The 112,409-nt window shown below is 64.1% G+C and carries 114 protein-coding genes and 7 tRNA genes (1 of these 121 cut by a window edge); 20 read left to right on the top strand and 101 right to left on the bottom strand.

Features of this window, described 5'->3' with window-relative positions:
- The 25 genes from KU884_RS12300 to KU884_RS12420 form a co-directional block, all read right to left on the bottom strand.
- Positions 1-574 carry the 5' portion of a glycosyltransferase family 4 protein gene (locus KU884_RS12300; RefSeq protein WP_167784241.1) on the bottom strand. Its footprint begins 437 nt before the window's first position, so only the first 574 of its 1,011 coding nucleotides appear in the window; it begins with the start codon at positions 572-574; the stop codon falls past the left edge of the window.
- A 1-nt stretch (position 575) separates the two neighbouring features.
- A complete protein-coding gene (locus KU884_RS12305; protein ID WP_167782903.1) occupies positions 576-1,565 on the bottom strand; it encodes an SDR family oxidoreductase in 990 nt (329 codons plus the stop codon).
- 57 nt (positions 1,566-1,622) lie between these two features.
- A complete protein-coding gene (locus KU884_RS12310) occupies positions 1,623-2,789 on the bottom strand; it encodes a glycosyltransferase family 4 protein (RefSeq protein WP_254432044.1) in 1,167 nt (388 codons plus the stop codon).
- Positions 2,790-2,805: 16 nt separating this feature from the next.
- Positions 2,806-3,654 carry a hypothetical protein gene (locus tag KU884_RS12315; protein WP_167782904.1) on the bottom strand — a complete coding sequence of 283 codons (849 nt, stop codon included), beginning with the start codon at positions 3,652-3,654 and terminating at the stop codon, positions 2,806-2,808.
- A 121-nt stretch (positions 3,655-3,775) separates the two neighbouring features.
- The gene (locus tag KU884_RS12320; RefSeq protein ID WP_254432045.1) at positions 3,776-4,900 is read right to left on the bottom strand and encodes a glycosyltransferase family 4 protein; all 1,125 of its coding nucleotides are present in this window, start codon (positions 4,898-4,900) and stop codon (positions 3,776-3,778) included.
- A 53-nt stretch (positions 4,901-4,953) separates the two neighbouring features.
- The gene (locus KU884_RS12325; RefSeq protein WP_167782906.1) at positions 4,954-6,429 is read right to left on the bottom strand and encodes an oligosaccharide repeat unit polymerase; all 1,476 of its coding nucleotides are present in this window, start codon (positions 6,427-6,429) and stop codon (positions 4,954-4,956) included.
- Positions 6,426-7,334 (bottom strand): sulfotransferase, encoded by a 909-nt coding sequence (locus KU884_RS12330; RefSeq protein WP_167782907.1) that lies wholly within the window; start codon positions 7,332-7,334, stop codon positions 6,426-6,428. Before KU884_RS12330 ends, KU884_RS12325 begins: the two co-directional genes overlap by 4 nt.
- Entirely contained in the window at positions 7,331-8,227 is an 897-nt protein-coding gene (locus KU884_RS12335) for a glycosyltransferase family 2 protein (RefSeq protein WP_167782908.1), read from the bottom strand. The genes KU884_RS12330 and KU884_RS12335 overlap by 4 nt, the downstream gene beginning before the upstream one ends.
- Positions 8,224-9,480 carry a polysaccharide pyruvyl transferase family protein gene (locus KU884_RS12340; RefSeq protein ID WP_167782909.1) on the bottom strand — a complete coding sequence of 419 codons (1,257 nt, stop codon included), beginning with the start codon at positions 9,478-9,480 and terminating at the stop codon, positions 8,224-8,226. The genes KU884_RS12335 and KU884_RS12340 overlap by 4 nt, the downstream gene beginning before the upstream one ends.
- Before the next feature lie 112 nt (positions 9,481-9,592).
- Positions 9,593-11,053 (bottom strand): alkaline phosphatase family protein, encoded by a 1,461-nt coding sequence (locus tag KU884_RS12345; protein ID WP_167782910.1) that lies wholly within the window; start codon positions 11,051-11,053, stop codon positions 9,593-9,595.
- Between the two features lie 72 nt (positions 11,054-11,125).
- Positions 11,126-12,484, bottom strand: a complete 1,359-nt coding sequence (locus tag KU884_RS12350) for a flippase (protein ID WP_254432046.1) — start codon at positions 12,482-12,484, stop codon at positions 11,126-11,128.
- The gene (locus KU884_RS12355; RefSeq protein WP_254432047.1) at positions 12,481-14,298 is read right to left on the bottom strand and encodes an ATP-dependent endonuclease; all 1,818 of its coding nucleotides are present in this window, start codon (positions 14,296-14,298) and stop codon (positions 12,481-12,483) included. Before KU884_RS12355 ends, KU884_RS12350 begins: the two co-directional genes overlap by 4 nt.
- A gap of 430 nt (positions 14,299-14,728) precedes the next feature.
- Positions 14,729-14,953, bottom strand: a complete 225-nt coding sequence (locus KU884_RS12360; RefSeq protein ID WP_167782912.1) for a DUF433 domain-containing protein — start codon at positions 14,951-14,953, stop codon at positions 14,729-14,731.
- Positions 14,954-15,099: 146 nt separating this feature from the next.
- Positions 15,100-15,420: a MarR family EPS-associated transcriptional regulator gene (locus KU884_RS12365; protein ID WP_167784243.1), complete on the bottom strand. Its 321-nt coding sequence runs from the start codon at positions 15,418-15,420 to the stop codon at positions 15,100-15,102.
- A gap of 158 nt (positions 15,421-15,578) precedes the next feature.
- Positions 15,579-16,949 carry a hypothetical protein gene (locus KU884_RS12370; protein WP_167782913.1) on the bottom strand — a complete coding sequence of 457 codons (1,371 nt, stop codon included), beginning with the start codon at positions 16,947-16,949 and terminating at the stop codon, positions 15,579-15,581.
- A 296-nt stretch (positions 16,950-17,245) separates the two neighbouring features.
- A complete protein-coding gene (locus KU884_RS12375; RefSeq protein WP_167782914.1) occupies positions 17,246-18,151 on the bottom strand; it encodes a Wzz/FepE/Etk N-terminal domain-containing protein in 906 nt (301 codons plus the stop codon).
- Positions 18,152-18,458: 307 nt separating this feature from the next.
- The gene (locus KU884_RS12380; RefSeq protein ID WP_167782915.1) at positions 18,459-18,869 is read right to left on the bottom strand and encodes a nucleotidyltransferase domain-containing protein; all 411 of its coding nucleotides are present in this window, start codon (positions 18,867-18,869) and stop codon (positions 18,459-18,461) included.
- A 39-nt stretch (positions 18,870-18,908) separates the two neighbouring features.
- Positions 18,909-19,238 (bottom strand): nucleotidyltransferase domain-containing protein, encoded by a 330-nt coding sequence (locus KU884_RS12385; protein WP_167782916.1) that lies wholly within the window; start codon positions 19,236-19,238, stop codon positions 18,909-18,911.
- A 185-nt stretch (positions 19,239-19,423) separates the two neighbouring features.
- Positions 19,424-19,840 carry a DUF86 domain-containing protein gene (locus KU884_RS12390; RefSeq protein WP_254432048.1) on the bottom strand — a complete coding sequence of 139 codons (417 nt, stop codon included), beginning with the start codon at positions 19,838-19,840 and terminating at the stop codon, positions 19,424-19,426.
- Positions 19,837-20,235, bottom strand: coding sequence for a nucleotidyltransferase domain-containing protein (locus KU884_RS12395; RefSeq protein WP_167782917.1), 399 nt, complete (start codon positions 20,233-20,235; stop codon positions 19,837-19,839). The genes KU884_RS12390 and KU884_RS12395 overlap by 4 nt, the downstream gene beginning before the upstream one ends.
- 107 nt (positions 20,236-20,342) lie before the next feature.
- Complete coding sequence (locus tag KU884_RS12400; protein WP_167782918.1) at positions 20,343-20,768, bottom strand: type II toxin-antitoxin system VapC family toxin; 426 nt, start codon at positions 20,766-20,768, stop codon at positions 20,343-20,345.
- Positions 20,768-21,004, bottom strand: a complete 237-nt coding sequence (locus KU884_RS12405; RefSeq protein ID WP_167782919.1) for a type II toxin-antitoxin system Phd/YefM family antitoxin — start codon at positions 21,002-21,004, stop codon at positions 20,768-20,770. Before KU884_RS12405 ends, KU884_RS12400 begins: the two co-directional genes overlap by 1 nt.
- A gap of 172 nt (positions 21,005-21,176) precedes the next feature.
- Positions 21,177-22,511, bottom strand: a complete 1,335-nt coding sequence (locus KU884_RS12410; protein ID WP_167782920.1) for an IS110 family transposase — start codon at positions 22,509-22,511, stop codon at positions 21,177-21,179.
- 348 nt (positions 22,512-22,859) lie between these two features.
- Positions 22,860-23,030 carry a type II toxin-antitoxin system VapC family toxin gene (locus tag KU884_RS12415; protein ID WP_167782921.1) on the bottom strand — a complete coding sequence of 57 codons (171 nt, stop codon included), beginning with the start codon at positions 23,028-23,030 and terminating at the stop codon, positions 22,860-22,862.
- The gene (locus tag KU884_RS12420) at positions 23,027-23,251 is read right to left on the bottom strand and encodes a type II toxin-antitoxin system Phd/YefM family antitoxin (RefSeq protein WP_217351360.1); all 225 of its coding nucleotides are present in this window, start codon (positions 23,249-23,251) and stop codon (positions 23,027-23,029) included. Before KU884_RS12420 ends, KU884_RS12415 begins: the two co-directional genes overlap by 4 nt.
- 179 nt (positions 23,252-23,430) lie before the next feature.
- Here KU884_RS12420 and KU884_RS12425 point away from each other — a divergent pair, with 179 nt between their 5' ends.
- The gene (locus tag KU884_RS12425; RefSeq protein WP_217351500.1) at positions 23,431-23,691 is read left to right on the top strand and encodes a type II toxin-antitoxin system Phd/YefM family antitoxin; all 261 of its coding nucleotides are present in this window, start codon (positions 23,431-23,433) and stop codon (positions 23,689-23,691) included.
- Positions 23,675-24,061, top strand: a complete 387-nt coding sequence (locus KU884_RS12430; protein WP_167782924.1) for a type II toxin-antitoxin system VapC family toxin — start codon at positions 23,675-23,677, stop codon at positions 24,059-24,061. The genes KU884_RS12425 and KU884_RS12430 overlap by 17 nt, the downstream gene beginning before the upstream one ends.
- Before the next feature lie 85 nt (positions 24,062-24,146).
- Here the strand turns inward: KU884_RS12430 and KU884_RS12435 are convergent, their stop codons facing one another.
- The 22 genes from KU884_RS12435 to rraA form a co-directional block, all read right to left on the bottom strand.
- Entirely contained in the window at positions 24,147-24,338 is a 192-nt protein-coding gene (locus KU884_RS12435; RefSeq protein WP_167782925.1) for a DUF2283 domain-containing protein, read from the bottom strand.
- 2 nt (positions 24,339-24,340) lie between these two features.
- Positions 24,341-24,595: a DUF4258 domain-containing protein gene (locus KU884_RS12440; RefSeq protein ID WP_167782926.1), complete on the bottom strand. Its 255-nt coding sequence runs from the start codon at positions 24,593-24,595 to the stop codon at positions 24,341-24,343.
- A gap of 57 nt (positions 24,596-24,652) precedes the next feature.
- Entirely contained in the window at positions 24,653-25,381 is a 729-nt protein-coding gene (locus KU884_RS12445; protein WP_167782927.1) for a tetratricopeptide repeat protein, read from the bottom strand.
- A gap of 131 nt (positions 25,382-25,512) precedes the next feature.
- Positions 25,513-26,235 carry a hypothetical protein gene (locus KU884_RS12450; protein ID WP_167782928.1) on the bottom strand — a complete coding sequence of 241 codons (723 nt, stop codon included), beginning with the start codon at positions 26,233-26,235 and terminating at the stop codon, positions 25,513-25,515.
- Between the two features lie 15 nt (positions 26,236-26,250).
- The gene (locus tag KU884_RS12455; protein ID WP_167782929.1) at positions 26,251-26,739 is read right to left on the bottom strand and encodes a type VI secretion system tube protein Hcp; all 489 of its coding nucleotides are present in this window, start codon (positions 26,737-26,739) and stop codon (positions 26,251-26,253) included.
- 137 nt (positions 26,740-26,876) lie between these two features.
- Positions 26,877-27,305, bottom strand: a complete 429-nt coding sequence (locus KU884_RS12460; RefSeq protein ID WP_167782930.1) for a DUF86 domain-containing protein — start codon at positions 27,303-27,305, stop codon at positions 26,877-26,879.
- The gene (locus tag KU884_RS12465) at positions 27,293-27,700 is read right to left on the bottom strand and encodes a nucleotidyltransferase domain-containing protein (RefSeq protein WP_167782931.1); all 408 of its coding nucleotides are present in this window, start codon (positions 27,698-27,700) and stop codon (positions 27,293-27,295) included. The genes KU884_RS12460 and KU884_RS12465 overlap by 13 nt, the downstream gene beginning before the upstream one ends.
- A gap of 125 nt (positions 27,701-27,825) precedes the next feature.
- On the bottom strand, positions 27,826-28,212 hold the full coding sequence (locus tag KU884_RS12470) for a type II toxin-antitoxin system VapC family toxin (RefSeq protein ID WP_167782932.1): 387 nt from the start codon (positions 28,210-28,212) through the stop codon (positions 27,826-27,828).
- Positions 28,209-28,445, bottom strand: a complete 237-nt coding sequence (locus KU884_RS12475; protein WP_167782933.1) for a type II toxin-antitoxin system Phd/YefM family antitoxin — start codon at positions 28,443-28,445, stop codon at positions 28,209-28,211. Before KU884_RS12475 ends, KU884_RS12470 begins: the two co-directional genes overlap by 4 nt.
- A gap of 116 nt (positions 28,446-28,561) precedes the next feature.
- The gene (locus tag KU884_RS12480; RefSeq protein WP_167782934.1) at positions 28,562-29,023 is read right to left on the bottom strand and encodes a hypothetical protein; all 462 of its coding nucleotides are present in this window, start codon (positions 29,021-29,023) and stop codon (positions 28,562-28,564) included.
- Positions 29,024-29,116: 93 nt separating this feature from the next.
- Positions 29,117-29,461 (bottom strand): DUF86 domain-containing protein, encoded by a 345-nt coding sequence (locus KU884_RS12485; RefSeq protein ID WP_167782935.1) that lies wholly within the window; start codon positions 29,459-29,461, stop codon positions 29,117-29,119.
- A complete protein-coding gene (locus KU884_RS12490; RefSeq protein WP_167782936.1) occupies positions 29,451-29,795 on the bottom strand; it encodes a nucleotidyltransferase family protein in 345 nt (114 codons plus the stop codon). The genes KU884_RS12485 and KU884_RS12490 overlap by 11 nt, the downstream gene beginning before the upstream one ends.
- A gap of 93 nt (positions 29,796-29,888) precedes the next feature.
- Complete coding sequence (locus tag KU884_RS12495) at positions 29,889-31,343, bottom strand: MBL fold metallo-hydrolase RNA specificity domain-containing protein (RefSeq protein WP_167782937.1); 1,455 nt, start codon at positions 31,341-31,343, stop codon at positions 29,889-29,891.
- 255 nt (positions 31,344-31,598) lie between these two features.
- On the bottom strand, positions 31,599-31,988 hold the full coding sequence (locus tag KU884_RS12500) for a type II toxin-antitoxin system VapC family toxin (protein ID WP_167784245.1): 390 nt from the start codon (positions 31,986-31,988) through the stop codon (positions 31,599-31,601).
- Positions 31,988-32,230, bottom strand: a complete 243-nt coding sequence (locus tag KU884_RS12505; RefSeq protein WP_167782938.1) for a prevent-host-death family protein — start codon at positions 32,228-32,230, stop codon at positions 31,988-31,990. The genes KU884_RS12500 and KU884_RS12505 overlap by 1 nt, the downstream gene beginning before the upstream one ends.
- Before the next feature lie 332 nt (positions 32,231-32,562).
- Positions 32,563-33,189: a reverse transcriptase domain-containing protein gene (locus KU884_RS12510; RefSeq protein WP_254432049.1), complete on the bottom strand. Its 627-nt coding sequence runs from the start codon at positions 33,187-33,189 to the stop codon at positions 32,563-32,565.
- Complete coding sequence (locus KU884_RS12515) at positions 33,113-33,400, bottom strand: hypothetical protein (RefSeq protein ID WP_217351362.1); 288 nt, start codon at positions 33,398-33,400, stop codon at positions 33,113-33,115. Before KU884_RS12515 ends, KU884_RS12510 begins: the two co-directional genes overlap by 77 nt.
- Positions 33,400-33,771 (bottom strand): hypothetical protein, encoded by a 372-nt coding sequence (locus KU884_RS12520; RefSeq protein ID WP_217351363.1) that lies wholly within the window; start codon positions 33,769-33,771, stop codon positions 33,400-33,402. The genes KU884_RS12515 and KU884_RS12520 overlap by 1 nt, the downstream gene beginning before the upstream one ends.
- Before the next feature lie 726 nt (positions 33,772-34,497).
- The gene (gene rfaH, locus KU884_RS12525; protein WP_167782939.1) at positions 34,498-35,001 is read right to left on the bottom strand and encodes a transcription/translation regulatory transformer protein RfaH; all 504 of its coding nucleotides are present in this window, start codon (positions 34,999-35,001) and stop codon (positions 34,498-34,500) included.
- Between the two features lie 396 nt (positions 35,002-35,397).
- Complete coding sequence (locus KU884_RS12530; protein WP_167782940.1) at positions 35,398-35,784, bottom strand: RNA-binding S4 domain-containing protein; 387 nt, start codon at positions 35,782-35,784, stop codon at positions 35,398-35,400.
- Positions 35,781-36,242 (bottom strand): CBS domain-containing protein, encoded by a 462-nt coding sequence (locus KU884_RS12535; RefSeq protein ID WP_254432050.1) that lies wholly within the window; start codon positions 36,240-36,242, stop codon positions 35,781-35,783. Before KU884_RS12535 ends, KU884_RS12530 begins: the two co-directional genes overlap by 4 nt.
- Positions 36,243-36,261: 19 nt before the next feature.
- Positions 36,262-36,747 (bottom strand): ribonuclease E activity regulator RraA, encoded by a 486-nt coding sequence (rraA, locus tag KU884_RS12540; RefSeq protein WP_167782941.1) that lies wholly within the window; start codon positions 36,745-36,747, stop codon positions 36,262-36,264.
- Between the two features lie 123 nt (positions 36,748-36,870).
- Here rraA and KU884_RS12545 point away from each other — a divergent pair, with 123 nt between their 5' ends.
- From KU884_RS12545 to KU884_RS12575, 7 genes are all read left to right on the top strand, one after another.
- On the top strand, positions 36,871-37,902 hold the full coding sequence (locus tag KU884_RS12545) for a phosphoribulokinase (RefSeq protein ID WP_167782942.1): 1,032 nt from the start codon (positions 36,871-36,873) through the stop codon (positions 37,900-37,902).
- Positions 37,903-37,915: 13 nt separating this feature from the next.
- Positions 37,916-38,149 (top strand): DUF4175 domain-containing protein, encoded by a 234-nt coding sequence (locus KU884_RS12550; protein WP_167782943.1) that lies wholly within the window; start codon positions 37,916-37,918, stop codon positions 38,147-38,149.
- Positions 38,146-39,207, top strand: a complete 1,062-nt coding sequence (locus KU884_RS12555) for a GGDEF domain-containing protein (RefSeq protein WP_167782944.1) — start codon at positions 38,146-38,148, stop codon at positions 39,205-39,207. The genes KU884_RS12550 and KU884_RS12555 overlap by 4 nt, the downstream gene beginning before the upstream one ends.
- Positions 39,208-39,390: 183 nt before the next feature.
- Complete coding sequence (locus KU884_RS12560) at positions 39,391-40,272, top strand: DMT family transporter (protein WP_167782945.1); 882 nt, start codon at positions 39,391-39,393, stop codon at positions 40,270-40,272.
- The gene (locus tag KU884_RS12565) at positions 40,265-41,368 is read left to right on the top strand and encodes a RuBisCO large subunit C-terminal-like domain-containing protein (RefSeq protein ID WP_167782946.1); all 1,104 of its coding nucleotides are present in this window, start codon (positions 40,265-40,267) and stop codon (positions 41,366-41,368) included. The genes KU884_RS12560 and KU884_RS12565 overlap by 8 nt, the downstream gene beginning before the upstream one ends.
- A gap of 237 nt (positions 41,369-41,605) precedes the next feature.
- On the top strand, positions 41,606-42,052 hold the full coding sequence (locus KU884_RS12570) for a cupin domain-containing protein (RefSeq protein WP_167782947.1): 447 nt from the start codon (positions 41,606-41,608) through the stop codon (positions 42,050-42,052).
- Between the two features lie 186 nt (positions 42,053-42,238).
- Complete coding sequence (locus tag KU884_RS12575; RefSeq protein ID WP_167782948.1) at positions 42,239-42,772, top strand: transposase; 534 nt, start codon at positions 42,239-42,241, stop codon at positions 42,770-42,772.
- 170 nt (positions 42,773-42,942) lie between these two features.
- Here KU884_RS12575 and KU884_RS12580 read toward each other — a convergent pair whose 3' ends face one another.
- Together KU884_RS12580 and dctP are read right to left on the bottom strand one after the other, a co-directional pair.
- Positions 42,943-43,512: a thioredoxin family protein gene (locus tag KU884_RS12580; RefSeq protein WP_167782949.1), complete on the bottom strand. Its 570-nt coding sequence runs from the start codon at positions 43,510-43,512 to the stop codon at positions 42,943-42,945.
- Between the two features lie 241 nt (positions 43,513-43,753).
- On the bottom strand, positions 43,754-44,773 hold the full coding sequence (gene dctP, locus KU884_RS12585; RefSeq protein ID WP_167782950.1) for a TRAP transporter substrate-binding protein DctP: 1,020 nt from the start codon (positions 44,771-44,773) through the stop codon (positions 43,754-43,756).
- A gap of 293 nt (positions 44,774-45,066) precedes the next feature.
- Between dctP and KU884_RS12590 the strand changes: the two genes are divergently transcribed.
- Together KU884_RS12590 and KU884_RS12595 are read left to right on the top strand one after the other, a co-directional pair.
- Positions 45,067-45,630 carry a TRAP transporter small permease gene (locus tag KU884_RS12590; RefSeq protein WP_254432051.1) on the top strand — a complete coding sequence of 188 codons (564 nt, stop codon included), beginning with the start codon at positions 45,067-45,069 and terminating at the stop codon, positions 45,628-45,630.
- 47 nt (positions 45,631-45,677) lie between these two features.
- Positions 45,678-46,964 (top strand): TRAP transporter large permease, encoded by a 1,287-nt coding sequence (locus KU884_RS12595; protein ID WP_167782951.1) that lies wholly within the window; start codon positions 45,678-45,680, stop codon positions 46,962-46,964.
- A gap of 207 nt (positions 46,965-47,171) precedes the next feature.
- Here KU884_RS12595 and ltrA read toward each other — a convergent pair whose 3' ends face one another.
- From ltrA to KU884_RS12615, 4 genes are all read right to left on the bottom strand, one after another.
- Entirely contained in the window at positions 47,172-48,383 is a 1,212-nt protein-coding gene (gene ltrA, locus KU884_RS12600; protein ID WP_254432052.1) for a group II intron reverse transcriptase/maturase, read from the bottom strand.
- 829 nt (positions 48,384-49,212) lie between these two features.
- Entirely contained in the window at positions 49,213-50,154 is a 942-nt protein-coding gene (locus tag KU884_RS12605; RefSeq protein WP_167782953.1) for a ketopantoate reductase family protein, read from the bottom strand.
- A 103-nt stretch (positions 50,155-50,257) separates the two neighbouring features.
- Entirely contained in the window at positions 50,258-51,160 is a 903-nt protein-coding gene (locus KU884_RS12610) for a bile acid:sodium symporter family protein (protein ID WP_167782954.1), read from the bottom strand.
- A gap of 96 nt (positions 51,161-51,256) precedes the next feature.
- A complete protein-coding gene (locus KU884_RS12615) occupies positions 51,257-53,011 on the bottom strand; it encodes an AMP-binding protein (RefSeq protein WP_167782955.1) in 1,755 nt (584 codons plus the stop codon).
- Between the two features lie 389 nt (positions 53,012-53,400).
- Between KU884_RS12615 and KU884_RS12620 the strand changes: the two genes are divergently transcribed.
- Together KU884_RS12620 and KU884_RS12625 are read left to right on the top strand one after the other, a co-directional pair.
- Positions 53,401-56,037, top strand: a complete 2,637-nt coding sequence (locus KU884_RS12620; protein WP_167782956.1) for a S8 family serine peptidase — start codon at positions 53,401-53,403, stop codon at positions 56,035-56,037.
- Positions 56,034-56,543 (top strand): protease complex subunit PrcB family protein, encoded by a 510-nt coding sequence (locus KU884_RS12625; protein WP_167782957.1) that lies wholly within the window; start codon positions 56,034-56,036, stop codon positions 56,541-56,543. The genes KU884_RS12620 and KU884_RS12625 overlap by 4 nt, the downstream gene beginning before the upstream one ends.
- A 33-nt stretch (positions 56,544-56,576) precedes the next feature.
- Here KU884_RS12625 and KU884_RS12630 read toward each other — a convergent pair whose 3' ends face one another.
- Both KU884_RS12630 and KU884_RS12635 read right to left on the bottom strand, forming a co-directional pair.
- The gene (locus KU884_RS12630; RefSeq protein ID WP_167782958.1) at positions 56,577-57,314 is read right to left on the bottom strand and encodes an SDR family NAD(P)-dependent oxidoreductase; all 738 of its coding nucleotides are present in this window, start codon (positions 57,312-57,314) and stop codon (positions 56,577-56,579) included.
- A 109-nt stretch (positions 57,315-57,423) separates the two neighbouring features.
- On the bottom strand, positions 57,424-58,485 hold the full coding sequence (locus KU884_RS12635; protein WP_167782959.1) for a proline racemase family protein: 1,062 nt from the start codon (positions 58,483-58,485) through the stop codon (positions 57,424-57,426).
- Between the two features lie 201 nt (positions 58,486-58,686).
- Between KU884_RS12635 and KU884_RS12640 the strand changes: the two genes are divergently transcribed.
- On the top strand, positions 58,687-58,920 hold the full coding sequence (locus KU884_RS12640) for a hypothetical protein (RefSeq protein ID WP_167782960.1): 234 nt from the start codon (positions 58,687-58,689) through the stop codon (positions 58,918-58,920).
- A gap of 40 nt (positions 58,921-58,960) precedes the next feature.
- On the opposite strand, the gene KU884_RS19125 is transcribed toward KU884_RS12640, so the two are convergent.
- Entirely contained in the window at positions 58,961-59,092 is a 132-nt protein-coding gene (locus KU884_RS19125) for a hypothetical protein (RefSeq protein WP_256368063.1), read from the bottom strand.
- Between the two features lie 3 nt (positions 59,093-59,095).
- Entirely contained in the window at positions 59,096-59,941 is an 846-nt protein-coding gene (locus KU884_RS12645) for a hypothetical protein (protein WP_167782961.1), read from the bottom strand.
- A gap of 143 nt (positions 59,942-60,084) precedes the next feature.
- Between KU884_RS12645 and KU884_RS12650 the strand changes: the two genes are divergently transcribed.
- Positions 60,085-60,936 carry a tetratricopeptide repeat protein gene (locus tag KU884_RS12650; RefSeq protein WP_167782962.1) on the top strand — a complete coding sequence of 284 codons (852 nt, stop codon included), beginning with the start codon at positions 60,085-60,087 and terminating at the stop codon, positions 60,934-60,936.
- A gap of 104 nt (positions 60,937-61,040) precedes the next feature.
- Here the strand turns inward: KU884_RS12650 and KU884_RS12655 are convergent, their stop codons facing one another.
- The 11 genes from KU884_RS12655 to KU884_RS12705 form a co-directional block, all read right to left on the bottom strand.
- On the bottom strand, positions 61,041-61,529 hold the full coding sequence (locus tag KU884_RS12655; RefSeq protein ID WP_167782963.1) for a type VI secretion system tube protein Hcp: 489 nt from the start codon (positions 61,527-61,529) through the stop codon (positions 61,041-61,043).
- Positions 61,530-61,586: 57 nt separating this feature from the next.
- Positions 61,587-64,319 (bottom strand): type VI secretion system ATPase TssH, encoded by a 2,733-nt coding sequence (gene tssH / locus KU884_RS12660; RefSeq protein ID WP_167782964.1) that lies wholly within the window; start codon positions 64,317-64,319, stop codon positions 61,587-61,589.
- Positions 64,320-64,332: 13 nt separating this feature from the next.
- Positions 64,333-65,367 (bottom strand): type VI secretion system baseplate subunit TssG, encoded by a 1,035-nt coding sequence (tssG, locus tag KU884_RS12665; RefSeq protein ID WP_167782965.1) that lies wholly within the window; start codon positions 65,365-65,367, stop codon positions 64,333-64,335.
- Entirely contained in the window at positions 65,331-67,157 is a 1,827-nt protein-coding gene (tssF, locus tag KU884_RS12670; protein ID WP_167782966.1) for a type VI secretion system baseplate subunit TssF, read from the bottom strand. Before tssF ends, tssG begins: the two co-directional genes overlap by 37 nt.
- The gene (tssE, locus tag KU884_RS12675) at positions 67,150-67,656 is read right to left on the bottom strand and encodes a type VI secretion system baseplate subunit TssE (RefSeq protein WP_167782967.1); all 507 of its coding nucleotides are present in this window, start codon (positions 67,654-67,656) and stop codon (positions 67,150-67,152) included. The genes tssF and tssE overlap by 8 nt, the downstream gene beginning before the upstream one ends.
- Positions 67,649-68,467, bottom strand: a complete 819-nt coding sequence (locus KU884_RS12680; protein WP_167782968.1) for a type VI secretion system accessory protein TagJ — start codon at positions 68,465-68,467, stop codon at positions 67,649-67,651. The genes tssE and KU884_RS12680 overlap by 8 nt, the downstream gene beginning before the upstream one ends.
- A gap of 31 nt (positions 68,468-68,498) precedes the next feature.
- On the bottom strand, positions 68,499-70,001 hold the full coding sequence (tssC, locus tag KU884_RS12685; protein ID WP_167782969.1) for a type VI secretion system contractile sheath large subunit: 1,503 nt from the start codon (positions 69,999-70,001) through the stop codon (positions 68,499-68,501).
- A gap of 39 nt (positions 70,002-70,040) precedes the next feature.
- Positions 70,041-71,513 carry a type VI secretion system contractile sheath large subunit gene (gene tssC, locus KU884_RS12690; protein WP_167782970.1) on the bottom strand — a complete coding sequence of 491 codons (1,473 nt, stop codon included), beginning with the start codon at positions 71,511-71,513 and terminating at the stop codon, positions 70,041-70,043.
- Positions 71,506-72,033 (bottom strand): type VI secretion system contractile sheath small subunit, encoded by a 528-nt coding sequence (tssB, locus tag KU884_RS12695; protein ID WP_167782971.1) that lies wholly within the window; start codon positions 72,031-72,033, stop codon positions 71,506-71,508. The genes tssC (KU884_RS12690) and tssB overlap by 8 nt, the downstream gene beginning before the upstream one ends.
- Positions 72,034-72,119: 86 nt before the next feature.
- A complete protein-coding gene (tssA, locus tag KU884_RS12700) occupies positions 72,120-73,277 on the bottom strand; it encodes a type VI secretion system protein TssA (RefSeq protein WP_167782972.1) in 1,158 nt (385 codons plus the stop codon).
- A 350-nt stretch (positions 73,278-73,627) separates the two neighbouring features.
- On the bottom strand, positions 73,628-74,323 hold the full coding sequence (locus KU884_RS12705; protein ID WP_167782973.1) for a rhomboid family intramembrane serine protease: 696 nt from the start codon (positions 74,321-74,323) through the stop codon (positions 73,628-73,630).
- A 121-nt stretch (positions 74,324-74,444) separates the two neighbouring features.
- Here KU884_RS12705 and KU884_RS12710 point away from each other — a divergent pair, with 121 nt between their 5' ends.
- Entirely contained in the window at positions 74,445-74,591 is a 147-nt protein-coding gene (locus tag KU884_RS12710; RefSeq protein WP_167782974.1) for a DUF2256 domain-containing protein, read from the top strand.
- 9 nt (positions 74,592-74,600) lie between these two features.
- Here KU884_RS12710 and KU884_RS12715 read toward each other — a convergent pair whose 3' ends face one another.
- Positions 74,601-76,139 carry a cryptochrome/photolyase family protein gene (locus tag KU884_RS12715; RefSeq protein WP_167782975.1) on the bottom strand — a complete coding sequence of 513 codons (1,539 nt, stop codon included), beginning with the start codon at positions 76,137-76,139 and terminating at the stop codon, positions 74,601-74,603.
- An 83-nt stretch (positions 76,140-76,222) separates the two neighbouring features.
- On the opposite strand from KU884_RS12715, the gene KU884_RS12720 reads away from it, so the two are divergent.
- Positions 76,223-76,852, top strand: a complete 630-nt coding sequence (locus KU884_RS12720; protein WP_167782976.1) for an exonuclease domain-containing protein — start codon at positions 76,223-76,225, stop codon at positions 76,850-76,852.
- Positions 76,853-76,873: 21 nt separating this feature from the next.
- On the opposite strand, the gene KU884_RS12725 is transcribed toward KU884_RS12720, so the two are convergent.
- Positions 76,874-77,329: an META domain-containing protein gene (locus KU884_RS12725; RefSeq protein ID WP_167782977.1), complete on the bottom strand. Its 456-nt coding sequence runs from the start codon at positions 77,327-77,329 to the stop codon at positions 76,874-76,876.
- 80 nt (positions 77,330-77,409) lie between these two features.
- Positions 77,410-78,828 (bottom strand): ribosome biogenesis GTPase Der, encoded by a 1,419-nt coding sequence (gene der, locus KU884_RS12730; protein WP_167782978.1) that lies wholly within the window; start codon positions 78,826-78,828, stop codon positions 77,410-77,412.
- 145 nt (positions 78,829-78,973) lie between these two features.
- Here der and KU884_RS12735 point away from each other — a divergent pair, with 145 nt between their 5' ends.
- Positions 78,974-79,774 (top strand): enoyl-ACP reductase, encoded by an 801-nt coding sequence (locus tag KU884_RS12735; RefSeq protein WP_167782979.1) that lies wholly within the window; start codon positions 78,974-78,976, stop codon positions 79,772-79,774.
- 69 nt (positions 79,775-79,843) lie between these two features.
- On the opposite strand, the gene KU884_RS12740 is transcribed toward KU884_RS12735, so the two are convergent.
- The 20 genes from KU884_RS12740 to KU884_RS12835 form a co-directional block, all read right to left on the bottom strand.
- Positions 79,844-81,766: a SurA N-terminal domain-containing protein gene (locus KU884_RS12740; protein ID WP_167782980.1), complete on the bottom strand. Its 1,923-nt coding sequence runs from the start codon at positions 81,764-81,766 to the stop codon at positions 79,844-79,846.
- A gap of 193 nt (positions 81,767-81,959) precedes the next feature.
- Positions 81,960-82,036 (bottom strand) — tRNA-Asp (locus KU884_RS12745).
- A gap of 18 nt (positions 82,037-82,054) precedes the next feature.
- Positions 82,055-82,130: transfer RNA gene (locus KU884_RS12750), tRNA-Val, on the bottom strand.
- A gap of 14 nt (positions 82,131-82,144) precedes the next feature.
- Complete coding sequence (locus KU884_RS12755; protein WP_167782981.1) at positions 82,145-82,417, bottom strand: HU family DNA-binding protein; 273 nt, start codon at positions 82,415-82,417, stop codon at positions 82,145-82,147.
- Positions 82,418-82,687: 270 nt separating this feature from the next.
- Positions 82,688-85,138, bottom strand: coding sequence for an endopeptidase La (lon, locus tag KU884_RS12760; protein WP_167782982.1), 2,451 nt, complete (start codon positions 85,136-85,138; stop codon positions 82,688-82,690).
- A 217-nt stretch (positions 85,139-85,355) separates the two neighbouring features.
- Positions 85,356-86,636 (bottom strand): ATP-dependent Clp protease ATP-binding subunit ClpX, encoded by a 1,281-nt coding sequence (gene clpX / locus KU884_RS12765; RefSeq protein WP_167782983.1) that lies wholly within the window; start codon positions 86,634-86,636, stop codon positions 85,356-85,358.
- A gap of 199 nt (positions 86,637-86,835) precedes the next feature.
- Positions 86,836-87,480: an ATP-dependent Clp endopeptidase proteolytic subunit ClpP gene (gene clpP / locus KU884_RS12770; RefSeq protein WP_167782984.1), complete on the bottom strand. Its 645-nt coding sequence runs from the start codon at positions 87,478-87,480 to the stop codon at positions 86,836-86,838.
- Positions 87,481-87,482: 2 nt separating this feature from the next.
- A complete protein-coding gene (gene tig / locus KU884_RS12775) occupies positions 87,483-88,871 on the bottom strand; it encodes a trigger factor (RefSeq protein WP_167782985.1) in 1,389 nt (462 codons plus the stop codon).
- 115 nt (positions 88,872-88,986) lie between these two features.
- Positions 88,987-89,071, bottom strand: a tRNA-Leu gene (locus KU884_RS12780).
- Positions 89,072-89,197: 126 nt separating this feature from the next.
- Positions 89,198-90,631 (bottom strand): efflux transporter outer membrane subunit, encoded by a 1,434-nt coding sequence (locus KU884_RS12785; RefSeq protein WP_167782986.1) that lies wholly within the window; start codon positions 90,629-90,631, stop codon positions 89,198-89,200.
- Positions 90,624-93,773 carry an efflux RND transporter permease subunit gene (locus KU884_RS12790; RefSeq protein ID WP_167782987.1) on the bottom strand — a complete coding sequence of 1,050 codons (3,150 nt, stop codon included), beginning with the start codon at positions 93,771-93,773 and terminating at the stop codon, positions 90,624-90,626. The genes KU884_RS12785 and KU884_RS12790 overlap by 8 nt, the downstream gene beginning before the upstream one ends.
- The gene (locus KU884_RS12795; RefSeq protein WP_217351364.1) at positions 93,773-95,134 is read right to left on the bottom strand and encodes an efflux RND transporter periplasmic adaptor subunit; all 1,362 of its coding nucleotides are present in this window, start codon (positions 95,132-95,134) and stop codon (positions 93,773-93,775) included. Before KU884_RS12795 ends, KU884_RS12790 begins: the two co-directional genes overlap by 1 nt.
- A 143-nt stretch (positions 95,135-95,277) precedes the next feature.
- Positions 95,278-95,691, bottom strand: a complete 414-nt coding sequence (locus KU884_RS12800) for a glutathione S-transferase N-terminal domain-containing protein (protein ID WP_167782988.1) — start codon at positions 95,689-95,691, stop codon at positions 95,278-95,280.
- A 71-nt stretch (positions 95,692-95,762) separates the two neighbouring features.
- Positions 95,763-96,989, bottom strand: coding sequence for an MFS transporter (locus tag KU884_RS12805; protein ID WP_167782989.1), 1,227 nt, complete (start codon positions 96,987-96,989; stop codon positions 95,763-95,765).
- A gap of 83 nt (positions 96,990-97,072) precedes the next feature.
- The gene (dinG, locus tag KU884_RS12810) at positions 97,073-99,226 is read right to left on the bottom strand and encodes an ATP-dependent DNA helicase DinG (protein ID WP_167782990.1); all 2,154 of its coding nucleotides are present in this window, start codon (positions 99,224-99,226) and stop codon (positions 97,073-97,075) included.
- A complete protein-coding gene (locus KU884_RS12815; RefSeq protein ID WP_167782991.1) occupies positions 99,223-100,098 on the bottom strand; it encodes a DUF1295 domain-containing protein in 876 nt (291 codons plus the stop codon). Before KU884_RS12815 ends, dinG begins: the two co-directional genes overlap by 4 nt.
- Positions 100,099-100,263: 165 nt before the next feature.
- Positions 100,264-100,339 (bottom strand) — tRNA-Lys (locus KU884_RS12820).
- 54 nt (positions 100,340-100,393) lie between these two features.
- Positions 100,394-100,469 (bottom strand) — tRNA-His (locus tag KU884_RS12825).
- 35 nt (positions 100,470-100,504) lie between these two features.
- A tRNA-Arg gene (locus KU884_RS12830) sits at positions 100,505-100,581 on the bottom strand.
- A gap of 37 nt (positions 100,582-100,618) precedes the next feature.
- A tRNA-Pro gene (locus tag KU884_RS12835) sits at positions 100,619-100,695 on the bottom strand.
- A 193-nt stretch (positions 100,696-100,888) separates the two neighbouring features.
- On the opposite strand from KU884_RS12835, the gene folD reads away from it, so the two are divergent.
- Positions 100,889-101,749, top strand: a complete 861-nt coding sequence (gene folD / locus KU884_RS12840; protein WP_167782992.1) for a bifunctional methylenetetrahydrofolate dehydrogenase/methenyltetrahydrofolate cyclohydrolase FolD — start codon at positions 100,889-100,891, stop codon at positions 101,747-101,749.
- A 76-nt stretch (positions 101,750-101,825) separates the two neighbouring features.
- Positions 101,826-102,200: a PilZ domain-containing protein gene (locus KU884_RS12845; protein ID WP_167782993.1), complete on the top strand. Its 375-nt coding sequence runs from the start codon at positions 101,826-101,828 to the stop codon at positions 102,198-102,200.
- 9 nt (positions 102,201-102,209) lie between these two features.
- Here KU884_RS12845 and radA read toward each other — a convergent pair whose 3' ends face one another.
- The 10 genes from radA to rnr all read right to left on the bottom strand — a co-directional run bounded on the left by radA (position 102,210) and on the right by rnr (position 112,224).
- Positions 102,210-103,571 carry a DNA repair protein RadA gene (gene radA / locus KU884_RS12850; RefSeq protein WP_167782994.1) on the bottom strand — a complete coding sequence of 454 codons (1,362 nt, stop codon included), beginning with the start codon at positions 103,569-103,571 and terminating at the stop codon, positions 102,210-102,212.
- On the bottom strand, positions 103,546-104,658 hold the full coding sequence (gene alr, locus KU884_RS12855) for an alanine racemase (protein ID WP_167782995.1): 1,113 nt from the start codon (positions 104,656-104,658) through the stop codon (positions 103,546-103,548). Before alr ends, radA begins: the two co-directional genes overlap by 26 nt.
- The gene (gene dnaB, locus KU884_RS12860; protein WP_167782996.1) at positions 104,655-106,043 is read right to left on the bottom strand and encodes a replicative DNA helicase; all 1,389 of its coding nucleotides are present in this window, start codon (positions 106,041-106,043) and stop codon (positions 104,655-104,657) included. Before dnaB ends, alr begins: the two co-directional genes overlap by 4 nt.
- A 151-nt stretch (positions 106,044-106,194) precedes the next feature.
- Entirely contained in the window at positions 106,195-106,641 is a 447-nt protein-coding gene (rplI, locus tag KU884_RS12865; protein WP_167782997.1) for a 50S ribosomal protein L9, read from the bottom strand.
- A gap of 48 nt (positions 106,642-106,689) precedes the next feature.
- Positions 106,690-107,547 carry a hypothetical protein gene (locus tag KU884_RS12870; RefSeq protein ID WP_167782998.1) on the bottom strand — a complete coding sequence of 286 codons (858 nt, stop codon included), beginning with the start codon at positions 107,545-107,547 and terminating at the stop codon, positions 106,690-106,692.
- Between the two features lie 31 nt (positions 107,548-107,578).
- The gene (gene rpsR / locus KU884_RS12875) at positions 107,579-107,803 is read right to left on the bottom strand and encodes a 30S ribosomal protein S18 (RefSeq protein WP_167782999.1); all 225 of its coding nucleotides are present in this window, start codon (positions 107,801-107,803) and stop codon (positions 107,579-107,581) included.
- Entirely contained in the window at positions 107,803-108,159 is a 357-nt protein-coding gene (locus KU884_RS12880; RefSeq protein WP_167783000.1) for a single-stranded DNA-binding protein, read from the bottom strand. The genes rpsR and KU884_RS12880 overlap by 1 nt, the downstream gene beginning before the upstream one ends.
- A gap of 26 nt (positions 108,160-108,185) precedes the next feature.
- Entirely contained in the window at positions 108,186-108,647 is a 462-nt protein-coding gene (rpsF, locus tag KU884_RS12885; RefSeq protein ID WP_167783001.1) for a 30S ribosomal protein S6, read from the bottom strand.
- Between the two features lie 416 nt (positions 108,648-109,063).
- The gene (gene rlmB, locus KU884_RS12890) at positions 109,064-109,855 is read right to left on the bottom strand and encodes a 23S rRNA (guanosine(2251)-2'-O)-methyltransferase RlmB (protein WP_167783002.1); all 792 of its coding nucleotides are present in this window, start codon (positions 109,853-109,855) and stop codon (positions 109,064-109,066) included.
- Positions 109,852-112,224 (bottom strand): ribonuclease R, encoded by a 2,373-nt coding sequence (rnr, locus tag KU884_RS12895; RefSeq protein WP_167783003.1) that lies wholly within the window; start codon positions 112,222-112,224, stop codon positions 109,852-109,854. Before rnr ends, rlmB begins: the two co-directional genes overlap by 4 nt.
- Positions 112,225-112,409: the final 185 nt, after the last annotated feature.

A 112,409-nucleotide genomic window follows, 5' to 3' on the forward strand; every position in this document is an offset into this window, starting at 1 on the left:
CCGTGAACAGGCCGGCCACGAGCGCCCAGCCGGATGCCCCCGCCCACCAAAGCAGCACGGCGGCCACGCCGGTCACCGTGACCGCCTCCACCCCTGCAATGCCGTCGATGCCGTCCATGAAGTTGTAGAGATTCAGCAGCCAGCCGATGAAGAGCACCAGAACGAGCGCACCAAACCAGCCCCATTCCCAATTCACTGCCGGCAGTGCCAACGCCGGCGCACCACCCGCCCAGGCAACAACCCAGGCGGCTGCCACTAAGTGCACCAGCAGGCGCCAACGGGCCGGCACGTCCGCATGGTCGTCGAGCCAGCCAATTCCAGCGACGGCCCCGCCACCAAGCCCAAGAGCTATCAATCCGGCCAACGGGAATGCGCCCACCACACCCAGCACCAGCAGGCCCACGAGCGAAACCGCCACGACCGCGACCCCGCCACCGCGAGGAGTCGGCACATCATGGGAGCTTCGTTCGTTCGGGACATCCATCATGTCCGCGCTGAGCGCGTACCGCCGAACAGCGCCCGTTAACAAAAATGCCGCCAGAAAGGCGGCAATCAGTGCAGCAATAGCAATCATTTCAGGCCTTTGAGGAAGAGAAAGAACTCTCGGAGTCACCAGCAACCGTGTCGCGCAGTGCATCCTTTATCTGTACTGGCGGTGTCCAGCCAAGCGCTTCCCTGGTCGCCGAGATATCCACCTGCAGCGAACCACAAAGGCGGTCAACCTGCTCGCTACGCCCGGTCAGGCGACCTGCCAGGCGCAATAAGGCGGTCGGCACCGGTACAAGAGGCGCTCTCCGCCCGCTCGCCTCACCCAGCATCCGGATCAATCGAGGCGTAGACACATCCTCCCCATCACTCACGAGAAACGTCTGCCCCGCGGCGTTCGGAGCTTCCACACAACGCACCAGCAAATCCACCAGGTTCGGCAGCGCGACGAGGCTTCGTCGATTGTCAACCGCCCCGAGCGGCAACGGCAGGCCCCGCTCCACCAACTTGACCAACCGCGCAAAGTTTCCCTTGACCCCAGGGCCGTACACCAATGGCGGCCGGACGATCACGACTTCCAATCCCGTTCGCGCGGAGACCTCCGCCAGTGCCTGCTCAGCTTCCCGTTTGCTGATTCCGTAGGCATCTTCCGGCGCAGGCGTATCGCTGGCTTTGAACGGCTCAGAAGTAGTCCGTTCGCCGTTGACTTTCACGGAGCTCACGAAGACGAGCCGTCTAACTCCAGCGCGAGCCGCCTCTTCGGCAAGTCTGCGGGTGCCATCCACGTTTATGGGTCGATAATCCGCGAGATCCCCACCACCCCGCTCACCAGTGGCATGGGTTCGCGCAACTAAGTGTATTATGGCCTCGACACCGGCTACGGCCCTCTGCCAATCCGTTGCCCCACCAACCTCGCCAACAGCGACTTGCTCAAACGAGCCACCACGCCCGTTATGACGGCGAACCGCGCCACGCACGCTGTAGCCAGACTCAGCAAGCCCTGACACCAATGCGTCACCAACGAAACCGTTGCATCCGGTTACGAGAACTTCGGACCCTCGGAATGATCTGTTAGTCATCTGTACACTCAGAGACTGCCACGCAGGAAAAAGCCATTGCACTCAACGGATGGCTTCTCAAGAATTCCGTTTCTCTGCGTATGACGTTTTCGTAGCGGATTCGAGCAAGCTCTGATAAATCTCCAGATGCTTCTCTACAACGCTTTCCTCAGAGAACTCCGTTTCCGCACGTTCCCGGCCTCGTCGCCCCATACGCCTTCGCTCTTCCGGGTCATCGAGTAGTGCTTTGATCGCTGATGCCAAACGGCCGCTGTCTCGAACGGGAACAAGCAAACCATTGTCCCCATGCCGCACAGCATCCCGACACCCAGGGTGATCCGTCGTTACAATCGCGCGCCCCGAAGCGGCCGCCTCAATGAGGGCTTTCGGCAGCCCCTCACCGTAGTACGAAGGCAGGACAACCAAGTTCGCACCCGCCAAAACAGCAGGCATATCTTCACAATAGTCCCACCATTCGACGACCCCCTCACAAATCCACGCTCGAATAGTACTCTCGGAGACTGACGCTGGATTGTCCGGATCCAAGCCCCCAACCAGGACGAAACGAACGTCGTAAGCTTGAGCACGCACTTCGCGCGCCGCTTCCACGAACTCTGCCACACCCTTCTCGTAAAGCATCCTGGCAGGCAGCACCACGACCGGAGGGCCTTCAGGCTCGGGCCGATGCTTAAACGTCTCCAGCGCCACTCCGGATCCCGGAATCATTACTGCTTGGTCGGGTTGAACGATGCCCATACTCTCCAGCGATGCACGATCATCCGGATTCTGAAAGATCACCCGACTGTTCTCGTGCCGCAATGCAAGCTTGTACAACGACACTGCGACTTGGCGTATCAATCGACGACCACCGCTTCCCGTCCCGAACAGATAGCCGAGCCCAGAAATTGCACTCACGACCGCAGGGCGCCCCGCTAACCTGGCAAGGATGCCACCGTACAACACGGGCTTTATAGTCACATGGTGCACCACCTCTGGCTGCAACCTCCGATATAGAGCGAACAACGACGAGACCGTTTTAGCTTCTGCAAAAGGGTGTATCCCAGAACGACTCAAAGGCAGGACGTGGTGGCTAAATTCCTCGCGACGGATGTCATCTGCTGTACCGTTCGGGGCGGCGGCAGTCGCGACGTGCACTTCCCAGCCAGCAGCCGCAGCCGCACGGGCGACAGGTAAACGGTGCGACATGAAGAATCCGAAATCATTGACGACAATGAGCAGTTTCACGATGAGCGTCCGTTCATCATTGCGTGAGATGGAAAAACTTGAGGGCCACGATCAGGCTTATTGTAAGAGAGGCCCTAAGCAACGCCTTTCCTGCGTTCCCCGCTCCATGCTTCATCATCAGATACTTTTTGTTCAGGTAAACAAGTTTGGCCGCATGCGCCATCTCACATTCTGCTAAACGAGCATGATCCACCTCATAACCCGACGCGTCACGATAGCCTACGAGGAAACGAACCCGACACCGTTTCCACACGAGAGGATTCATTCCGCGCCAACTCCGGAGGAACTGTTTCATCAGTTCCACCGTCGCTACACCCAAATCCTGCTCTCTCTCCCCGTACTGCATCTTTTCTGGAGGATCCACAAGCGTAATACCACCCGATTCCCCGCAAACGAACAGATTCTGAGGGCTATAGTCCCGATAAAGCAGTACACCTCCGCCCTCCCCAACCGGTGCATAGCGATGGATAATCGCAAGAGCCCGACCGGCTTTGGCGGACAGCTCATCCAACTCCCGAGATCCGCCCGGTTCGGCCAGTGAGGAAAGGATGCACGTCGTCATAAGGCGTCCGGAGGCCTCTTCCGTCACAAGAATGCCGCTTTCCGGCTCGCAAATAAGAACTTCAGGAACATGAATACCCGTATGCGAAGGGATAGCGCACCCAAGGAGTCCATAGGTTTCCTGTTGAGTTGCAATCACTCCACACGCATCCTTCCTAACCTTGACGAAGAACGCTTGGCCATCGACAACGCCTCGCTCAGTCGACGTCTTTACCGACCGCCAGAGATGTGCATCGTCCCAGTCAACGCACCGATACCCCGCCTCTCGGAACATCGTCTCGATTTGATCCCTGTAGTCACTCATTCAACGACTCATTCGCGAATCATACTCCACCATGCAACTTATACCTTGGATTCGCTCCGGACGCCCGAACGCGCCGCACAGACTGACACAATGGCCTGAACTCCATACCATCTAATGCCAGTCACTCCGGTTGCCGGGCGCTGTCGACAATCAAACGTCCGTATTCCCCTCCCCATTGCCAAGTACCAAAATGCCGCCATGCATACGCGGCGGCACGCTGCCCCACCTCATCCAATTGCTTCCAATTTTCTAAGCACCACTCCATCCTCTTGGCCCAGCTTTCCGGTTTGTCGATCTTCAGAACCCACCCGGTCTCACCGTCTATGACACTTTCGGGCATACCTCCGGCCTCGCTTACTAGCACAGGCAACCCAATGGCCATCGCCTCCTGCACGGTGTTGGGCACCCCCTCGTCGCGGGAAGGCATCACCAACAAGTCCGCACCCGCCATTAGTTCATGTATATCAGAACGCCACCCTAAAAACTCCACTTCCTCACCGATACCGGCAGCGTAGACTTTCTCCTTCAAGGCCTCGGCATAGCCCTGTTCAAATACTCCGCCCGCGAACTGCACTCGAATGGACGTATTCGGACGTGCTTGCCGTAGTAAGACGACTGCGTCCACCAATAGCTGCTGATTTTTCCGCTCGCAGATTGTCCCAACTTGAAGGATTACGAACGGATCATCAAGCGTTCGCTTCCTCGCTTTTCGCTCCGTCCTGAAGGGTTCAATAAATTCCAGATCAATCCCTGGAACGATAGCGTGAAATTTGTGACGGTACCGTGTGGCTAATTTTTCCCCAAAAATCGCATCGGGCGCAGCCGAATACTGGAATATCACGTTTTTGGCAGCCCAAAGTCCCAGTCGGTGCAACCAGCGTACGACACCCCGAGAAGGCAGCTCGTAATCCACGTCCCAGACCAGAGGTCGCCGGCTAAGCAGGGCGCCCAGTCCGGCAAAAGCAATGCCCTTGCTGCTACGAATCCAGACGACATCCGCATGGTGGTTCCGAACCTTCCGCGCAATACCCAAATTCTGAGCTAACACGCTGAATAGCGCCTTCAGTCGGAACACAGGACTACCGCCGAACAACGCACCATGCCGCTCGCGGAGCACCCCTACCAGCTCCACCGCCGACGTTTTCAGTCCTTGCGCTTCCGCTTGTATGAATAACTCACTGTCCCGCTGAGTCGCAATGCAAATCTCGATGCCTTGCTCCTGCAGGACAGAGGCCAGAGTCAGCAATCGCCGGGGCGCGCCCGTCAGCCCCCCCGGGGTGGGCATATAAGCGAGGACCCTCATTGGCGGCCTACCAGCCCAGCCGCACGTGGAACTGAGATTTTGCCCAGCCGAACCCGGTCAACCGTACGAATAAGAAGGTAAAAGCCGACCACAGGAACGAATGCGTGGATTGAGTTATATATTTCGTTGCTGCCCGGCGCTAGTGTCACAATAGTGTACAGATAAATCGGGATAATCATGGGATGCTCGGAGTTACTTCGATATATTGATGCCACAAAACGCAACACTCCGCCGAAGACCACAAAGACCAGTACGACACCAGGATAGGAAAAGTTCCAGTAGGCCTCGCCCACTGGCCCAGTCGGAACACCACTTCGTGGGTTCCCGTAAATGTAAGTAGAATTCATTTTGCCGGCCGCATCCGGCGTGTCCCCCGGCCATAGCCTGCTGGGTATCACTACGAACGGAATGGAGAGATACGATTCCCCCAAAAGATGATCCACTCGGTCTGGCACGCTCCCGAGGACGGCCATTTGGCCACTATTGGTTGTGTTACGCGCTACCATCTCGTCATAGCCCGCTTTGGCACTGACCCATATATCGCCCTGCAACTCGACATCTTCCAGCGTGTCGACGCCACGCGTGGCAGCGCGGAACTCACCCAGCAACCCGATAAGAACGATCGCGATGCCGGCCGCCACCCACAGTGCCCTATATGGAATCCTCCGGTGCCGCAGGGCCCAGGTCAAAGCGACAAGAATGAACGGCCAAATCGCGCTGCTTCGCGAACCAGTAGCCGCGAACACGAGAAACGCGGATAGCAGGGCCACTACCCAGAACAGCGGATACTTGGCCGCACCGCGGTCGAAGGCCAGCCACACGACCGGTACGATCGTTCCTACACCCGCCAAGTAGTTCCAATGTCGCCCAATTTCCGCCGCGATGCGCTGATCCGAGCCGATACCCCGCTGGAGCAGCAACTCCCCTAAGCTGCCTGCCTCCATGGAGAGGATTGCCACAGCCACCGTAGGAAGTACCATCCACAAGACGACCGCACCTACCAAACGCTTTGGCGGTGCGGGCTGTCTAAGTCGAGGCACCTGAATTTCTCGAGACAAGAAATACCCAACGTACAGAGCGACCAGCGCTAGCGCTTCAAGGAGAAACGACTTTGCCGCTATGAGTTCCAACTCAGTCCGACCCATACCCGGCAATGCTAGGTGAAACTCTAGACCGGTTGCGCCCAAGACAGCATCCCCGGTGAGCAGAGACCGCAACCCGGTCCAAGTCGCGTAAAAGAACAGCGGATGGAAGAGCCCGGGAGCGCGCAAAAAAGCCCGGAAAAGGGGCAGTGCCAGCACCCCCACATAGGCAAGGAAAGAACCATACAACAACGGATGGGAACCAGTCTCACTCCCAAACGAGATAATACCGCTGAGCACCACAATCAGCAGCAGTCCACCAATCAGTACGATGCGCTCCAGCGGTAGTAGCGCCAGATAAGGACTGTCCGGCCGGGCTCCCCGGATCACGGGTGCAGTTTCTCCTCCAAACCTTGCGGATGCGCGTTTGTATCCGACTCTGCCGCTTCCGCGACAAATTGCTCGCGAAGAGATCGCTCATCCGCAAACGCCGCCTCCAGTTCCGCGCGAAATTCAGGCGAAAACGTTTCCTTCGCCTGGGCCCTTTCATTCAGCCGACCGAGACCGAATCCCTGGTTGATACCCAGCGCGACACGCGCGCGCCCACCCAGCCGAAGCGCTTTTTGCACCAAACGGCTCCGGTGGCCCCTGGCCTCGTTCGCCGGTGGGAAATGCTCGCGGCCGTCATCGTCCACGACAAGATGCCCCAGCACCCGCCGATACTCCCGCGCCGGATCCTCCTGCATCCATTCCAGCGGCACGTGCAACACACGCTCCGCCGATACCTGCTCATACAGCCTCTGCACCAGCGACCCAAGGCTGCAGGCCGCAAAATACTGCAGAAAAGCAGGCTCGGTACAGTCCCTGGGCACATGCTGCCCGGCCGCCCGTTCCTGCTGCAGCCGCCAGGCCGCCTCGAACGTCGGCTGATCCTCGTGCAGTACGCGCAGGTTGTGGTGGTAGAGCGAATGTGCCATCGCCACCGGGTCCCGCGTCATCACGACATATCGGGCACTCGGGTGTTCCCGTTCGATATTCGCAACCGCCTCCTGCGAAAACAGATACCAGGTCGATGCCTCTCCGATTGCCCTATGCGCTTCAGTCACCCCATCAAAGAGCCCGGCGTAACGCTCCGCGGATTGAAGAGTCCGATTGGCGAGGTCGGCGCTGTAGTAGTGCGGCTCCTTGATGGGCGACATGAACACCTGCGGGTGCTGCTCCAACCAGCGTGCAAGAGAAGTCGTACCGCACTTGGGTGCGCCCAGGATGAAGAAATTCGGTGCCTTGCCACTCACTGACCAACCCTCGCGGCTTTGATCGCCTTCCGCGCCCGGGATGGAACCAACCATGGCGTGACCATGCGAACCAGGTTCCTTCCGTTGAACCCTCGCTGGCGCGCCACTTCTACCACTATCCACGGAAGCGCGCTCAGTTTGCGGTCGTGAGCGGCCTTACGCGACAGTATGTTCGCCACGAAGGCAGCCCGAGCCCCAGGTGTCATCAGCTGCTTGTGCCCGTCATACCACCCCCGGCTGAAGGAGGATCCGCCCGGGCGGCTCAGACCCTCGCCCGGTGCGAGATGACGCTCGCAGACCTCCTCTGGAGCCACTACCACCCCCAGCTCCTGCCCCGCCTGCAGCATCCAGCTCCAGTCCTCGTGGCGTTCTTGCTCCACGTCGAACGGATACTCTTCGAAGGCCCAGCGAGGCGCCATCAACGTCGACGTGTGCGCGCCGCCATATCCGCAAAACAACAGCTCGGACACCGACACTCCGGAAGGCACCGCGCCGGAGGGTCGCACGTGACGACGCGCTCCGTTGGCGTAGACCACCTCGACTCCGGCCAGAATCGCCTCTTCTAGGCCACTGCGTTCCAGTGCAGCGAATTGCGCCTCCAGTTTGCCCGGCAGCCAGACATCATCGTCATCCAGCAGTGCGATCCAGTCCCCGCGGGCCTGCTGCACGCCGAAATTCCGTGTCGCCGAAGCATTCCTGCGCCGCGGCGCCTCGACAAACCGCACGCGATTATCCCCCAGCTCTGCCAGCAAACGCCCCTTTTCCGGATCCGGGCCGTCGTTGGAGACAATCACCTCCACTGGCGCCAGCGTCTGGGCGAGCGCGCTGCGCACCGCACGCTGAACTTCTTGATGCCGCTCATGGCTCGGGATGACGACACTGACACGATTCATTCAGCCTGCCCATTCGTACCGCTGGATCGATCAGCCTCTTGCGCACCCGAACGCGGCCGCACCAGCTCACGCAAAGATTCCCCCGCCCCTTCCGCATCCACTCGCAATTTCTCCCTAACACTCTCTCCTGCCACCGCCTCATTGGCCTCCAATACCTCATTTATCCGAGCCACCAGCCCCGCCGACTCCAGTTGGCGATAATCCACCACGAAGCGATCATGACCGAAGACCATTTCGTTGATACCAGTCGCCTTGACGCTGTACCCAATGGAAATCACCGGAACCCCCATGGACATCGCGGCAATCGTTGCATGGGTCCGCGCGCCCATGAACACCCGACACCGCCGAATCAGACCCTTAATCTGCGCGGCATTGATTTCATCGGTGACCGCCACGTTGGCTACCCCTTCCGAATCAAGCCCACTCTTTACCTTAGCGAGTGCCTTCCGGTCATCATTCGGACCTTGATATGACATCACATGAGGAAGCAGAAGCACCGTGAAACCGTGTTGCTCATGAGCCGCCTTCAGAGCCAACACCAACTCACGGATAAAAGACTCCGCTCGGTCTCCGAGCTTTCCCAGGATCAACGGACTGAGATTCACGCCGATGCAGTCCTCCTCCCCGAGTTCGAAGAGACCTTCCGTCTGCGGCACCAACGCAAACGCAGGGTCCGAAAACCTCCTGAGCCGACTTACACCCAGCGCCTCCTTGCAGTAACTTTCGCTCCTCGCCTCACGCACATGGATCATTGAGTATCGACGCATGTGGCGCGCCATGAACTCTTCGTACCCCTTGCTCCGCTCAAAAGGTCCAACAGACGCTCCCCACAAGACAACGGGCAGTCCCTGATCCATCGCATACCGATCCAACATAACCGGCATGAATGGAAGAGAATAATCCTCGGAATAATTATCCCCACCAACAGCCAGAACCGCATCACAATCGTCAATCAGACGACGTGCATCCGCCGGTGGCCGAAGAGGCGGATAGCGGTTGTTCAGCCAATCCAGGCGTTTGCGAGCCTTACCGAACACTCTCATGGGGACCGACTGCCTCAAACAATCACTAAACGTAACCCCATACCCTTCCGCTTCCGGCCAGAGCGCTCGATCCCGTTCGATATTCGTGCTAGGAACCACAAATTCGGCGCCAGGAATCGCTTTCCGAACAATATCCACGGTAGAACGAACAATCGCCTCGCATCCCCGGTTGCCAAAATCCCTATGCCCTGATAGAAAAATCTTCGTCATTCTTGCGAACCTACTCTCTACGCCCTAATTATCAGGGGTCTGACCTTTAGATCCCCCGCGCCCACCTTGGTGCGGCCACGGAATTCATACCACCACCAAACGAGCTGGACGCTCATTCGAATCGAGCCAAAACATGATCGTAAATCAAACGGAGATCCTTGCGCCCTGCCGATGGCGCGACACACCATTGTCCGCCGCATACGACCGCAAGCGGATAGTGCCCCTTAACGCTCACGCGCTCTCCCTTGGTGCGAATCGTTCGCAAATCAATAGGCTCATCCCGATACTCAAACTCCGACACAAAATCTGCCTTTTCGGTAGAGGGTGTATATCCCTCGGGAAGCCGCACATATAAGTCGGGATATGCATCACGGAACTCCCCATCCGGCACCTCCGGTATTTGCGCCCACATACCATGCTCTTTCGCAACCGGATGCTCATTAAACGCATGGAGCAACTGCGATGCCAACTGCGGTTTTTCCGATACCGCAACCGGCCCTCCAAATCGATGCTCATCATTGAGGAATATCCCGTGACTCGCCTGATGGTGCGTAATCATGAAGGCCTTGCTTTTCCCTGGATCGAACCGCGTAACGGACCTGACCCCTTTCGCAATCGAAGTATTTTTCTTTACTCGGCGCACCCATGACGACGGAAGCCTTCTACGCAACTTTTTTAAAGCCGAGATGACCCCGCTGCGCCCTGCCGCTAATCTCTGATAACCCTTTTCCTTCAGAGCCGCATTAAAGTTGACCGAGTGAGTTCGTGCGGCAGTGCTGTGGTCCGAGACAAGAATCAACTCGCTGGAAGGGAACTCATCCCGCAGCTTTCTCGCCGCCTCATCAATCTTCCTGTAATATCGCTTTCCTGCTTCAATCAATTCCTCGTTGTAAATTTGTCCTCGCTGTTTTCGGTCCAGCTCCGGAAGAAGGAACGATTCCGCCATCACCATGGAGCGATTCGCCACGAAACCGAGATCCACATCAAATTTGCGCGACAGGTCCGAAAACGCTGTACATCTGAGAGCGTCCATTTGGGCCAGACGCTGGAAAAAGCCCTCCGGTTCATAGAGAGCCTTGTCATCAAGCAAGGACCCTAGCCGCTCGTCCACAATGTATCCCATGGCATCCAGCGTGGCCTTCACTGAATGGGGATAGACTTGCTCCTCGGCGACAACCTGTTGCACGCCCCGTCCTCCGCCGCCGCCAGAGACGAAGAAACCGTCAACGGTTGGTGCCGGATTCGTAGTCGGGACATTCATTACACCGACTCGGTAGCCCCGCTTATTCAGCTGCTGCCATATCGGCTTCACACGTTCGCCCAGGCCCGGAATCCCTGGGAGGCTGCACTTGTCTGTCCACCGGTAGCTGCCATCGAGCTCAGGTCGCTCATAGAGAGCTCCCGTTTCCGTTCCGTGCCGACCGGTAAAAATCTCGACCCATCCACGACTGATGATATCCTCCTCAAGGTCAAGAGTCTCACCATGAGCGATCAGGGACTCTAGGAATGGTGTCCACCCCCGTTTAAACGTCTCACGCTGGACACCATCCATACCGATCATCAATGTCTTCATATCAAGCGCTCTCTATTCATGCGCCCCCATACCGGGGCTTTGCGGTGATTTCGGAAAGGCGCGGGGTATGCGTCACCGGGAGCCCGCGATGGCTGTGCTTTTGATTCCAAGGCGTTTCCAGACCAGACGCCAAAGGAACACGTTCCAAGTGGCAAAGGTCATTGCAGTAGCGAGTGCGGCGCCCTCGATGCCAAAGAGCGGGATTAACAGGAGATTCAATGCCACATTAAGAGCGAGGGCCATGAGCATCCCGCGCATAGTGTCCCGCTCATGTCCGGTCATGTTCAGCAAAGCCCCGACGGAGCCCATGCCTGCATTGACCAGTTGCCCGAGGGCCAGTATCGCAAGCGCGACGTGAGCGGACGTGTAGCCCTCGCCGAAAGCGAGGACCAAGACCCATTCACCGAAAAATACAAAAAGGACAACCGGAGGCAGGGCTAGCAGAAGTATCACTCGTGCGCTGTTGGTCACCATGCGCTGCAGGGCTTCTCGATTGCCTTGCTGATGCAGACGGGAGATATGCGGGTGAAGCACCATGTTGATGGCCGTCAAGCCGAATATCACCAGGTTTCCGAGCTGGATTACCACTCGATAAAGGCCGACCTCCTCGTCGCTACGCAGTAAGCCCAGGAACAGCACATCGACATGGCTGTTGAGAACTTGCACGCCACTGATGAGCGCGAGCGGCAGGACGGCTCGCTGCCATTCCCGTCCCTCGGTCCGGAGGGTGGGCTCATGAACCACTCCCTCGGGTCGCGCGCGCCACAGGAGCCACGCACCCATGATGAAGGCAACGGCAGCCGCCGCCACATAGAGCCCCAATGCCGTATTGGCGGTGAAATCGTAGCCAGCCCCGACACCCCAGGTCAGGAAGCCCAGAGCGAGCAGGATCAGGACCGCCGTACGAATGACCTTCTCCGGCAACTGGCCGAGCACGACCCGGCGCAATCCGCGGAGGGCGGCCCCCCGGATGTTTCCCAGGGCGATCAGCGGAATCAGAGGCAGAGCGATGATCAGGGCCTGATACCGCGCTTCACTGAGATTTTGCCCCGCAAAGTACAACCCAGCACCGACGAGGAGCAACAGGACGAGTGAGGTTACGGCAACATACCGAGTCGCCCAGCGCCAGATGCCGCGCATCAGGGCCCAATCCTGACTCGCGCCGGCCTTGGCGGTTTCCCGAACGACCAGGTGCGGCAACCCGACCTGCGCGGGGATTGCGATCAGAGTGACCAGCGTAAGAACAAATCCATAAACGCCATACTGCTCGGGGCCAAGAGTGCGCGCCAGAATAACCGCGAGCACAAATCCCAAGAGCACGCTGGCCAGCTTTACGGATAACGAACCTACGCCGCCCCGTAAAAGTTGTGCCCGCAGGCCATTGCCGCTCGTCAGGCGGTGAATACGCTGTGCCCACGAGGCGGCGTTCATGCGGGCGCTTCTCCCGGTCGCAGCCATTGGACCAGTGCTGTCACTGTCTCGTAATCGCTTACGACCTCTGCGAAAGGCTGGCCCCCAAGCCGTTGGCGGTACCGGGCCCACGTGCTGATGTCCTTGGGTCCGGTCAGGCCCAGGTGGTGTTCGATGTCTCCGCCTGTCCAGAGCCAGACCTCGTGATGGCGGAGTTTTCGGTGCAGGTTCTTCGCCACGGGAACGGCATCCGGAGTGGCGGCCCACTCCCGGAAAACGACAGCCGGTTTCTTGTTGCCCGCCGGGTTGTCCTTGTTGGAGCGCGGGCGGCCGTTGCCGTCGAGAGTAATGGCGGGGTCGTTATTCGCCATGGCCCGGATTTGGCTGAGGCATTCGCGCAGATCTTCGTCATCTCTCGCGATCAGGCCGTGCTGTACCGCCTGGTTTGCGGCGAAATCCAGGTCTGCCGGCGCACGCACTTCGATGGCCAGCTCCCGAAAGACTCTAAGCGATTCGGGCAAACCCCCGGCGCCACCCAACCCAAGGATGGCCAGGCCATCGTCGGCGGGCTTTCGCCCCGTGACGGCTTTGTAGATGAAGGGGAGCAGGTAGCGCTCGGTGGGGCCTTCGGCGATGAGCACGCGATCGCTGAACAGCCAGTGGTTGGCGTTCTCCAGGGAAAAAAGGGCGTGCAGGCGCTTGTTCTCGTCCTGTACACGCTGCTCCAGGGCCTCGTGAGCCGTGGGCATGATGCGGGTTTCCGAGGTTTCGGGATTGTTGCGGACGATGCGGGTGCTGGCTGCGGCCTCGCGGTCCACCATGACCGGGGAATGCGTGGCGAACACGACCTGATAGCCGTGGTGAGAGAGGCTGTCCAGCGCGGCACGCACCTGCTCGATGGCCTGCGGGTGGAGGAACAGTTCGGGCTCTTCGATCAGCAGTAGCCGGCGCTGGGCCGTGGTCTGCTCGTCCGCGCGGACGTCGGCGAGGTAGCGGAGGAGTGCCATCTGGATGCTGCGCTGGGCGCCGTGCCCCAGTGGGGTGAAGTCGCGGACTGCGCCATCGCGGCCCTGTTCACTTACCTTAATAGTGCCCTTGCCGAAGAGATCTTGGACGCTGGGCACTGGGATATCTAAGGTGGAGCTGAATGCCCGGGAAGAAGGGGCGAAGGGCCGCGGTGGCTTCGTCATCGAAGCGGTTGAGTTCTGCGGCACGCGAGGTGCCGGTGGCCGTGAGCTTGTCGCGTAGTGGCGCCAGGGCCTGTTCCAGCTCGGCACCGTGGCTGGCCTCGGCGGGACCGGTGAACAGGGCCAGCAGTTTGCCGATGGTGGAGGTGTTTTCGCCTTGGTGGCGTCTTCGGCCGCGTCCTCCATGGCCCCGATGCTGATGGGCTCTGGGAACAACGCCTTCAGTGCATTATCAATCCCGCTGGGATTGGGCTTCCAAGCAGCATCACTGTCGTCTTCGGCGTTCGGATCGCGCACTTCCAGCAGGATTTCGGCCTTCTTCGCGCCGGGAGAATGCTGTGTACGCCGCACATGGAGTTGCCCGTCCTGAATGTACGGCTCGATCTTGGTTCGGTGCTTGTCCGCGATTCTGGCCAGGTGCTCGCCGTCCAGGCCCGTGAGCGTGCCTTCCACCGTTACCGGGCTGTCCGTATCGTGAAAGTCGGTCTGTCGCAGAGAGGTGGACGTCGTGAACCATTCGATTGCAGCCAGCACGTTGGATTTGCCGGCGTTGTTGTAGCCCACGATGGGGGTGCAATCGCCGAGCGCGAGCGCAACATCGCGGCACGAGCGGAAGTTCTGGATCCGGATATGGGCAAGGTGATGCATTGCGCGCTACCGACTCCCTGGCATTCGTTCAAGGCGCGCTGCGTGCGGCCCCGCCCGCCACGATGTGGCCTCGATACCGTTATGGGCAGACCTCTGTGGGCGGCGCATCTCGGTGAAGCGGTTCATCGCGTAGTGCGTGAGCGAGCGGAAGAAGGCGGAGAACAGGATGAGTCCGAAGGCGGCCGCGCTCAGCGCGAGGATGAAGGCATCGCGGAAAGTTCGTAGGTGATGTTGCAAAATTGCAATGTTTGGGATGTCAGGAAAATGGGCCGATTTTTCTGCGACGCGGCGGAATATTCTGGCTATGAGACAAGAACTGCAACGAGTGAGACAAAACCGAGACACGCGAAACCGCCTTATGGCGCGGCTTTCAGGCGGTTTTCAGCTCTGTGACGAATATTCCCGTGCTATCCACCATCGCTTCTTTGATTCACGCGACGTGCATAACGGGATGGTCGGCGCGACGCGCGGCAAACTGAAGTGCCGCGGTAATGTCCTCCATCTCCAGATACGGGTAGTCCTCGAGGATTTCGTCACGGCTTGCCCCGGCTGCCAGTAGGTCGAGGATATCCGTCACTCGCATAGGCATGCCGCGAATGCATGGGCGCCCACCGCATAGTTCCGGGTCGAAAGTGATTCGGTGAAGCTCGCTCATAGAGTGCCTAGCCCGGCATGTGAAGCCGTTCGTGAATACCACCGTCTACTATAGCGCCGTCAACTGCCAATGTTGAGCGTACTGGCACGCTCGTTCACGTTGCACGTCGGCGGCCCAGGAGGCTCATCGGTGCATCGAGATGCACCCTACTCGCCGAGTTCCTTTTGAAGGGTGGCGATTTCTTCGCGGATGGCCTCGTATTCGGCCTTGCGTCTTGCGAGATAGCGGCGGGTGACGCGCATTTTCTCGGTGACGCCGGCCGGGGTGAGTTTGTAGAGATACGCGAGTTTGTTGTCGCTGCGGCGGAAGTTTTCCGCCTTGACCAGGCCCTTGTCCGCCAGCCCCCGAAGCAGGTAGTTCATCTTGCCCACTGAGACGCCGGCCGCTTCTGCGAGCTGGCGCTGGCTCATGTGGGGGTTGGCTTCGAGGAGCTTGAGGAGCTGGTAGTGGGTGTGGTCAGACAAAATGTTTGGGCACGCTACCGCCGGGGATGGACCTATAGGTTTGGTTCATCCCCGGCATGTGTTCATTTGTTGAACGCGGTGTATTGGAGCATGATACTGCGGCGTTACGCAATGTGTCGCCGTTTTGAACGCGGCGTATGAGCGGTGCATCGAGATGCACCCTACGATTGCCTTCGGTAACGGCGGGCGTTGGTGACGAACTCCCAGAAGAAGGCGCTGAAGAGGCCGAGCATGCCGCCGAGGACGATGGCCAGGGCCAGGATGAGACTGCGGCCGGTGCCGGTCTGTTCGACGGAGCGGACGCTGACGAAGTTGGCCGAGGTGACGACGATGTCGTCCATCTGTGCATCGATATCCCGGATGTCGCGCTCCTTCCCCCGACGCTCCTGCTGGAGATCGGCTTCCAGGCGGGCCAGTGCGGTTTCCTGTTCGCTGATGGTGCGTTGCTGAGAGGCAATCCGGCGCTCGAACCGACTTTCCAGGTTCTCCAACTCGATGCGCAGTTCCGTGAGTTCGTCTTGGATGCCCTCGCGGTCGCGACGGATGTCTTCAAGGTCGGTGCGCAGTTCGTCGCGTTGACGGGGAAGCTCGAAGTTGTACTGGTCCTCCAGACCGTCCAGCCGGCCCTGGACGTGATCAAGCTCGGTGGTACCCAGGAACAGGGCCATGGTCGGGTCACTGCCGCCGTTGCTCATGAGCTGGGTGCGGTTGCGGCGCAGGTCGGCCAGAAGCTCTTCCGTGGCCTCGATGCGCCGTTGCAGGATCTCGCCGCGCTGGTCCAGGCGTTCCAGCTCTGATGCGGCGACTTCACGTTCCTCGGCGAGCGCCTCCAGCCGTCGTTCGCGTTCTCGACGGCCGGCTTCCAGGCTTTCGCGGGTCTCTTCGCGCTCTTCCTCCAGTTCGCTGATGCGCTCTTCGGCACTCGCGATGCGTTGTTGCAAATCCTCGCGACGGGAGGCCACCACGCGCTCATCGGTAAGGTATTCGAGTTCGTCCTCAAGGCCTTCTTTTTCCAGTTGCAGGCGGTTGAGCCGGGAGTCGGCGACTCGCCTGTGCGCCTCCTGGAGGCGCTCGCTGACTTGCGTGTGCAGTTCCTCGATATCGTCGGCGCGCTCGGTTGCCCCTTCCGTGGAGAGCACAATCAGTGAACTTTCTTCGCCGCCGCCGATGCTGATGCGGGGCACACTCTCCATTTCACCCGAGAGTTCCGCGCGGGCAGCCGGGATGATGGACTCGCGGAGGCGGTTGCGGGTCTCGTTGGGTGTCTCCACCAGGGAGTCCGCGGAGCCGAGGGTGCCAATCTCCAGGCCGGTGCGGAACTGGTAGGTGGCCTCCTGGTTGAGGGCGTAGACCAAAGCCAGTCCGACCACGACCAGGAAAACGCCGACGATGACGTACCAGCGGCGCTCGAGGACGTTCCAGAGATCATAGAGGCTGATCTCGTCGTCGGCGGTGTAGCGCTCCGGGAAATCTGCGTCCTGGCGGCTGGGGTAGTTGCGGCCGTTGTTGGGATCGTTGTTGGAGTCGTCCATAGAGTCCCTGTGTGGCGTTGTTCCATCAGTGTTTCGATCACGCTACCGCCTGGGGTGTTGCTCCCCATTGGCGGTCAGGATCGGTATGTATCGGGGTGCTCGATCACAGGCGGTCGCCGCTTTGGTCAGCGGTCGGCAGGGAGGCGCCCGTTCATTGGTTGAGCAGCGGGTGAGCATTACAACGCAACAGACTGATCGGTGCAATGCAGAGCGTGTGCGCGAGTTCGCAATTTCGGAAATTAGCCGGCGAGCGGGTGAAACGCTCACCGTGTTCACACCGTCGCGGGGATGGCGTGCTAAGTGCTGGTGCGGGATCGCCGGGCGTTGCAGACGAACTCCCAGAGGAAGGCGCTGAACAGGCCCAGCATGCCGGCCAGGACAACGGTGAGAGCCATGATCAAGGTGCGGCCGGGGCCTGAGGGGGTCTCGGATTCGCTGGCGAGGAATCTTTGCTCGGTACCATGACTGGTTGCACGAATGGACTCGATCGCCGAGTCGGCGTCAACCCGCCGACTCCGCAGTTCGGCCAGTTCACGGCGGATGTCACCCGATTGCTGGGCAACAACGAGGCTGCCGACTCCATCCGCTCCGTCAAGGCGGTTGTTCAGGCTTGCAAGTTCGCTGGCCAATACGTCGATCTGCTCCTCGAGCATGGTTCTGCGGTTCTCGTAGGGCCGGATCAGGGCGGACAGGTGTCGCTCGTAGTCACCGCCCTCTATACGCTCGGACAAGGACTCGATGACGGCTTCGTGGAGGCGCGCCACCCGTTCGGCACGCTCGGGCGTGCTGCTGGATTGCAGGACCAGGCTGTGTTCAGCACCGCGCTCACGCACCTCCACGCGCGGGCCACGATCTTCATCGCTGAATAGACGTTCGCGCTGCTCCGGGATGACGACATCTTCCAGAGCGGCGATCGCGGATTGCCGGGAGACAACGACATTCAGCCCTTTGTCCGGATCGTAGGCGCGCGGGAGGTCCAGACCCGAGCGGTACTGATACTCCGACGGCTGCATCAGCGCATAGGCCAGGCCCGCAAGCGTGACCAACGCTCCGACCCCAATCAGCACGGGTAACCGGCGAACGAGGACGTCCCAGAGGTCGTAGAGGCTGATCTCGTCGTCGGTCGCGCGGCGTTCGGAGAACCCGGCTTCACGCCGGCTAGGGTAATTGTCGGTTCCCGGGGCGTTGTCGTCGTGACGCATGAGGGCTCTCTGTAATATCACCGAAGGCGGGGGCAACGATTGCCGCAGTGCGGCATTGGTATGACACGCCAGCCGGTTTTGCTCCGCAACACGTTGCCTGTTTGCGACGCCACGTTGCAGGAAAAGTGTAGTTCGGGTCAGTGCGGTTTGCGGGTTTTAGGGGGGCGGTCTAGCTCTCACAAAAATCGCTCGGCGCTGCCCTAGCGCACTTGGTTGCCGAGGAATTCACTCTCCGAGTATTGCGTGCGCGATGTGCTCAAGGATCCCGATGTACTCCTGGAGCATCTCGAGGCGCCTGCGAATGACTTCAGGCCTGACCACGGGTCAACCGCTCCCGCAGCGCCTGGCGCTGCATGCGAGGATAGGGCTCGAAATCGAAGTACTCGCGGAGGACACGCGAGTAATAGCTCCCGCGGTCGAACTCCGGTGTGGCGTAGACAAGGCAATTCGGACGCACTGCCTCAAAGCGCAGCGCCGTATCAGCACCATCCAGGATAACGATATCAACGTTGTCCAGCCCGGCACGGGTCAGGTCAGTCAGTAGATCAAGCTTGTGATGGGCCAGCCGCTCCCGCGGTCCGACCAGAGCCAGGTCGATATCGCTTTCCGCCGTCGCCCTGCCTTCGGCCTGGGAGCCGAAAAGAAACGCCGCCTGAACCTCCGGGTACTTCTGGAGGACCGGATCGAGGCGCGCTTTGATCTCCTTGGCGGGGTGCATGGCGACCGGGGCCTCTGCTCGTAAGAACGTCAAGGTAGCCTAACATAGCGCCGCGTGGCCGTTGGCCGGGTGCGGCAGCAGGAAATCCTCGGTATCGACCAGCAGACGCGAGACAAGGCCGTCGTAGGCGCGGCGATCCCGGCAGAACAGGCAAACTCCGTGACGCAGCGCTTCCCGGAGCACGGGAACGCCCGCGGTGCGGAGGTCAACCAGGTCCACGGGGCGCCCGGTGCATTGGCCCAGGGCATGGATCAATGCACGACGCCTGTCGGCGGAAAGCGGGTGGGCACACAGCACGCCAGCATCGAGATCACTCTCGGGGGTGGCGGTCCTGGCCGCGCGGCGCCGTGGCTGCCGGGGTGGCGTCACATTCGCGACGGGAGAGGGGTGTCGCGGCTTGCGCCGCTCCTACAACGTCTCAGGGGACGTCGGCGTGGCTGTGGGAGCGGCTTTAGCCGCGATGTATTCCAGCGCCTGGCAGAAACGGCCCAGACCCCGGTCCGGTAAGCCCCGTGCGGTTCCGTCGGGATTTACACAAAGGATCCTCGGGACCTCTACGTCAACTCCTGCCGTGCACGGATGCTCGCTGCGAAGGCCAGTAAATCGTCCAGATGATTGGCGACGATATCCCGGACCGTGGCGGGGTCCACTTCCTGATAGCCGTGGACGAGAATGTTCCGGAAACCGGCCATGGCATACAGGGAACGCGCGAGATCCGGCGTGAGAATCCCTGCGCGCTCCAGGCTCTGGAACAGTGCACGATTCGTTTGCGGCTCGCCCAGGCGCTCTGACGACACCACGTGGGAGGCTGCATCCAGCGCTGCCTGAATGGCGAGCTGCAGTGTGTGCTCGACGAAGCGGGTTTCGCGCACATCCTCACCGATCAGCTCAGGCCTTGCCAGGTCCTGAAGCTCCCGGACGCAGGTCTCGATGAACGCGAGTTTCTTGTCGAGAAGCGCCTGGTCAATCATGCCGGCGTTCCTTTCCGGTACTCCTGCAGGTACGGGAGCAGGTCGAAGTAGCGGTTCCGGGCGTCGACTTCGAACGCGATCCGCTGTTCCGGGGCGGCATCCATCAAAAGCACCCCGTCACGGAGCACGCGGTGGACCAGATCCACGGGGGCGGCTTGCAGGTCGATCAGGTCCACTTCCAGCCCCAGACTTTCCTCCATGTCCGCCCTGAGACTAACCCCGGGGCCGAGCAGTTCCCTCCCCTGAGGCTGACGAAAGAGTACCGCCACATCCACATCACTGACCGGGCGGCCTTGCCCTCTGGCCCGGCTGCCGAACAGATAGGCGCACGCCACAGCATCCCGGTGTTCACCGAGGACGGCCTGCAGACGCTGAAGGAGATGCTCGTGATCCATGAATGTCACGCCGAAACCTGTACCCGAACAGCGTAGCATGGCGCAAGCGCCGGATGAGACGCGACTGACGTCGCTCCCGCGTCATCGGTGTAGTGATCGGGATCGCGCTATGGGAATCGGTACGTTCGTATGCCCAGATAGTCGGCAGCGCGATATAACCCATGATCCAGCGTGACCAACCGGGCGCCGCTCGCCTCGGCGCAGGCAAGTTGCAATGCGTCCAGGGTGCGCAGGGAGGTTCGCCTCATCAGTAACCAGTGCTGCGCCCGCTGGAACAGCTCGACCCCGACACCGGTGACCCGGAAGCACCCTTTCGCCACGTCATCGTGGAAGGCCGATTCCACGCGGTTGGCCTGCGGCTCGGTCAACTCGCCCGTACGCACCCAGCGCGACAGCGCCGATGCGAACTCGACGCGGCACAGTTCGCTGATGATGACCGGCTCGCTCTGGGCAAGAAACAGCTCTTCAATCGCGAGACTGGAGACTTCTTGCCGATAGTATGGCAACAGGGCGCTGGTATCCGCATAGAGCATCAGTACCGCTCATCCTCCCGCAGCCGACGCGTGAACTCGCCGGATGATTCGTGCATGGGCGGTAACTGCTCGCGCAGTTCGGAATGGCGCTCGAAACGGACCGTTCCGCTCGTGGGCGGGATGATCCGGGCTGCGGGCTGACCACGCCGTACGATCACGACTTCCTCGCCGGCCTGCACGCGATCCAGGATTTTCGAGATTTGTCCGCGCATGCTACGGACGTTGATGGAGATCATGGCCTTCTCCTTGCGTGTACACGGATAGTGTACGCAGTGAGAACTCATGAGGGCAATGCAGTGCAAGTCGCGACTGACGTCGCTCCCACAGTGGGGTGGTGGTCGCGGCTTGCGCCGCTCTCATCAAACATCTGCCAGGTCATTGTTTTGACAGGGGCTGTTTCATATTGAGTCATGCCGCTGGCACCAGGTCCAGGCCGAGTTTCCGGGCTTTGCGCTGGAGGGCCCGGAGTTGGCGATCATGGCGCGTGGTCTCGAAGGCCTCGATGCTTTTCTCGACGTAGGGCTGGCCACGGGTGAGCATGGCATAGATCAGCCGGGCGAGCTGGTGGGCCGTGGCCTTGATCGCTTTGGCGGTGTCCATGCGTGTCAGTCTTGCGCGATGGGCGGCGCCGATGAAGCTGCGACTCGATCGCGCGTTCGAGGCGGCTTGGCGGAGTGCCTGGGCGGCGATGTTGTTGACCTTCGTCCCCGGCCCGCTGAGGGCTTTGCCACCCGAGATCCGGGTCGGTGGCGCGAGCCCGAGCCAGGAGCAGAAGTGCGCCTGGGAGGGAAAGCGCGAGAGGTCGGGGCCGATTTCTCCGGCGATCACCAGCACGGTGTCGACACCCAGCGATGGGATGGCGCTGAGATCGACCCCCATGGCCTGGACCAGTGCCTGTTGGAGCCGGCGCTGCTCGGCCGCGCTGCGGTGGGCGCTGCGCGAGGGGGTGGCGAGTTCAGTCGGGGCACAGGCACGCACGGGCAGTGCCTCGAGTGCCGAGAGGATCGCCCGATCACAGGCGCCGATCTGCTGCTCGAGAAAATCAAAGTGCGCCAGTGCCTGCTCGAGGGCAAAGAGATGCTCGACGCGCCAGTTGCCATGCAGGCTGCGCGCGACCGTCGCCTCGTCGGCGCGCAGCCGCCGATCGCGTAGCGTGGCGAGCTGCCACGGATCCCGCTCACCGGCGACAATCGCCCGCAGGATGCGCATCGCCGTCTTGCCCTTGAGGTCGCTGACGACATGGCCCAGATGCACGTTCATCTGCGCCAGCGCCTTGTGCATGTGGTTCAGACACCACGACTGGGCCTGGATCCGGCGACTGCGCTGGCGCACGAACGCACGCAGCGTGCACACCGCATCACCCGGGCGAAAGGCCCCGCTCAACAGACCGTGACTCATCAACTGCCAGATCCACTGACAGTCGAGCACATCGGACTTGCGCCCCGAGACCTGCCGCGTCGCCCGGGAGTTGACCAGCAGAACCTCAAAGCCCCGCGCATCAAGCACCTCAAAGGGCGCAATCCAGTACACCCCCGTCGCCTCCATCGCCACCTGGGTGATCCCCAGCGACTCCAGCCAGTCGGCCAGCGCCTGTAGATCGTCGGTGAAACCGCTGAAACACCGCACCGAGACCTCGCAACGCCCGGGATCCACCGCCACCCAATGCTCGTGACCCCCGACATCGATACCGGCACAATCCGGATGCACCACCTCCAACCGCCGCTTCTGCCTCTTGCCTGCCATGTCCGTTCCTCACATGATGATCACAAGGGCGTACGGGGAGACACGGCGGCGGTAGGGCTCACTCTCTCATACGAGGTCACGGCCAGTGCCGTGCCTTCAACGACTCCACGCCGATGCCGTGCGGGCCACTCTCCTACGCGGGTGCATGCACACCAGTGCGGCGTCTGGCCTCTGCTCTCCGTGCGCCCGCCTATCTTGCACCATGTTTGCTGCGCGACAGCGCACCAACAGCGTTGATGCGGAATCTCCTACGGCGCCTTCGCGCCGGTTGGCGTGGCTGTTGTGGGAGCGGCTTCAGCCGCGATGTACGGGCACTCTCCATGCGTCGTGGAGCCGCGACCGCGACTGCTATCGTGCGACTGTCAGTGTGCGCACGCCGTACCTGTCCCAGCCCGAGGCAGCGCTGACGTACACCTCGTGCCGGGCATCCGACAGGATCTCGCGTGCGTGCTGGCCCAGCGACTGGGCATCAGCCAGCCACCAGAGCAGCACGTGTGTTTGGAGCAGGAGCCTTCTCATTCGGCCTCGCCAGAGAAAGCCCTGATGACCTCTTCGGGGAGGTCATCGAAATCCGCGGCCATCCTGATCTGCCCCTTGAGCCGGCCCGGCGTCCGCGCTCCACCACTGGCACGGTAGGGCATCAGTTCCAGGTACGGTTTTCCAGCACGGGCGATCACCACGCGCTCGCCGCAGATCACGCGCTCACCGAGGCGGGACAGGGAGCTTTTCGCTTCGTGCATGTTGACCTGCATCGGGAACACCAGTGCTTAGCTAGATTAGCCCGACTGTAGTCGGACTAAGTCCGCATGGACAAGACAGCGCTCCGCGCATTCCGGTACCGAGGATGCACGCTTGCGCAGGGCTCCAGTGAAATGGCATCGAATCTGATAAACTAAGTCGGAAAGACTAACTTGAGGACATTATGGAAACCGTCAACATCCACGAGGCCAAGACCAATCTCTCTCGGCTACTCGAGAAGGCAGCCCGGGGTGAGCCGTTCATCATCGCCAAGGCCGGGCGGCCCATTGCCCGCGTCACCGGCATCGGTGCGCCGGAGCCCTCCGCCACCCGGCGCCTGGGGTTCCTCCAGAACGAGGTGAAGGTACCCGACGATTTCGATCGCATGGGCGAACAGGAGATCAGCGACCTGTTCGAGGGCTCGGATGATTCTGCTTCTTGATACGCATCTCCTGCTCTGGGCTGCGGGCCAGCCCGACAGACTCTCACCCGCAGCCCGGGATCTGATCACCGACGCGAGCAACGTGCTGTGGTTCAGTGCCGCCAGCATCTGGGAGGTGACCATCAAGCATGGGCTCGGACGCGACGACTTCCATGTCGAACCGCATCTGCTACGTCGGGGCCTGCTGGAGAACGGCTACCGCGAACTGGCGATCACCGGTGCACACACCCTGGCAGTGAGCCACCTGCCGGCCATTCATCGCGATCCGTTCGACCGCTTGCTGGTGGCGCAGGCGGAGAGCGAGGGCGTGTTGCTCCTGACAGCCGATGAGATCGTTGCGCGTTATCCCGGGCCGGTGCGGCGTGTTTAATGCTGTTTCACACGGGTCGCCGCTCATTTCGGTACCGCGTTGGAGCGTACGAACGCACCGTCCGGGGCTGTCTCCTGCGGGAGAGCTACGCCGCATCGCTTCGCAACAATGGCCATGCTCCCTGCCTGGACGCCTCCAGAACCACGACTTCCACGATGGTCCCGTCGTCGGCATAGCTGATGTGGGTATGCCAATCCTGAGATGCTTCCCGGACAATGGGCTTGTCCGACAGGTGCAGGACGAGAATGTCATCGGCCGCGTCGTAAGTTGTGCGCATGCTCAGTCCTCCCAACGGAAGTGGTGCATCACCGTTTTGACTATGAGCCGGTCTTCCAGCACAACGGCAGCACACACCAGGTTATAGTCGCGCCCGCGGAAAGACTTCGCAACCCAAAGCCGGCTCTCGTCCTTATGGCGAACTGCCCCCTCTGCCAAGAGCGCAAGGAGCATGACATCCGTAACGTTTCTTTGAGCCATGCGCTCTCTGGCGTGCCGGGTAACATCAACCGCTCTGTTAAACCTTCTGGAAAACATCCTTGTTCACGCTGCCAATGGGAAATCGGGTCTGCCGGTGAAACGCCTTCAGATCGCTCAGTCCCTCTTCGTGTTGGACCGGACGAACGCTCCTTCCGGGGCGTGCTCGGGGCGGCGGTACATCACCAGGTCCCAGGGGTAATGGGAGGGGTAGCGGGACTCGGTGTCATCGGCGGGCCGCTCGACATCGAAACCTCGCCGTTCCAGCGCACTGTAAGCCGCCTCAACACCGTTGTCGGCGGCAGAACGCAGGTAGGTCTCCGCCTTCTCCATATTCGCGTGAAATCCGTGGAGTTGCCCGAGAATCAGGTCGGCCAGCGGGTAACCCATGGCGCTGGCCTCCTCCAGGAGCTGGAAGGCGGGCTCGTAGTCCCACTCTCGCCCGGGGCTGTAGCGCAGGTAATCGACGGCAGCGATGTAGCGGGCAAGCTCGGTCATCGCGACCGGATCACCCATGGCAGCGGCGCGCTCGTAGGCGTCAACCATGGCTTGCTCGTCTTCATTTCGTTTGAATTCCATCCAGCCCAAAGCCGTCAGAGCCTTGGCACTGCCCTGCTCGGCGCCTTGGCGAAGAAACTCGTGGACCCTGTGCCGCAGCATCCCGGATCGATACTGGAGGCGGGCGGCGTAGAAGTACATGTCGGGGTGGGGGTCTTCAAGAGTCAGCACCGAGCGGCAGGTCGCCTGCTGCAAACGAATCCAGTCCCTGGCTTCGACACTGTCTTCAAGATCCGGGTACGCGCTGCAGAATTCCGCCCTTTCCTCAAAATCAAGGGTCTGTAGCACATCGTATAAATCGTCAACGCGGTCAGAGAACGGCCTTGCATCAGCTTCGGCAGCAACCCCCATACCTGGGCCGAGGGCAGCAATCACGAATGCGAGAAGGCCAGGCCACCCCAGCCGCGAACACGTCGATGTCATAACTCCAGCGCATCCTGCCATTGTTTGCATAGCTCCTTATCCAGATACACGAAGACGCCATCCTGGCGCCTTATAGCTGCCTTGACCGTTTCCAGACGCCCGATCGCCTTGGCACCAAGATCCTGAATGTGATCGCCCTTCTCCCTGGTCAGTTCTCGCTCGCGCTCCTGATCTTCCGCCTGGTTCTGGAAACCATGCGCGCGTAGCATCGACAGCCTTGCAGCAAGATCTCGGGATTTCTCCGGGTTGGGAACACGGATTCGAGATCGGCGTTTACCTCGAACATAGCTTTCGTGACCCAACTGCTCGCTCGCTTGCCGCTGAGATTCTTCCAGATCCGCCTCGATGCGCATGACCACCTCGCTCTCAAGCGTCGCGGACACCTCGGCCAATTCGCGGATTTCATCAATAAGACGCTCCAGCTCCTGGATCTCGGGCAACCGGAAATAGCGGTTGCACGTGACGAACGCGTCGCTGCGACCAGGTTCGTGCCCATGCTCTTCAAAGTTTCGACGAACATCCCGATAGGCTTCGAAATAATCGCTGGTCACTTCGTCCAGCGTCTTCATTGCCTCGAGCCGGTAATCCAGCGCGGACGCCGAGCGACCGAAATTCTCCGCCAGCGCCGGCTCGACTGCCTCCTCTACGATTTTCCCGACAATCCACCGAATCGCCTTCGCGATCGGTGACGCTGCTGCTTCCGTGCGTGCCACAGCCATGGCTTCTCTCCTTCCTCACGAGCGACGATTACGCGTGCTGTCGAATCCCACCACCACCGGCGCCACGGCATTGCCATCGGCGTCCTGGCCCACGTATTTCATCTCCACCGCCGTGAAGCTGAGGCGCAACGTCTCCAGCGGACAGGCGTTGCCCCGGCCACGGGCGCGTACGGTGTACTCGCTCAGCAATGCGTTGTGGAGAACGTATTCGGCGTAGGGTTCGGCCCCGTTACCATGACCGGTGCGGGTGAACCGCAGGGTGACGGTCTGCCCGCGGCCGCAGCAGGCGCCGAGGACCAGGGCAGGGGTCGCGCGGTCGGAGGGCCGGCGCACCGTGAGTTGATGGAATTCCGTGTTGCTGGCTTCCCGCTGGCCTCGTCGGCCCGAGGGCGAGGCAAGTTGCCGCTGCACGCCCCACTCGATGGTCTCGACGGGCAACCAGCCGGCGTGTCCGGCGTCGGCGACAGACCCCTGGACGTTGGGCATGGCCATGAAAATGGACATTGTTCCGCTCTCCCTGCTGAACATGTGGGCTGAACCAGAAACTGTGGAGAGGGAGAAGGAACACGCTGCGTGGATCACGTTCCCTGTGCCGGGGTGGAGCCCGGGGTTGCCCTCTCCGTGGGCAGTTGCTGGTTGGTTCAGGAGAGAAATTTAGGTGATGGCGGGCCTGGGTGCAAGGGGAGGGACTGCCCTGGCCGGTGCATTAAGATGCACCCTGCGAGTCGCGACTTACGTCGCTCCCACGCCTGGTAGCTGTGCACGGCGACATTGCGAAAACCAACTGCTGCTCGCATGCGGTCCCGCAATCCGGCGTCGATGATGCCTTCGGCACACAGCAGGTCGAACGCTTCCCCCATGGTCTGCGGTGCAGGCTGGCTGGTGTCGGATAGAACATGTGCGGCCATATCCACGCATAGCTGCACGGCCCGTGTGAGATTCACGCTGAGGATGTCCTGCCGGTCTAGATCCTCGCGGAGTGCGTTCGCGGACGCCGCCCGACGCTCTTCAATACGCCGGACGCACCAACGCAGCGCTTCTAGCTTTTCCGCCAGGATTACCGGGTCCATGCGTCGCGGCGCTCTTTGAGAATACGTTGACGGTAGGGCAGGAAATCCTCGGTATCGACCAGCAGACGTGAGACAAGGCCGTCGTAGGCGCGGCGATCCCGACATAACAGGCGAGTTCCATGGCGCAGCGCTTCCCGGAGCACGGGAACGCCCGCGGTGCGGAGGTCGACCAAGTCCACGGGGCGCCCGGTGCATTGGCCCAGGTCATGAATCAACGCCCGACGCCTGTCGGCGGAAAGCGGGCGGGCACACAGCACGCCGACATCGAGATCACTCTCGGGGGTGGCGGTCCCGTTGACCATGGACCCGAACGCGATTCCCACGAGGATATCCTCGTCTTCGGCAAGCCGCTGGCCGACAGAGTGCAACTCCGGATTCTGGGGCGCCGTCTCCATCCTTTTACTTTAACAGTTTCGGGCAATTACGGCCGCTCGGCGCCGTGGCTGTTGTGGGAGCGGCTTTAGCCGCGATGTACGGGCACTCTCCACGCGTCGCGGAGCCGCGACTGAGAATGTCCCTGCTATCGCGCGGCTGTCAGCGTGCGCACGCCGTACTTGGGGATGGTAGTATCTGCAGTCACGAGCACCAGCCCTTCGGCCTGTGCCTGCGCCACGAGCATGCGGTCGAAGGGGTCGGCATGGTGCGGTGGCAAGGCGCCTGCTTGTTCACCATGAAAGAAGCTGATCGGCAGCAGCTGGAAACCTTCCTCTTCGATGATGGTTTCCAGGTCGTCCGGGGCCTCGAGTTTGCCCAGGGCCTTCTTTATTGAAATTTCCCAGCCCGAGGCAGCGCTGACGTACACCTCGTGCCGGGCATCCGACAGGATCTCGCGTGCGTGCTGGCCCAGCGACGGGGCATCCGCCAGCCACCAGAGCAGCACGTGTGTATCGAGCAGGAGCCTTCTCATTCGGCCTCGCCGGAGAATGCCCTGATGACCTCCTCCGGGAGGTCATCGAAATCCGCGGCCATCCGGATCTGACCCTTAAGCCGGCCGGGCGTCCGCGTTCCACCACTGGCGCGGTAGGGCATCAGTTCCAGGTACGGTTTTCCGGCACGGGCGATCACCACGCGTTCGCCGCGGATCACGCGTTCACCGAGGCGGGACAGGGAGCTTTTCGCTTCGTGCATGTTGACTTGCATCGGGCACACCAGTGATTAGCTAGATTAGCCCGATTGTAGTCGGAGTGAGTCAGCACGGACAAGACAGCGCTCCGGGCCGGTGCGGCATATCCGGCCGCGCGGCCCCGTGGCTGTGATCACCGCGCATCGCTGGAGCGGCGGACGGGCTGTAGGCCCATTTCGTGACACCACTCTTCCAGAGCGTCCTTGAGTATTCGGTCCTCGTACTGGTTCCAGGCTGTCAGGAGATCCCGTTCGTCCAGCAGCGCCCTGAATCGACGGAAAGCCCCCTTGCGCGCGAAATACCGCTCGACTTCGGTCACGTCGTCCTCGGACAAATGCTGGTACGCGAAACGCAGGGCCAGGGGTTTCCCGGTGATCATGAGATCGCTTTTCTCCGGGACAGCGATGTAGTCGTCGGAGTCGTCGGCCTCTTCCAGGCTCGGCCAGGCTTCGCCTCGAACTTCATCATCCATCGCTTCGCCATACCAGCCGATTTCGCCGGTCGCGCGATGAACGAACGCGGCGGCATCGAAGGCAATACCGTCACTGACGTATTCGACAGAGGATGCAAGGTCGTCGAGATCGACTTCGGTCATGGGGATCCTCCAGTTCGTCGATTCGGTCTGTCTGCCTCGCATCCGTACTCAGCGGAAAGTCGCATGGCATTGGCACATGACAACTTTCGTAATCTACTTGTTCGCCAACAGGCTCTCCAGTGTATCGATCAAGTCGGGGATATCCCGGCGCACCGTTTCATACAGTAGTTCGTGATCAATATCACCGTACTCATGCGCGAGAACGTTCCGCTGCCCAATAATACGGCGCCAAGGAATCTCTGGCGTTTTCTCCATCCGCGCCAGCGATACCCGCGTGGCAGCTTCCCCCAGGATCTCCAGATTTCGCTCTGTTGCTCTCAGGAGCATCCTGTTGCTGAGAAACTCGCGGCGGGAGGCATTCGCGTTCATTTCAACCAGCTCTCGCGAGACCTCGAGCATGTCCCAGAGATAGGCCGGATCACGATCCTCATGCCGCATAAAGCTCTCGCTTTTCCCTTTCGATAGCCTTCCGCCGATAGGGGTTGCGCAGGATGCTTGGGGTTGTCAGATCGACGTCCCTTCCCCCGAACAGTCGCATGAATGCGTCTCGTGCCTCTGCCAAATCCCCGAGGGACGGCTGGACATTCATGCTGTATTCAATCATGAGATCAACATCGCTGTCCGGTCTCATTTCCCCACGCGCCGCTGACCCGAAAACGGTCAGCCGCTTGATGCCGTATTGGCTGCAAACGTCTTCGATGTCCCTTTCGGAAACACCCAACTGCCGGAGCAATGTCGACTTGGACAAGGCTGGTTGATCATCGGCGTTCATATGTGAAGTCTACTCGTCTCGACTGAGAACGTACTAGTCGCGACTGACGTCGCTCCCGCAATGGGAGCGGTGATTGTGGGTGTGGGAGCGGCTTCAGCCGCGATCACTTCGGGCCTCGGCAGGAGGAGTGCGTGACTCCGCGATGCGGACCGTGAGCTGACGCCCTGCTTCCGCCGCCCATGCTTCGATTCGGGCCTTGAGGGCGCGTTGTGCATGCGCTTCGCCGTGGACCAGGTGGATGGTGTGCGGCGGGCGGCGCATGCGGCGGACGAAGCGCAGGAGGCCGGCCTGGTCGGCGTGGGCGGAGTAGCCGCGGATGGTGTCCACGCGGGCGCGGATGGTGTGGCGTTCGCCGTCCAGTTCCACCCAGCCGCCACCGGGGCCGTACTGCTGGATGGCGCGGCCGGGGGTGCCGGCGGCCTGGTAGCCGACGAACAGCACGCAATGGCGTTCGTCCCCGAGCATGCGCTTGAGGTAGTTGACGACGCGGCCGCCGGCGGCCATGCCGCTTGCGGCGATGACCACCGCCGGGCGGCCGGTGCGGGCCAGGTAGTCGACGGTCTGCAGGTGTTCATCGTGGTCGTCGACGGTGTAGAGGTTGTCGAAGTCCAGCGGGTGGCGGCCGGCGCGCAGGCGCTTGTGGGCCTCGGCGTCCCAGTAGGGCTTGAGGTCGCGGTAGACCCGGGTGAAGCGGGCGGCCAGGGGCGAGTCGACGATGATCTCCAGGTTGGGCCAGTCGGTAGAGTCTGTGCCGGGTGTTCCGCTGTGGACCAGCCCTTCCAGCTCGTAGAGCAGCTCCTGGGTGCGGCCGATGGAGAACGCGGGGATGATGACGGTGCCGCGGTTCTCGAGGGCGCGGTCGATGGCGGCCTTGAGCCGTTTACGGCGATCATGCCGCCCCTCATGGTTGCGGTCCCCGTAGGTGCTCTCCAGGACGAGGCGGTCGGCACGGTGCGGGGGGTTCGGTGCCGTCAACAGCGGCGCGTGCGGGGCGCCCAGGTCGCCGGAGAACACGATGCGCTCCCCTGCCCCGCTCGCCACATCTTGGACGTCAACTTCCACGTAGGCCGAGCCGAGGATGTGCCCGGCGCGCTGGAGCCGGATGCGGACGCGGTGACGATCATCATCGACCAGGGTATGCCAGTCCCGGTAGTCCAGCGGCACCAGGCGCTGTTCCACCTCGGCGAGGAAACGCTGGATCATGCGCTCGTCGCGGGTGAAGCCGATTTTCAGGGCGTCCTCGATGACCAGCGGCAGCAGCCGCGCGGAGGGCACGGAGCAGAGGATCGGCCCCTGGTAGCCGGCGGCCAGCAGATAAGGCAACCGGCCGATGTGGTCGATGTGCACGTGGGTGACGATCAGCGCCAGGAGATCGGCCACGGGGAAGTCGACATGGTGCTGCTCGAGGTGGTCGTCCTCGATGGTGTCCTCGCCCTGGAACAGGCCGCAGTCCACCAGAAGGGCGCGGTCCGTGGCGATCTGCAGGCGGTGGCAGCTTCCGGTGACGCCATCGGCGCCGCCGTGATGGGTGATGATGGCGTGGTCCATTCCCTGGTCCTCGGTCGTTCGTTGTAAGTTCGATAGTGTATCGGCAGCGTCATGACAGCAACACTCGGCGAACCAACTCGTCGAGCGAACTCGTAGGGCGGACCTTCAGGTCCGCCTATGGGGCTTCGATAAGCCAACTTGGCTAGCATGTCTCTAACGGCGGACCTGAAGGTCCGCCCTACAGGTCCGTCCTGCGCGCTACGCTCGTTCCGCGGGGTTGCCGCCGCGGGCTGCATGTCGACGGGAGGCGGCCCTTCAGGTCCGCTGAGCAGGCCGGAAGGGGCGCAGCGCCAGCCCCGGGAGCTGTCTGTAGTGTTTGACGTTCCCGGTAATCAGCTCGCGCCCCGTCTCCATGGCGGTAGCGGCGATAAGGGCATCCGCCAGTTGCAGGGAGTCGGCCAGGGCATGCTCTTCCATGAGAAAGCTCGCGCGGGCCGATATGGCCTCGCTGACGTGGATGATATCCGCGTGCCAGTACTGGAAGGCCTGCCGAAGCTGTCGGAGTTCCTTTTTGTCGCGCAGCCCCTGCAGGAGTTCCATATAGCTTACTGCGGAGATCGCAAACCCCCGGGCACCGTCCAGCAACTTGGCGGCCCTGTGATCTCCTCGCAGGTTCCAGATCACGACATCCGTGTCCACCAGGATCATGGCAGTTGCCTCCCTTTGCGCATGTCTCTGACCTGCTGCCCGACGTCCTCTTCCCGGTCGGCCCACAGACCGAACGCAGGGTTGATGCCGTTGCCAGCTTGCTCGGCGGCAGGCTGCTGCCAACCCTGCAGCACCGCGCGGCGCTTTCCGCGATAGGTGATGTATACGGTTTCACCGCGATCAGCGGCTGCCAGGATTTCGGCCGTGTGAAGGCGGAGGTCTTTGGTGGTGGCTTCCATGTTGGCGCCCGTCGTTACACTTTATGGTGAAACTTTAGATGATCGAGGCGGGAGTGTCGAGGCCTGGGCGGCGCCCTTGGGCGAGCGGCTTTTGGGCCGCACGGTGCATCAAGATGCACCCTGACTACCGGTGCCGGGGATCCGGCTGTGCGGCATTTGTTGAGCCCTGTAGGGCGGACCTTCAGGTCCGCCGTTGCCTAGCATGCATACCACTTCGGCTCATCGAGGCCCCATCGGCGGACGTCGGGTAGGCCGGCCGGTTACCCGGCCGGCCCCCCACAGATCCACTCGTGCGGGTTTCCCGCAAGTGGCTCCTCGTGTGAGTGGCTTCGCTACGTGGCGCAGATCCTGGCCCGGGCGAGCGGGTAACACTCCAGGAACCGGGAGAACTCCGACCACGGGATCGCCGCCTTCTGCGAGCGCCGCGACAGCCATCGGTGCCAGGAGCGCATCGCCTGGGAGCGGACCTGGTCGATCGCTGCAAAGTTACCACGCACGCCGAAGTAGGCGTAGTGGCCCCGGAGTCTGCGGTTCAGGGCTTGCCACTGCTCAACCACGGGGTGATGCCGCATCACACAGCACCAACGATCGATTGCATGCATGGCCCGGCGCAGCCGATCCCGCGCCGTCTTGCGCTTGACCACCCAGCGCCCTCGCCTCGACCGCCCCCAGTAGTGGGTGAAGCCGAGAAAATCGAAGGTCTCCGGGTGCGGTCCTCCGCCCGATCCGGGCCGGTCGAACCGCACAACCCGGGTCTTCTCCGGGTGGAGTTCCAGCCCGTAGCGCGCAAAACGCTTGGGCAGCACCTCCATCACCCGCCGGGCATCGCTCTCGCAGGCGAACACCAGCAGCGCATCGTCGGCAAAACGCACCAGGTGCGCCTCACCGCGCAACCGGGGCCGGACACTGTCCTCGAACCACGTATCCAGCACCTCGTGGAGGAAAATGTTGGCGAGCATCGGCGAGATCACCCCGCCCTGCGGGTGCCCCGCCAGGCTGGCGCCACTGCCCTTCCTCCAGCACGCCGGCGTTCAACCATTTGCCGATCAACCGAACCAGCACGCCGTCACGTACCCGCCGACGCAGCACCTCCCGCAACAGACCATGGTCGACCCGGTCAAAGAACTTGCGCACGTCAAGATCAATCACCCAGCCACCGCCCATCGCCATCAACGGCCGCCAGACCGCCTGCAGCGCCTGGTGCGCCGAGCGTCCCGGCGGAAGCCGTACGAGCCCTCGTGGAACTCCGGCTCGTAGACCGCCTCCAGCACCATCGCCACCGCCCGCTGGAGCACCTTGTCCTCAAACGTCGGAATGCCGAGCGCTCGGCGCTCGCTCCCGTCACCCTTGGGGATCGAGGTGCCCCGCACCGGCGGCGCCCGGTACGCCCCGGACTTCGCCCGCTCCAGCAGCGAGCTCAGGTTCGCCTCAAGCTCCTCGCCGTAGGCGGCACCCGTGCGACCATCAACGCCCGGCGCCCCGTCCTTGCGCGTGCGTCGATACGCCTCACGCAACCACGCCTCGTCAATGTGATGGGCCAACGTCAAAAGCGGCCTGTCCGGAAGACGCCGCGCCAGATCCGCTATCTGTTGGCATCGCGTTGAGATGAGATCAGAGTCCAATGCCTCCGCCATCGGTCCCTCCAACAGCTCCACTCACACGGTCTCCCCTTCCCCTTCACCGGGTCCGCTGGGGCGCGTTCCCCGGCTGCTCCGGTACTATGGGAGACTCCGACTGCCTGCCGCCCGTCTGGCACCGCTCTGGCTGTCCTCGCAGCACCATACCGCCGCAGCGCCCTCAGCCTTCGCTCCAGCAGCAGGAGGACGCTCCCACCACTGGCCCGGACTGCGGATCAGCGGTCGCCCGCACCGTCTACTTCTTAGGCGGAGACGACAGGCCCTCCCAGGTTCCTGGGGGACCCCAATGTGCCCATGCCCCGCTCTCGGACCCCGGCGGGCACACCACACCAGGCCTCTACAGTGCAGCGTTACTGCCTTCCGGTCTTCAGACACCGTCGGCACCCACAATGTCGCGGATTTCGGGGCTCAATCACGCAGCCTGGACACTCGCTGTCTACGCTTCACCACAGCAGTTACCCACTGCAGCGCAAGACTCGCTTCCGGCTGGTGGCCAACCTCTACCGGGCGGGCTCAACGGCCCGCTGGGTCCCTCTCGCAATTTCATGGCCGCCTCCATGCCACCAATCCCAAGCGACCAGGCTTCGCCTGGCGCTCCTGAAGGTCCGCCCTACGGATCTGCTCTGGGGGTCAGGTGCGGTCGATGGCGTGTTCGGAAAGGGTGATGCGCTGGGACTGGTGCATGATGTCCAGGAGCACGACGACGCGCTCTTCACCGCTGCGGGCCTGGAACAGGGCCTCGTGGCCGGCGAAGGGGCCCTGGGTGATGCGCACACGCTGGTTCGGAGTGTAATCGGTGTTGGTGGTGAGATCCACACAGCCGCTTTCCGGGTCGATCTGGGCCTGGATGGTCTCGACCACGGAGAGCGGCACGGGCACGGGATAGGTGCCGAAGCGCACCAGGCCCAGCACGCCGCGGGTGGAGCGAATGGGCGCCCAGTTCTCGTTGACGTCGTCCAGGTCCACGAACAGGTAGCGCGGGAACAGGGATTCGGTGACGGTGGTCATGCGACCGCCACGGCGCCGGCGCTGGCGGACCATGGGCCGGAAGACGCTGAAACCCTGGTTCTGCAGGTTCTGCTCGGCCCGGGCATCCTCGTTGGCCTTGCATTGGACGGCGTACCAGTGCCGCATGGGGCCTCCTGCGCCTTGGAGTTGCATTCCTGGCTGATCACGGCGGACCTGAAGGTCCGCCCTACGGTGCTGTGAGCGCTGTTGGGCAGTTTACCAAATGAAGACCAATGGCAGGGCGCATCTGTAGGGCTGTAGGGCGGACCTTCAGGTCCGCCGCCTCCATACATGCAAACCAAGGCGGCTTATCGAAGCCCTGAATTTTGTCGGATTCGAGAGCGGCGGCCGCTCCGGGCGTGGGTTTGATGGTGCATCAAGATGCACCCTACGCCCACTGGCCGGGCCCGGGGGAACGTAGGGTGCATCTTGATGCACCTTCCGGGGCCCGATTTCCCCGCGGGGGAGGAATCGGAGGCGGCGCGGTTCACCGGGATGCGCCCGGCGGCACGCCGCCCGCCGCTAGTCGCCGCGCTTGAACCGGGCGAGGTGCTTGCGGTCGTGCTTGTCGGGGCGCTGTTTCGGCTGGGGGAAGGCGGCGTTCTGGGCGCGGATCTGTTCGCGGGTCTCTTCCCGGCGGGCGATGCTCTCGGGGGTTTCCTCGTAGAGGCTCTCGGCCACCTTTGCGGGACCGCGTTTCTCCGAGAGATCGCGCACGATGATGTGGAACTCGTAGGCGTCCTTGCGGACGCGCAGCTCATCCCCGGGACGCACGGTCTTGGCCGGCTTCGCGCGGGTGTCGTTCAGCTCCACCTTGCCGCCCTGGATGGCCTCGGTGGCCAGGCGGCGGGTCTTGAAGAACCGCGCCGCCCAGAGCCATTTGTCCACGCGGACACCTTCGTCACTCATGCATCAACGCGAGGTTGTACCCCGTATCCGCCGTAGATGTAGTCGGTGAGTTCGGCGATGCGGTGCTCCTGGCCGTCCACCACGGCGCCGATGAGATCGCGCACGGAGACCATGCCGATCAGGGTGTCACCGTCCATGACGGGCAGATGCCGGCAGTTGCGGGTGTTCACCAGCACCATGGCGTGCTGCACGGTATCCGTGGGCTTGATTACCACCACGTCGCTGGTCATGACCTCGGCCACGGGTGTCTCGTCGGCGTTGCGGTGGCTCTCAACCACGCGCCGCAGCACGTCGCGCTCGGTAAAGATGCCTGCCAGATGGCCTTTGTCCATCACGGCAACCGCGCCCACGCGGGCCTGGTTCATCGTCCGCACCGCGTCGGCAACGGTGGCATCGCGCTCGACGGTGTGCAGGTCGCCCGGCCGCTTCTCCAGCAGCTTGCTTACCGGCTGATCCATGCGAATCTCCCCCTTGTTCTTAATCGTTGTGCAGCGGTTGCTGCGCCACAATGATGCCGTCTTCGTCGGCGTAGAGATAGGACCCCGCGCGGACGGTGATGCCGGCAAAGGTCACGGACGCGTCCCGCTCCCCCTCCCCTTTCTTGACACTCTTGAGGGGGTGGGTGTTCAGCGCCTTGACGCCGATATCCATGTCGGCAAGGTCGGCGGAGTCACGGATACAGCCATAGACCACGATGCCTGTCCAGCCGTTCTGGCGGCCCATCTCGGCGAGGTTGTCCCCCAGCAGGGCGCAGCGCATGGAGCCACCGCCGTCCACCACCAGGACGCGGCCTTCGCCCGGCTCTTCCAGCGCGGCGCGGACCAGCGAGTTGTCCTCGAACACCTTGACGGTGCTGATGGGGCCGTGGAACTGGCGGCGACCGCCGAAATCCCGGAACAGTGGCGTGGCGATGGCCAGGTGATCGGAGTGGTCGTCGCAGAGGTCGGTTGTCTTCAGGCTCATGGAACTCCTCGAGATGCGTTATTCTGGGAAAGTTACCAAAGGTAAGAAACCTGCGGTGAAATGTCACCCCGCGTGCGGGACGGGAGCGTCCGCACCACCGTCCAGGCGAGGAGTATCACCCCCATGACCAGCACGCCACCCGACTACCAGCCGGACGCCCAGCCTCTGCGCGCGCAGCTGCAGTCGGCCCGGCGCCCTATTCTGCTGGGCGTGGCGGGGGACAGCGGCAGCGGCAAGACCACCTATACCCATGGCATTCGCCGACTGCTGGGCAATGACATGGTCACTTCCATCCCGCTGGACGGCTACCACCGCGAGGACCGGGCCCAGCGCCGCCGCAGCGGCCGGCTGCCGCTGGACCCGGGCAACAATCACCTGGACCTGGTGGAAGAGCATCTGCGCTCCCTGCGCAAGGGCCGCCCGGTGGAGGTTCCGGTGTACAACCACCAGACGGGGTGCTTCGATGCACCGCAGATCGTGCGGCCGACGCCGGTGGTCATCATCGAGGGGCTGCATGCACTCTACCAGCACCTGTTGCCGCACCTGGATTTCAGCCTGTATGTGGACACGGACCGGGAGGTGAAGTGGCGCTGGAAGTTCGAGCGGGATGTCTCCTACCGCGGCCATGACCCCGGCGAACTGGAGGACGAGATCCAGCGTCGCGAGGCAGCCTACAAGCAGTGGATCGATTTCCAGAAGACCAGTGCCGATGTGGTGGTGAAAATCCACGAAAGTCAGCTGGCCCAGCTCGCTCACCAGAAGTACGCGGGTTCCGTGCCGGATAACTGCTACCACCTGGAGATCGTGCTGACGCCTTCGGATCTGCCCCTGCCGGCGCTGAACTTGCCGGTGAACCTCAATGCCGTCATGGATGCCGGCACCCGGCCGTTCATGCTCGCCGCCGTGCCCAGCAGCTACTGGGGCAAGCATGTGAACGTCACCCACATGGACGGCGTAATGCCCCTGGAGGCGATGCAGCGCATCGAGGAGGACATCATGCAGCTCACCGGCATTGCCGAGGATCTGGAGGCCTGCCTGGTCACGGAAGAGGCACAGAACTCCACCATGCGCTTTGCCCAGTCGCTGGTGGCGTGGCCGTTCCTCGGTCACGTGCGGGCCAAGCTCATGGAATGGCAGGCGGAAGACCTCCGGTAGTGGACCGACGAACATGCGCTTGTTGATCGCCGTTGCCGTATCCGCCGTCATCGTGGGCCTGTACGTGTTCCTGCTCTACGCATTCGCCACCTGGATATGGCCGGTTCTGCCCGACTGGGCGATGCTGATCGCCTTTGTGCTGATTGCCGTATTCCTGGTGGGTTCGCCCATCATGGCGCTGCGGCACTACGGTCAGGTACGCTCGGCGGCCCGGAAAGCGCGTGGTGACGACGAGGACAAGGCATGAACGACTCCAACGAGCCGCAGGATCTCCAGGCCGTCCTCGACGCCGCTGCCCGAGCGCAGGCCCGGGCAGCGGAGCAGTTGGCCGTGGCGCGGGAGCAGGCGGCCGACGCGGGGACTGCGAGCGGCCCCGGGCTGCTGTCTGCGTTGGGGGACAGCGTGGCGGCCATCGCCGGCGCAGCCAGCACGCGCGGCGTGCTCGGTGAACTGAACAGGGCCATGCAGCGCCTGATTCCGGGCTCCGGGGGCATCGTTCTGCTGCGCTCCGCCGAGGGCGACGCACCGAGCCTCGCGGCCTTCTGGCATGGGGATCAACACTGGGTCGAGGGCAGTGGCCGGCCACCGGCCATGCCCGAACAGCTGGAAGCCCTGAGCCGCGGTGATGCCGAACCGGACTTGTGCCTGAGCCTCGCCGGCAGTGGCCTCAGTCTGGGCGAATGCCGCTTGTGGCTTCCCACGCGGGACGACGCCGCACAGGCTGCCGTCGCCCGCATGCTGGTGGACATCACCGCGCTGGCACTGGGCGGCGTGCATCTGCAGAGCGTCTCCCGGCACCGGTCGGTGCGGGATTCCGTCACCGGCTTGTTCAATCGCCGCTACATGGAAGACACCCTGCGCCGGGAGTTGCACCGCTGTCGGCGCAACAAGAAACCCCTGGGCGTTCTGCAGATCGACATGGACGGCATGGCGGCCTTCAACGGCGAGCATGGCCGTACCGCCGGCGACAGGCTGCTACAGAGTGTCGCCGGACTGCTCCAGTCTGCCTTCCGCGGCTCCGATGCCGCCTGCCGCATCGACGATGATACGTTTATCGTGCTCCTGCCCGAGGCGGACCTCAATGACACCCGCCTGCGGGGCGAGGAACTGCGCGAGCTGATCAATGCCGTGGAGTTGCCGTTGAGCAACGGTCGCGTCCCGGGCATCCCCGCGTCCATCGGCGTGGCGGGTTACCCCGAGCTCGCCATTTCCCCGGACGAGCTGCTGCTGGCCGCCGACAGCGCGGTACAGCTCTCCCGGGAGGCCGGCGGCAATGCCGTGACCATCGCCCAGCGGGCGGGGTGACGAAGCGCACCACGCTACGATCCGCAACGCCCGTAGGGTGCATCTTGATGCACCTTCAAGGGCTTCGGTTGATGCCGTAACGGTGCATCAAGATGCACCCTACGCCGTGGTCACCATGGTCTGCCCCGCCGCGACTAACCAATTACGGTACACTGCGCGCTTTTCGCGGACCGGCCATCCCTCATGCAACGCAACCTGCTCCTGGGCGCTCTGTTCATCGTCGTCTCCGAGTTCCTGCTGGCGAGCATGAGCGCGGCGGTGAAGGTGCTGGCGGAGACCATGCCCGAGGCCATGCTGGTGTTCTTCCGCAACCTGTTCGGGCTGCTGGTGCTCATGCCGCTGGTGCTGCGCAACGGCTGGGCCAGCCTGAAGACCTCGGTGCCGCATTTGCACTTCATGCGTGCGGCGGTGGGCGTGACGGCCATGTACTGCTTTTTCTACACCATCGCCCACATGGCGCTGGCAGAGGCGCTGCTGTTCAAGCTCACGGCGCCGTTCTTCATTCCCATCATCGCCCTGCTGTGGCTTTCGGAGACCATTCCCAACACCGCCAAGGCGGCCATCGTGGTGGGTTTCGTCGGCGTGGCGTTCATCCTGCAACCGGACGCCGAGGGGGTGCAGATGGTCGCCATCATCGGCCTCATGGGCGCATTTCTCGCCGGGCTGGCCAAGGTGACCATCCGGCGCATGAGCCGCACGGAGCCGGCGGTGCGGATCGTTTTCTGGTTCGGGGTGTTCGCCACCCTGATCTCCGCCGTGCCGCTGCTTTGGACATGGCAGACCCCGGAGCCGCGCGCCCTGCTCTGGCTGCTGGCCATGGGCGGCTGCGCCACGGCGGCGCAGCTGCTGCTCACCCGCGCCTATGCGCTGGCGCCGGCAGGCCAGATCGGACCGTTCACGTATGTCTCGGTGGTGTTCGGGGCCCTGTACGGCTGGCTATTCTGGAGTGAGCACCTGGACATGCCCACACTGATCGGCATGCTGCTGGTGGTCCTCGCGGGCGTCCTCACCACCCGCTCGGGCAAACCCGCGCCGGCAGCGACAAAGGAGACTGCCAATGGATGAGCGCCTGCAGGTGGACTATCTGCTGACCTGCCAGCCGGACGAGGACCCGGAAGCGAAGCTCCGGGACATCGCCCTGGAACAGACCGTGGAACTGCCACGGGACTGTGTGCCGGATGCCCTGTACGAACGGGTGGTGGGCCGTGTGGAGCGGTTCTCCGCACTGCCCGACCATCGCTTCGAGGCCACGCTCAGTTTCAATCCGGCCCTGGTGGGTGGTGAGCTGACGCAGTTGCTGAATACCCTGTTCGGCAACATCTCGCTCAAGGACGGCATTCGCCTCACCGACATCCGCTGGCCCCGGGATCTGCTGGACGCCTTCGGTGGCCCCGCGTTCGGCATGACAGGCCTGCGCCAGCTCACCGGCGTGCCGGGGGGCGAGGCGTTGCTGTGCACGGCACTGAAGCCCGTGGGCCTGGATGCCGACGCCCTGGCCGAACGTGCCTACCGCTTCGCCCTGGGCGGCATGGACATCATCAAGGACGATCACGGCGTGGCGGATCAGGCGGACGCACCCTTCGTCGAGCGGGTAACGGCGTGCCAGAGCGCCGTCGCGCAGGCGAATGCGGAAACCGGCGGCAACAGCCTGTACTTCCCCAACGTCACGGCACCGTGGCACCTGCTGGAAGCGCGCATGACGGTGGCCCGGGAGGCAGGCTGCCGGGGTGTGCTCATCAGCCCCTGGATCACCGGCCTGGACACCATGCGCTGGCTGCGCGGGCGCTTCGGCCTGGCGCTCATGGCGCATCCGGCGCTCACGGGCAGTTACTTCCGTCCGGATCATGGCATCTCGCCGGATCTGCTCCTGGGCGACCTCTTCCGCCTGACCGGCGCCGACGCCTCCATCTACCCCAACACCGGCGGGCGCTTCGGCTTCAGCCTGGCCACCTGCGAAGCCATCAACCACCGTCTGCGCTACCCCATGGGTGAGCTGCTGCCGGCGGCGCCCACCCCCGGCGGGGGCATGGACGTGGCCCGCGCCCCCGGGTGGATCGAACAGTACGGGGCCGATACCATAATGCTGATCGGCGGCAGCCTGTATGCCCAGGGGGATCTCACCCGCGCGACGGAGGCGTTGCGGAAGGCCATCGGACGGTAGGGCGATGGATCCTGTCGCCTGACGTAGGGCGGACCTTCAGGTCCGCCGCCCAAGACACGCAGGCCAGGGCGGCTCGATCGAAGCCGGAACTTCAGCCACCGTAGGGCGGACCTTCAGGTCCGCCGTCCAAAGACATGCAAACCAAGGCGGCTCACGGAAGCCTCATCGGCGGACCTGAAGGTCCGCCCTACAGGTCCGCCCTACATCTGCTGCACGGGCAGCGAACCGGAAACGACGATGGCAAAGATCGTACGCGCCAAAGACTACCGCTGGGACGTGCCGGTCAAGGAATACAAGACCGACGGCACCGGCTTCCGCGACATCCACCGGCAGACTCTGCTTGGTGAGAACGAGGGCGAGGAGCGCCTGAACTTCATCACCCGGTATTTCGAGATCCAGCCGGGGGGGTATTCATCCCTGGAGCATCACGAGCATCCGCATTCGGTGGTGATCATCCGCGGTGCCGGCGAGGTGGTCCTGGAGGACCGCGTCGAGGCCATCGGCCTGCATGACTGCGTGTACATCGCCCCGCACCAGTGGCACCAGTTTCACGCCACCACCGACGAATCTCTGGGTTTCCTGTGCATCGTCGACCGCGACCGCGACCGCCCGCAGGTGCCGACGGAGGAAAACGTCGAGGAATTGCGGAAGAATCCGGCGTTGACAGGACGCATCAAGGTCTAGACAAACGCGTAGGGTGCATCTTGATGCACCTTCAGGGGCTTCGGTTGATGCCTTAACGGTGCATCAAGATGCACCCTACGGTGGGGGTTCGGATGCATCGATCTCACGAATTGGCTATGATCTCTCGGCCGCTGTTGATGCGCCGCTGGAACCATGAATGAACACCGATTGGCAGGGAGGCCGATCATGCCGAATTACCGGCGCGCCCGAGTACCGGGCGGAACCTATTTCTTCACTGTCGTGACCCATCGGCGACGCCCTCTTTTCAACGTGTCGGCGAATGTACAACGCCTTCGTACAGCCTTGCGCCGCACGCGTGCAGCATATCCTTTCCAGATCGAAGCCATGGTGGTTCTGCCCGACCATTTGCACGCCCTGTGGACGCTCCCCGACGGGGACAACGACCACGCACGCCGGTGGCGCCTCGTAAAGACGCTGTTCACGCAATCCTCGCCCGAAGATGTGACCGCTGAGCGGGCCCGCCGCCCCGGGGAGCAACCGGTGTGGCAACGGCGTTATTGGGAGCACCTTATCCGGGAAGAGGAGGATTTCCGGCGGCACATGGACTACATTCACTACAACCCAGTGAAACACGGGTTGGTAGCGCAGCCGGGGGATTGGCCGTATTCGAGTTTCCATCAGGCCGTAAAGAAAGCCTGGTATCCGCCGGATTGGGGTGCTTGTGAGCCGGATAACATCATGGGGATGGAGTTCGAGTGAGCCACATCACCGGTCGATGCTGAACGGCCCCACGCAGGGTGCATCTTGATGCACCGTTACGGCATCAATCGAAGCAGCTGAAGGTGCATCAAGATGCACCCTACGCCTCTGGATGGGCCGCCTGCGGAAGCATCCACCGCACCCCCGTCCAGGGGCGCCAGGATGCAACATCAGGCGGGCTCGTTGCCGGGCTTCCACTTGATGTTGCAGCCCATGCTGGGGGTCTGGTCCGGGTCGACTTCGGTGCCGGTGAGGACGGCGGTGGCGGCGGCGCGGAGGTCGTCGCCGGTGACGGGGGTGTTGTTGCCCGGACGGCTGCCGTCGAACTGGCCGCGGTAGGCCAGGCTGCCGTCGCCGTCAAAGAGGAAGAAGTCCGGGGTACATGCTGCACCAAAGGCGTGCGCCACGGTTTGATCCGGGTCGTGCAAATACGGGAACGGGTAACCTACCCGGGCTTTCTCCCACCCCATGGCTTCGAAGCTGTCGTCCGGGAAGCGCTCGGCGTCGTTGGAATTGATGCCGACCACGGCCAGGCCCCGGGGCATGAATTCCCGGGCAAAGCTCGCAAGCCCCTGGGCGATGTGGCGCACGAACGGGCAATGGTTGCACATGAAGACCACCAGCAGGGCATCGGCGTCGACGAAATCGTCACTGGCAACGATATTGCCGTCGGTGTCCAGCAGGCGGAACCGGGGGAGTGGGGTTTCCAGCGGCATCATGCGGGATGCTGTGGCGACCATGGCGGATGCTCCTGCGTTGGGTGACCGAGTGTCCAGGCCTGAAGGTGCATCAAGATGCACCCTGCGTCTGGACGGTGCTTGATGCACCCCAAGTCGCGCAAGGCGGCTTGTTCCCGTTTCCCTAATGATGGCATGGCTGTGGGGCTTCTGCCGTCTTGCGGTGCCGCAAACGTAAACGGCCCGACCTTTTCAGGCCGAGCCGCTATGGCGTCACTGCCGGCAGAACCGGCTGTGACTCGACTTACCGGTGCTCTTCCACCAGTTCCAGCAGGTTCTCCAGCATGCGTCCGCCGCGATCACCGACCATGTCGACGAAGACGTCGCGGACCGGCTCGGCGCGCTCGGCGAAGGCCTGACGCTCCTCGTCGGTGAGCTCGACGATCTCGGTGCTGCCCTCGTCCTTGATGGTTTCCAGCCGATCGGTGTTGAGCTCCTGCTGCTTGTCGTGGATGTATTCCACCAGTTCCTGCCGCGCCTCGTGGACCACATCCTTCAGGTCGTCGTCGAGGCTGTCCCACCAGTCACGGTTGCCCATGAACGTGGCGATGAACTGGGCGTGGTTGGCGAAGATCAGGTAGTCCTGCACCTCGTAGAAGGCCATTTCCTCATGGGCGAACACCGGCTGGATGTTGCCCTCGGCCTGGCCAAGCTGCAGGGCGGAGTAGAGTTCACCGTACTCGACGGTCACCGGATCCGCGCCATAGGCCTGGTACGTCTCCCGCAGCAGACGGTTGTCCATGGTGCGGATGGCGAGGCCGCTCATGTCTTCCGGCGTGCGGATTTCCTGATTGGCGGACCAGACCTGCCAGCCCTCCGGAACCACTGCAATGGGATGCAGATCGCGGTTGCGGAACGCTTCCTGGAAGTCCTCACTCAGCAGGAACTCGTCGGAGTTCAGGATCTGGGTGTTGGTCCACTCATCATCCGTGAGCACGAAGTTGAGGCTGAAAATCTGGCTCTCCGGAACCGTGCCACCGAGGAACCCGGACCCGAACGCCAGCTGGATGGCACCACTCTGCGCGGCATCGTAGATGTCCGTCAGGCCACCAAGCTGCCCGTAGGGATAGAGCTCGACACTGACCGCACCATCCGTCTTCTCGTCCATGAGTTCCGCGAATCGCGCCGCATACTCGTACTGGACACTGCCCTCGATCTCTTCAAGGCCAAACCGCCAGGTCTGGCTTTCGAAAGCCGCTGCCTGTGTTCCCGCCGTGGCAAGACCCAGGGCTACAGCTGCACAAAAACCTTTTTGCCAGAGCATTGGCACCTCCCGTTTCTACGTTTGAGTTAGTCTCCAAGGGACTCTCGCATTGAGCCTTCCTTAACACTAACACAGCGGAGCGGCCTGTCTACGACCCGGACGGTGCCCTTCTTATGGACGCATCAGACGCACTCTTGCAGGGCGTCGCTGCACTAATGCTGCGCATGCCGCCGGAAAGTGTGCAAAGCCGTTCAAGTGCGTTATTGTCGAGTCATCGGTAGAAAAAAGACAGCCATTGTGGGAGAGCAGCGGTGAGCAATGGGGCGTCACTCATACGCAGACCGACAACGCTTTTGGGCAAGATCATTCGGGTGATCGACCGAATCCTGGAGTACATGGAGGCAACCATTGTCGGCGGCTCCATTGTCGTCATGGCAGTACTGATGGTGACCCACGTTCTCGGGCGCATGTTCTTCCAGGTCGGCGTCCCCGGACGCACGGAAGTGACGGAACTCCTCATCGTGCTGATTACCTTCGTCGGTGTGAGCTACGCCGTGCGGCGCGCCCGCCACATCAGCATGTCCGCGATCTACGATCAGCTGAAGGGAATCGCCCGCAAGGTGTTCATCATCATGATCTGCCTGGTGACCGGGGCGCTGCTGTTCTACATGGCCTGGGAAGCCGTCGGCTATGTCGAGACCATCTATCGCCGGCAGCGCAGCACGTCGGCACTGAACATCCCGCTGTGGATGATCTACATCTCCATGCCCATTGGCTTCACACTTGCAGGCATCCAGTACTGGCTCACCGCGTTCCGTAATCTCACCACCAAGGAAATGTACCGCTCCTTCACGGAACTGGAAGGCTACGACGAGGTGCCGGTGGAGATGCCGGATGAGGAGCAGGAACCACGATAATCGCCGGCGCGGTGCGCTGAGGTTCGAATAACAAGAGGGCGATCTGCATGCTGACCTGGATGGCCATCCTCATGGTAGTCCTGCTCCTGCTGGGCTTTCCCATGATGGTTCCGCTGCTGGCTGCCACGCTGTTCATGATGTTCACCGGCATGACCTTCTTTGGCCCCGACCAGGGTGTCAGCTGGATGTTCTCGGGGGTGGAGCAGTGGGTGCTGGCGGCGGTGCCGATGTTCATCTTTGCCGCGGACATCATGACCAAGGGGCATACCGCCAACCGGCTGCTTGACCTGGTCAGCGCGTTCGCCGGCCACCTCCGCGGCGGGCTGCCCATCACCACCGCCGCGAGTTGCACCCTGTTCGGTGCGGTGTCCGGCTCCACCCAGGCCACCGTGGTTGCCATGGGTGGCCCCATGCGTCCGCGGCTGCTGCAGAAGGGCTACAAGGACAGCTTCACCCTGGCGCTGATCATCAACGCCAGCGACATCGCTCTGCTGATTCCGCCGAGTATCGGCATGATCGTCTACGGCGTCATCGCCCGCGGTGCGTCCATCGGCGATCTATTCATCGCCGGCATCCTGCCCGGCTTCCTGATCCTGTTCATGTTCTCGATCTACTGCTATGTGGCGTCGCGGATCATGGGCATCGAGCCGGAGCCGCGCTCCAGCTGGTCGCAGCGGCTGACAGCACTGCGCAAGTCCATCCTGCCCCTGGGCTTCCCGGTGATCGTGGTGGGCGGGATCTACACCGGCACCTTCAGCCCGGTGGACGCCTCGGCCATGGCGGTGCTGTATGCGTTCATCCTCGAGGTGATCATCTACCGCAAGGTCAGCCTCAGGGACATCGGCTCGATTGCCCTGTCCACCGGCATGATCACGGCGGTGGTGTTCATCCTGGTGGCCATCGGCTACGCGTTCTCCCAGGCATTGTCCACGGCGGGCGTGCCGCAGCAGATCCTCACGCCCATCATCCAGCAGTTCGGTGACAGCCCCACCGCGGCACTGGCGCTGATCGCGGTGGCCTACTTCATCGGCTGCATGTTCGTGGACCCGATCGTGGTGATCCTGATTCTTACGCCGCTGTTCCAGCCGCTGGTCACCGCCGCCGGCCTGGACCCGGTGCACGTGGGCGTGATCGTGACCCTGCAGGCGGCCATCGGTTCGGCGACACCGCCGTTCGGCTGTGACATATTCACTGCCATGGCTGTCTTCCGAAGGCCCTACTTCGACGTCATACGCGGGACGCCACCATTCATTGCGATACTGCTACTGGCGACGGTCATTCTGATCATGTTCCCGCAGATTTCGCTGTGGCTGCCGTCCATGGGGGCGCAGTAGGCGAAGCAACGCCAGGGCTGATCCGCGGCAAATGTAGTAAACGTAGGGCGGACCTTCAGGTCCGCCGAGCGGGATTCGATCAAGCCACCATGGCTTGCATGTCTTGTAACGGCGGACGTCGGGTAGGCCGGCCGGTTACCCGGCCGGCCCCCCACAGATCCACTCGTGCGGGTTTCCCGCAAGTGGCTCCTCGTGTGAGTGGCTTCGCTACGTGGCGCAGATCCTGGCCCGGGCGAGCGGGTAACACTCCAGGAACCGGGAGAACTCCGACCACGGGATCGCCGCCTTCTGCGAGCGCCGCGACAGCCATCGGTGCCAGGAGCGCATCGCCTGGGAGCGGACCTGGTCGATCGCTGCAAAGTTACCACGCACGCCGAAGTAGGCGTAGTGGCCCCGGAGTCTGCGGTTCAGGGCTTGCCACTGCTCAACCACGGGGTGATGCCGCATCACACAGCACCAACGATCGATTGCATGCATGGCCCGGCGCAGCCGATCCCGCGCCGTCTTGCGCTTGACCACCCAGCGCCCTCGCCTCGACCGCCCCCAGTAGTGGGTGAAGCCGAGAAAATCGAAGGTCTCCGGGTGCGGTCCTCCGCCCGATCCGGGCCGGTCGAACCGCACAACCCGGGTCTTCTCCGGGTGGAGTTCCAGCCCGTAGCGCGCAAAACGCTTGGGCAGCACCTCCATCACCCGCCGGGCATCGCTCTCGCAGGCGAACACCAGCAGCGCATCGTCGGCAAAACGCACCAGGTGCGCCTCACCGCGCAACCGGGGCCGGACACTGTCCTCGAACCACGTATCCAGCACCTCGTGGAGGAAAATGTTGGCGAGCATCGGCGAGATCACCCCGCCCTGCGGGGTGCCCCGCCCGGGCTGGCGCCACTGCCCTTCCTCCAGCACGCCGGCGTTCAACCATTTGCCGATCAACCGAACCAGCACGCCGTCACGTACCCGCCGACGCAGCACCTCCCGCAACAGACCATGGTCGACCCGGTCAAAGAACTTGCGCACGTCAAGATCAATCACCCAGCCACCGCCCATCGCCATCAACGGCCGCCAGACCGCCTGCAGCGCCTGGTGCGCCGAGCGTCCCGGGCGGAAGCCGTACGAGCCCTCGTGGAACTCCGGCTCGTAGACCGCCTCCAGCACCATCGCCACCGCCCGCTGGAGCACCTTGTCCTCAAACGTCGGAATGCCGAGCGCTCGGCGCTCGCTCCCGTCACCCTTGGGGATCGAGGTGCCCCGCACCGGCGGCGCCCGGTACGCCCCGGACTTCGCCCGCTCCAGCAGCGAGCTCAGGTTCGCCTCAAGCTCCTCGCCGTAGGCGGCACCCGTGCGACCATCAACGCCCGGCGCCCCGTCCTTGCGCGTGCGTCGATACGCCTCACGCAACCACGCCTCGTCAATGTGATGGGCCAACGTCAAAAGCGGCCTGTCCGGAAGACGCCGCGCCAGATCCGCTATCTGTTGGCATCGCGTTGAGATGAGATCAGAGTCCAATGCCTCCGCCATCGGTCCCTCCAACAGCTCCACTCACACGGTCTCCCCTTCCCCTTCACCGGGTCCGCTGGGGCGCGTTCCCCGGCTGCTCCGGTACTATGGGAGACTCCGACTGCCTGCCGCCCGTCTGGCACCGCTCTGGCTGTCCTCGCAGCACCATACCGCCGCAGCGCCCTCAGCCTTCGCTCCAGCAGCAGGAGGACGCTCCCACCACTGGCCCGGACTGCGGATCAGCGGTCGCCCGCACCGTCTACTTCTTAGGCGGAGACGACAGGCCCTCCCAGGTTCCTGGGGGACCCCAATGTGCCCATGCCCCGCTCTCGGACCCCGGCGGGCACACCACACCAGGCCTCTACAGTGCAGCGTTACTGCCTTCCGGTCTTCAGACACCGTCGGCACCCACAATGTCGCGGATTTCGGGGCTCAATCACGCAGCCTGGACACTCGCTGTCTACGCTTCACCACAGCAGTTACCCACTGCAGCGCAAGACTCGCTTCCGGCTGGTGGCCAACCTCTACCGGGCGGGCTCAACGGCCCGCTGGGTCCCTCTCGCAATTTCATGGCCGCCTCCATGCCACCAATCCCAAGCGACCAGGCTTCGCCTGGCGCTCCTGAAGGTCCGCCCTACGGGCGTTTAGCCCGACTGCCGATTTGTCGCGACTGACGTCGCTCCCACAGGAGAAGCCACCGCCTGCCATTCGTGTGAGAGCGACGTCAGTCGCGAACCGGAAGCAGCCCGAAGGCTCCCTACCCCTCCACGGCGATCCGCTGCTGCGCCATCTTGGTGACGCGGTAGACGCTCTCCAGATGCGGGATATCCACGTTGTGCTCCCTCGCCGCCCGGATGACGTTACCGAGGATGGCCTCCACTTCCATGGGGCGGCCGTTGAGGAAATCCAGGGCCATGCTGTTGTGGTACGGGGGCATCTTGCGGGTACCAGGGATCGCCTTTTGCGGCAGCTCCGGGTCCAGGGGATGTCCGGCGGCAGCGGCCACGGCGCAGATCTCCTGCATCAACGTCACCATGAACTCCTCGCCGCCGGGGGCGTCCAGCATGGTGGTGGTGGTGGCGCCACCGGCGATGACGGAGACAGGGTTGAAAGCGGCGTTCCAGACAGCTTTGCGCCAGCGCTCGGTGACCAGACTGTCGGAAATGGGGCAGTTCACGCCACCGGCTTCCAGCAGGGCCGAGAACCGCTGGCAGGCGTCGCCGGCACCCGCGGGGTACTCGCCGATCACCAGCCGGCCGTAGGCCTTGTGCTCCGATTGCGCCTGACCGGTGCGACTCACCGCGACGAAGGCCAGGCCACTGACCAGGGGATTATCGGGGAACGCCTCCTTGATGGGGCGCTCGATGTCGATGCCGTTCTCCACCAGCACAATCACCGTCTCCGGCCCCACCGCCGGGCGGATCAGCGCAGCCCGGTCGAGATCGTCCAGCACCTTCACCGACAGCAGCACGAACTCGGGCGGCGTGGCGACGTCCTCGACGCTCTCGTAGACCGCATCGGGCTTGAACGAGAGATCGCCCATGTCCTGGCTGTTGATGCGGAAGCCCTGCTCGCGGATGACGGTCGCTTCCGAGCGGCTCACGGCTTCAACGCGGGCACCGCCGCGGGCGAGAATGGCGCCGTAGAAGCTGCCGATGGCTCCTGCGCCAACGATCAGGACGCGGGGGGAGTCGGTCATGGGATCCTCCAGAGGTGCGTTTGTTTGTATGTATTCGCTCCCGGGTTGACGCCGCCGGGTCGCGGCCTGCGGACGACCCGGCGCGCGGCGTGATGGAAGCGGCCTACGCTTTCGCCGGCTCGATCTTCGCCTGATCCCTTGCCAGCTCTTCGATCCGCGTGCGGCGGCGGTAGTAAAGCGTGGCCAGGCTCGAGGTGATGATGATGAAGAACGAGTACAGCACCGGCATCAGCAGAATGAGCTGCTGCGTCTCGCCGGAGAACACCATGATCACGATCAGCGCCCCCAGCGGCCCGTTCTGGATGCCGGTTTCCAGCGACACCGTGCGGGCTTTCTGTGGCCCCAGCCGGACCACGCGGGCAAAGATGTAGCCGAACAGGAAGCCGACGACGCCCAGCAGGATCACCGCCAGGTAGACATCCCAGCCGGTGGTGAACAGCAGCTCCCAGTTCCGCGGCGCCCAGGTGGCCATCAGGAACGCGATAACCAGCACCCCGATGACGCCGCCAACCAGCTCCGTGACGGCACCGAAGTTGGCGTTCTTCTTCCGCGACCACATGCCGATGAGCGTCGGGATCAGCAGCACGAACAACAGCGCAATGATCTCGTCCGGCGGGATGCGGAATGTGTCGTCAATCCCGGCGGTGTAGAACTCCATGAGCAGCGGCACCATGACAATGGCCGCAAGCGTGGAGCACACCGTCATCATGATGCTGAGGCTCAGCAAACTCTTGGAGAAATACGCGAAGATATTCGAGGTGGTGCCACCCGGCATGCAGCCCATGAGCACCAACCCCACCGTCTGCTCCGGGGTGAGCTGCAGCAGCCGCGCCAGGCTGAAGGCGATGAACGGCATGAACATGTACTGGGATGCGAACCCGACCAGGACAGCCTGGGGGTGACGCATGGCGATGCGGAAATCCTTGAATGTGAGCGATGCGCCCATGCCCAGCATGATGACAATCATCATCACCGCCAGCAGGGCCTCTTCCAATGGACTCAGCATGAATCTTCTCCGTGGTCGGATCGGCTGGCACGCACCTGCCCGGGCGTACCGCCACCCTTTTCGCTGTTATTGATCCGGCGGGCGACGGCAGCCGCCTCAGGCCGCTTCCGTCTTCGTTGTGGTGGCAGTGCCCGCCGCCCCGCCGGGGCGCAGTTCCTTGCGCAGCACCTTGCCCACGGGTGTCTTCGGCAGATCATCCCGGAACTCGATCTGTTTCGGCACCTTGTAACCGGCCAGATGCGCCTTGCAGTGCTTGCGCACTTCCTCGGCGGTGAGACTCTCGTCGCGCTTGACCACGAACGCCTTCACCGCCTCGCCGGTGTCCGGATCCTTGACGCCGATGACCGCCGCCTCGTGGACTTTCTCCAGCAGCGCGATGCAGTCCTCCACCTCATTGGGATACACGTTGAAACCGCTGACCAGGACCATGTCCTTCTTGCGGTCGACGATGTGGAAGAATCCGTCCTCATCCATGTAGGCCACGTCACCGGTATACAGCCAGCCGTCCTTGATTGTCTTGGCGGTTTCGTCCGGCCGGTTCCAGTAGCCCTGCATGACCTGATCCCCCTGGACGATGATCTCGCCGGGTGCGCCGGGCGCCACGGCGTGGCCGTCGTCATCGACAATCCGCACCCGCGTTCCCGGCGCAGGGATGCCGATACTGTCCCGCCGACCGCCCTGGCCAATGGGATTGAAGCTCACCACCGGTGAGCTCTCGGTGAGCCCGTAACCCTCGGCGATGGGGCAGCCCACCACCCGCTCCCAGCGATCCGCCACTGCCGCGTGCAGAGCGGTGCCTCCGGCGATGGCGACTTTCATGGTCTTCGGCGGATAGACGTGGAACCACTCCTCGTTCAGCAAGGCATTGAACAGGGTGTTCACACCGGAGATCCAGGTAATGGGGTAATTCTCGATGGCCCGCTGGCAGTTCTGGATGGGCCGCGGGCTGGGCACCAGGATGTTCCGCGCGCCGCGGCAGTGGAACGCCAGCATGTTCACCGTGAACGCGAAGATGTGGTAGAGCGGCAGCGCCGTGAGCACGCACTCCTTGCCGTTTTCCATGTGATCGCTGGCGACGGCGTCGATCTGGCCGATGTTGGTGAGGATATTGCCGTGGGTGAGCACGCCGCCCTTGCTCACGCCGGTGGTACCGCCGGTGTACTGGAGCACCGCCACGTCATCACGCGAGATGTCCCGCCAGTAGTCGGCAACGCGGATGCCCCCGGCCTCCCGGGCACGCTCTCCCTGCTCCAGCGCCTCGGCGATGGTGGTGGCCTCGATGGTGAGTTCGGGAACGGCCTTGTTCCAGTACTTGAACACGCCCCTGAGGATGCCCCCCACCACCCGCGGGAACCACTGCGCCAGGCTGGTGACCACCACATGCTTCACCGACGTCTGCTCGATGATGCTGGCCAGCTTGTCGGTGAACATGTCCACGATTACCAGCACCTCCACGCCGGCATCCTTGAACTGGTGCTTCATCTCGGACTCGGTGTAGAGCGGGTTGACGTTCACCAGCGTGCAGCCGGCCTTGAACACCCCCATGGCGGCCACCGGGAAGGTGAGGCAGTTGGGCATCTGCACCGCCACCCGCGTGCCGGGTGCGACGCGGAGCACCTCGCGGAGGTAGACGGCGAACTGGTCCGACATCAAGTCCACGTCGCCGTAACGCAGCGAGCCGGACATGCCGTTGGGCATGACCGTGGTGTAGGCGAGGCTCTCCTTGTATGTACTGGCGTTGTCGACAACAAGTTGCGCCAGATTGTCATAGCCGTGCAGTCGGGACTTGGTGTAGTCGCCACTGTAATGCTTCGACCACGGGGCAGCGTCGTAGGCGTCCTCGTAAGACATGTAACTCCTCCGGTTCGGATCACCCCCGCGCGGGGCGTCCTTATCGTTCTGTTCATTCTCTTGCCGCGCACCCGCCGCCCTGGCAGCGACCGCATGCTTTACGATGCGCGCTCGCCGGGATTTCGGCAAGTCATTCAGTGCGCGGGATCATCGCAATACGGGTCCGTATGGTAGCGCCTTTGTGCTCGCGCGCAAACGCGGGCCAAAGCACAGCCGGAAAATGTGGACCAGTCCACACCCCGGCCCGAAAACCGAACGACAAGTGCGGTCCACCGCTTGACGTTACAACGATCCCGCCGGAACCTTGCTGAAGACACTCATCGGGCCCGCTGCACCGCATGTCGGAGCATTGGCATCACAACCCTGGAGTTCGTGCGAACATTCGCCCCATGACTGCCTCAGGTCCGCCCAACAGCATCCGCACCCTAGTCCTAGCCACACTGCTACCGCTCACCCTGTCCGGGTGCTTTAGCGGCAGTAGCAGCAGCAGTGACGACAGCGACCGGCGCGGCGTGGTCGAGGGTGCAATCAGCATCGAGCCGGGCACGGCGGTGGACAGAACGGTCAACAATCCGCAGGCCGGCGACGGAAGCACCAACAATGATCTCGACGAAGCTCAACCCCTCCGCAATCCAGCGACGCTCGGCGGGTATGCGAATGCGGATCCGGACACCGACCCCGTTGACTACTACAGCGCCAATCTCTCCCCGGGCCAACGCATCCGGCTGCACATCAGCGACTACCCCGGCAGCGACGAGGAACCCGTCGACCTCGACCTGCATCTCATGGACGAAGACGGTCACGTGATCGCCAGTTCCGCGGACCACGCGCGGGTCGAAGAAATCCAGGTGCCTTCGGATGCGGGCACGGACACGTTCATCATCAAAGTCACCGCCGTTGAGGGGGACTCCAACTACATACTCACCCTGGGTCAGGGGCTGACACCGGCGGCGGCGTCAACAGGGGCCTCTACCGCAACCAGTCAGGGAGAGTTCGTCCCCGGAGACATCATCGTCCATTTCGAAGACGACTCCCTGCAGGCCCAGGGCCTGGATGTGGGCACCATGGCCAGCGCCCGATCCCGGCAACTGGGCCTGGAGCACCGGGGCGGCGGCCCCCGGGTCGGAACGCTCATGCATGTCCCGGACGAGGCGGCGCACCAGCAGGCGATGTCTGCCATGGGTCGGGGCGCCACCCCGGAGACAGCACGCCGGGGACGTTCGCAACTACCGGCAGCCACGCGGCGTCACCTGGATACGATCGCCATGGCCAAGGCGCTGCGGCGACAGGAGGACATCCGCGATACGGAACTCAACGCCGTTTACCGCTCCCAGAGCCTGCCCAACGACGAATTCCTCGATCTCCAGTGGAACGTGCCGCTGATCGACATGGACGAGGCCTGGTCCCTTACAGCCAGCGAGGACGAGATCATCGTCGCCGTCATCGACACCGAGATCTATGCCGACCACCCCGACCTGGCCGACAAGCTCACGGCCGACGGACGGGATTTCTCCCCCGATTGTGACGTCGACGGCACATCCATACCCGATGGCACTCGCTTCCACGGCACCCACGTGGCCGGCATTGTCGGTGCGGCAACGAATAACAACACCGGTATTGCCGGAATTGGCCGGGACACGCGCATCATGCCCATGACGGCCCTTTGCGATGACGGCTTTGGCACCACCATGAGCGTGCGTGAGAGCGTGCGCTACGCGGCGGGGCTTGACGATGCGGCGTCGCAACCGGACCGGCCCGCGGACATCATCAACCTGAGCCTGGGCGGTGGCGCGCGCTCCGACATCGACGAAGCCCTCTATGAGGAGGTGGCGGACGCCGGAGTGATCGTCGTGGCGGCCTCGGGCAACGACGGCGAGGCTCGTAGAATCTATCCGGCGGCGTACGATCACGTCCTGTCCGTTGGGGCGGTGGGCGCCGACACCACCCGCGCGCCCTACTCCAACTTCGGCGACTCCCTGGACCTGGTTGCTCCCGGTGGCAACATGAACCAGGATCTCACTGGTGACGGCCATCCGGACGGCATCCTCAGCACATCAGCGGAGACCGGTTCGGACGGATCGATTTCACCCAACTACGTGTTTTCCCAGGGCACGTCCATGGCGACACCGCATGTTGCCGGCGTGGTCGCCCTGATGCGCAGCCTCAACCCGGAGCTGGACGTTGACACGCTGCTCTCGTGGATTCAGGCCCCGGACAGCCCCATGACCGAGCCGCTGGGTGATGCGGGCACGGGTGAACACGACGAGCTGTACGGCTACGGCCTGATCAATGCCGCGGACGCCGTGCGTCTGGCCGAGGGAGAGGCCGGCGAACCCTCCTTGCGCGCCTCCCCCCGGTCCCTAACGTTGGAAGTCCCTCAAGGGGGGACCGAGAGCGCCGAGTTCGAGCTGACGATGCTCAACGACGATGAACAATCCGTGGACGTCGTCGAGGTATCAGACGATCGGGACTGGATCAGGGTAGAGCCCCTGGACGAGAACAGCGAACGCGGCCTCGGGACATACAGGGTCACCGTTGATGCAGACGACCGGGACGATGGGACGTTCCGCGGCACCGTCGAAGCTGAAGCGGATAACGGCTCCACTGCCAGGGTCAGTGTCACCATGACGGTGAGCGAAATGGACGCCCGGGGCGACGAGGACGCCGGACTCAAGTATGTGCAACTCCGGGATGCGTCGACCTACTCGCTGGTGAAGGAGACGGCAGTCAACGCTGAGGACGGTCGCTATACCTACCGGTTCACCGATGTGGACCCGGGGGAATACTACGTGATCGCCGGAACGGATAACGACAACGACGGGTTCATTTGCGATGCCGGCGAAGCCTGTGGTGCCTATCCCACACTGGACCGCATCGAGCGCTTCTCCGTCGGCGCGGGCCAGACCGTGCGGCGTGATTTCAGCACCGGCTACCGGGCCGGCCTGGGGAGCAGCACGTCGCTGGAGACCCTGGGTACCCTGGAGCGCAGCGGCGGCGACCGCTCCCAACTCCGGAGGCAACAATGAACATGCGCGGCGGCTGGGCGCTGGCCGGCCTCACGGCGGCGAGTCTAACACTCGTCACGGCCTGCGCTGACATGGGCGGCGACGAGCACGTTCCGGTAGAGGTACTCTACAGCGGCAGCCACTGCGGGGGCGACGGGAGTGAGCCGCAGCTGCGCCGCATCACCGACGAGGAACAGTTCCGGGCGGCGCGCGACGCCATGTTCCGTCATGTACTCGGAAATGACCATGCGGAGCGCCTGCCGGCGCCCGACTTCCACGAGTCAATCGCGGTGCTGGCCACCATGGGGCAACGGTCCACCGGGGGGTATGGCCTGGAACTGCGGGACGACCGGGCAACACTCGACAACGATGCCCTCGCGTTATCCGTGACCTGGACGGAGCCGGCCGAAGACGCAATGGTCACCCAGGCCATCACCAGCCCGTGCCTGATGCTCACCCTTCCCCGCCGGGACTACGACACCATCCGCGCGGTGGACCAAGACGGGAAAACACGCCTGCGGGAGTAATCCGGCCACCCCCGCAACCGCGTTGGCGCCGGATCAGGATTTGCCCGCCAGGAACCCGCCGTCCACGGGCAGGTCAGCCCCGGTAATGAAACTCGCTTCGTCGGATGCCAGGAACAGCGCGGCATTGGCGACTTCCTCCGGGCGCCCGAGACGCTGCACCGGGTGCAGCGAAACCAGGAAATCCTTGACTTCCTGCTCCAGCAGATCGAGCAGCGGCGTATCCACGTACCCCGGCGAAATGCTGTTCACCCGAATGCCGTCCGGCGCGCCTTCCAGTGCCAGCGTGCGCGTCATGTTCACCACGCCGCCCTTGGCAGCGGTATACGGCGCGGTCTGTGATTGTCCGAAATGGCCGAGAATGGAGGCGCAGTTGACGATACTGCCGCCCCGGCCCTGCATGTAGCGCATGGCCTCCCGCGCCACCCGGAACACGCCGGTGAGGTTGATGCTGATCACCTGCCCCCACTCCTCGTCGGTGGTCTCCACCGCTGCGGCCTGGTGGCCGATGCCGGCGTTGTTGAACACCGCATCCACGCCGCAGAACTCCTCAGCCTGCCTGAATAGAGCTTCCACCTGCGCCTGGTCGGTGACATCGGTTCGCACGAATCGGGCCTTGTCCTCACCCAGGTCCCGCACCAGGGCTTCGCCGGCCTCGATGTTCATGTCGGCAATCACGGCTCGGGCGCCCTCCTCCACCATCCGCCGCACTGCCGCGGCGCCAATGCCGCTGGCACCCCCCGTAACGATCACACCCTTGCCTTGCATGCGCATTGACGACGCCTCCGTGAGCCGATACCGGCTGTTTCAATCAATCGAGGTAATCAGCTTAGGGCATTCATCGGCGAGGCGAGTTGATCGAGAGCAAGAGAAAGGCTGATGATCAGTGGTCCGCATCACCGACACGCCGGTTGAGCACGTGATCCAGCTCGTACTGGCGCAGCATCGGCGCATCCACATCCACGGTGAGGTCCATGTAGGCCATGGGATAGGGGTCAGCGGTGATGGTGTTGTCGATGGCCGGGAAATCGCCAACGCGGGTGTGGCCCGTGATCACACCGCGGAACGCATTCCCCCAGGGGGAAACCGTCTCGAACACGGTTCCCGGCTGAAGAACCCCCGCATTCGCCATGCGGGCCATGCGAGCGGAGGTCCCGGTGCCCGTGGGGCAATGCCAGATCACACCGGGGTGGCCGTAGGTCGCCGACCGGGTGCGGATGGAGCCGTCAGGCTGTTCTTCCAGTGGCCCCATGAAATGGAGAAACCGCGGTAGCCCCACGTCGCCGAGTTCCGGATGGCGATGGCTGAAGCCGTCCTGCACCGCACGCACAATGCGAGCGGCGACCTCGGTCATGCCATCCACGTTGGCCTCGTTGATCACGAACCCCAGGGCGGTCGCATCCACCAGGAGGTAATACCCCCCACTCCAGGCAAGGTCGTACGCGACCGTGCCGAGCCCCGGCACCTCCACTGCCTGTTCCGCCGCCTGAATGAAGGCCGCTCCGCCCTGCGTCGTCACCGAGCGGACACGGCCGTTCTCGTTATGCGCCACCACGGTGTTCACCCCGGCGGGGGATTCCAGGCGGACGGTCTGGCTGCCCTCCTCCATGGGGATCAGCCCCGCCTCGAGCACTGCCGCGGTGGTGGCGATGGTGTTGGAGCCGGAGTAGTACGGATACCCCATCACCTCCATGATCACGAACCCGAGCTGCGCCTCCGGCATGGATGCGGGCATCACCAGATCGACGCACATGCTCTCGTAGCCGAAGGGCTCGGTGATCAGAAGCCGGCGCAGGCCATCGGCCTTGCCTTCCATGTAGTCCATGCGTTCACGGACAAAGCGGCCGGGTGCCGGCGCCACGCCGTCAAGAACGATACGGTGGAGATCGCCGCCGACGTCCACGTCCACCAGGCGCAGGCGGCGGAGATTGTCGCTGGAACGCATGGGGGTCTCCCGTCGGAATGTAACCGGCCTTCAAGTCTAACAGAGGTGTCATTCATGGACGGGCATGCGCCCGGGCTGCACGAACTCGAAACATCGCGCCGGCACGGTCCACAATTGACGTGCTACCCACACCACCGGCTATGCTCACAAAACGGCCAGACATAACGGCATTCGCCTCCGCCAACCAGGAAGGAGAAAGGCATGTCCAGTGCCATGCGCATGGAGCACCTGGAGCCGGGACAACAGTTCCTGCTGACCAACGACACCCGCAAGCCCCTGGAAGTCGTCCTGCAGACCCAGTACGAATCCGAAGTCCGGATGACACTGCCCATCGGTGGCGAACTGGAATTCACCCTGGGGGAGGAAAGCGGCGTGGTCTACATCCTGGAGCGGGAGCAGGAGGAGCATCCGGTGCGGGCGGTACCGAAGGAGTAGACCACGCCCCCTCGGCACCGCCCCCGTCGCTGAAAACAGACTAGACAGCCGCCTGGGTCATTACGGACCGCTGTCCGGCCACCGCCATGCGCAACGCTTCCCGCACTTCACCCTCGACGTTGTCGATGCTGGGGATGAAATCCCTGGGCTTGCGATTGGGGTACTCCAGCACCACCTAGGTTGTGGGCGGCAATCGCCGTCCACTGCGCGTGAAATCACGCTGCCGCTCCCACACCCGCATGCGGTAGGCGTTGGCCATGAGCCACAGTGCATCCTCCTGGCGATGGACCGGGCGGAAGTCATGTCGAGTATACCCTTCCCCGGCGAGCGTGGTGTCCCAGTACTGCTCGCCGCTGGGCGCGAACTGCAATCTGCCGTCCTGGAGAAAGCCTTGGGCAGCCGGGCTGTTCTTGTGGATGAGTTCGATCTTCTCCACCAAGGGCTTGAAGGCGGCCTTGACGTCGGCAGCCAGTTCGGTGAAATTGAGGTTGATCAGGTTGGCGTCTTCGATTGCCTGCTGAACCATCTGACCCGCCAAGAGGTCGTCGTCTTCCTCACGGCCGCCCAGCACCTCGTTAAGCGCCTCAAAGCACACCCTACCGTAATCCGAAGCGGGAAACTCGCGCCCCTGCCGCGCAATGATGTTGTGCAACTCCCCCCGGACATCCAGGAAATTGCGATACACCGCATCATGCTGCCTTTCCACCCGGTCGTGGTACGTGTCGGCGAAAGCCGCCTGTACCTGACTGAGCAGCATCACCGGCACCGCCACCCGGCGAAGACCGGCCGCCGCGAGCCGCGCAGGAACGCTGCGTTCGACCCGCCGGGGAGCAAACATGGGGAAAAGCTCGCTGGCCAGGTTGCTGCCGAAACTTAACCAGGCGGCACTCCGTGCGCCGTCGTCAAGCCGCGGTAGATCCACCTCCCTGATCGCCGTCTCCATGTGCCGGGCCCATTCGTTGCCCAGATTGCGGAGTTCGTTGTAGATGACCCGTCCGTCAATCACTGTCTTTTCGTTCATTTCCTGCCTCCCTGAATTGCGGTCTGCATCCTTCCTGGGTCCTTGCCGCAGTAGTGCTTGCGCCGTGCGCAAGCGCAATAGTATGTTTCCACTTCGTTGTAACTCAAGCCAACCGCATGGACTGCATTCAGCCGGAGGGATCCATGGCTGCACATCGCCTCACCGCTGTCGTGGGCAGCGCGCTGCTGCTCGCCGCCACCATCAGCCTCGCCACCGAGCCCCGCATCGAGCGCGCCGACCGCATTGACCGCACACCGGATGAGTACCCGGACGCCCTGGCCGAGTACTACGGCGTCAACGCCGACGACCCCATGCAGGCCGAACTCGAGGCCGCCATCCGCGATTACTACTTCCTCTATGACGACCGACGCGACGGCCTCATCGACCGCTTCCGCGATCTCGCCGAGGGCGGCTGCGCCCACGCCATGTATTACTACGCCCTGTTCACCCCCGAAGGAGCGGACTCCGACGCGCATACCCGGAAGTGGATGCGCAAGGGTGTGAAACACGGCAGTACGCGCGCACTGTACCTCCTGGGAGGGTCCTACCAGCACGGCGCGTATGGCATGGGCCCGCGCGGCCAGTACGAGGAGGCCGAGAAGTGGTTGCGAAAGGCTGCCGAGCAGGGGAGTCCCGAAGCCATGGCGGCACTTGCCTCCATGCACACCCGCAACAAGGTCGACGTGGAGCGGGACGCCCTGCGCATCTACGGCTATAAGTGGTACACACTGGCCATCCATCGCCTGCCCCCCTCCACCACACACCCCGCCTACGGCATGGGCTCCGATCACGACACCCGTGCCCGCCTCCAGCGCATCCGCGACAACCGGCTGGCACCGCGAATGAGTGATGACGCGATCGCCCAGGCGGAGCGCCTGGTCGAAGAATGGGAAGAGGCCCATGACCATGTCCGCCGCATGCCCGAAGAGGCCGAGGACATCGATGCCCCGCTACCCGTTTGGCTACGGGCCATCGAAGGGCCGTGCGACCGCTAGTTCCGTCGCCGGAAGGGGATAGTGAAGGGCCAGTGAACAGCGGTCCGCCTCCAATGCGAGAGGCGGGCACCGCAAAATGCGGCGCCCGCCCCCACGGCCGTCGCTTACCGCTTGGTGTTGGTCGCGGTATCGTAGCCCACGGCGATCGCAGCTTCGGCGTTACCATCGTCATCGTACGGAGTGTACTTGACCTCCATTTCGACGAAGCTGATGGTGATCGATTCCGACGGGCGATCCTCGTCCTGGCTCTTGGCCGAGACAGAGTAGTTGCTCATCAGCGCGTTCTTCAGCGTGTATTCCATGAACACATCCGAGCCCGCACCGTCGCCGGTCTTGGTCAGGTGGATCACCACGTCCTTGCCCTTGCCGCAGCACGCTTCCATGAACAGGCTCGGGGTTGCCTTGTCCATGCGGCGCGTCAGCGTGAGGTCGGTAATCTCGGCGTTCGCCGACTCGCGATCACTCTTGGTGGATGAGGCGGACGTGATGTTCCGGCGCACGCCCCACTGGATCTGATCCACATCCAGCCAGTCCTTGTGGCTGTCGTCCGTGGCTTCACCCTTGATGCCGGTGTAATTCATGAAAATCGACATGATTTAGCCTTCCCTGTTTTGAAGTTTCCAGATTGAGTCAACAACACAAATGAGCCATCAGGCTCGCTCCTTCTTATATCGCCCGTCGGCAACTCCACCGTCGGACGACAATAAGAATCCTCGCTCCTCGCGCTCCTGGGGTGTGGGGTGCGGCGCCCCGGCGTCATCGGCACTGTGCACCTGGATGCAGAAACCATCGTTGGCGTCCACGTCCACATTGATGTCCGCGACGGTTCCGCCCTGTGCCAGATGGCGCAGCAGGCGGTCGGAGATCGCGGGGAGCAGTGTCTGGTTGATGGCGGCGCTGATCTGGCGTGCGCCAGTGTCGCTCTGGCGGCAGCGCTGGATGATGTGGTCAAGCAGTGCCGGCGTGTAATCCAGCGCAGCGTCGTAGTTATCCCGCACGCGGTTCTGGATGGCAGCGAGCTGAAGACGCACGATCTCAGCCATGGCCGCCTGGCCCAGCGGGTAGTACGGGATGACGTCCACCCGCCCCAGGAACGCCGGTTTGTACACCTCCGCCAGTGCGGGTCGGATGGCCTCCACCAAACCCTCGGGTTCCGGGCAGGTGTCCGGGTCGTCAGCGAGGCGGTGGATCTGCTCGCTGGCGGTGTTGGTAGTCATGACGATCACCGTGTTGGTGAAGTCGATGTCCCGCCCTTCGCCATCCCGCAGGCTGCCCTTGTCGAAGACCTGGTAGAAGATGTCCTGCACGCCCGGGTGGGCCTTTTCCATTTCATCCAGCAGGACCACGCTGTAGGGGCGCCGGCGCACGGCCTCGGTGAGCACGCCGCCCTCGCCGTAACCCACGTAACCGGGGGGCGATCCCGTGAGCATGGAGACCTTGTGCTCTTCCTTGAACTCGGACATGTTGATGACCGTCATGGCGTCGTCCGAGCCATAGAGCTGCTCGGCCAGGGCCAGTGCCGTCTCTGTCTTGCCCACGCCGCTAGGGCCGACGAGCAGGAACACGCCCAGCGGCCGGCGCGGATCGCCGAGTTTGCTGCGGGCGGTCTGCATGGTCCGGACCACGGCGTTCAGGGCGTGATCCTGGCCCACAACCCGCTGCTGCATCGCCTCGCGCAGTCCGAGCACGCCGTGGATCTCGTCCACCTGCATGCGGCCCACGGGAATGCCGGTCCAGTCGGCAATGACGCTGGCGACCACCTGGGCATCCACCCGCTCATGCAGCAGGGGCGTCTCCCCCTGTTGGCTGGCGAGTTCGCGGCGTTTGTCCTGGAGATGCCGCCGCAGTGTCTCCGGTGCGTCGGCCGTCGCCGCGTCTGTCTCCTCGACGTCTTCGTTCCGCTGGCTGCTCTCGTGGAGCCGGCGCTTGAGATCGCGCAGTGCGGCGGTGAGCTCCTGCTCCCGCTGCCATCGGGCCGCCAGGGTCTCCTGCTCCGAGGCGATACGATCCGCCTCCTGCTCCAGGGCGAGAATCGGCTCCAGGTGCTCCGCCCCCATGGCGTGCTCGCGGCGCAGCCGCTCCAGCTCGGTGCGATGGGCATCGGCCCGTTGCTGCAAATCCTCCAGCATGCCCGGCGCACTGTTCTGGCTGAGATTGACTCGTGCGCAGGCGGTATCCAGCAGGCTCACGCACTTGTCCGGCAGCTGCCGGGCCGGGATGTAACGGGCGGAGAGGTGAACCGCGGCGGTGATGGCCTCGTCCATGATCTCGACACCGTGGTGGGCTTCCAGGTGCGGGGCGAACTCGCGCAGCATCACCACCGCCTGCTCCCGGGTGGGCTCCTCCACGTGGACCACCTGGAACCGGCGGGTCAGCGCGGCATCGCCTTCGACGTACTTCTTGTACTCGCGCCAGGTGGTGGCGGCGATGGTGCGCAGCTCCCCGCGCGCCAGCGCCGGCTTGAGCAGGTTGGCGGCGTCCGCGCTGCCTGATTGATTGCCGGCGCCAATGAGCGTGTGCGCCTCGTCGATGAACAGGATGACCGGCGCGGGTGCGTTCTGGACTTCACGGATGACATTCTTCAGGCGGTTCTCGAACTCGCCCTTCACGCCCGCGCCCGCCTGCAGGAGGCCAACATCCAGGCTCCGCAACGACACGCCGCGGAGCGCCTCCGGCACCTCGCCGCTGACGATGCGCCGGGCAAGCCCTTCCACCACGGCGGTCTTGCCGACGCCGGCCTCCCCCGTGAGGATGGGGTTGTTCTGACGCCGCCGACAGAGCACGTCGATCATCTGCCGGATCTCCCGCTCACGCCCGACCACCGGATCGATGCGGTGGCGGCGGGCCTGCTCGGTGAGGTCCACGGTGAACTGATCCAGGGCCGAGGTGCCACCCTGGTCCACGGGAGCAGCGGCGGACGCCGCCGGCTCGAACAGCGGTGCGCAGCGGTCGCGAAGCTGCGCCTCGTCCAGTTTTGCCAGCTCAGTGGAGATCCCGCTGGCGCGCACTCTCAGTGCATCGTTCCGGGCCAGGGCCAGCACCAGGTGCGAAGCACGGATTTCAAGGCACTGGAACTCCGACGAGGCCGCCATCCAGCCTTCGAACAGCAACCGCGTCACCTCACTGGAGATGGCCGGAAAGCCGGAGTGGCCGGTGCGCAGCCGCTCCATGGCGGCCTGGACATCCGCGTGTAATTGCCCGACCTCGACGTCGGCCACTGCCAGGAGTTCGCGCACGTCGGGGGCATCGCGCTGCGCGGCCCGATCCAGCCAGTGCTCGATCTCGACGGCGCGGTGCGAACGCGAGGCCGCGGCGCTCACGGCCTGCTCGAACAGCTCCCGGCAGGCGGGGGTCATGTGCTTGATGAGTTGTTCCAGTTCCATGGTTCGATCCTTGTCAACACGTGTCCATGCGCACCCGCGCGCAGCGATCGCCTGCCCCGGCGCTGCCAAGCCAGGCCGTGCGCCCCAGGGCCGCTCCGTTGCCGAGCCGGCGCGGCGGTCCTTCCCCACCGGTGATACGGATGCAGAGTTCCACGTCCAGATGCGCGGGGACGAAGGCCCGCAACAGATGACGGAGTTCCTCGTGCCCGTTGTTCCCCGGCAGCAGGGCTTCGAACTCCTGATCACTCATCGGCCCCAGGTGCAGTCGAATGCGGCTCTGGACATCCCAGAATCGCCGCCCGCTGATCAGGCCTTCTCCCAGCCGCATGCCCGACGCCCGCCCGGCACGGCCGAGCCGAACGCGATCACGGTCACGCAACGGCAACCACTGCCCCACGAACGTTTCCACGTTCACGGGCCGGCCAAGCCAATCCGCCACCAGGTGCTCCAGGCTCGTCGACGAGCGGCATGAACGGGCGTACTGCCCCGCGTAGTACAGCACCCGTTCGTCGGACCGTGATCGGGGCTGCCCGGCCATGGCGTTCAGCGCCCGGGTCATCGAGTTGGCGGCGTAGTCAAACCCGGCATCTTCCGCCTGCACCGCCGGACACGCCCGCGCCCAGGCGCGGTAGTAGAGCGACAGCAGGCGATGGTTGAAGAGGTCGAAAAAGTCCGCCAGTGCCCGGTCGCGCTGGCGTAGTCGCGTCACCGCCAGCGTGGTGTAGTGCTGCGGCAGCGCGCCGGAGGGACCCGTGAGCCCCATGAAACTCACGTCCAGGAAATAGCGCAGTCCGTCGCCGTCCTCGACCCGCTCTGCGCTCTCCACCGCCGCCACCGGGAACGCGGCGGACTGCACTGCGCGGAAGCGCAGTGGCTCCCGCGCCGGATGACGGTCGCCGCCAATGGCCGGGCGATCGTAGTCGGCATCGTGGCGGCGTGCGAACCGCTGCGCCAGCCGCACGGCCGCGAAGAACTCCCCCTGCGCCGGGGCGAGCTCGTCCGGGTTGTCCACTAGACCAGTGGCTGGCTGCCGCTGCGCGGTGGCCATTGGATCTCCCTCCCTGGACGCTGCCGGACCCGGACGCACAGCTCGGTAAAGCTGTTGACGGTGCAGCACTGTGCAAAAAACTCGTTGAGCACCGCGGTGAACAGGTACACGCCGGACCCACTGTAGAAGGCCTCGTCGAGTTCCAGTTCGATGCGCGTCCCTTGCGCCAGCGCCGCCCGGCCCTGGCGCATGATACGTGCGGTGGTGGGCCGCGTGCGCAGCCCGGTGATGCCCTCGATGGCGGAACGATTGCCCGGCGCCTGCCCGAAGTCGTAGAGATTCAAGGTGTCCCGCAGCACCTGGACGCCGTCGTCGCCGGCGAAATGCTGCAGTGACAACTGCGTGACCAACTGCCAGCGGGCAGCATCGTCCAGCTGGGGTCGGATGCTGGCCGTGGGCGGTGTGATGCAGTCCAGCGTCAACGGCGCGCCACCCTTGCGAAGCCGCAGCGCCGGCTCGCCCGGGCCGAATGGCAGCCGGTCCGGCATATCGCGGTTCGTGCACAACGCCCGGCCCGTAATCACCCACCCCTCTTCGGGGGTGGTGACCCGGAAGGCCGGGTCCACCAGTGACAGATAGGTATCGATGCCGTGGCTGACACAGCCCTTCTGCCAACTGCTGTGCTCGCGCCTCGCGTGCCAGTAGACCCCGGCTTCGTTATCCTCGGTGCGCTGGCGGCCGCCATAGAACGGCAGCAGATCCACCCGGGTACCGTCCGGGCGGCGAACCTGCAGCTCTTCCACGGTGTGAACATCCGCGTGGGGATCGGAACGGGAGTGCACCGTGAGCGGCGCTTCGTGGCCGAAACCGGCGGCCGGCAACGGCTCGATGGCAGTCTCGAACAGGTTCGCCACGGGGGTGCACCCGGGCACGAGTACACCGTCGGTCACGCCCTGCACCAGTTCCGGATGGCTCTGGTCGAAGTAGATGAAGATCTCTGCGCTCGCTTCGAACGGTTGCAACGCCTGTTGCAGGCCGGCGAGTTCCACGAACAGGAACTTCTCCGGGAACGCAAAGTACTCCGTGAGCAGGCGGTGGGCGTTCAGGGAGCGGCCACCCAGCGGCAGCACCGCACTGTCTTCGTCCAGCCCGCACAGCCGCAGATGGTCGGAGCCGAGGAACAACGGCTCCGGGTCGTTGGCATGACGGGCCACGGCGATCCCCGTGGCATGGCGGAACAGGTACTCGTGCAGGCGGAACGTCAGCTGCGGCTGGCCGTTGAGGAACAACCGCAGCCGCTCGGGTGCCACCTCACCCAGAGCGACGCCGGTGTTGGCCTCCAGGGTAAGGGCAAGAACTGCCTGATTGCCACGGGCGGCCGCCGACCCTGGCGTCACCGGTGCCTTGAAGGGGCGTCCGGAGAAACGGGGGCGAACTACCTGTAGCGGCTCCACCCGGGTGGTGTAGCTTGTCCGGTACCGGCAGGCACCGGCCGGATGGCCGTGGACTGTCAGTTCGGTGCCCGCAGGCACCGTCAGCGGCTCGGTCAGGTCCGGCGTCGGCCGCATGCGCGCGATGGCCATGGACGGGACCGGCGCGTGGTAGTCGGGGTACAACAGCCCCATCAGCGCCTGCGCCACTTCCGGAAAACTGTCGTCCAGGCGCTGGCGGATGCGCGAGGTCAGGAATGCGAAGGACTCGATGAGCCGCGAAACGTGCGGGTCCTCGACCACCTCTTCGTCCAGGCGCAGCCGCCCGGCGATCTTCGGGTGGCGCTCGGCGAATTCTGCCCCCATGCGACGCAGATAGCCCAGCTCGCGGTTGTAGTAGGAGAGCAGCATGTCATCCATGGTGGCGCTCCCTGAGCCTGAGCATGCGGTCGGCCGCGTGAATGCGGGAGTCCAGGTGCAGCGGTACGGGCTCGGGTTCCATCATCAGCACGGCGGAGATACGCAGATGCAGGACCCGTTCGCGGTCGTCGCCGATATCGAGCAGCTGGACCGACACCCGCCTCAGCCGGGGCTCGAAACGCTCGATGGTGGTCTGCACGGCCTGGCGCAGGCTCTCCTTGTGCTCGGCGACGCCGAGCTGAATGGCGCTGAAGTCCGGCAACCCGTAGGTGAGGATCGACTGCCGGAGCTGCTCGTGGGCGTCCACGCCCTCCCGGCGGACCATGCGGGTATTCAGGAGGTTTTCCAGATCGCGTCGCACGCTGGCGCGCACGTCGCGCACCGTGGGCGCCGTTCGGTCGGCGGGCCGGTCCGGCGCATCGTCGATGAGACGATCCAGCAGCGAGGGCACCACCGGCTCACCGCCGCGCTCCCTGTCACGACGTGGCACACTAGCCATGCCCGACGCCTCCTTCAGCGGCCGCGCCAGTCTGAGCGGCCTCCAACTGCCGGAATTCACCCATGGCCAGCGCGTCATCTCCGACAAGCCAGCTGCGCCGGCCCACGCCACGCACCAGAGAACCGTCAGCGACCCACTCCGTGCGCCGCCCCAGAAGCAGTGCCGGGTCATCGGTGGGTTCCGGGTAGATGGCCGGGATGAACACCTCGCCTTCCGTGCCTCCGGCAAGCACCAGATCCGCCCGGCGCCAGGCGAGATCCAGGAGCCGTTCCGGTGGATGGATCTCCAGGGATGCAACCGTGCTCATATCCACCCAGAAATACTTGCCGTTACTCGCGAGCACCTCCAGCACCCCGGCGCAGAGGTCGTCCAGATCACGGACATCATCCACCGGCGTGCCGTCAACCAGTGCCGGACAAGCGACACGCTCCTGTTCCACGGCGCCCGGGTCAGTCTGCGCACCGCGGTCGGATTCCAGTCGCTCCACCAGCAGGTGCAACCGCGCCGTGAGCTGCGCCGAGGGCGTTTCGATAAACTCCGGAACCCGTCCCGTGGCGAAGGTATCCCGGCGTGCCTGGGCGGCGCGTGCCAGGTGGCGCCAGGTCCCCACCGTTGTGGCGGTTCGGGCGTTCAGGTTCTTCACCGTCTCCAGTTGCCGGTCGGCGCGCTCATAGTCGCCGTGAATGCAGAGAAGCTCCGCGTAGAACGCGCGTTGCGCGGTATCCGTCGGCGCCCGCTTCAGCCCGTCGGCCACGATGGCCAGGGCCTGGTCCAGATCCCCTGCCTGCAGGCATTGCTCAGCGGTGGCCATGCACCCTCCCTGTTTGCGTCATTGCGGTGCCCTATATGTCGCCGGTACCGGTGGGACCAATGGCAAGCTCGGTCACCAGGCGAATACTCGTGACCAGCTGATCCAGCTGGAAGTGCGGCTGGAGATGCACCACGCAGGTAAAGTGCCCCGGGCGCCCCGGCTGTTCGGTGACCTCCACGCGGCTCGCCGCCAGCGGGTAGCGCGCCTTGAGCTCGGTGGAGGGACCATCACTGGCAGTGCTGTAGCGGTTCAGCCAGTCCTGTAGCAGCTTCTGGCAGTCCGCCGCGTTGACGAAGCTGCCAATCTTGTCCCGGCCGATGACCTTGATGTGGTGCCCGAACCGGGACGCGCAGAGCATGTATTGCATCATCCCCGACAGCCGCGCATTGAGATTGGCGAAGTCGCCGCCCTGGGGCGGCGGCCGGTGGAGTGAATCGTTACTGTGAAAGACGGCGAACCCCGGCCCGTGATAGGCGCACAGCGGGATCAGTCCGGCATCGGCCAGCTTGCGTTCGCCGAAGTCATCCAGCTGCACTTCGGTAACCGACCGTGACGCTACCGCCGGTGCTTCCCCGTCGTACCCGGCGCCGGCCAGTGACGGCACGATGCCGCCACCCCCGTGACCGTGGCGATCCCCGCGGATGTCAGCGAACCAGCCCGTCTCCGCGAACGCACGCATGACTACGCTGCCGAAGGCGAAACAGGCATTGCCCCAGAGGTACTGCTCGGCATCGCCGGTTGTGTCTTCCCGGTACGGGAAGCCGTCGCGCCGCGTGCCGTCCGGCCGATAGGGTTCACGCATGAGCACGCGCGGCACGGCCAGGCCGATGAAGCGGGTATGCTCGTCCTGCCGCAGCCGGTGCCAGCCCGCGTACTCGCGCTGGCGGAAGACGGCGTCGAAATCCTGCGGTTGGCGCAGTTCCCGGAAGCTGTCCAGGCCCAGCAGTGCACTGTCGGCCCCGAGGATCAGCGGGCACAGGGCCGCCGCCGAGATGCGCGCAAGTTCGCCCAGCACCTCCTCGTCGGACGCCGGCACGCCGGTACGCGGCCGGTGGGAGACGGCATAGTCACCGAGAAGAACGCCGAAGGGTTCCCCTCCCGGTGTCCCGAACTCCTCGCTGTAGATGCGGTTGAACAGCTGCGACTGGTCGAACTCCAGCGCCCGCGTCACATCCCGGGCCACTTCCCGCCATGAGATGTTCAGCACCCGCACCCGGATGGCCAGCTCGTCGTCGTGCCGCGCCTGCACCGCCACCAGGTGCTCCAGACCCCGCCAGGAGGCTTCCAGCCTCTGGAAGCGGGGATGGTGGAGAATCGCATCCACCTGGCGCCCGAGCAGCCGATCGATCCAGACGATCACCTGATCCACCAGCGCGCGGAACTGCTGCTGGCTTGCCGCGGCGTGCACCAGGTGCCGCCCGAAGCCCGCGCCGGCGGCCGGGGCGTCGGCATACCCCGTACCCCCGGCATCCGCGGGCACGGGGGCCGCGGGGCGGGCTGCCGGATGCGGTTGTTGCTCGGCCAATGTGCTCACGCGACGTCCATGTCGTTGCTGGTTCGGGGTTGCCGCTGATCACCCACCTTCGGGGATGCGGGCGACCATGCGCAGGGAGGTGGTCAGCTCCTCCATCTGCAGCCAGGGGCGCAGCCAGGCGACAGCGTTGTATGCGCCAGGCTTGCCGGGTACCGGAGTGACCTCCACCTTGGCTTCGCGCAGCGGGTACTTGGCCCGCATCTCCTGGCCGCCCCCTTCGCTGGCATTCACGTAGTTGTTGATCCAGCGATTGAGCCAGCTCTCCATGTCCTCGGCTTCCATGAAACTGCCGACCTTGTCCCGGCCCATGACCTTGAGGTAATGCGCAATACGGGAGGTGGCCATGATGTAAGGCAACCGGGCGGAGATGGCCGCGTTGGCCGTGGCCTCCGGGCGGTCGTACTTGGCCGGCTTCTGCGCCGTCTGCCCGCCGAAGAACACGGCGTAGTCGGTGTTCTTGTAGTGGGACAGCGGCATGAAACCGAGACTGCTCAGCTCCGCTTCACGCCGATCGGTGACGGCAATCTCCGTGGGACACTGCATGTCCACGTCGCCGTCGTCGGAGGTGGTCAGGTGAACCGGCAGGCCGTCCACCCGGCCGCCGCCTTCGGCGCCGCGGATGGCGGTGCACCAGCCGTGCTGGGCGAAGGCGTCGGTGAGGCGCGTGCCAAGCACGTAGGCGGCATTCATCCAGGTGTAGTCGCCGTTGCCAGGCTGTGTATCCGCCGGCATTTCCTCGTAGGCGAACTCCTCCACCGGCGACGTTTCCTCACCGTAGGGCAGGCGCGAGAGCACCCGCGGCATGGTCAGGCAGACGAAGCGGGAATCCTGGGACTCACGGAACGAACGCCACTTGATGTACTCCGCCGAGTCGAAGATCTTGGCGAGATCCCGCGGCTTGGACAGTTCCGTCCACTCGTCGAAACCGAACATGCCGGCATCGGCAGCACTCAGGAACGGGCAGAAGGCCGCCGCCGCCACGTTGGACATGTTGCTGAGGAATTCCAGATCGTCCGGGTGATTGCCGAAGGTGTAGTCACCGATCAGCGCTCCGTACGGTTCACCGCCCGGGGTCCCGAACTCGCTCTCGTAGATCTTCTTGAACAGCTCGCTCTGGTCGAACTCCACGGCCTTGGACAGATCCTTGGCGGCTTCCTTCTTGGTGACGTTCAGCGCCCGCAGTTTCAGCGACGTGCTGGTTTCGGTGTTCATCACCAGGTAGTGCAGCCCGCGCCAGGTGCCTTCCAGCTGCTGGAACTTCTGGTGATGCATGATCTCCCGCAACTGGGCGCTGATGGTCTCATCGATGGCGGCGATGGCCTTGCGGAACGTCACCGTGAGGTTCTTGTCCCAGGCGACGGTCCCTTCCATGGCCTGTTCCGACAGGGTGCGCAGCAGCTCGCGCGCCTCGTCCTCGCCGGTCTGTTTGGTGGCCTGAATGGCCTGATCCAGCAGGCTCGCCGCCTCGGCTTCCGCGCCGTGTTGTTGCTGTGCTTCCGTTGCTTCACTCATCGCTCTTCTCCTCACCCTCGGACTGCTCGCCGGCACCGACGGCGTCGGCCAGTTCATCCAGATCCGCCTTGTTGGTCAGAACCCGCTCGATGATCTCTTCCAGCTCTTCGGAACGATCCGCCTTGGTGGAGAGGTCACGCAGCCGGTTGCGCGTCTCCATGAGCTTGCGCAGGGGCTCCACCTGCTGGACCACCGCTCCGGGCTCGAAGTCGTCCATGGACTCGAACTTGAGATCCACGGCGAACTCGCTGCCGTCGTCCTGGATCCGGTTGTCGACCTTGAGCTGGAGGCCGGGCGTCATGCTGGCGAGAACCTGGTTGAAGTTGTCCCGGTCGATCTGCACGAAACGCCGGTCCTTCAAGGGCTTCAGGGGCTCCGTGGGATCCCCGGAAAAATCCCCCATGACGCCGACGATGAACGGCAGTTCCTTCTCCACTACAGCGCCTTCGGTCTCCACCTCGTAGCTCAGGTGCACCCGCGGCTTGCGCACGCGGTTGAGTTTGTCGTGAATGCTTGGCATTGGTTTCCCTTCCCTCTTGCGATCGCCCTGCTGGCCGTTGAGTACTGTGCGGCGACGCCTCGGAGCAGTGCGCGCCGCGGCGTGGTTCAGCCGCCGTCATCCCGGATGCCGGCAAGCGTGCGGTACTTCTGTCGCGCCCCGTCGTCGGGGATGAGCTCAGCGAGCAGATCCGGCAGCGGCATCTGGCTCCACCGCACCGCCTGCTCGATGGCATACGACACCGGCGAATGCGGCTCGGTGCGCCGGAAGAATTCCGCCACCTCCCGGAGCTGGCGCAAGGCCGCTTCGCGGTCCATCTGCCGCCGCCCCTGCTGCTCGCCCGGGGCTGGCGCCGCCTCGTCGTCACCTGCTTCATCGTCCGCGTCGTTGGCGGCGTCGGCCTGGGTATCGCCACCGACCACCTGGATCCGATCGCCGGCCAGATGCGCGACCATGCGGCGACAGTTGTCCAGGGTGTCGGCGATGCGCCCGGTAGGCTGTGGATCGTCCGCGCAGTAACGATCCAGCGTCTCGCTGTAACGGTGGAACTCGCTGATGGCCTGTCGGATATCGTGGTCGGTGGCCTGGAGCACTGGGGTGGACGTTGCCCCCACCGCCTGGAGGATATCCTCCAGCGCCACATAGCCGCGCTTGATCCGCGCAGCGCGCTTGTCGGGATCGGTGATCTTCTCCAGTTCGAAGGCCTGTTCGCACTGCCAGGTGCAGAAGGGCCCCGGTGGCGCGTTATCGGTGAGACGCAGCGACTTGAGCGGCGGGATCAGCGCCCCTTCGGACCCCACACCGTTGAGCCCGGTCAGGGCGATGAGCTGACTGGGTTTGCCATCTTCGTCGGGCTGCGGGTGAAGGCCCTCACCGAAGGTCTCCAGAAGCTGCCGGGCGAGGCAGAATCCGGCCGCCACGCCGCGGAATCCATGGGTGCGGCACAGGGCCTCGATGAGCCAGGTCACCACTTCCAGGTCCTTGCTCTCGTTGCGCAGCACCTCCGGAGCCGTCTCCAGGACCTCACGCCACTCGGCCGGCGTGCCCTGGTCGGTTTCTCCGCTCTCCAGCGCGTCACGCTCCTGGTTGCGCGCGATGCCACGTGCGTTCCGCAGGGCGTGGTAACTGGACGCCGCACCGTCATCCAGGCGCAGATCCTGCCCGGTGGGCGCATCGTCCGTCACCGGCAGAAGCAAACCCGGAATATCGAGAATGTCGAAGAAAGGACTGTCACCCGAGGTCCCTTCGGTCATCGGCTCACTCATGAGAGCTCCCTGCTTCCCTTTCCCTGCAGATACCCACCCGATATCTGCAGTCGCGCCGGGAACGATCGCCAATCTGGTCGATATCCCGGACGCAACAATGACGCCTGTCGACGGCTTGCAATCGAATCAGCCAGCAGGAAGGAGGCGAAGGGGGAGACTGCGGTGCCCCGCAGTTAACGCTCTAACTGAGCGGGTAGCGCTGCCACTGCAGTTCCCTTGCGCCGTCGCCTTCCTGGCTGCCGGGAACGTGTTCCCGGGGCTGACGTGACCGCTTGGTCGTAATGTGCGAAATATGGTTCCTGGTGACCTGCCTTGTCAATACCTTCTGCGCGGTGTCCTTGCGGAAGTGCTCAGCGGGTGCGGCCCTGAAACAGCCTGACCCGACGGTACTTGAACAGCAGTATGAGCACGGCGCCTGCCAGGAAACCGCCGATATGGGCCAGGAAGGCGACGCCGGGCTCATCCGGATCCACGCCGGCGCTGCTGATGAGTTGCAGACCGAACCAGACAATCAGGACCAGACCGGCGGGCAGCCGCGCCGGGTAGAGAATAAAGCCCAGGGGGATCACCACGGTGATGCGGGAGAACGGATGCAGCATCAGGTAGGCGCCGAGCACGCCGGAAATGGCCCCGCTGGCACCGATCATGGGGATCTCGGAGCCGGACGCCGGGGCGCCGTGGACCAGGGCGGCGACCACCCCGCACAGCAGATAGAAGACCACAAACCGCAGGTGTCCCATGGCGTCTTCGACGTTGTTGGCAAAGACCCACAGATAGAGCATGTTGCTGATCAGGTGCATCCAGCCGCCGTGCAGGAACATGGATGTGAACAGGGTGGCCCAGGCGGGCACCATGGCCATGTCCGGGTGCAGCCGGGCCTCGCCGAAAAACACGGCCGGGATGAAGCCCAGGCCGTGAATGACCGCGGCATGGGCTCGCTGATCCAGGCCGAGCTGCCAGAAGAAAGCACCGATACACGCCGCCAGAAGCGTCCAGGTGACGATCGGGAGAATGCGGGTCGGGTTGTCGTCGGCAACGGGGATCACGGCGGGGGCTGGCTCGCTGCTGGCTGACTCGGGAGTCTGGCATACTGCCACAAGGGAATACGATGGCGGGACCTCTGGCTGCCGCGTCGGTGGCACCACCGTATCGACAGGACAGCAGACCATGCCGCACGTGAAACCGCGTCTTCCGGAGAAGGTCTGCCCGGTGTGTGAGCGCCCGTTCCGATGGCGGCGCAAGTGGCGCAACAACTGGGATAGTGTTGTCTACTGCTCGGAACGGTGTCGTCGGCGAGCCGCACGACGGTGCTAACAGTACAAGTCAGCCACCCAGAACCGTCCGCCGGTGCGCATCGGCGGTATCCTGAATCGCGGTACGTTCTTCGTCGCCAAGGCGCTGAAGGTTTCGCACCTGCAATGCCGTTCGTGGATTGCGCCGCAGGCGGTCTTCGTGGCGGATCAGGAAATCCCAGTACAGGGCGGTGAAGGGGCAGGCCGTGTCGCCGCTGCGCTGTTCCGGTTTGTACGCGCAGTGCTGGCAGTAGTTGCTCATGCGCTGGACATACTTGCCGGAGGCACAGTAGGGCTTGGAGGCAAGCAGGCCATCGTCTGCGAACTGGGACATACCCAGGGTGTTCGGCGCCTCCACCCACTCCACGGCGTCGACATAGACGGCCAGATACCATTCGTGCACGCGGCGTGGCTCAACGCCGAGCATCAGGGTGTACAGGCCGGTGATCATCAGCCGCTGGATATGATGGGCATAGCCGTGGTCCAGGGTCTGCCCGACACTCTGGCGCAGGCAGGTCATGTCGGTCTCGCCGGTCCAGAAAAACCCGGGCAGGGGGTGGGTCGCCTCCAGCGCGTTATTGTCCAGGTACCCAGGCATGTGCAGCCAGTAGATGCCCCGCACGAACTCGCGCCAGCCCAGCACCTGGCGGATGAATCCTTCCACGGACTGCAGCGGTGCCCGCCCTTCGCGGTATGCCTGCTCGGCGGCATCCACGGCGACCCGTGGCGAGAGCAATTTGAGATTCATTGCCGCGGCGAGCCGTGAATGATACAGCCAGGGCTCGTCCATCCACAGGGCATCCTGATACGGGCCGAACGCGGGCAGCCGGTGGTCCACGAAGTCCGCCAGCGCCTCCCGGGCCTGCTCCTGAGTCACCGGCCAGTCAAAGTGGTCCAGACGCCCGGGATGATCCGCATAGCGCGCCTCCACCAGCGCAAGCACCTCTCGGGTGATGGCGTCGTGTTGAAAACTCTTGGGCGCAGGCAGCATGCCCGGTCCTTCACGGCCGAAGCTGCGCCGGTTCTGGTGGTCCAGATTCCAGCTGCCGCCAACAGGCTGGTCACCGTCCATGAGCACATGCCGGTCAAACCGCATCGCCCGATAGTAGTCTTCCAGTCGCAGCCGCTTGCGCTCGCGGGCCCACAACCGGAATCCCTCCGGCGAGTCGAAGAACTGCCGATCCCGCACGACCACCAGGCGCTTGCCGGCGCGCCGTACTGCACCCCGCAACTGTTGCAGCACTCGATAGTCGCCGGGCTGGGTCACCAGGACGTGCGCCGGGTTCAGGCGGGCGAGATCGGCGGACAGCGCCTCGCCCAGGGTCTGTGCACGGTCCGCATCGAGCCGGTGGTAGTGGACGGTGGTCCCTCCTTCCCCCAGCCCTTCGGCGAAGTGCCGCATGGCGGACAGGAAAAGCGCGATCCGCGCCTTGTGTGACCAGACATGGGTGGCTTCCTCGGGTACTTCTGCCATCCACACGGCGTCGTGATCACGATCAAAATTGTCGAACACGGCGGCGTCAGCGTTAAGCTGATCCCCCAGGCAGATCACGAGCTGGCGTAGGCCCACGGGCGGGCACCTCCGGTAACGGGCGTGGCATGATGCCAGCGGCGGCAATCAATTTATACAACTAGTGTACAGGAGATGTACGAATGTCTCGATTCCGCAAACCGCCGAACGACGTTTTCGTGTCCACGGATATCGAGGCGGACGGACCCGCGCCAGGCCTCAATTCCATGCTGTCTCTGGGCTCAGCGGCGTACGCCCTGGACGGGGAGCTGCTGGACACGTTCAGCATCAACCTCGAGACGCTGCCCGAGGCGAGCGCGCATCCGAAAACGGTGGAGTGGTGGAAACAGTTCCCGGAGGCCTGGGAACTGGCGCGGCGTGATGCACGACCACCCACCGAAGCGATGGCCGCCTATCTGGAGTGGCTCAAGGGGCTGGATGGCCGACCGGTGTTCGTGGCCTGGCCGGTGGGGTTCGACTTCCCGTTCGTGAATTACTACCTGATGCGCTTCACCGGCGAGGCACCCTTCGGTTTCACGGCGCTGGACATCAAGACGTACGCCATGGCGCTCACGTCCAGGAGTTCCTACCATCGCACCACCAAGGACCGGCTTCCGGACCGCTGGTTCGAACCGGGGCTGAAGCACAACCATGTGGCCCTGGACGACGCCCTGGAACAGGGTTCGCTGTTCATGGCCATGTTCCGGGAAGCCATGGACACCGCCAGCGACGGGGTCAACCTGGCGGATTATACCGAGTTCCCGGACTGGTAGCCGGGGTGCGGCAACGGGAACTCACTCTTGGGGAGTGAGTTCCCACTCCTGCCCGTCCTGAAAACGCAGGACCAGGGTATCGCTGGCGCGTGACCATTCCATGGTGCGGGTCAGGTTATTGACGAAATCCCGCTCAAAGGCCTGACTGTCGGGATCCTGGATATTGCACTGCTCCGTGGTGAGACCGATGGCACCGAAACGCAGATGTTCCTCATCGACATGCTCGACACTGGCATTCCAGTTGTTGCACGCCGCCTGACCGGCCACATTACCCTCGCCATCGACTTCCACGGTGAACGGCGCGGCATCCGGCTGCAGGGACCGGCCCTGCGGGTCGATGGCCCCGGTCACGCGCCAGGCGCCGGTGATGTCGTCCGGTGGTGCGTCCATGGACGCAGCCCGTATGCCCTCCTGTTCCGGCTCCGGCCCGGTGCCGCAGCCGGCCACCAGCAACGCGCCGGCCAGCGCCAGTGACATCCCGTGCCATCCACGCCGCAATGTTGCTACTGGCGTGTTGATCATCGTCAGTTCCTCCTTGCTCGACGCCTCCCCGCGGACTAGCGGCGCTTCTTGCGACTGTTCTTCTTGATGTGCCGTATCAGGCGATTCCGCCGCTGCTGTTGCCGGGGGCTCAGCGTGTTCGTCTTGCCTTCATAGGGGTTGTCGGTGGTCTTGAATTCCAGACGCACGGGGGTGCCCTGAAGTTCCAGCACCTTGCGAAACGTATTCGCCAGATAGCGCCGGTAATCCCGCGGCGTACGTTCGGCCTGATTACCATGGACGACGATCACCGGTGGATTGCGTCCACCCTGGTGAGCATAGCGCAGCTTGATCCGCCGCCCGCGCACCAACGGTGGCTGATGACGATCCACGGCATCTTCCAGTATCTGGGTGAGCCGCCCGGTGGACAGGTCGCGGCTGCCCGCCTCATGGGCCTGGTCCACGGCGTCCAGCAACAGGCCGACACCGGTGCCGTGGAGCGCGGAGATGAAATGCACCTCGGCGAACTCGATAAACCCGAGTTTCACCTGCAGTGTGCGCCGTACATCCTCACGCTCGTCCGGGGCCAGGCCATCCCACTTGTTCACGGCAATCACCAGGCCGCGGCCGGCCTCGACGGCGTGCCCGACCAGGTGGGCATCCTGCTCGGTCACCCGACCCCGGGCGTCCAGCACCATGATCACCACGTTGGCGGCGTCAATGGCGGTCAGCGTCTTGATAACACTGAATTTCTCCACCGACTCGTTGACCCGGCTGCGACGACGCACGCCGGCGGTGTCGATCAGGGTGTAGGCCTGACTGCCACGCTCGAAGGGGATGGCAATACTGTCACGGGTTGTGCCAGGCGCATCATAGACCAACACCCGGTCTTCGCCCAGAAGGCGGTTCACCAGGGTCGACTTGCCCACGTTCGGGCGGCCAATCACGGCGACCCGCGTCCCCTGCGCCTCCTCCACGAGCGCCTGGCTGCCCTCCAGGCGCTCCGTCGGCAACGACGCGAACACATGCTCCAGAAGCCGGTTGATCCCGTGACCGTGGGCGGCGGCAATGGGCCAGGGGGCACCGAGCCCAAGGGCGTGGAAGTCCGCGCCGGCAAGACCGGGTTCCACGCCCTCGGTCTTGTTCACGGCGACCGTCAGGGGTTTCCCGGCTCGCCGCAGCAGCCCCGCGATCTCCTGGTCGGCGCTGGTGACGCCCACTTTGCCGTCCACCAGAAGCACCACCCCGTCGGCCTCCTCGATGGCCTGCAGTGCCTGCCGGTGCATGCCGGCTTCCACGCCCTGGGGGTCATCGCCCATGCCACCGGTGTCCACCACCACGAAGGGCTGGCCCCCGAAGTGCGCACGGCCGTACTGCCGATCCCGCGTGAGCCCGGGGAAATCCGCCACCAGCGCATCGCGGGAACGGGTGAGACGGTTGAACAGTGTGGACTTGCCCACGTTGGGCCGACCCACCAGTGCGATCACGGGATCCATGTTGGCTCGCCAGGGAGAAGGAATCGGTCGGCAGGATAGCAGAACTGACCCCGCTCGTGTCCCGTCGGGGGACCACCGCCCCTGCCGCGGGCGACCCGGAATGCGTTATAGTCCGCCGGAATTGCCAACCGCGAGGAGAACAGAGATGGGGTTCCTGTCAGGAAAAAAGGCGCTGATCACCGGCATAGCGAGTAACCGCTCGATCGCCTACGGTGTCGCCAAGTCCATGCGCCGCGAGGGCGCCGAACTCGCCTTCACCTACCTGGGCGACAAACTCAAGCCGAGGGTGGAGAAGATCGCCGCTGAAATGGGCAGCGACATCGTGCTGCCGCTGGACGTGGCCACGGATGAGGATTTCGATGCCCTGGCGCCGGAACTGGGCAAGCACTGGGACCACGTTGACACCGTGGTGCACTCCATTGGTTTTGCCCCGCAGGAGGCGCTGAAAGGCTCGTTCGTGGACAACACCACCCGCGACAGCTATCGCATCTCCCATGACATCAGTGCCTACAGCTTTGTCGCCCTGGCCCGCGCCCTGCGAGGCATGATGCACGAGGACTCATCGCTGCTCACCCTGACCTACCTCGGTTCCGAACGGGCCCTGCCGAGCTACAATGTCATGGGCGCCGCCAAGGCGAGCCTGGAGGCCAACGTGCGTTACATGGCCTATGACCTCGGCCCCCACGGCATCCGCGTCAACGGCCTCTCCGCCGGCCCGATCAAGACCCTGGCAGCGGCAGGTATCGGCAGCTTCGGCAAGATGCTCAAGTACAATGCCCGCTCGGCACCGCTGCGGCGCAACGTCACCACCGACGAGGTCGGCGATGCCGCAGCGTTCCTGTGCTCGGATCTGGCCCGGGGCATTACCGGCGAAGTCGTCCACGTGGATAGCGGCTACCACATCGTCGGCCTCCCGGGGCTGGACGGCCTGGAGGACGACGAGTAACCACGACAAGGGCGGAGCGCCTGAAGCGCTCCGCCCTTGTCGTGGCCGACGAGCGGGGGCGGCTACCCTCTACCGGTAGTCCTCGTCGTGGATCTCCACGTCCGCGTCGGCACGCAGCTGCGCGAGGAACTGCTGCACCGCTTCCTGGCCGTACGCGTCACGCAGGCGATCGGCCAGCTCCCGACGCTCTTCTGCGTCCACCGCATCTGGATCACCATCGCGCACACCGCGCAGGATGAGCACCACCCGATCCCCTGCCGCCGAAATCACTCCCACTTCAGGGCGATCACCGTCAGGGCGACTCATCCGGAACACCTCGTTCAGGACCGGCCACGGAGCCTCACCCTCCTGGCGGGTGATCCAGCCGACAGACTGGTAGCCGAGCCGTTCATCCTCGTCCGCCAAAGACTCGGGGTCATCGCCGTCGCGAACCCGGCCCATGAGGTCCTGAGCAAAGGATTCGGCAGCCTCGCCGGCCTTCCGCGCGCGCAGCCGCTCCGTGATATCGTCCCGCACCTCGTCCAGTTCCAGCTGCGCCTGGGGTTCATGCTCGGCGACACGGACCACGACAGCACGGTCGTCGTCGATTTCGATCACGCGGCTGTTCATGCCATCTTCGAGCACTTCCGGGTCAAACGCGGCGTCCACCACCTCGCGCACGGCACCTATACCCTCGTCGGCGCCTTCGCGGGTAAGCCAGTCGCTCTCACGAACCTCCAGCCCCATTTCTTCCGCCGGCCCTTCCAGGCTGTCCGGCATATCGTAGGCCAGGTCGTCCAGGCGATTGATCTCGTCGAAATAGGCCGTGGAGATGCGCTCCTCGGCGAGTTCACGCCGGATTTCATCGCGCACGTCCTCCAACGGAGTTGCTTCACCACGCTCCATGGTGGTGGCCTGGATCAGGTGGAAGCCGAACGGCGAGCGCACGGGCTCTGATACTTCATTCTCATCCAGTGCGAACAGGGCGTCCTCGAACTCCTCCACCATATCACCGCGCTGGACCTCACCGAGATCACCACCGCGACGTGCCGACCCAGGGTCCTCGGAGTATTCCTCGGCCAGTTCGGCGAAGGACTCGCCGTCGCGCAGGCGCTCAGCGAGGGTCTGAATACGCTCCTCGGCGTCAGCAACCGTGTCGGGATCAGCGTCTTCATCCACCCGAATGAGGATATGCCGCGCCTCGACCCGTCCGGTCTCAGCGTAGCGCTCCTCCTTGACCTGCTCGTAACGCGCTTCGATGTCGTCATCGGAGACGTCTACCTGCTCTAGCAGGTCCTCGCGGTTGAGCTCCACATACGCCAAACGTACACGCTCAGGCGTGACGAACTCACTGCGATTGTCTTCGTAATAGGCGTCGATTTCGTCATCGCTGACAGTGACATCGTCCTGCCAGCCATCGGCGGCAATCCTCACCCAGGCGACGTCGCGCTCCTGGTACTCCAGCCGCAGCAAATCATCGACCTCCCGGGCCGTCACCAGGCCGGTCTCGCTCAGCGACGAGCGCACCTGCTGCGCCAGGGCCTGACGACGCACTTGCTGCTCGTACTGATCAGTGGTCATCTGGTTTGACTGGAGGATCTGGCGGTACCGCTCCGCGGAGAAGCGACCGCCTTCATGGAACATTTCCTGGGACCGGATGACCGCAGCCAGATCCTGATCACTGAGGGTCATGTTCCGATCGTCCAGGTAATCCGCCAGCAAACGGCGATCAATCAACTGCTGCAGGGCATCCCGGCGAATCTCCTGATCAATCTCGTCGGTAATCTCCAGATCACCGCCATACATCTGCTCGACCTGCTGGCGCTGGTTACGATAGGCCTGACCCGCCTGATTCCGGCTGATCTCCTGGCCGTTCACCGTTGCCACTGCGCGCGGCTGACCGCTCGGCCCCATGTACTGGGACAAGCCGAACGTGGCAAAAGCCGCGGCGATCAGGACGATGACGGTCCAGACAATCCAGCGGGAGGCTCCATCTCGAATATCCTGCAGCATGTTGCAACCGATCCTCTTGGTGACGGCGCGCGCGAATTTCCTTCAGCGCGGCTCGCAGGCACATCTTGGCAGGTGTAAAGACAAGTGAATGCCCGGCAGGTTCCCGGGCCCGGGGGCGTCTGCACCTCCCTTGTCACTTTTCCCGACCCCTGTAACACGAAAGGCGCCCCGAAGGCGCCTTTCGTACCGAATATGGCGGAGCGGACGGGACTCGAACCCGCGACCTCCGGCGTGACAGGCCGGCATTCTAACCAACTGAACTACCGCTCCGGATTTTACTGCACCACTTGGTGGGTGGTGAGGGGATCGAACCCCCGACATTCGCCTTGTAAGGGCGACGCTCTACCAGCTGAGCTAACCACCCCAAAAACGAAGGCACTAGTTTACAGCATCCTTCAGGGCTTTGCCAGCCTTGAAGCTCGGCACCTTGGTGGCCGGAATGTTGATGGTGGCGCCGGTCCGCGGGTTGCGCCCGGAGCGTGCAGCACGCTCGCGCACGGAGAAGGTTCCGAAGCCGACCAGGCTCACGGAGTCGTTTTCCTTGAGGGCGTTGGTCACTGCATCAACCATGGCGTCAACGGCACGCGCCGCGGAGGCCTTGGATAGATCGGCGTTCTGGGCGACCGCTTCAATAAGTTCCGACTTATTCATCCTGTATTCCCCTTGGTGTTGTTCTGCGTGGACAACTTCGCTTCCATTTCCGGACACGCATCACTGTACTAGCTTGGCCTGTCCGCGGACAGGCTCGGTCTGCTTCTCGACAGGCCCCATACGGCCTTTACGGGCTGACACTTTATCGCATCTGTGCAGGTCAGTGTCCAGACCCCCCGAAGACACCGCCAGCCCAAGGAAAAGCCGGCCCCGTACGCAAGCGCACGGAGACCGGCTTATCGGCGTTATAGCAATGGGTGGTTCAGGGTGTCAATGCGCCCTGACATCCCCCTCCTTTTTCTTACTACGGGAACGCTTCTTGGTGGGCTCCTCCACTCCTTCTCCGCCGACCTCTTCTTCCGGTAGAGGTTGCGGCGTGCGAACCAGGGCAAGCTCCAGGACTTCGTCGATCCAACGCACCGGACGCACGTCCAGCTTGCCGATGACGCCCTTGGGAATCTCCTGGAGATCCTTGCGGTTCTCCTCGGGGATGACCACGGTGCTGATACCACCCCTGTGCGCCGCCAGCAGCTTCTCCTTGAGGCCGCCGATGGGGAGCACCTCACCCCGCAGGGTAATCTCACCGGTCATGGCCACTGAGGACTTCACCGGGATATCCGTGAGCGCCGACACCAGAGCGGTGCACATGCCGATTCCGGCGCTGGGGCCGTCCTTGGGAATGGCCCCTTCCGGAACATGGATGTGCACGTCATGGTTCTGGTGGAAGTCCGGCTGGATCCCCAGCATCGCCGCCCGACTGCGTACCACGGTCATGGCCGCCTGGATGGACTCCTTCATGACCTCGCCCAGTTGACCGGTGGGGGTCATCTTGCCCTTGCCCGGAACAATGGCGGATTCGATGTTCAGCAGCTCGCCGCCCACTTCGGTCCAGGCCAGGCCGGTGACGTGCCCCACCTGATCCTTCTCCTCGGCCACGCCGTAGCGGTAGCGCCGCACGCCCAGATACTTGTCCAGGTTCTGGGTGCTCACGACCAGCTTGTTGTTCCGCGGCTTCTGCACCAGCTCCTTGACCACCTTGCGGCAGATCTTGGCGACCTCGCGCTCCAGGTTGCGCACCCCCGCCTCACGGGTGTAGTGCCGCACGATGTCACGCAGGGCGTTTTCGCTGATCTCCAGCTCACCGTCCTTGAGCCCGTTGGCCTTCATCTGCTTGGGCAGCAGGTACCGCTGCACGATATTGACCTTCTCGTGCTCGGTGTAACCCGCGAGACGGATCACCTCCATACGGTCCAGCAGCGGCGCCGGGATGTTCATGGTGTTGGCCGTGCAGATGAACAGGACCTCGGACAGGTCGACATCCACTTCCAGGTAGTGATCCTGGAATGTGCTGTTCTGCTCCGGATCCAGCACCTCCAGCAGGGCAGACGCGGGATCGCCACGGAAATCCATGGCCATCTTGTCCACTTCGTCCAGCAGGAACAGCGGATTGCGCGTTCCGGCCTTGGAGAGGTTCTGCACGATCTTGCCCGGCAGGGAGCCGATGTACGTCCGCCGGTGGCCACGGATCTCCGCCTCGTCACGCACGCCGCCCAGGGACATGCGCACGAACTTGCGGTTGGTGGCCCGGGCGATGGACTGCCCCAGGGAGGTCTTGCCGACGCCCGGAGGGCCCACCAGGCACAGGATCGGTCCCTTGAGCTTTTTCACCCGCTTCTGCACGGCCAGGTACTCAAGGATACGCTCCTTGACCTTCTCCAGGCCGTAATGGTCAGCATCCAGCACGCCCTGCGCCTTGTCCAGGTCGTGTTTGACGCGGGTGCGCTTTTTCCACGGCACGGAGACCAGCCACTCGACGTAGTTCCGCACCACGGTGGCCTCGGCGGACATGGGCTGCATCATGCGCAGCTTGTTGAGCTCAGCCTTGGCCTTGCTCATGACCTCCTTGGGCATGCCCGAGTCGTCGATCTTCTGCTCGAGATCGTCGGTGTCGTTGGGCGCATCTTCCAGCTCGCCCAGTTCCTTCTGGATGGCCTTGGCCTGCTCGTTGAGGTAGTACTCCCGCTGGCTCTTCTCCATCTGCTGCTTCACGCGGCCGCGGATCCGCTTCTCGATCTGCAGCACGTCGATCTCGCCCTCGATGAGCCCGAGGAGGTGCTCAAGGCGCTCACGGACGTCCTCGATTTCGAGGATCTGCTGCTTGCCTTCCACCTTCAGCGCCATGTGGGCCGCAACGGTATCGGCCAGCCGGCCCGGATCCTCGATTCCCTGCAGGGAGGAGAGGATCTCCGGCGGCACTTTCTTGTTCAGCTTCACGTACTGATCGAACTGACTCACCACCGAGCGGGCCAGCACGTCCACTTCCCGGTCGTCGGAGTAGTCTTTCTGCTCCGGCACCGACGCCTGGGCGGTGAAATACTCGCCTTCGCCGTGGACGCTGACAACGCGGGCACGGTGCAGCCCTTCCACGAGCACCTTCACGGTGCCGTCGGGGAGCTTGAGCATCTGCAGGATGGTGGCCACCGTGCCCTGGTCGTACAGGTCCGAGGCTGCCGGCTCGTCCACCTCGGCACTCTTCTGGGCCACCAGGAAGATACGCTTGTCCTCTTCCATGGCCGCTTCCAGGGCCTTGATGGACTTGTCCCGCCCCACGAACAAGGGAATCACCATGTGGGGATAGACCACCACGTCGCGCAACGGCAGCACCGGCGCGGCATTGAGGGATTCCTTGACGACTTCGGAGTTCTCGTCACTGCGGGTCATGTAAGGTCAACCTCGCTTGCACTGTATGGAACGGTCGGCCGCCTCGGCCGCCCGTCTTGAACTGACTTGCTAGTAATATGCGGTCGATAAGGCGGGGATTCAATGCACGTCGTCACAACCGCGCCATTTCCTGGCGGCGGTGGCAAAGAGGCCCGCGAAACGGGGCCGGAGGGAGCAGCGAGCCGGCGACGGGCTCCTGCCCGCCGCCGGCGCACGGTCAGTCCGATGCAGCGCGCGACTGCTCCGGTGCCTCGTAGATGAGATAGGGCTTGGTCTCACCGCGAATGACCGCGTCGTCCACGACCACCTTGCTGACCCCCTCCAGCGAGGGAATGTCATACATGGTGTCCAGCAGCACGTTCTCGATGATGGTCCGCAGGCCGCGGGCGCCGGTGCCACGATCCATGGCCTTACGGGCCACGGCGCGCAGCGCCTCCTCACGGAATTCCAGCTCCACGCCCTCCATCTCGAAAAGCTTCTGGTACTGCTTGGTGACGGCGTTCTTGGGCGCGCTGAGGATCTCGATCAGGGCGTCCTCATCGAGCTCGTCCAGCGTCGCGATCACGGGCAGACGCCCCACGAACTCGGGAATGAGGCCGTACTTGATCAGATCCTGCGGCTCCACATCGTGGAGGGTCTCGCCCATGCTCTTGCGCTCGCTCTCGGCCTTGATCTCCGCGGAGAAGCCGATGCCACCGCTCTCGGAACGGTCCCGGATGAGTTTGTCCAGGCCGGCAAAGGCACCGCCGACAATGAACAGGATGCCCCCGGTGTGCACCTGCAGAAACTCCTGCTGCGGGTGCTTGCGCCCGCCCTGGGGCGGCACCGATGCGGTGGTTCCCTCGATGAGCTTCAACAGCGCCTGCTGCACGCCTTCGCCCGAGACATCCCGGGTAATCGAGGGGTTATCCGCCTTGCGGGAGATCTTGTCGATCTCGTCGATATAGACAATGCCGGTCTGGGCCTTTTCGACGTCGTAGTCACACTTCTGCAGTAGCTTCTGGATGATGTTTTCCACGTCCTCGCCGACATAGCCGGCCTCGGTGAGGGTGGTGGCATCGGCGATGGTGAAAGGCACATCCAGCAGCCGCGCCAGCGTTTCCGCCAGCAGAGTCTTGCCCGAGCCGGTGGGACCGATCATCAGGATGTTGCTCTTGGTCAGCTCTACTTCGTCCTTCTTGCCCTGGACCGCTTCCAGCCGCTTGTAGTGGTTGTACACCGCAACCGACAGGACTCGCTTGGCCAGATCCTGGCCGATGACATACTCGTCCAGCACTTCGGCAATTTCGTGAGGCTTGGGCAGCTTGGAGTCGCCGGAGGCGCTCTTCTCCTGCATCTCCTCGCGAATAATGTCGTTGCAGAGCTCGACACATTCGTCACAGACGAATACGGAGGGACCGGCGATCAGCTTGCGCACCTCGTGCTGGCTCTTCCCGCAGAAAGAGCAATACAGGAGCTTGCCGCCGTCATCGCCACGCGTCTTGTCTCTGTCGCTCATGACCGATCCTCGGTTGATTCCAGGACTTGCATGGCCGGCCCGGTCGGGCCTTTGCCATCACTTAAAACCATGCCTGCTTTTCCGGAGGCACGCAAGAGAGGAAACCGCGAACGGCGCCGCATTCCAGCCCATTCACGGCAACATGAAAGGTCGTTCGAGAGGGGCCGGGCGTCCGTAAACCGGAACGCCCGGCAATGGATCACTTGCCTGCAGGGAGGCCGGCGCGGTCCCTGAGAACCTCGTCCACCAGCCCGTACTCCTGCGCCTTCTCCGGCGACATGAAGTTGTCCCGCTCGGTGTCTTCCTGCACACGTTCGATGGGCTGGCCGGTGTGGTGGGCGAGAATGCTGTTCAGGCGATCGCGGATGCTCAGGATCTCGCGGGCGTGGATGTCGATGTCCGTCGCCTGCCCCTGATAACCGCCCAGGGGCTGATGGATCATCATGCGCGAATTCGGCAGCGTGAAGCGCTTGCCGGGCGCACCACCCGCCAGAAGCAGCGCACCCATGCTCGCCGCCTGCCCCACGCACATGGTGGAGACATCCGGCTTGATGAACTGCATGGTGTCGTAGATGGACAGACCCGCGGTGACAGAACCCCCCGGCGAGTTGATGTAGATGTGGATGTCCTTGTCCGGGTTCTCGGACTCCAGGAACAGCAGCTGGGCAACAATCAGATTCGCCATGTGGTCTTCCACCGGGCCAATGAGAAAGACCACCCGCTCCTTCAGCAGTCGCGAGAAGATATCGTAGGCACGCTCGCCCCGGGAGGTCTGTTCCACCACCATGGGCACCAGGTTGGCCTGGATCTCGGACGGGTTCATCGGCGTATCGTCTGCGGCCATGTTCAGCCCTCTTTCTTGGCGTCGTCGGTGGGTTCGTCGCCGCCGGCTTCGGGGGCAGCCTCGTCACCGCCCTCTTCCGCCTGCGCCTGCTGGGGGTTCAGCAGGGTTTCCAGGTCCGTGGGCGTATCGGTGACCTTGGCCTGCTCCACGATCCAGTCGATGACCTGATCCTCGAGCACGTTGACCTCGAGGCTCTGCATCGCTTCCCGGTTCTGGACGTACTGCTGGATCAGCTCCTGCGGGTTGTGGTGCCCCGCCGCCATTTCCTGCAACTGGGCGCGCACGCGCTCCTGATCCACCTGGATGCCGTTGTCGGCAATGAGCTTGTTCATCACCAGACCCAGGGTCACACGCCGGCGCGCCTGATCTTCGAACAGCTCAGCGGGCAGATCCATGCTGTCGGCCTGATCGCCCATCTGCTGCTGCAGGCGCTGCTTCATCTGCTGCTGCAGCGCTTCGACCTCGCCGTCCACCAGGGCCTTGGGCAGCTCGATGTCATTGGTCTTGGCCAGCGCTTCGGTGACCTGCTCCTTGAGCTTGGCCTTCTGCGCGCGCTCGATCTCCCGCTCCAGATTCTGGCGAATCAGGTTGCGCAGTTCTTCCATGCCGCCTTCCTGGATACCCACGGCTTCCGCCAGCGCGTCATCCAGCTCGGGGTATTCCGGCACGTTGACGCTCTTGACCGTGGTCTCGAACACGGCGGTCCTGCCGGCGATGGACTCGGTGGGAAAGTTCTCGGGGAACGCATACTCGACGTTCTTGGTCTCACCGGCGCGCAGCCCCTTGAGGCCCTCCTCGAACTCCGGGGGCATCTGGTTCTGACCGATGGTCACCGGCGTGTCCTGCCCCTGGTTACCCTCGAACTCTTCGCCGTCGACGGTGCCGCGGAAGTCGATGACCACCTGGTCACCCTCTTCCGCCGCCTTGTCGGCTTCGTTGTATGTGGCACGCTGCTTACGCAGATCCTCGAGGACCTTGTCGATGTCGGCGTCGGTAACCTCGGCGGTGGGGCGCTCCACTGCGATGGTGCTGACATCGGCCACCTCGAACTCCGGCATGATCTCGAAGCTCGCCTCGAACTCGACGTCTCCCCCGGTCATGCCCTGAGTGAGATTCACGCTGGGCGCGCCGGCGGGCCGCAGCTCTTCCTGCTGCAGCGCCTCGCCGTAGGTCTGCTGAACAACTTCGTTCATGACTTCTTCGCGCACCTGGCCGCCGAAACGCTGCTGAACCACTTTCATCGGCACCTTACCGGGCCGGAAACCGTCCAGGCGTACCCGTCCGGCCATATCTTTCAGGCGTTTCTGGACCTCGTCGTCCACCCGCTGCGCCGGCACCTGGACCTTGATCTTGCGTTCCAGGCCTTCGCCCGTTTCCACTGTTACCTGCATTAAAGCCACCTCAGTTCCACAAGGCTGAACGTTGTTCAAACAATGACACCGCCGCCGGGCTGCGCGCCCGCGACGGTGTCCGGCGCCCCGCCGGGCTTGTCGGCGGAGCATGTTCTGGTGCGAGTGGCAGGACTTGAACCTGCACGGGTTGCCCCAACGGCACCTAAAGCCGCCGCGTCTACCAATTCCGCCACACTCGCTGCGATTCCGCGCCTGACCGGCTGCAGCACCCTGCTAAGGGCGCAGATTATCCAGCCCGCAACGGGTAAAACGCAAGGCAGGCGGGAGGATACCACACCAGCACCACTCGTCGCGCCGACCCCGGCTTAGTCGGCGTCCACCTCGCCCCACCCGGCCGCCACGGCATCCGGGTCCCAGCCCCCGCCCAGGGCGCGGTAGAGCGTCGCAGTGGCCACCAGGCGGTCGCGCGCCGCCTCGGTCATGGTCAATCGCGCATCGAACAGCGAGCGCCGCGCGTCGAGCACCTCCAGATACGGGACGTATCCGCCCAGATAGCGCCGTTCCGCCAGCTGCGCGACCTCGATGCGTGCAGCCACCTCGCGCTCCCGCACGGTCATGCGCTCATCGGCAGCGTTCATCAAGGTCCAGGCATCGCCCACCTCCCGGAACGCTTCCTGGATGGTGGAACGATACTGCAGCTCGGCAATCTCCCGCGCCTCCTCGACTTCTTCCACCTGGGCCTGGCGGCGCCCGAAGTCCAGTATCGGCACGGTGGCGGTGCCGATCACCTCCCACAGCGTGGAGCCACTGGTGAACAAATCCCCGGGCGTGGTTGCTGCGGTGCCAAAGATCCCGGCCAGGTTGACGCTGGGCAGCCACTCGGCGCGGGTGGCGCCGATATCTGCATTGGCGGCCACCAGGAAGGACTCCGCGGCCCGCACGTCCGGCCGGCGGACCAGCATCTCCGAGGGGAGGGTCTGCGGCAGCTCGGTGGCTGCATCAGGGAGATCGGGAAGACCGTGATCACCCAGATCATCCAGGCCACTGAGGACGGCCGCCGTATCCCCGACCAGCACGGCGAGAGCGCGACGCCGCTGCTCCGCTTCGGCGCGCAGGCCCGGCAGGCCGGCACGACTGGTCTCCAGCTCCGCCTCGGCCTGGCGCACAGCCAGTTCCGTGGAGGCGCCACTGTCCCGTCGCGAACGCTCGAGCTCCAGCGCCTCGATCAGGGACCCGATGGTGTTCTCGGTGGTGTCGATCTGTTCCTTGATGGCGCGATAGTCGAAGTAAGTGCTCGCCACATCGCTGATCACGGCCAGCCGCACGGCATCGCGGCTGTAGGCGGTTCCCAGCAGTTGGGCCCGAGCCGCTTCCTCGGCCCGGGACAGACGCCCCCAGAGATCCAGTTCGTAGCTGAGCACGCCCGCCACGGTGAACTCGGAATCGATTCCTCCCCCGGTCAGGCCGGGATCCTCTCGCTCGGCTTCCACCAGACCGTCCAGCGTCGGATACTGTTCAGCGCGTCGAAACCCCAGCACGGCCCGGGCCTGGGCCACCCGCGCCGCGGCCACACCAACCTCCAGGTTGTTCTCCAGTGCCTCGCGCACCAGCCGCTCGAGAATGGGATCCTCGTAGAGTTCCCACCAGAACGCGACATCATCGTAGTCCGGACCCATGCGCTCGGCGACCTCTTCCGGCCATTCGGCGGGCAGATCAAGGTCCGGCTGCTCGTAATCCGGCCCCACCGTACACCCGCCCAGCAAGGCCACCATCAGGGCCGCACCACACCAGTTACGCATTGGTCCTCGCTTCCTCTCCGGGCTGCCCGGCAACATCCGAAACCCCACGCAAACGCTCCGTGGCGGTGGTTATGACGTAATAGAACATGGGCACGAACAACAGGGCCAGGAAGGTGGCGCTGAGCATGCCACCGATGATGCCAATGCCGATTGCCTGCTGGCTGTTCGCCCCCGCGCCACCGGCCAGGGCCAGGGGCACGGCCCCGAGGATAAAGGACATGGCGGTCATCATGACCGGCCGGAAGCGCAACCGGGCCGCTTCCATGGCTGCCTCGAAAGGCGTCATGCCGGCACGGCGCTTGTTCAGTGCGAACTCGACGATGAGGATGGCGTTCTTGGCCGCCAGGGAGATGAGCACCAGCAACCCGATCTGGAAATAGATCCCGTTCTCCCTGCCCGTGAGCCAGATGGCCACCAGGGCGCCGAACACGGCGAACGGCACGGCCATCAGCACCGCCAGGGGCAGGCTCCAGCGTTCGTACTGCGCCGCCAGGATCAGGATCACGAACACCACCCCGAGGACGAACGCCAGCACGGAGGCCCCGGCCGCCTGGCGTTCCTGGTACTCGGCACCGGTCCAGCCCAGGAGATAGTCGTCGGAGAGCACCTGGTCGACGACCTCCTCCATGGCCCGGATGGCATCACCGGAACTATAACCCTCCGCGGGCTCGCCCATCAGGCGGGCGGCCGGAAACACGTTGAATCGTTCCACCTCGTCGGGGCCCTCGGTGCGCTGCACGGACACAAGTGTCGACAAGGGCACCAGAACACCCTCGTCCGAGCGCACATAGACCTTGTCAAGGTCCTCTGGCCGCTGCCGGAACTCCGCCTCCGCCTGCATGTGCACACGCATCACGCGACCGAAGAGATTGAAATCATTGAGATAGACCGAGCCGAAGGTGCTCTGCATGGCGTCGAACACTTCACTCAGCGCCACATCGGCGGCAAAGGCCTGCTCCCGGTCGACATCCGCCTGGTAGCGAGGCACGGAATTGGTCAGCGCCGTGCGCACACTGCTCAATTCCGGCCGCGCCCGCGCCGCTTCGATGACCTCTTCGGCCCGCGCCAGGAGTGTCTCGGTATCATCGCCGACCCGCGTCTGCAGATAGGCCTGGAAACCGCCGGTGGTGGAGATACCAGTGATCGGTGGCGGATTGAACGCAAGAATGTCCGCTTCGGGGATACGCTCACCATCCGCCGTCAGTCGGCGAATGACCGCATCGCTGCTGCTGGCTTCATCCCTGCGCTCGGACCACGGGTTCAGCGTGACGTAGGCATGGCCCGCGTAAGTCTTCATGCCATCCGACAGCAAATCCATGCCCGAGAAACTGACCACGTCGGCGACGTCGTCGTAGTCCCCTGCGGCCTGTCCCAAACGGTCCATGACATCCCGGGTGCGCTGCAGGGACGCAGCCGCCGGCAATTGCGCCGAAGCAAACACGTACCCCTGATCCTCCGCCGGGACCAACCCGCCTGGAACCACGCGAAACAGACCGGCGATGGCACCGAGCAGCACGGCGAACAGCATCAGCCCCACCACCCAGTGGCGCAGCAGGACGCCCACTCCGGTGACGTAGGCGCGGGTCAACTGATCGAACACCGCATTGAACCAGCGAAACGGAAACGCCGGCCGCGCTGGCCTGGAGCTCAGCAGCCGTGCGCACATGGCCGGGCTCAACGTGAGGGCCACGACACCGGAGATCCCTACGGAAACTGCGATGGTCACCGCGAACTGCTGATACATCTGGCCGCTGAAGCCACCGATGAAGGCCACCGGCACGAACACCGCCACGGTTACAAGCGTCATCGCGATGATGGGTGCCGCCACCTCGTCCATGCTCTCCCGGGCGGCGTCACGAGGAGAGAGGTTCTTTTCGCGAATAATGCGCTCGGTGTTCTCCAGCACAATGATCGCGTTATCCACCACGATCCCGATGGCCAGGACCAGACCGAAGAGTGTGAGCATGTTCGCGGAGAACCCGAACAAATACATGCCCGCCAACGTGCCAATCAGGGAAACAGGAACCGCGACAATGGGTACCGCTGTCGCACGCAGGGTCTGCAGGAACAGGTACACGACAGCGACCACAAGCACGATGGCCTGCAGCAAGGTCAGCAGTACTCGCTGAATGGAGGCGTCAATGAACGTGGTGGTGTCAAACGGGATGTCATACTCAAGACTGTCCGGGAAACGTGGCTCCAGGTCTTCGAGAATCTCCCGCACCCCGTGGGCAGTCTCCAGGGCGTTGGCGCCGGGCTCCAGGTACAGGCCGACAGGCACGGTCTCCTGGCCATTGTGTTCGGCGCTGAAATCGTATTGATGGGCACCGAGTTCGACCCGGGCGACATCACTCAGCCGAAGGGCGGAGCCGTCGGATCGGCTGCGCAGAATGATGTCCTCGAACTCGTCCGCCTCCGACATGCGCTCCGGCGTTGTCACCGTGTAGGTGAAATCGATCCGCTGCTCCGCGGGTTCCGCCCCGAAACGGCCGGCGGCGTACTGTTCGTTCTGCTCCTGTACGGCAGCGCGTACGTCCCCTGCGGTGACGTCGAATTCGGCCATGCGATCCGGATGCAACCAGATGCGCATGGAATAGATCTGGGCACCGAAAAACGTCTGGTCGCCAACCCCCGGTGCACGGCGAAGCTCGGCGTAGACGTTGCGCCAGACATAGTCACTGATGAAACGAGGATCAAGACTGCCGTCGGACGACGAGAAGGTGATCATCTGCAGCATGGAGGGGGCACGTTTCTCCACGCTGATGCCGCTATTGACCACCACTTCCGGAAGGCGCCCCATGGCACCCTCGACTTCATTGCTGACATTGATCGCGGCCTGGTCGGCGTCGGTCCCCACCTCGAAGGTAATGATGATTTCCATGTCGCCGTCGTCAGACGCAACGGAGCGCATGTACGCCATGTTGTCGACGCCGTCGATGGTGGCCTCGAGAGGCGCCGCAACGGTCTGGGCCACTGCCTCGGCGCTGGCGCCGGGATAACTCGCCGAAACCATCACCTTCGGCGGCAGGATGTCCGGATACTGGGTGACCGGCAGCATGCGACCGGCGGCCAGCCCCGCGAGAACGATCAGGATGGAGATGACCGACGCGAAGACCGGTCGATCAATGAAGAAACGCAGCATCACTGATCCCCGTCCGCGTCGTCATCGCCCTCATCCGGTTCTTCGTCGCCGGTCTCTTCGTCCCCGTTGTCCCCGTTGTCCTCGTCCCCGTTGTCCTCGTCCCCGTTGTCCTCGTCCCCGTTGTCCTCGTCCCCGTTGTCCTGGTCGACTTCATCCGGATCCACATCCGGCAGGGGCTCTTCCGCCGGGGGCAGAACACCGAGCACCGGGCGCTCGGGCATGTCATCTTTCGGCGACGGCTGCGGGGTGATCCGGTCCCCGTCGGAAAGCCCACCAACACCATCCACGACAATGCGCTCACCGTCCTCAAGCCCCTCGGCGACGATGAAATCGTCACCGTCCTGGAGGCCGATCTCGATCGCCCGCAGGCTGATGCGGTCCTCGTCATCCACGATGAAGACTTGATCTCCGTCCGGATCATCAAGCACTGCGGTCTGCGGGATCCGGTACCCCCAGCCGGCATGCAGGCCCGACAGGGAGAGGCGCACAAACTGCCCCGGGAGCAACTCCTCACCCGGGTTGTCGAAAACCGCGCGGGCGCGCACCGTCCCGGTTGTCTCGTCAACTGAGGCTTCCGTGAAGTCGATACGGCCTGTTTCATCGTAGGAACTGCCGTCGCGCAACGCCAGGTCCACCGATACGCCGGTTCCGGACCGGATCTGAGCACCGAAGCGATTCATGTGCGTCTCCGAGATGGAGAACTGGACGTGGATGGGGTCCAGCTGCGTCACCCGAGTCAGCAGATCGCCTGCATCCACCAACGTCCCCTCGGGGGATTCCTCCATTCCTGCAACGCCGTGCAGCGGCGAGTCCACCGAGGTGTACTCCAGATCGATCCGCATCTCCTCGAGTTCCGCTTCGGCAAGCGCGACTCCGGCCTCGGCCAGTTCCAGCTCCGACTGCGCTTCATCGCGCTCCCGAGCACTGGCGGCGTCGTCCTCGTAGAGCTCTGCCACCCGCTCCCATTCGCGTTCGGCCTGGCGCTGTTCCGCCTCGGCCCGCGCCAGATTAGCCTCGGCGCGCTGAACCTGGACTTCGTAGGGCGCGGGATCAATGCGGAACAACTCCATTCCGGGCTCCACCACGGAGCCTTCGGTATAGCGGCGTTCAGCCAGCACACCGTCCACCCGCGCCCGGATGTTCACCTCCCGGGCGCCCGCGGTCCTGCCGGTGTAGGTACGCGTGAGGGAGACGGGTTCCAGCGCCACTTCGCGCACCGGCACCTCGACGGGTGAGGGTTCCGATTCCGCTTCGGTTTCGGACTCTGATTCCGCGGAGCAGCCGGCGATCAGCAGCGCCAGTGCGGTGACCAGGAGGGCTCGGCGCCAGAACGGGGAGAACGGGGACGCGCTGTGGATCATGGGGCAACTCCTGGGATCTTGCAGTAACAGTCAGCCCGTGCCCGTAGCCGTAGCCGTAGCCAACAGCAAGGCGCAATCGGCTCGGGGACGGCACGAGTCTCTTCTCCATCGCCCCACGGTTTCACGGTGCCTTCAAAGTGGCCTCATGCTGAGTGTTGGGCGGCCTCCCCGGCACCGAAACGGTGATCCAGGTAGGCAATGATGTCGTCCGACTCGTAGAGCCAGCGGACGGAGCCGTCCTCGGCTTCTATGCGCAGGCAGGGCACTTTCACCCGGCCCCCTTCCTGCTCCAGCATCTGACGATGTTCACCGGGATGCTGCGCATTGCGCAGTTCGACATCCAGCGACAGCCGCTGCATCGCCCGGCGCACCTTGATGCAGAACGGGCAGGCCGGAAAGTGGTACAGGGCAAGTTGGCGGGTCTGCTGGTCCACGGCCTGCTGTTCCGCGGGATCGCGCTTGATTCCCCTGGGCTTGAACAGGTGGGGGCCGGCCAACATGAACGGCGTCAGAATCAGACGCACACCACGGAAGAAATAACGGATCACTATTCGCATGGCGCAGAGTGTGCCATAGACAGTGCCCGGTGTCCGTTACCATGAAACCGAGCCGCCGGCGGGGTCCTGTTCTACTCGGCCGCAGGATTGCCCGCGGACGCGGCCTTCGCTCTGCGGTAGCGCACCTCGCGTACCTTGAGCCAGACAATGGCGGCCACAACCAGTGCGGCCAGCGGCAGCATGAACACGTTCAGAAGTTCCCAGCCAAACTGGTGCAGGAGCCTGCCGGCCATCAGCGAGCCGATGGCCACCAGCGAGAAGATGATCAGATCGTTCACCCCCTGGACCTTGCCCCGCTCCGCTTCGGTGTGAATGCTCGCCAACAGGGCGCTGCCACCGACGAACAGGAAATTCCAGCCGACGCCGAGCAGCACCAGCGCCACCCAGAAGTGAGCGAAAGTCACGCCCGTGGTTGCCACCACGGCGGCCCCCGCCAGCAGCGCCGCACCCGCGAGCAACACCTGGGCGACACCGAAGCGTCCGATGAGGCTACCGGTGACAAACGAGGGCGCGAACATGCCGAGCACATGCCACTGCATGATGGTCGCCACATGCGACATCTCGAACCCCTGCTCCCGCATGGCCAGCGGCGTGGCCGTCATCACCAGGATCATCACCGCGTAACCGATGGCGCCGGCCAGGACCGCCACCAGGAACGCCGGCTGCGCCGCGATGCCCCGCATGGGGCGCTGCACGTCACCAGGCTGCGGCTCGCCGCTCGCCGGTACCCGGAGAAATGCCAGCAGGCCGACAGCGACCAACGCCAGCAGCGCAATCATCAGATACGGGCCACCGGAGGGCACCGCGGGAACCCAGTCCGCGACGATACTGGCGTTCCAGGGCCCAAGGAACGCGGCCACGACACCGCCGGCCATGACATAGGAAATGGCCCGGCTACGAAAGGACGGGCTTGCCACGTCAGCCGCCGCAAAGCGGTAGTACATGGCAAAGCCCTGATACAGGCCAAGCAGGAGGTTGCCGGCGCAGAACAGCCAGAACGATCCCTGGGCGATGGCAATGAAGCTCAGCAGCCCCCCGGCGACACCGCCGAGACTGACACCGGTAATGAACCCGGCGCGCCGCCCGACCCGCTTCATGTAGAGCGAGGCGGGGAGCGTAGAGACCAGGGTGCCGATCATCATCAGCGCGATGGGCAGGGTGGCTAGCCCCGGGTCAGGGCTGAGCTGCTGGCCGACTACCCCGCTCAGGGTCATGACCGTGATCGACGCGATCATGAACAGCGTCTGTGTGGTCACCAGAATGCCCACGTTGAGTTTCTCAAGGCGCGTTGCGCGCATGCTCTGCCTCCCGGCGATGCCCGCGATTTGCGGGTTACAGGCAACTGATTGTCCGTCGGCTACGCCATCGACTCAAGCCGGTTTCATGCGGTGCACTTGGCCTCTTCCACATGCCGCGGGAACGGCAATCCCGCCAGTAGCAGCTGGCCGTAGCGCTTGGTCAGCACGCGTTCGTCCATCAGGGTCACGGTCCCGAAGTCCTCTTCGTTGCGAATGAGCCGCCCGCACTGCTGCTTCAGCTTGATTGCGGCGGTGGGCACGGCGACTTCCATGAACGGGTTGCGCCCGCGCTTCTCAAGCCAGGCCGCGTAGGTCTTGTCCACCGGGCCGTCGGGCACGGCGAAAGGCAGCTTGGTAATGACGACGTGCCGGCAAAGCGCTCCAGGGAGATCGACGCCTTCGGCGAACGAGGCCAGTCCGAACAGCACCGAGCCTTGCCCGACCTCGATGCGCGCCCGGTGACGACGAATCACTTCGTGGTGGGAGGCGTCGCCCTGGCAGATCAGCGCATCCCCCCAGTGCTGCCGCAGCGCGTCCGCGGTGCGCTCCATCTGCCGGCGGGCGGTGAACAGCACCAGAGTGCCTTCGTCCAGGGCGACCCGGTGTGGCAGCTCCTTGATCACGGCCTCGGTGTGGGCGTCACGATCACCGGCGCTTGCCGGGAGACGGACGATGTTCAGACGGCTGATGCGCTGAAAGTCGAAGGGTGACGGAAGCAGGCGCTCGAACGCCTGCCGTGGCAGACCGAGCTCCATGCGCGTGCGGGTGAAGTCGTTGCCGGCGGCGAGTGTGGCCGAGGTCACCACGGCGCCGGCGACCCGCGACCAGAACTGGCTGTGCAGCCAGCCCGCCGCGGAGGTGGGGCAGGCATGCACGTTGACGCCGTCGCTCCCCTGGGTGGCCCAGCGTGCCACTGGCGGTGCATCGGAGGGGTCCGGTTGCGCGAACGCCCGAGCCACACCCTGAATGTTCTCGAGCTGTGTCAGCAGCGCCGCGATGCGCTCCTGGAGCTTGTTGCCCTGTGCCGCCGGAAGATCACCGCTGCTGATACGCGTCTGAGCCCCCGCCTGCAGGGTCTCGACGGCCCCGTTCAGCGCCTTCGCCGTGGAAGCCAACTGCTCGGCGGTGGCGGTCACGGCGGACGGCAGCGCTTCTCCGTCGCACAGCACGTGCAGGGTGTTGTCGCTGCGGCGCTCGCCGTGGTCCCGCAGGTGGCGGTCCATGGCCCGGGAGAAGTCGCGCAAGGCTTGATGGGCCTCGCTCCCGGTCTCGGCAAGCCTGCGCGCGGTGCGCTCCACCCGGTTCGCCGGCATTGCGGATTCAGCGACATCCCGGGCGTCGCTGGCAAGGCTGCTCAGTAGCTCCCGGGCCGCCTTGCCCTCCAGCGCGAAACTATTGTGGCCGGCGGCGACGTCCGCGAAGTTGTGCCCCTCGTCAACGATGTGCAGCGTCTCTTCCAGCGGCGGCAACAGCGCACCGCCGCCCATGGAGACATCACTGAGCACGAGACTGTGGTTGGCAATGATCACTGTCGCCTCGCGCAGGCGGCCGCGCTCGATGAAGTACGGACAGGCGTTGAACTTCGGGCACCTGTTGCCCATGCAGCGGTGCTGATCCACGGTGATGCGACGGGTCACCGGGGTGTCGATACGCTCCGGCCAGTGATCGAGATCGCCACTCCAGGTCCCGTCCTGCAGCGCGTCGTCCATGGACTGGATCACCGCAGTCACCGCCTCCGCGGACTCCGTTTCCTGGTCCGCCGCCTCAGCATCGTCATCGAACAACCCTCCCTGGGCCTGCCCCCCGAGATATTCCTCCATGCGATACGGGCAGGCATAACGGCCGCGGCCCTTGGCAATGCGGAAGGTGATATCCAGGCCAGCGGCCTCCACCAGCGCCGGGAGATCGCGGTCGACCAGCTGTTGCTGCAGGGCCACGGTGCGCGTGGACACCACCACCTTGCGCTCCCGGTGAATCGCAAGCGCAATGGCAGGAATCAGATAGGCCAGGGACTTGCCGGTGCCCGTCTGCGCCTCAACGACCCCGATGGGCTCCGGCGCGGCCTCCCCCACCAGGATCCGGGCAACATCGGCGATCATCTGGAGCTGCGCGCGGCGCGAGCGAAAACCCTCGGTTGCGGTGCGCACGTCCTCCAGGATCCTGCGCATGAGGTCGCGCTCCGCATCGGTGAGCGGCCGGGTCTCCTCGCCGGCCCCGGGGAGGCCGGAGTCGGTCATCGGGCGGCGCGTCGCGGCGGCCGGGGCACGAGGACCGGCGTGGAGGCCTTGTACGCCTCGTAGTCGGCCTGACCACCCCATTTCTCATCGGCTCGCTGCTCCAGCATGGGAATACCGCTGACCTTCACCAGCAGCCAGCAGACGAACAGTGGCGAGACCCAGCCCAGCCATTGCCACCCGGTCAGTGCCGGCGTCGCCATGACCGCGATGCCTGTCCACAGCATGATCTCGCCGAAATAATTCGGATGACGCGACCACGCCCACAGCCCCTGTCGGATAAAACGACCGTGGTTGGCAGGTTCAGCCTTGAAGACATTCTTCTGGTGATCGGCGATGGCCTCGATGGCAAAGCCACCAGCCCAGATCAACAGCCCCAGCGTGGCCCACACATCCCAGCTGGCGGATGCAGGACTGGTCACCGCGATCAGTGCGGCCAGGAGCGTCACGAAGACCCAGAGCCCCTGGAGCGTCCACGCCATCAAAAAGCGGCCCCAGTAGGGCTTGAGGTCGTCAAAGCGGCCATCCTTGCCGATGCGCTTGACGCGCAGGAACAGAAAGCTGCCCAGACGGCCGCACCAGATCAGCACCAGCGCCGTGATTACCCACCCGCGCACATCCGGACTGGCGAGACTGGCGGCCAGCAGGATGACGCTGGCATAGGTCAGCGCGCCGGCAAGATCGTAATAATGCTCGGTCTGGCGCAAGAAGGATGGCACGAACACCAGCCACTGCACTGCGAAGCCGAATAGCGCCAGCGCTGGCAGCAGGGGAAGACCGGCCACTCGGGTAGCGCCATCGTCCACCAACAGGGCCAACCCCAGCGCGAACAGGGTGGCAACCACACTGACAAGAAAGGCTGAGCTGTTGCGCACGGGACGCTCCGGTTCAATGGTTCGGAAGGAGGTATGCGTGACACTGCCACAAAAGAACCCCGCCGGCCGAACCGCTGCGGGGCTGTCGTTACAATACCTAACGGCTGACAGGTCGTTGCCCGACCAACGCCGGGATTGGAGCCGGCCCTGTCAGTTGCCGATGATTGGTGGGCCGTCTAGGACTCGAACCTAGAACCAATTGATTAAGAGTCAACTGCTCTACCAATTGAGCTAACGGCCCGGAACCGCCTTCCCGCCGGCGTCCCCAGGGGTATCGCCTGGCAGTACTGCTGTATGGGGTGGACGATGGGACTCGAACCCACGACGACTGGAATCACAATCCAGGGCTCTACCAACTGAGCTACGCCCACCATTGTCGCATTTTCCGTTTCGTGGCCGCCGAATCTGGCGCGCCCGGCAGGACTTGAACCTGCAACCCTCGGCTTAGAAGGCCGATGCTCTATCCGGTTGAGCTACGGGCGCTTCTAACCACACCTGCCGCGGCCTGCCGCCAGAGGGCTGGTCGGGGTGGAGGGATTCGAACCCCCGACTTCCTGCTCCCAAAGCAGGCGCGCTACCAGGCTGCGCCACACCCCGTCTGTCGCTGCAGCGAGCCTCGTACGGCGACCCGATCACGGAGCCGGAAATGATACGCAGCGCTACCCGTGGCGTCAATTGTTGCGCTTGTGACCGGTGAATCGCGCGTGCGAGAATTCAGCGCCTCAGGGAACGCCGAACTCCGTTCGCGCAGACCTCTGGCCGGGCCAACAACATCTCCACGGGAGTCCCCATGACCGCAGAAATCCTCGACGGCAAGGCGGCCGCATTGCGACTGCAGCAAACAGTGGGGGCGGGCGTTGCGCGACGCACCGGTGCCGGTGGCCGTCCGCCGGAGCTGGCCGTGGTGCTGGTCGGTGAGAACCCGGCCTCACAGGTCTACGTGCGCAAGAAAAGGAGCCAGTGCGAAGAGGTGGGCATCGTTTCCCACGCCCACGACCTCCCCGCCGATATCGAACAGGAGACGCTGCTGGCGCTCGTCGATGAGCTCAACGCCGCGGCGAATATCGACGGCATCCTGGTGCAGCTGCCGCTGCCTCCGCATATGGACGCGCAACAGGTGATCGACCGCATCGACCCGGCCAAGGATGTCGACGGCTTCCACCCCGTGAACATGGGCCGCCTGGCCCTGAAGCTGCCGGGGCCACGCTCCTGCACACCCCGCGGCGTCATGACGCTGCTGGAGGACGCCGGCATCGTTCTCGCCGGCAAGGATGCCGTGATCATCGGTCAGTCCAACATTGTCGGCCGCCCCATGGCCATGGAACTGCTGAATGCCCGCTGCACCGTCACCATCTGCCATAGCCGCACCCGCGACCTGGAAGCAAAAGTCCGCGGTGCGGACGTGCTGGTTGCCGCCGTCGGGCGACCCGGCTTTGTTCAGGGTGACTGGATCAAGGAAGGCGCCGTGGTGGTGGACGTCGGCATCAACCGGCTTGAGTCGGGCAAACTCGCCGGTGATGTGGACTTCGACGGCGCCCGCCAGCGCGCCGGCTGGATCACGCCGGTACCGGGCGGCGTCGGCCCGATGACCGTGGCGACCCTGCTTGCCAACACCCTGGACGCCGCTGACGCCCGCGACCCCGTCTACTGATTTCGCCAGCCGGGTTGATCGCCCTGCGGACAGTGGAGTGCTAAGGTTGTGGAAAGGCTGGCGAGCGAGGCTTCGCATGACACCCGCAATCGGCGAACGGCGGCATTTCAGCCGAATCGAGTTTGACGGCCCTGCGCAACTGCAGACCCCGGACGCCATCCGCCTGGATGTTCAGGTGGTGGACGTCTCTCTCAAGGGCGTGCTTCTGGAGCTTCCCGGCGCGGATTCTCTGTCAGTATCAGGGGCGTTCGAGCTGACCATTCCACTCAATGACGACATCCGCATCGTCATGTCCCTGGATTTCGCGCACCAGGAGGGGGCACGGGCGGGGTTCCACTGCTCGCACATCGACATGGACAGCATGGGGCACCTGCGGCGGCTGGTGGAGCTCAATCTAGGCGACTCGGAAGCGCTGCGACGGGAACTCGGCGACATGGCCGAGGATCTCTGAGCGGCTGACTCAGATCGAAAATGCCGCGTCCATCGCCTCCTGCAGGCGTTGCACCGCCACCACCTCGATACCTTTCGGCGCCTGCCGCGGGGCGTTCTTCGCCGGGATGATTGCGCGCTTGAAGCCGTGCTTCGCCGCTTCCGCCAGGCGCTCCTCGCCGTTGGGAACCGGGCGGATCTCACCGGCAAGCCCGACTTCACCGAATATCACGCAATCCATGGACAGCGGACGATCCCGGAGACTGGACAGCGCCGCCAGCAGCACCGGCAGGTCGCTGGCCGTCTCCGCAACCCGCACGCCCCCCACAACGTTCATGAACACGTCCTGATCCGCGGTCATCACGCCGCCGTGGCGGAGCAGCACCGCCAGCAGCATGGCCAGGCGATTGCCATCGAGACCCACCGCAACCCGCCGTGGACTGGGCGCCGGACTCTCCGCCACCAGCGCCTGCACTTCCACGAGCAACGGGCGACTGCCGTCGCGGGTGACCATCACGGCACTGCCGCTGACCGGCTCGGGATGACGCGACAGGAAGATGGCGGACGGGTTCTTGACCTGCTTCAACCCGGCGTCGTCCATGGCGAACACGCCCAGTTCGTTGGCAGCCCCGAAGCGGTTCTTCACCGCCCGCAGCAACCGGAAACGGCTGCCGCCCTCGCTCTCGAAGTAGAGCACCGTATCCACCATGTGCTCCAGCACTCGGGGCCCTGCCAGCTGACCGTCCTTGGTCACGTGCCCCACCAGGAACAGGCTGGTCTCCGTCTGCTTGGCGAAGCGGATCAGACGCGCCGCACTCTCGCGCACCTGGGCCACCGACCCGGGTGCCGACTGCAGCGCTTCTGTGAACACCGTCTGCACCGAGTCCACCACCAGCACCCGGGGCTTGCGCTGACGCGCGTGCTCGATGATGGCCTCGACGCAGGTCTCCGCCAGGACCTCCAGGGCATCCGCCGCCACGCCAAGGCGCTCACCACGAAGTGCGACCTGGCGCAGGGATTCCTCACCGGTGACATACAGCACCCGCTCCCTGGTGGCGAGGAAGGCGCTGGTCTGCAACAGCAGCGTGGACTTGCCGATGCCGGGATCACCGCCCAGGAGCACGCAGCCGCCGTGGACCAGCCCGCCCCCGAGAACCCGGTCCAGTTCACGCAGGCCGCTGGTAAAGCGGGCACTCTCCTCCAGGGCCACTTCGCCCAGGGTCATCACCCCGGCGTCGCCGGCATACTGGGCCGCACCCGCCTTCGGTCCAGCGGGTGCCTCCACGGTCTCCTCGAGGGTGTTCCAGGCACCACACTCGGGGCACTGGCCCGCCCACTTCGGACTCCGCGCGCCACAGGCAGTGCAGCTATACAGGGTCCGGGTACGTGCCATGGGCATCACGCTCTTCCTGGAAACGCACGCGCTGGGTCACGGTGCAGAAAAGCTCATAGGCAATGGTGCCTGCGTGACCCGCGACTTCCTCGGCCGGCAGCCCCTCGCCCCAGAGGGTCACCGGGTCGCCGATCTCTACCGGTGCCGGCACATGGCGCAGATCAATAGTGATCATGTCCATGGACACCCGCCCGATCAGCTGCGCACGACTGCCGTTGACCAGCACCGGCGTGCCACTGGGGGCATGGCGCGGATAGCCGTCGCCGTAGCCAATGGCTGCCACGGCCACCGGCATGTCCTCCGGACAGACCCAGGTACCGCCATAGCCGATGGCGTCACCGGCACGGTGGGTGTAAATGGCGTTGATGCGTGTGGACAGGGTCATGGCCGGACGCAGGGGCGCATGCGGCGGATCGGCATGATCGAAGGGCGTGGCCCCGTACAGCATGATGCCGGGGCGTACCCAGCCGGCCCGGGTGGCCGGCCAGCCCAGCAACCCGGCGGAGTTGGCAATGGAACGTTCACCGCGCAGGCCGTCGGTGACCGCGTCGAAGCAGGCAATCTGCTCCTCGGTCACGCCGGAACCGAGATCGTCGGCCTCGGCCAGATGGGTCATCATGCGCACATGCGGTGCCACCGAATTCGCCGCCACCAGCCGTTGATAAGCCGAGCGCACGTCCTCCGCGGGCAGCCCGAGTCGGTGCATTCCCGAATCCACCTTCAGCCAGACGTTCACGGGCCGCGGCAGACGCACGTTCTCGAGCACGCTGATCTGCCACTCCGAGTGCACCACCACATCCAGCCGGTAGCGGCTTGCCAGCTGCACCTCGCTGGGCTCGTATGGTCCTTCCAGCAGCACGATGGGGTGCGCCAGGCCTGCTTCGCGGAGCGGAATCGCCTCCTCGAGGCAGGTGACAGCGAAGGCGTCGGCGCCGCGCAGGGCGTAGGCGACGCGCAGCAGGCCGTGGCCGTATCCGTTCCCCTTGACCACTGCCATGACCCGGGCACCGCCGGCGGCCTGCCGCGCCACGGCCAGGTTGTGGCGCAGCGCCGAGACGCTGACTACGGCCCGAGTTTCACGGCTCACTGCCAGCCCCCACCGCCGTAGACGTCGTGGATATAGTTCTCGAACCGGGTGTACTGACCCAGGAATGTCAGCCTGCAGGTGCCGATGGGCCCGTTACGCTGCTTGCCGATAATGATCTCGGCGGTGCCCTTGTCGGGGCTGTCCTCGTTATAGACTTCATCACGGTAGATGAAGGTAATGACATCGGCGTCCTGCTCGATGGCACCGGATTCACGCAGATCCGACATCACCGGGCGCTTGTTCGGCCGCTGCTCGAGGCTGCGATTGAGCTGGGAAAGTGCCAGCACCGGCACTTCCAGTTCCTTCGCCATGGCCTTGAGACCGCGGGAGATCTGCGAAATCTCCGTGGTGCGGTTCTCGGAGAAGCCGGGCAGCTGCATCAGCTGCAGGTAGTCCACCACGATCATGGACAACCCCTGCTCACGCTTGAGTCGACGGGCCCGGGCGCGCATTTCCTGGGGTGAAAGCCCCGGGGAGTCGTCAATGAACAGCTTGGCCTCGGAGAGCAGGCTCATGGTGGACATCAGCCGCGGCCAGTCGTCGTCGTCCAGATTCCCGGTGCGGATCTTCTGCAGTTCCACCCGGCCCAGGGACGAGAGCATACGCATGGCCAGCGCGTCGCCGGGCATCTCCATACTGAAAACCGCCACCGGCTCATCCCCCTTGAGGGCTGCCTGCTCGGCGATGTTCATGGCAAATGTCGTTTTGCCCATGGAGGGCCGGGCGGCAATGATCACCAGGTCACCGGCCTGCAGGCCGGATGTCATGTGATCGAAATCGGTAAAACCGGTGGCAAGGCCGGTGACGCTGCCGTCCTGGTGATAGAGGGTATCAATGCGCTCCACCACCGTGGGCAGAATATCCCGCACGCCGGTGAAGCCTTTCTGAAAGCGTCCGCTGGTTTCGGCAATCCGGAAGATCTGTTGTTCGGCCTCCTCCAGCAGATCCTTGCTGTCGCGCCCCTCCGGCTGGAACGCCGAACTCACCACGTCCGTGCCCACGCGGATCATCTGCCGCAGGATGGAGCGCTCGCGGACGATGTCGGCATAAGCGGCGATGTTCGCCGCGCTCGGGGTCTCCGTGGCCAGGGTGCCCAGATACCCCATCCCCCCGGCGTCCTCCAGCTCGCCACTGTTGCGCAGCGCCTCGGCAAGGGTCACCACGTCCATGGGCTGCTGATGATTCGCCAGCTCGCCCAGAGCGCGGAAAATCAGGCGATGGTTGTGGCGATAGAAATCCTCTTCGCCGACGCGATCGGCCACCTGCTCCCAGGCGTCGTTATCCACCATCAGCCCGCCCAGCACCGCCTGCTCCGCTTCAACGGAGTGCGGCGGCACCTTCAGGGCGCTGACATCGAGCTGCTCGGCCGGATTCGATTCTGCCATGGCTCCCCGCAACCAAGAGGCGGACCTGCGGCGCACCTGCCCGGCACGCCACCGTGGCCCCCGCGGCGGCATCGCTCCGACAGCGTAATGACGACGCGGCAGCCCGTGACGGCGACAGCCCGGGGCGAGCGGTTGCCGTCACCGCCGGGGGTCAGGTGCCTTCGACCACCACGCGGACGTGGGTGTGCACGTCAGTGTACAGATGCACATGCACGTCGTACTCCCCGGTGACCCGGATGGGGCCTTCCGGCATCCGCACCTCGTGCTTGGCGACCTCGACACCCGCCTCGGTCGCGGCCTCGGCGATATCGCCCGGGCCCACGGAGCCGAACAGCTTGCCTTCGTCACCCGCCTTGGCGGCAATGGTGAGCGTGAGTTCGGCCACACGGTCGCGCCGGGCTTCGGCGGCGGCCTGCGCATCGGCAGCCGCCTTCTCCAGCTCGGCACGCCGCTCTTCGAAATACTTGATGTTCTCCGGCGTTGCCGGCTTGGCCTTGCCCTGGGGTACCAGGTAGTTGCGACCGTAGCCCGGCCGGACCCTGACCTGATCGCCCAGGCCACCCAGGTTATCCACTCGTTCCAGCAGAATGACTTCCATCGTTCCAACCCCGATTATCTGCGAATACCGAATCGACGCAATGCCGATTCACCCGCCGTTCCCGCGCCCCGCAGCAAGCCTGCCGCGCAGGTCGAACCAGGTATCAGCGATACCCAGCAAGGCATACAGTTTGACCAGGAACGGCAAAAAACCGTACACCGGCACCATCATCGCCCAGTGCCAGCCGTTGGCCAGCCGAAGGGCATGGGCCACGGCCAGCGCCTGTAACGTAAACAACCCCGACACCAGCAGCGACAGGTCGTAAACCAAACCGGGCCCGGTGAAGGTGGCCGCCAGCATGACCAGCAGCGCCCCCATGGCCAGCCGCCAGTCCAGCCGCAAACCATGGAATTCCTGCTGGAATCCGCCCGGATTGTACAGCAACGCCTGCCACCACCGCCCCACCAGCAGGCTCAGCATGGCCAACGACCACAACCCGAGCAGCCAGAAACCGGACAGTACCGGCAGCACCGCTTCCATGAACTCGCCACCCTGGTCGCCTTGTAGCAGCCCTTCCAGCGACCCTTGCCAGAAGGCGACCGGATCGGCCACGGCCGCGTGCCACACCAGCAGGGCCACCGCCGCCATGCCGGCCCCCGCCATGACGGTCAGCGGCAGGGAAACGGTTGCGCGCAGCACCAGGGCCAGCAGAAACACGGGCACCCAGTACTCCAGCAACCCGAGCACGGACACCAGGGGATTTGCCCCCATGGCGCCGAACAGCCCGCCCAGCGCGATGGCCGCTGCGCCCAGGGTCAAGGCCCCGTGCATCGGTCCGCGACGCAGCGTCACCAGCGCCAGAGCCGCACCACCCAACCATGCCAGCAGTGGCAGAAGCGTGGTGGCAACAATGAACAGCACCGGTTGCCACCGGCCCTGCATAATGAACGCCACGATCGGCTTCACGTCCGGCCTCCGGTCCGGCCTGCGCGGTAGATCAGTGCCGGTCCGTGTAGGGCAGCAGTGCCAGGTAGCGCGCGCGCTTGATGGCGCGGGCCAGCTGCCGCTGATACCGGGCATTGGTACCGGTGATACGGCTGGGCACGATCTTGCCTGTTTCAGTGACGTAGTTGCGGAGGGTGGCGAGATCCTTGTAATCGATCTCCTTCACGCCCTCGGCGGTAAAGCGGCAGTACTTACGGCGACGGAAAAAACGTGCCATTACTCAACTCCTTGCGTTTCCTGATGCGGTTCCGGCTGGATGCGTCTTGCGATGATCACCAGCCGCTGCTGTTCTGGACGATAGCCCGTGTGCCCGAGATGGCCGAACACGCGCACGGGATCTCCTGGCTGAAGCCCGACGGCGGAGGCCTGGAGGGCCTTGCCGCGGACATGAACGCGCACCCGGAAACGGGTCTTGCGCGTCGCCTCGCCGTCCGGCTGTTCCGAGCCGTGCTCTAGCGTGAACTGGCTCACCGTCACGCCGCCGGGCGAGGTGCGGGTCTCCGGGGTGTCCACCACCACACCTGTAATCGCGAGCCGGTTGTCCGGCCAGGGTGCAGGGGCGTCCGCCGTCATGTGCGTGTATCGACTCCCTCCGCTGCTCAGGCTTCGGCGTCGCTGTCCGCTTCTTGGGTGTCCTCGGCCTGTTCGGCGTCGTCACCATCGGCGGATTCAGCGGCGTCGTCGGACCCGGCGCCTTCAGACCGCGGCCGATCTTCACGGCGGCCACGCTCCTTGTTCTCGTCCTTTTCCTTCATCATCGGCGTCGCCTCGGTGACCGCTTCCTCGCGGGCGAGTTCGAAGTGCCGGATGACCGCATCATTGAAACGGAAGGCGGACGTCAGTTCATCAAGGGCGTCCTTGGTGCACTCGATGTTCATGAGCACATAGTGGGCCTTGATGAGCTTGCGGATGGGATAGGCAAGCTGGCGGCGGCCCCAGTCTTCGAGGCGGTGCACCTTGCCGTTGCTGCCTTCGACGATGGCGCGATAGCGCTCCGTCATGGCGGGAACCTGGTCGCTCTGGTCCGGGTGGACCATGAAGACCACTTCGTAATGTCGCATTTGTAACTCCCTATGGTTACTCGGGTAACAATCCCGGAGAAGCCTTACCCAGAGGGGAAAGGCAGGGATACCGGGCCTTGCTGGCCCTGTCTCATTCAGTGCCTTGTTTGCCCGACGGTTTCCGCCATCGGGCAAGCGCGGGAGTATAGCGCGTCAGACACTTCAATGGAAACGCCATGAGCGTGCGGCGATCTCAGCGTGCTGTTGCTGGGCGTCCGGGGGCGAAGGGGGCGCGGGCGCATAACTCGGGCTCCGCAGCTCCGCCTAACTTTCCTTCTGGCGAAGGAAAGTTTCCGTCCCTCCGGCCTGGCCGGCTTACAGCGCATCCCTGCGCTGGGCGCCGGTGGCCGCATCCATGCGGCCACCCCTTCGGGGCCGGGCGGCCTGCGGGCCGGAGCTCCGCTAGTCGCCCGAGCTTATGCGCCCGCGCCCCCTTCGCCCCCGGACTCGAGGCCCGATGAAGCGTCGGACAAACGCTGACGCACCGCTTCGAACAGCAACACCCCGGTGGCCACCGAAACGTTCAGGCTGGCAACCTGCCCCGCCATGGGGATGCGGGTCAGGAAATCGCAGGACTCTCGGGTCAGGCGTCGCAGGCCCGCGCCTTCGGCGCCCATGACCACCGCCAGCGGCCCGGCCAGATCCAGCTCCCAGGGCGCGGCCTCGGCCTGCTCAGCGGCACCCACCAGCCAGATGCCCTGCTGTTTCAGGGTCTCCAGACAGCGGGCGAGGTTGGTGACCTGGAAGAACGGCACACTGGCCGTGGCACCGGAGGCCACCTTGTGGACTGTTGCGGTGAGGCCCACGGCCTTGTCCCGCGGCGCCACCACGGCATCCACCCCGGCGGCGTCGGCGGTGCGCAGGCAGGCGCCCAGGTTGTGGGGGTCCTGAACCTGGTCCAGGATCAGCAGGAACGGAGCGTGATCAAGCCCGGCCAGGTGCGCTTCCAGCGCGTCCTGGCCGCGGGGTTCCGGACCGCGATAGCGAATGACCACGCCCTGGTGGGCGGCGCCGTCACTGAGGCGGTCCAGTTCCTTGCGCGGAACGTCCTGAATACGGGCACCAGAGCGCTCCAACTCCTCGCGCAACCGCGCCATCTTCTGGTCGCGGCGATTGCGCTCCATCCACACCTCCAGTACCCCCGAGGGCTCGTACCGCAACGCGGCACGGACGGCGTGGAGGCCGTGGATCAGTTCATCCTGCTTCACCGACGGCGGCTTCCCGAACGGCGGCGACGGCCCTTCTTCGCCGGCTCACCATCATCGGACTTCGCCGATTCAGCCTTGGGCTGCTTCTTGACGCCCCCCTTGGGTCCCCGCTTGCGGCCGCCCCGCTTGGCCGCGGGCCGGTCCCCGCCCTCGGCGGCTTCCTCCAGCTCACCGTTGGGGTCCAGGGTGCCGAGCATGGCGAGGTCCACCTTGCGCTCGTCCGGGTCGACGCGGGCAATGCGCACGCGCACCCGGTCCGTCAGGCGGTAGACCTTGCCGGTGCGCTCGCCGGTGAGATGGTGACCGATGGGGTCGAAGCGGAAGAAGTCGTTCTCCAGCTGGGTAACGTGGACGAGACCGTCGACGTAGAGCTCATCGAGCTCCACGAACAGGCCGAAACCGGTGACCCCGGTCACCGTGCCGTTGAACTCCTCGCCCACCTTGTCGCGGATATACTGGCACTTGAGGATGGCTTCGGCGTCCCGCGTGGCCTCGTCGGCCCGTCGTTCGGTCATGGACAAGTGCTCGCCGAGGCTGAGCAGCTCATCCTTGCCTACGGGGAAGGTCGGCCCCTTGCCGCCATCCGCCACATGGCCGATACCGCGGTGGACCAGCAGATCCGGATAACGGCGGATGGGCGACGTGAAGTGGGCATATTCATCCATGGCCAGGCCGAAGTGCCCGGTGTTCTCGGGGTGGTACACCGCCTGTTTCAGCGAGCGCAGCATCACGGTCTGGATCAGGTGCTTGTCCGGGCGGCTCTGCACACTGCGCAGCAGCTTGGCGAAGTCCGCCGGTTGCGGATCGTCACCGCCACCGAGCTTGAGACCGGTTTCCGCAAGGAAGCGGTTGAGGTTGTCCAGGCGATCCTCGTCCGGGCCCTCGTGGTTGCGGAACAGGCTTGGCAGTTTCTGCTTGTGCAGGTAGCGCGCCGTGGCCTGGTTGGCGGCGAGCATGCACTCTTCGATCAGCCGATGAGCGTCGTTGCGCTCCACGGGCTCGATGTTCTGGATAATGCCGTTGTCATCGAAGACGATCTGCGTCTCAGTGGTGTCGAAATCGATGGCACCACGCCGATTCCGTGCCTTGCGCAGGGACTGGTAGAGCCCGTGCAGGTTCTCCAGGTGCGGCACCAGCGTCTTGTGCTTGTCGCGCAGCTTCTGATCGCCATCCACCAGCATGGCGGCCACTTCGTCGTAAAGCAGGCGCGCGTGGGAGCGCATGACCCCTCGGTAAAAGCTGGAGCGCCGGATGGCTCCACCACTGCCAATGAGCATGTCACAGACCATGCACAGGCGATCCACGTCCGGGTTCAGCGAACACAAACCGTTGGAGAGTTTCTCCGGCAGCATGGGCACCACGTTCCGGGGGAAGTACACGGAGTTGCCGCGGTTGCGCGCTTCGCGGTCCAGCGCCGAGCCGGGCCGGACGTAGTGGGAGACATCGGCAATGGCCACCACCAGCCGCCAGCCGGACGGTTTGGGCTCGGCGAAGACGGCGTCGTCAAAGTCCCGGGCATCGGCACCATCGATGGTCACCAGCGGCAGATCCCGCAGGTCCTTGCGGCCCTGCTTGTCGGCCTCGGTCACCTCGTCGGGGATACGCTGCAGTTCCTTCTGCACCGCCTCCGGCCACTCCATGGGAATGCCGTAGATGAGCTGGGCGGTCTCGATCTCGGTGCCCGGCTTGATGTGCTCGCCGAGAACCTGGATGACTTCGCCGATGGGCTGACGGCGCACGGTGGGCTGCTGACTGATCTGCACCACCACCAGCTCACCGTTGCCGGCGTTCTTGTGGGCGTCACCCGGGACGATCACGTCCTGATGCAGGCGCTTGTTGCTCGGCACCACAAAACCAACACCGCTCTCCTCGTGGAAACGGCCTACCAGGGTCTTGTTGGCGCGCTCCAGCACTTCCACCAGAATGCCGGCGGGCTGGCCTTCATGATTGGTGCCGGTCACGCGGACCACGGCACGATCACCGTGGAGGACCATGCGCATATCCCGGGGGGAGATGTAGATCCGCTCGCCGCCGACATCCGGCGCGAACTGACCGTACCCGTCCTGGTGACCGATGATGCGACCGCGCAGGAGTTCCTCGTTGTCCACCGGCACATAGCCGCCACGGCGATTGCGGATCACCTGCCCGTCGCGCTCCATGGCGATGAGACGCCGTCGCAGCCCTTCCAGCGCGTCCGGGTCCTCAAGTTCCAGGGCGCGGCCAAGCTGGTCGCGCGTCTGGGGGCGGGCCTGGTCCGCGATGAAGTCCATGAGGAACTCACGGCTCGGGACCGGGTTGTCGTACTTCTGCTGCTCCCGCTCCCGGTATGGATCACTGGCGGGATTCGCGGGGGATTTCTTCTTTACCATAAATTCAATGCTGCTCCGGACACGGTGCGGCCGAGGATACGCGAACACGGGATACATGCAATCACGGCGCTCGATGGCAACACACCACTGCCTGGCGTGCCGGGCACAGTCCGGCGGCCGCCAACGGCGGCGGGAAGCCGTTGACAGCCCCCGGGGGCCTCGGTAAAGTACGCGCCCTGACCCGG

Origin of the sequence: Aquisalimonas sp. 2447, assembly GCF_012044895.1 — a bacterium.
Lineage (GTDB): Bacteria > Pseudomonadota > Gammaproteobacteria > Nitrococcales > Aquisalimonadaceae > Aquisalimonas.

What these genes read in the sequence shown, in the direction of transcription:
- KU884_RS12305 (WP_167782903.1), bottom strand. Translation starts at nt 1,565, where the DNA reads ATGACTAACAGATCATTCCGAGGGTCCGAAGTTCTCGTAACCGGATGC.
- KU884_RS12315 (WP_167782904.1), bottom strand. Translation starts at nt 3,654, where the DNA reads ATGAGTGACTACAGGGATCAAATCGAGACGATGTTCCGAGAGGCGGGG.
- KU884_RS12335 (WP_167782908.1), bottom strand. Translation starts at nt 8,227, where the DNA reads ATGAATCGTGTCAGTGTCGTCATCCCGAGCCATGAGCGGCATCAAGAA.
- KU884_RS12340 (WP_167782909.1), bottom strand. Translation starts at nt 9,480, where the DNA reads ATGACGAAGATTTTTCTATCAGGGCATAGGGATTTTGGCAACCGGGGA.
- KU884_RS12345 (WP_167782910.1), bottom strand. Translation starts at nt 11,053, where the DNA reads ATGAAGACATTGATGATCGGTATGGATGGTGTCCAGCGTGAGACGTTT.
- KU884_RS12350 (WP_254432046.1), bottom strand. Translation starts at nt 12,484, where the DNA reads ATGAACGCCGCCTCGTGGGCACAGCGTATTCACCGCCTGACGAGCGGC.
- KU884_RS12355 (WP_254432047.1), bottom strand. Translation starts at nt 14,298, where the DNA reads ATGCATCACCTTGCCCATATCCGGATCCAGAACTTCCGCTCGTGCCGC.
- KU884_RS12360 (WP_167782912.1), bottom strand. Translation starts at nt 14,953, where the DNA reads ATGAGCGAGCTTCACCGAATCACTTTCGACCCGGAACTATGCGGTGGG.
- KU884_RS12370 (WP_167782913.1), bottom strand. Translation starts at nt 16,949, where the DNA reads ATGGACGACTCCAACAACGATCCCAACAACGGCCGCAACTACCCCAGC.
- KU884_RS12375 (WP_167782914.1), bottom strand. Translation starts at nt 18,151, where the DNA reads ATGCGTCACGACGACAACGCCCCGGGAACCGACAATTACCCTAGCCGG.
- KU884_RS12380 (WP_167782915.1), bottom strand. Translation starts at nt 18,869, where the DNA reads ATGCACCCCGCCAAGGAGATCAAAGCGCGCCTCGATCCGGTCCTCCAG.
- KU884_RS12390 (WP_254432048.1), bottom strand. Translation starts at nt 19,840, where the DNA reads ATGATTGACCAGGCGCTTCTCGACAAGAAACTCGCGTTCATCGAGACC.
- KU884_RS12395 (WP_167782917.1), bottom strand. Translation starts at nt 20,235, where the DNA reads ATGGATCACGAGCATCTCCTTCAGCGTCTGCAGGCCGTCCTCGGTGAA.
- KU884_RS12400 (WP_167782918.1), bottom strand. Translation starts at nt 20,768, where the DNA reads ATGCTCTATGCGGATACCAGCGCCCTGTTGCCATACTATCGGCAAGAA.
- KU884_RS12405 (WP_167782919.1), bottom strand. Translation starts at nt 21,004, where the DNA reads ATGATCTCCATCAACGTCCGTAGCATGCGCGGACAAATCTCGAAAATC.
- KU884_RS12410 (WP_167782920.1), bottom strand. Translation starts at nt 22,511, where the DNA reads ATGGCAGGCAAGAGGCAGAAGCGGCGGTTGGAGGTGGTGCATCCGGAT.
- KU884_RS12415 (WP_167782921.1), bottom strand. Translation starts at nt 23,030, where the DNA reads ATGAGAAGGCTCCTGCTCCAAACACACGTGCTGCTCTGGTGGCTGGCT.
- KU884_RS12420 (WP_217351360.1), bottom strand. Translation starts at nt 23,251, where the DNA reads ATGCACGAAGCGAAAAGCTCCCTGTCCCGCCTCGGTGAGCGCGTGATC.
- KU884_RS12430 (WP_167782924.1), top strand. Translation starts at nt 23,675, where the DNA reads ATGATTCTGCTTCTTGATACGCATCTCCTGCTCTGGGCTGCGGGCCAG.
- KU884_RS12435 (WP_167782925.1), bottom strand. Translation starts at nt 24,338, where the DNA reads ATGCGCACAACTTACGACGCGGCCGATGACATTCTCGTCCTGCACCTG.
- KU884_RS12440 (WP_167782926.1), bottom strand. Translation starts at nt 24,595, where the DNA reads ATGTTTTCCAGAAGGTTTAACAGAGCGGTTGATGTTACCCGGCACGCC.
- KU884_RS12450 (WP_167782928.1), bottom strand. Translation starts at nt 26,235, where the DNA reads ATGGCTGTGGCACGCACGGAAGCAGCAGCGTCACCGATCGCGAAGGCG.
- KU884_RS12455 (WP_167782929.1), bottom strand. Translation starts at nt 26,739, where the DNA reads ATGTCCATTTTCATGGCCATGCCCAACGTCCAGGGGTCTGTCGCCGAC.
- KU884_RS12460 (WP_167782930.1), bottom strand. Translation starts at nt 27,305, where the DNA reads ATGGACCCGGTAATCCTGGCGGAAAAGCTAGAAGCGCTGCGTTGGTGC.
- KU884_RS12465 (WP_167782931.1), bottom strand. Translation starts at nt 27,700, where the DNA reads ATGGAGACGGCGCCCCAGAATCCGGAGTTGCACTCTGTCGGCCAGCGG.
- KU884_RS12470 (WP_167782932.1), bottom strand. Translation starts at nt 28,212, where the DNA reads ATGAGAAGGCTCCTGCTCGATACACACGTGCTGCTCTGGTGGCTGGCG.
- KU884_RS12475 (WP_167782933.1), bottom strand. Translation starts at nt 28,445, where the DNA reads ATGCAAGTCAACATGCACGAAGCGAAAAGCTCCCTGTCCCGCCTCGGT.
- KU884_RS12480 (WP_167782934.1), bottom strand. Translation starts at nt 29,023, where the DNA reads ATGACCGAAGTCGATCTCGACGACCTTGCATCCTCTGTCGAATACGTC.
- KU884_RS12485 (WP_167782935.1), bottom strand. Translation starts at nt 29,461, where the DNA reads ATGCGGCATGAGGATCGTGATCCGGCCTATCTCTGGGACATGCTCGAG.
- KU884_RS12490 (WP_167782936.1), bottom strand. Translation starts at nt 29,795, where the DNA reads ATGAACGCCGATGATCAACCAGCCTTGTCCAAGTCGACATTGCTCCGG.
- KU884_RS12495 (WP_167782937.1), bottom strand. Translation starts at nt 31,343, where the DNA reads ATGGACCACGCCATCATCACCCATCACGGCGGCGCCGATGGCGTCACC.
- KU884_RS12505 (WP_167782938.1), bottom strand. Translation starts at nt 32,230, where the DNA reads ATGGAAGCCACCACCAAAGACCTCCGCCTTCACACGGCCGAAATCCTG.
- KU884_RS12510 (WP_254432049.1), bottom strand. Translation starts at nt 33,189, where the DNA reads ATGCTCGCCAACATTTTCCTCCACGAGGTGCTGGATACGTGGTTCGAG.
- KU884_RS12515 (WP_217351362.1), bottom strand. Translation starts at nt 33,400, where the DNA reads ATGGCGATGGGCGGTGGCTGGGTGATTGATCTTGACGTGCGCAAGTTC.
- rfaH (WP_167782939.1), bottom strand. Translation starts at nt 35,001, where the DNA reads ATGCGGCACTGGTACGCCGTCCAATGCAAGGCCAACGAGGATGCCCGG.
- KU884_RS12530 (WP_167782940.1), bottom strand. Translation starts at nt 35,784, where the DNA reads ATGAGTGACGAAGGTGTCCGCGTGGACAAATGGCTCTGGGCGGCGCGG.
- KU884_RS12535 (WP_254432050.1), bottom strand. Translation starts at nt 36,242, where the DNA reads ATGGATCAGCCGGTAAGCAAGCTGCTGGAGAAGCGGCCGGGCGACCTG.
- rraA (WP_167782941.1), bottom strand. Translation starts at nt 36,747, where the DNA reads ATGAGCCTGAAGACAACCGACCTCTGCGACGACCACTCCGATCACCTG.
- KU884_RS12545 (WP_167782942.1), top strand. Translation starts at nt 36,871, where the DNA reads ATGACCAGCACGCCACCCGACTACCAGCCGGACGCCCAGCCTCTGCGC.
- KU884_RS12550 (WP_167782943.1), top strand. Translation starts at nt 37,916, where the DNA reads ATGCGCTTGTTGATCGCCGTTGCCGTATCCGCCGTCATCGTGGGCCTG.
- KU884_RS12555 (WP_167782944.1), top strand. Translation starts at nt 38,146, where the DNA reads ATGAACGACTCCAACGAGCCGCAGGATCTCCAGGCCGTCCTCGACGCC.
- KU884_RS12560 (WP_167782945.1), top strand. Translation starts at nt 39,391, where the DNA reads ATGCAACGCAACCTGCTCCTGGGCGCTCTGTTCATCGTCGTCTCCGAG.
- KU884_RS12565 (WP_167782946.1), top strand. Translation starts at nt 40,265, where the DNA reads ATGGATGAGCGCCTGCAGGTGGACTATCTGCTGACCTGCCAGCCGGAC.
- KU884_RS12570 (WP_167782947.1), top strand. Translation starts at nt 41,606, where the DNA reads ATGGCAAAGATCGTACGCGCCAAAGACTACCGCTGGGACGTGCCGGTC.
- KU884_RS12575 (WP_167782948.1), top strand. Translation starts at nt 42,239, where the DNA reads ATGCCGAATTACCGGCGCGCCCGAGTACCGGGCGGAACCTATTTCTTC.
- KU884_RS12580 (WP_167782949.1), bottom strand. Translation starts at nt 43,512, where the DNA reads ATGGTCGCCACAGCATCCCGCATGATGCCGCTGGAAACCCCACTCCCC.
- dctP (WP_167782950.1), bottom strand. Translation starts at nt 44,773, where the DNA reads ATGCTCTGGCAAAAAGGTTTTTGTGCAGCTGTAGCCCTGGGTCTTGCC.
- KU884_RS12595 (WP_167782951.1), top strand. Translation starts at nt 45,678, where the DNA reads ATGCTGACCTGGATGGCCATCCTCATGGTAGTCCTGCTCCTGCTGGGC.
- KU884_RS12605 (WP_167782953.1), bottom strand. Translation starts at nt 50,154, where the DNA reads ATGACCGACTCCCCCCGCGTCCTGATCGTTGGCGCAGGAGCCATCGGC.
- KU884_RS12610 (WP_167782954.1), bottom strand. Translation starts at nt 51,160, where the DNA reads ATGCTGAGTCCATTGGAAGAGGCCCTGCTGGCGGTGATGATGATTGTC.
- KU884_RS12615 (WP_167782955.1), bottom strand. Translation starts at nt 53,011, where the DNA reads ATGTCTTACGAGGACGCCTACGACGCTGCCCCGTGGTCGAAGCATTAC.
- KU884_RS12620 (WP_167782956.1), top strand. Translation starts at nt 53,401, where the DNA reads ATGACTGCCTCAGGTCCGCCCAACAGCATCCGCACCCTAGTCCTAGCC.
- KU884_RS12625 (WP_167782957.1), top strand. Translation starts at nt 56,034, where the DNA reads ATGAACATGCGCGGCGGCTGGGCGCTGGCCGGCCTCACGGCGGCGAGT.
- KU884_RS12630 (WP_167782958.1), bottom strand. Translation starts at nt 57,314, where the DNA reads ATGCGCATGCAAGGCAAGGGTGTGATCGTTACGGGGGGTGCCAGCGGC.
- KU884_RS12635 (WP_167782959.1), bottom strand. Translation starts at nt 58,485, where the DNA reads ATGCGTTCCAGCGACAATCTCCGCCGCCTGCGCCTGGTGGACGTGGAC.
- KU884_RS12640 (WP_167782960.1), top strand. Translation starts at nt 58,687, where the DNA reads ATGTCCAGTGCCATGCGCATGGAGCACCTGGAGCCGGGACAACAGTTC.
- KU884_RS12645 (WP_167782961.1), bottom strand. Translation starts at nt 59,941, where the DNA reads ATGAACGAAAAGACAGTGATTGACGGACGGGTCATCTACAACGAACTC.
- KU884_RS12650 (WP_167782962.1), top strand. Translation starts at nt 60,085, where the DNA reads ATGGCTGCACATCGCCTCACCGCTGTCGTGGGCAGCGCGCTGCTGCTC.
- KU884_RS12655 (WP_167782963.1), bottom strand. Translation starts at nt 61,529, where the DNA reads ATGTCGATTTTCATGAATTACACCGGCATCAAGGGTGAAGCCACGGAC.
- tssH (WP_167782964.1), bottom strand. Translation starts at nt 64,319, where the DNA reads ATGGAACTGGAACAACTCATCAAGCACATGACCCCCGCCTGCCGGGAG.
- tssG (WP_167782965.1), bottom strand. Translation starts at nt 65,367, where the DNA reads ATGGCCACCGCGCAGCGGCAGCCAGCCACTGGTCTAGTGGACAACCCG.
- tssF (WP_167782966.1), bottom strand. Translation starts at nt 67,157, where the DNA reads ATGGATGACATGCTGCTCTCCTACTACAACCGCGAGCTGGGCTATCTG.
- tssE (WP_167782967.1), bottom strand. Translation starts at nt 67,656, where the DNA reads ATGGCTAGTGTGCCACGTCGTGACAGGGAGCGCGGCGGTGAGCCGGTG.
- KU884_RS12680 (WP_167782968.1), bottom strand. Translation starts at nt 68,467, where the DNA reads ATGGCCACCGCTGAGCAATGCCTGCAGGCAGGGGATCTGGACCAGGCC.
- tssC (WP_167782970.1), bottom strand. Translation starts at nt 71,513, where the DNA reads ATGAGTGAAGCAACGGAAGCACAGCAACAACACGGCGCGGAAGCCGAG.
- tssB (WP_167782971.1), bottom strand. Translation starts at nt 72,033, where the DNA reads ATGCCAAGCATTCACGACAAACTCAACCGCGTGCGCAAGCCGCGGGTG.
- tssA (WP_167782972.1), bottom strand. Translation starts at nt 73,277, where the DNA reads ATGAGTGAGCCGATGACCGAAGGGACCTCGGGTGACAGTCCTTTCTTC.
- KU884_RS12710 (WP_167782974.1), top strand. Translation starts at nt 74,445, where the DNA reads ATGCCGCACGTGAAACCGCGTCTTCCGGAGAAGGTCTGCCCGGTGTGT.
- KU884_RS12720 (WP_167782976.1), top strand. Translation starts at nt 76,223, where the DNA reads ATGTCTCGATTCCGCAAACCGCCGAACGACGTTTTCGTGTCCACGGAT.
- KU884_RS12725 (WP_167782977.1), bottom strand. Translation starts at nt 77,329, where the DNA reads ATGTCACTGGCGCTGGCCGGCGCGTTGCTGGTGGCCGGCTGCGGCACC.
- der (WP_167782978.1), bottom strand. Translation starts at nt 78,828, where the DNA reads ATGGATCCCGTGATCGCACTGGTGGGTCGGCCCAACGTGGGCAAGTCC.
- KU884_RS12735 (WP_167782979.1), top strand. Translation starts at nt 78,974, where the DNA reads ATGGGGTTCCTGTCAGGAAAAAAGGCGCTGATCACCGGCATAGCGAGT.
- KU884_RS12740 (WP_167782980.1), bottom strand. Translation starts at nt 81,766, where the DNA reads ATGCTGCAGGATATTCGAGATGGAGCCTCCCGCTGGATTGTCTGGACC.
- KU884_RS12755 (WP_167782981.1), bottom strand. Translation starts at nt 82,417, where the DNA reads ATGAATAAGTCGGAACTTATTGAAGCGGTCGCCCAGAACGCCGATCTA.
- lon (WP_167782982.1), bottom strand. Translation starts at nt 85,138, where the DNA reads ATGACCCGCAGTGACGAGAACTCCGAAGTCGTCAAGGAATCCCTCAAT.
- clpX (WP_167782983.1), bottom strand. Translation starts at nt 86,636, where the DNA reads ATGAGCGACAGAGACAAGACGCGTGGCGATGACGGCGGCAAGCTCCTG.
- clpP (WP_167782984.1), bottom strand. Translation starts at nt 87,480, where the DNA reads ATGGCCGCAGACGATACGCCGATGAACCCGTCCGAGATCCAGGCCAAC.
- tig (WP_167782985.1), bottom strand. Translation starts at nt 88,871, where the DNA reads ATGCAGGTAACAGTGGAAACGGGCGAAGGCCTGGAACGCAAGATCAAG.
- KU884_RS12785 (WP_167782986.1), bottom strand. Translation starts at nt 90,631, where the DNA reads ATGCGTAACTGGTGTGGTGCGGCCCTGATGGTGGCCTTGCTGGGCGGG.
- KU884_RS12790 (WP_167782987.1), bottom strand. Translation starts at nt 93,773, where the DNA reads ATGCTGCGTTTCTTCATTGATCGACCGGTCTTCGCGTCGGTCATCTCC.
- KU884_RS12795 (WP_217351364.1), bottom strand. Translation starts at nt 95,134, where the DNA reads ATGATCCACAGCGCGTCCCCGTTCTCCCCGTTCTGGCGCCGAGCCCTC.
- KU884_RS12800 (WP_167782988.1), bottom strand. Translation starts at nt 95,691, where the DNA reads ATGCGAATAGTGATCCGTTATTTCTTCCGTGGTGTGCGTCTGATTCTG.
- KU884_RS12805 (WP_167782989.1), bottom strand. Translation starts at nt 96,989, where the DNA reads ATGCGCGCAACGCGCCTTGAGAAACTCAACGTGGGCATTCTGGTGACC.
- dinG (WP_167782990.1), bottom strand. Translation starts at nt 99,226, where the DNA reads ATGACCGACTCCGGCCTCCCCGGGGCCGGCGAGGAGACCCGGCCGCTC.
- folD (WP_167782992.1), top strand. Translation starts at nt 100,889, where the DNA reads ATGACCGCAGAAATCCTCGACGGCAAGGCGGCCGCATTGCGACTGCAG.
- KU884_RS12845 (WP_167782993.1), top strand. Translation starts at nt 101,826, where the DNA reads ATGACACCCGCAATCGGCGAACGGCGGCATTTCAGCCGAATCGAGTTT.
- radA (WP_167782994.1), bottom strand. Translation starts at nt 103,571, where the DNA reads ATGGCACGTACCCGGACCCTGTATAGCTGCACTGCCTGTGGCGCGCGG.
- dnaB (WP_167782996.1), bottom strand. Translation starts at nt 106,043, where the DNA reads ATGGCAGAATCGAATCCGGCCGAGCAGCTCGATGTCAGCGCCCTGAAG.
- rplI (WP_167782997.1), bottom strand. Translation starts at nt 106,641, where the DNA reads ATGGAAGTCATTCTGCTGGAACGAGTGGATAACCTGGGTGGCCTGGGC.
- rpsR (WP_167782999.1), bottom strand. Translation starts at nt 107,803, where the DNA reads ATGGCACGTTTTTTCCGTCGCCGTAAGTACTGCCGCTTTACCGCCGAG.
- KU884_RS12880 (WP_167783000.1), bottom strand. Translation starts at nt 108,159, where the DNA reads ATGACGGCGGACGCCCCTGCACCCTGGCCGGACAACCGGCTCGCGATT.
- rpsF (WP_167783001.1), bottom strand. Translation starts at nt 108,647, where the DNA reads ATGCGACATTACGAAGTGGTCTTCATGGTCCACCCGGACCAGAGCGAC.
- rnr (WP_167783003.1), bottom strand. Translation starts at nt 112,224, where the DNA reads ATGGTAAAGAAGAAATCCCCCGCGAATCCCGCCAGTGATCCATACCGG.